Genomic DNA, 115,343 nt, shown 5'->3' with positions numbered 1-115,343 from the left:
GGTGGTATCGTAACAAGTGAGTCTGTACGTGTCGGTGGGGATGCAATGGATCAAGCGATTATTTCATATATCCGTAAATCGTATAACTTAACGATTGGTGAGCGTACGGCTGAAGCAGTAAAAATGGAGATTGGTACAGCATTTGCTGAAGGTCCAGATGAAAAAATGGAGATTAGAGGTCGTGACCTATTAACGGGCTTACCAAAAACGATTGAAATTTCATCTAAGGAAATTTCAGAATCATTGCGTGAAGCGGTATCGTCAATTATTGACGGTGTACGAAAAACGTTGGAACAAACACCTCCAGAGCTTTCTGCTGACGTTATGGAGCGAGGTATCGTGTTAACAGGTGGTGGCGCGTTATTAACGAACTTAGACAAAGTTATTAGCCGTGAAACCAATATGCCTGTGTTTATTGCTGAAGATCCATTAGATTGTGTAGCTATTGGGACAGGTAAAGCATTAGATCATATTGATTTAATTCGTCAACAACAAGTAAAAGGGTAAGGAGGTTTAGGCAATGCCACAGTTTTTTTTCAATAAGAAAGTAATACTGCTACTTGTGGGCATGGTTTTTCTTGTGGCATTGATTAGCTTCTCATTACGAGATCGGACGAATGCAACTTTACCAGAGCAAATTATTAAAGATACAGTCGGCGTCGCACAATCTATTGTTGCGAAGCCGGCAAATTACATAACTGGTATTTTTAATAATATTGACTCCCTCTTAAACACGTACGAAGAAAATAAACGTTTAAAAGCACGCTTAGAAGATTTTGCAGCTGTACAAGCCGAAGCATTGGTTTTAAAATCTGAAAATGAAAAGCTAATGGAACTTTCTAAAGCGGAAAGTTTAAAAGCTTTTAATCCAATTCAAGCAACGGTTATTGCTAGAAATCCTGACCAATGGGAAGAAAAAATTATTTTAGATAAAGGTTCTTCTCATGGGGTAGAAAAAAATATGGCAGTTATGACAGCGAAAGGGCTAGTTGGTAAAATCACGCTAGTAACCCCTTTCACATCTGAAGTAGAGCTTTTATATACAAACAATCCTAACTACCGTGTTTCCGCGATGGTTTTAGGAGAAAAAGAAGCATACGGTTTAATCGAGGGCTTTGATAAAGAACGAAATGAACTCATTATGAAGCGAATCGATTCTAGCTTAACGGTGAAAGAAGGAGAAAAAGTAGTTTCTTCTGGTCTTGGCGGTATTTTCCCTAAAGGTGTACCAATTGGAGAAATTACAGAAGTAAGTACAGATGATTTTGGCTTAACCAAAATGGCTTATGTAAAACCATCTGCTGATTTTTCAATTTTAGAAAATGTTGTGATAGCTAAACGAACATTGACAGTTATTGATGGTTCAGATGGTGACGCGACAAATGTAGATTTATCAAATCCACAAAAGGCTACTGTAGAGGGGGAAAAGTAATGGTTCGATTTCTCATTCCCTCTGTTGCAGTATTGCTATTTTTACTAGAACCAGAGTTTGCTATGCTTTCACCGATTGAAGTAAGTGGACATATCTATTATCTAGTACCCCGATTTTTAATTTTATACTTAATATTTATATCCATCTATTACAGCCGTCAACGTGCGGTAATGTATGGACTTTTTTTTGGTGTCTTGTATGATGTGTTTTACATTGATATTATTGGATTATATTCGGTACTCTATCCACTTATTTGTTTTTTAGCAGGGTCTATCGTGAAAATAATTCATCAGCACTTAGTTGTGACCACAACTATTTCAGTTGTTTTAGTAGCAATTTTAGAATTCGTACTCTATCAATTCTTCTATCTAATCGCTTTTACAACAATACCGTTAACGGAATTCTTACAATCACGACTACTACCAACAATCATTGCTAATACATTATTTTTAATGATTCTTGGTTGGGCCTTCAAGTATCTAATTAATGCGCGTGTCTTACAGAGAGCACGTGAAGTTTCTTAATAACAAGAGCAACGTGAGGTGAGGCATTCATGAAAAAACAATTAGTTAATATGAAGGGAACAAAGGACGGTTTTGTTCTTCGTTTAGACGATCAATGTTCGTATGCCGATTTAGTAGAAGAGCTAAAACGAAAAGTTTCAGAAGGCGGTATCGATGGCAAGGTGGATGTTCAATTACATTTAGGCTATCGATACTGTTCTGATGAACAAGTAAAAGAGCTAGTAAAAATTGTTCAAGAATCGGAACAGCTAATTGTAGCAAAAGTGCAAAGTGAAGTACTGACTGTCCATGAAAGCAACCAGAAAATGATTGAAAGCCAACAAGATACATATGTAGGAGTGGTCAGGTCGGGACAAATTCTACGTGCCTCGGGGGATTTAGTAATTGTGGGGAATGTGAATCCGAATGGACGTGTAGAAGCTGGTGGTAATGTATATGTCCTTGGTAGGCTCAAGGGAATTGTGCATGCAGGTGTACATGGCAACAAGGAAGCGATTATTGCGGCATCTCGTTTAGAAGCCACACATATAATGATTGCCGATCAAGTTGAGGCAATGTCAGATGAACATGTAAAAGCGATTAATCAAGCAGACATGGCTTGTGCATTTATCGGCTATGATGGGCGTATTACGTACGATCAAATTCATGCGTTAAAAAATATTCGACCATTGTTAAATGTGTCTAAGGGAGGAAGCTAGTGTGGGAGAAGCAATCGTCATAACCTCAGGTAAGGGCGGTGTCGGTAAAACGACAACAACGGCTAACCTCGGGACTGCATTGGCTCTACAAGGGAAAAAAGTATGTTTAGTAGATACAGATATTGGCTTGAGAAATTTAGATGTTATTCTAGGTCTCGAAAACCGTATTATTTATGATTTAGTTGATGTTGTTGAAGGACGTTGTAAAATCCATCAAGCGTTAATTAAAGATAAACGTGTAGATGATAAACTATTTTTATTACCTGCTGCTCAAACGACAGATAAGAATGCTGTCACACCTGAGCAAATGGAGAGCTTAATAGAGGAATTAAAAAGAGACTATGATTATGTTTTAATTGATTGTCCAGCTGGAATTGAGCAAGGCTATCGTAATGCAGTAGCTGGTGCAGACCATGCTATTGTCGTGACGACACCAGAAATTTCTGCTGTTCGTGATGCGGACCGAATTATCGGACTGCTTGAGCAGGAAGAAATTACTGCGCCGAAACTGATCATTAACCGTATTCGTCAGCATATGATGAAAAATGGCGATACGCTAGATGTCAATGAAATTACAACACACTTGTCAATTGACCTGTTGGGGATTATCGTTGATAGTGAAGGTGTTATCTCTTCCTCAAATAAAGGTGAGCCAATCGTAATGGATCCAGCGAATAAAGCATCTTTAGGGTACCGTAATATTGCGCGCCGTATTTTAGGTGAATCTGTGCCGCTCATGGCTATTGAGGATGAGCAAAGAGGCATGTTCTCAAAAATTAAAGCATTGTTTTCAAGATAATTTAAACCTTTTCGTGCGTATGCGCGGAAAGGTTTTTTATGTTCCGTTGAATTGTGTGAGTGACTGGCACGTTTTTTGTGCATGAATGGACATGCTGCCTCATATAGTGTGAAAAAAGGATGAGAGCTTGTTTAAAAAATGGAAATGGGTTGTTATGATCTTGCTTGTGGCTACAATCATACTAGTAATTCGATTAGAAGACCAAGGTGTAATAGCAACACCGGTGCGAAAGCTTGTAACAACATCAGCAGATATGACATATTTAAGCGAGCTCGGAAAAAGTTTGCTTAAAAAAGAGGATGAAACGATAATGGTTTCAAGTGATGTGGGACAAACTGAGCTATTAACATTCGCCAATGCGCAAGTTTTTAAAGAAGGTTTTTTGTTGCAATATGAAGTGGGTCTCCCTGTTTATGCGGGGCAAAGTGGACTCGTTGTTTTTACAGGTCATACAAAATATACAGGTAAAACGATGACGATTAGCTATGAGGATGGTACAACGGTCACTTATGGCATGCTTGATAGTTTAGCACAGCTTCCATATACGACTGTACAGGCAAATGATTTAATTGGCATGAAGCAGACTGGACAACTCTATATTTCGATTGAAAAGGAAAAAACTCATTATAATCTAGAACAAATTGTACAGTGGATTGAATCGACGGAGACCGATGAAAGTTAAATTGCACTTACTCTGTATCCCTCTGATCTTTTTCATGATTTTGAGTGGCCAAATTGCTTACTATGCAATTATTTTAACTTCGTTGCTCTGGCATGAAGCGGGCCATTTATTGGTCGCAATGCTTTGCGGTGTTAAGATAAAATCATGTGTTATTTCACCTTATGGAGGGGAAATTGAATTTGAAAATCCAGCAGCTGTGCAGACATCTTCACTACTTTGGATTGCACTAGGAGGACCAATCGCCACAATACTGGGGATTGGCCTTGCTTTTTTCATGCCAGATTTAATTGCAACACGATTAATTAATGTACAACTGGTGTTGCTAGCAATCAATCTCTTACCAATCATTCCACTCGACGGTGGCAGAATAGTGTTAGCATGGTTATTTTTATTTTATCCAAGCGTGCGATTAGTTGAATATTATTATTCGCTTTCTCTTATTTTTGCCTCTATACTATTCATAATAACTTTAATAAATTTACCACAATCCATTTTTTTAGCTGTTCTTTGCCTATTTATATGGCTACAAGTACTAAAAGAATGGAAATATCGCAAGTATCGTGTAGCATTTGAGAAATATGTAATGAACAGGTTGACTTGATAGAATTCGTGTGGTAGTATTTTAATGTTATTGTTTGTAGCACCCGTGCTACTACAACCGCTCTGGGAAGGTTTAAGTATCTTTGGATCACCTTCATATACAGGCGAGTCTGAGTCTAAGAGGAGGTGCAGTAAAATGTACGCAATTATTGAAACTGGTGGTAAACAAATCAAAGTAGAAGCTGGTCAAGAAATCTATGTTGAGAAATTAGGCGTAGAAGCTGACGAGGTTGTAACTTTCGATAAAGTTCTATTCGTAGGTGGCGAAAACGTAAAAGTTGGAGCTCCATTCGTAGAAGGCGCTACAGTAACAGCTAAAGCTGTGAAAGAAGGCCGTCAAAAGAAAATCGTTGTTTTCAAATTGAAAGCTAAAAAGAACTACCGTCGTAAACAAGGTCACCGTCAACCTTATACAAAATTAGTTGTTGAATCAATCAATGCTTAATTGTGAGGTGTAACATGATAAAAGTTACGATACATCATGATGAAAATAGACATGTGTCTGCATTTGAATTTTCAGGACATGCTGAGTACGACGAATCAGGTAAAGATTTAGTATGTGCAGGTGCATCTACCATTGCGATTGGCACGGTAAATGCAATTTATGCGCTACTACAATTACAACCAGAAGTTGAACAAGCAGCTGAAGGTGGAGGCTACCTAAAGGTAGATTTACCAACAGATTTAGAGCCTGAAATTGATACAAAACTACAATTAATTGTCCAAGTAATGACTGCTCAAGTGTATTCTATGGTGCAAAATTACGGACAATATATCCAAATCAACTACAACCAAGTAGGAGGTGGAACAGAATGAAATTGTTATTAGCATTAGACCTTCAACTTTTCGCATCGAAAAAAGGGGTAGGTTCTACTAAAAACGGACGTGACTCTGAGTCTAAACGTCTTGGCGCTAAACGTGCTGATGGCCAATTCGTAACTGGTGGTTCTATTCTTTACCGTCAACGCGGTACAAAAATTTACCCAGGTACAAACGTAGGTCGTGGTGGTGATGATACACTATTTGCTAAAGTGGACGGCGTTGTTAAATTCGAACGCTTAGGTCGCGATCGCAAACAAGTATCAGTATACCCAGCTACACAAGAAGCTTAATTTTAATAAAGTAGACATAAAGCGGAGGACTGCATTTATTGCAGTCCTTTTTTTGGCTAAATTTCAATGAAGAATTAAGGGAAAAATACATCAAAACTTGTTATACTAGTTAAGATAACTTTATTGGAGTGAATGGGATGAACAATCAATCACTAACCATTAGTGAGGTACTACGTTTTGCAAATCATGATTATGTGAATCAACTTCAACTGATTCGCATGAATTTAGATTTAGGTAGAATTGATGAATCGAAAGAACTTATTCAACATTATTCGGAACAGCTACGAGTATTGTCTATCATGAATCGTCTACAATTACCACAAACAATGGAGTGGCTACAAACAGCAGGATGGCGCTATCCGGCGTTACCGCTGGAGCTTAATGGTGAGATCAAAAAACCAGTCACAAATAATATTGACAAGGATGTTGTAGAGTACTTAAACAAAACAGTTATGCATGTTTATGATACATTAGATCCATTTACGGAGCAGAGCTTAGCGATTGATGTACGTGTTGACGATCATACATTTGTTTTGGCATTTACGCTAAATGGACTGTGGAGTGCAGACGCATTCACCGAAAAAGGTTTGAAACAATTCGACATTCAAACAATTGTGCAGACAAATACGTGCTGGCAATATGTGTTGAGTGCAAATAGGGAGTGAAATAAATGTTTGTCGATCACGTAAAGATATATGTAAAAGGTGGCGATGGCGGTGATGGAATGGTTGCCTTCCGCCGTGAAAAATATGTACCAAATGGTGGTCCAGCTGGAGGCGATGGTGGTCACGGAGGGAACGTAGTATTTGAAGTAGAAGAAGGTCTACGTACGTTAATGGATTTCCGTTATAAACGTCATTTCAAAGCTGATCGTGGAGAGCACGGGATGAGTAAAGGGATGCACGGAAAACGCGCTGAAGATTTAATTGTTAAGGTGCCACCAGGTACAGTTGTAATGAATGAAGAAACAGGGGCTGTTATCGCGGATTTAGTTGAGCATGGTCAACAAGCCATTATAGCAAAAGCAGGTCGTGGTGGACGTGGGAATTCTCGCTTTGCAACACCGGCCAACCCTGCTCCTGAACTTTCTGAAAAAGGTGAGCCAGGACAAGAATTAAATGTTATATTAGAGTTAAAAGTGCTAGCAGATGTTGGGTTAGTAGGTTTCCCAAGTGTTGGTAAATCAACACTATTATCAGTTGTGTCTGCTGCAAAACCAAAAATTGGTGCTTATCATTTTACAACAATCGTACCGAATTTAGGCATGATTGAAACAGAAGATCACCGAAGCTTTGCCATGGCAGATTTACCTGGACTTATTGAAGGAGCGCATGAAGGGGTAGGATTAGGGCATCAATTTTTACGTCATATTGAGCGTACACGTGTCATTGTGCATGTAATCGATATGTCAGGTATGGAAGGTCGTGACCCTTACGAAGATTATTTAACAATTAACGAGGAGTTAAAACAATATAACCTTCGTTTAACGGAGCGTCCTCAAATTATTGTAGCAAATAAAATGGATATGCCAGAAGCAGAAGAAAACTTAGTGGAATTCCGCAAAAAGGTGGGCGAAGATGTGCAAATCTTCCCAATCTCAGCGATTTCACGCCAAGGCTTAAAAGAATTGTTATTTGCAATTGCCGATTTACTTGAAGTAACGCCTGAGTTCCCTCTATTTGATGAATTAGAGGAACAATCGGACGCAACAGTAATGTACAAGCATGAATCACAAGGTGAAGATTTCGAGATTACACGTGATGATGACGGCACATTTATCATTAGTGGTTACTCGATTGAACGTTTATTTAAAATGACTGACTTTAGTCGTGAAGATGGTATTCGCCGTTTTGCTCGCCAATTACGAGGTATGGGTGTGGATGAGGCATTGCGTGAACGTGGTGCACAAAATGGTGATACAGTTCGTCTGCAAGAGTTTGAGTTTGAATTTGTAGATTAAGACAGGTGTTTTAGGGGGAAGCGTATGAAGAATGTTGCGAATCAGCGATATTATTTAGTTCGTGAAGATGTATTAACGGATGCTATGCAAAAAACGTTGGAGGCGAAGCACTTACTTTCGAGTGGTTCAGTATCCTCCATTTGGGATGCGGTCAAGCAAGTGGATTTATCGCGCAGTGCGTTTTACAAATATCGTGATGCTGTATTTCCTTTTCACTCCATTGTACAAGAGCGCATTTTAACAGTCTTTTTACAGCTTCAAGATCGAAAAGGAACATTGGCAAAGCTATTAGAAACTGTGACAAATTCGCATTGTAATGTACTGACAATTCATCAAACAATTCCAATTCAAGGACGTGCAAATGTTACATTATCATTGGATGTGACGAGCATGACTTCTGAACTTGATGACTTAATACAGCAGTTAAAAAGGTTAGATTTCGTAGAGTCAGCTGAGGTCATTAGTTCTGGTGCGTTGTAAAGGGGCAGTTTGTAAAGCCCCTTTGTCTTTTAGTAGTTCATGCTGGTAGATGTTGATACAAAATTTCGCTTCCTTTCCGCATGCGATAAGCAAGCCTCGCCGAAGTAAAAACCTCAGTGGGGTTTCGCTTAACTCGCTATCCTGCAGAAATACTGCGAAATTTGTAAAAGCTGCTATAGAAATGTACAATTCCATTTCAAACAGCTAGCAAAAGCAGTACGTATTTTCACAATACTTTTTAGAGAAGGCTGTTTTACATAGCCTCTTCTTTTTTAGCAAGAGTTTTCCAAACATTATAAATGTTTAATATACTACGCATTGTAGCGGAGGAGGTCATTTTGATGACAGAGCAACAGTGGGAAAAGCGTATTGCATATTTAGGACCAGAAGCTTCATTTACATATTTAGCAACAAAATCTATTTTTCCAACTGACTGGCTTGTCCCATGTGCAACAATTCCAGAATGCATTGAGGCAGTGGCAGAGGGGAAAGTTGATTTAGCAGTTGTACCATTAGAAAATGCACTAGAGGGCTCAGTTCCGCTGACGCTGGATTATTTATTCCACGAGGCAACGCTTTATGTAACAGGTGAACTACAGCTGAAAATTCAACAACATTTAATGGTCAATGAAGCGCAGAAGAACAATTGGGAATCGATTGAAGGTGTTTATTCGCATCCGCATGCATTAGCTCAATGCCACAAATATTTATTTTATCGTTTTAGTGATGTGCCGTTACATCAAACAACATCAACAGCAGCCGCTGCAAAATTTGTATCCGAAAATCCTGATAAATGTATTGCTGCAGTTGGTAATGCAGCAGCCGCAGCAAAATACGGTTTAACTATCGTGCAAGACAATATTCATGACTTTCATTTTAATCATACTCGTTTCTTTGTATTATCAAAGCAAAATAAGCGGTTACCACAGGAATTATCAGAAGGGCAAGCAAAGACAACTTTCATGATTACATTACCGACAGATCGATCAGGGGCTTTGCACCAAGTTTTATCGGTATTTGCATGGCGACAATTAAATTTAAGTAAAATTGAATCACGCCCATTAAAAACAGGTCTTGGAGATTATTTCTTCATGATTGATGTTTTAGCAGATGAAAAAGACCCGATGATGCGTGGAGCTATGGAGGAACTGGCGGCGCTTGGTTGCAAGGTGAAGTCACTTGGTACATACTTTACGTATTTAACAACGTCTGACGAAGAATAACAGCAACTTAGGGGTGATTGATGTGGGTGGCATTATATTATTTGATGGCATTTGTAATTTTTGTAATAGTAGTGTGCAATTTATTATTAAACGTGACCGAGCGGCGTTTTTTAAGTTTGCTTCGATTCAAAGTGAAGTTGGTCAAGCACTTCTTGAACAATACAAGGTACCAGCAAATATAAATAGTGTGATTTACATTGAGCAAGGAAAAGTATACGTTGAATCGACGGCAGCACTTAACATTACTAGACACTTAGATGGCTTATGGCCTGTGTTTTATGTGTTGATTGCTATACCACCTTGTATACGAAACACTGCCTATCAACTTTTTGCTAAAAATCGCTATCGTCTTTTTGGTCAAAAGCAAGCTTGTTTATTACCTTCACCATCACAACGCGAGCGTTTTCTGGAACAACGATAATCAGCACAAAAAATCCACTGCGAATTCTACAGGAACGTAAGTCGCTACAAGCTATGTGCTAGCTGGCTGCTTACGTTGTGCTGTAAGGAAATCGGAGTGGATTTTTGCGTTTAAATTTTCAGAATTGTTTGCGTGTCTGGCACGCCAATTATTGATCTGTGATTAGATAGCCTTTTTTTTGTAAGGACTGCTCTATTAAGTCTAAAATTTCCATGGATGGAGCAGAAATAACATGAAGGTGTGTGCCGCCTGTAAGTGCAGATAAGTAATTGGCTTGTGTGTCGTCTACACGTTGTACAAATTTATCGACATCATGACGGTTGGAGACCATTAAAGAAGCGGTAATTTCTCCGTAGATGGGGTGCTCAACAATCACATTTTTAACCGTACCACCGCAGTCCACGATTGTTAACAATTCGTCTTTGGCGTCTTCAGGTGTGTGAAAACAAGGGATCGTGCGTTCAACAGTTTGACTGAGTTGCTCTTGGTGCATATAAATATAGCCTTGGCTTGTTGCAATGATTGGTTCGTTTCTAGCCTTTAATAATGTCATATCATTCACAATAACTTGTCTAGAAACATTTGCAAATTTAGCGAAGTCTGTCCCAGTAATAGGTGTGTTGCTTTTTTTTAGCAGTTCTAGAAGTTGCAGTCGGCGTTCCTCGCCTAACATTTTTTTCATAAAAGATCACCTCTGCCGTGTAATAAAGGAAGTAGTATTCCTTATGCATTAGTGTACCATGAAGCATTTCCACCATGCGTGAATTTTTTGTATCCAAATGAAACATTGAACATATGATACGTAGAGAGGAAGGGAGGAAAAAATTGCGTATTCATATTGTTCAAAAGGGAGATACATTGTGGAAGATTGCGAAGGAGTACGGTATTTCATTTGAGGACTTAAAACGACTCAATGCCCATCTTGCCAACCCTGATTATATTGTTCCGGGCATGGAAATTATTTTGCCTGAAAAAATAAATAAGGAAACTCATAAAGAAACACATAAGGAAACACAAGTCCATAAAGAGATGCCTACTACTCAAACAAGGCCAAGTAAGGAAAGTGTAAAAAAAGAGGTGCAAAAGCCGATGCCGGCACCACCTCCGATTGTGGTTCAACCACCAGCACCGATGCCGATGCCAGAGCCGCAAATGATACCAATACCATTCCCGATGCCAATGCCGATGCCGCAACCACAGCAACCGATGTGGGTGCCACAGCCAGTAGAACTTAGCTGGAATCAACAATTAGTAATGCCGCAGCAACCGGCACCTATACCAGCACCACCAGTAGCACCACCAGCACCGCCACCACCACCGCCGCCGCCAGCACCAGCACCAGCGCCACCAGTTCAACATGTACCGCATATGCCGATGGTGCCTCATTGTTCTAGTTGCCATCAGCCAGTGCATCATCAAATGTGGTGGCATATGCCAATGCAACCACAAATAGAGGCTTACACAATGCCGCAGCAACCGATGCCATGTGTAATGCCTCAACAGCAACCGATGCCATGTGCAATGCCTCAACAGCAACCGATGCCATGTGCAATGCCTCAACAACAACCGATGCATTGTGCAATGCCAGCTAATGCGGTTGGAGGAGAAAATTTCCTAGAATCGAGCACATCACCATTCTTTAATCCGAATGCCGGACAAATGCAACCTCAATTTGAGCAAATGCCAATGATGCCAATGAATCAATCTTGTGGATGCGGCGCACAGCACGGAATGGGGCAATCTTGTGGATGTGGCTCTCAGCCGGTAATGATGCCGAATTGGCAATTTGACCCATGCCATTGTCCGCCACCATGTTCAGCTGGACCATGGATGTCACCGCACTTTTTCCCAGGCGGGATGACGCCTTATCGATGGTAAAAAAGCCTATATTGTCGAGGAAGTAAAGCCTAATATTTGGAAGTACAAATATCAATCTAAACATTATTTTGTAAAACGAGCAAAGCAGTTAGAAATAGCAGATAAAGTGAGGGCAATTCATCGCCATTTGGGACGACTAGAACCCTCACTCGTCCTGCCGTTAGTAAAAAGTGATGATGATCAACTCATTGTTCAAATGTGGCAAGAGGGAAGTCATAGTGCGAATTTTGCTTATAAAAAAGATAGGGAACAATCTTTAAAGCTATTAATCGATTTGCATGACACGAACCAAAAAATTGCGTGGCAACGAGTACCAGGTTTGCATACCTTTTCTCAGCTTTTAAAATGGCAGATGCGTCATATGCGTTTTAAAAGTAGGCGAAATGACTTGCGAGCATTTTTAACGAGAGAAGAAGTGGAGCAAATTATTCATTTTAGCGAAAAGGCTTTGCAGTTAATGGAACTAGAAGATGTGCCGGAAAAAGACATCACGCTATTGCATGGTGATGTTGTGCACCATAACTTTTTATGGTGTACAGATGGTGAATTACGTTTAATCGATTTTGACTTAGCCCATCTCGGAGAAGCGGATGATGAGTATATATTATGGCTGCATCGCGTGTTGCCCGCAGTAGATTATGATCTTGCTAGTATTTTAAGAGAATTGCCAGCGCTTGAACGGTTAGATAAAAGGAAGTTCCATCGTTTAAAGTTTCCAAATGAGCTGTTGCGAGAATGGTTATTTGCTATAGATTTACCTTTAGAACAACAGCTAGTATTTTTAGATTATTTGATACCATTTACTAAGCGAGCGCTAACATACTGGCCAAAACTGTGGTACGATATTGATAGAGTGATGAAGAGATGACCGTCCCCGAGGCGGTCATTTTTGCATGGAATCGGCACTATTGCTATAGCATATAGTCGAGCATTCGTTCGCTATATGCTATAATCGAAGACGATGAATGTGAGGGATATACTATGTATGATTATTTAAAAGGTCAAGTAGTGCGTATTACGCCAGAATATGTCGTGCTTGAGCAACAAGGGATAGGTTGGCAATTGAATACACCGAACCCATTTGCATTTCGTGCGTCGGCAGCTGAACAACAAATTTACGTACACTTGCATGTTCGGGAAGATGCACAAGTGCTGTATGGTTTTCCGAATTTAGACCAACGAGAGTTATTCCGAAAATTAATTTTAGTGTCAGGCATTGGACCTAAAGGTGCACTAGCAATATTAGCGACCGGTAACCCGCAACAAGTTATCGGTGCCATTGAACGAGAAGATGAAACGTTTTTAGTGAAATTTCCAGGTGTTGGCAAAAAGACGGCGCGTCAAATGATTCTAGATTTAAAGGGTAAACTTGGATCTTTACTAGACACAATGGAACTACCTAGTTCGGAAGATGAGCTGCCTTTATTCGGCGTTAATCCATATAAACATGAACTAGAAGAAGCCATTCTAGCATTAATGGCTCTCGGATACTCGGAAAAAGAACTCGATAAAATCCGACCACAACTAGAAGATAATGACAAGCTGGAAACAACAGATGCGTATATGAAGCAAGCATTGCAGTTGTTATTAAAGCTGAAATAATAGAAGGGAGGCAGGTACATGTCGGAACGTATGATAGCGAGTGAAGCTGGCCGTTATGATGAACAATTTGAATTATCTCTTAGACCTCAAAGATTAGCACAATATATTGGGCAGCAAAAGGTGAAAGAAAATTTACAAATTTTCATTGAAGCGGCAAAGCTTCGGCAGGAAAGTTTAGATCATGTACTATTATATGGTCCTCCTGGATTGGGAAAGACGACATTAGCCGCGGTTATTGCAAATGAAATGAATGTTAATGTTCGTATGACGAGTGGTCCTGCCATTGAGCGTCCAGGAGATTTAGCCGCGATTTTAAGCTCGTTGGAGCCTGGGGATGTATTGTTTATTGATGAGATTCATCGTCTTCCACGTGCAATTGAAGAAGTGCTATATCCAGCTATGGAGGATTTTTGCTTAGATATTGTTGTTGGAAAGGGACCGGAAGCGCGTTCGGTTCGTCTTGAATTGCCACCTTTTACGCTTGTTGGTGCAACGACAAGAGCCGGTGCGTTATCGGCCCCGCTACGAGATCGATTTGGTGTACTGCTACGTTTAGAGTATTACGATAATACGTCACTTGCTGAAATTGTCGTTAGAAGTGCCCATTTATTTGATGTGAATATTGAGCAAATAGCGGCAGGCGAGATGGCGAGACGTTCTCGTGGTACACCACGTATTGCTAACCGTTTACTGAAACGAGTGCGAGATTATGCACAAGTGCTTGGAGATGGTATGATAACGGAGGACCTTGCTAAGCAAGCGTTAGAGCTTTTACAAGTGGATCCTAGAGGGCTTGACCATATTGACCATAAGCTTGTGACCAATATGATTGAGCGCTTCAGTGGTGGCCCAGTAGGCTTAGATACACTTGCTGCTTCCATTGGTGAAGAACGTGTGACGATAGAAGATGTGTACGAGCCATATTTAATGCAGATTGGCTTTATTCAACGTACACCGCGTGGACGTGTCGCAACGCATCTGGCTTACGAACATTTTGGATATGATTATCCACAACAAACATAAAAGAAGGAAGTTTTTTTCATGCGTGTAGAAGATTTTGATTTTGAATTACCAGAGGAGCTTATCGCACAAACGCCCCTTGTCGATCGTACGGCAAGTCGGTTAATGGTTGTGACACCGGGCTCAGAGAAAGTCGAGCATCATCATTTTGCTCATATTTTAGAGGAATTACATGCTGGTGACTGTCTAGTACTGAATGATACAAGAGTATTACCTGCTCGTTTAATGGGTGTAAAAGAAGAAACGGGTGCCCATATTGAAGTATTGCTCTTAAAGCAAACGGCTGGAACGGATGAATGGGAAACACTTGTAAAACCAGCGAAACGTGTTAAAGTAGGTACCGTTGTCACATTTGGAGACGGTTTACTAACAGCAACTTGTACAGCAGAGTTAGACCATGGTGGTCGTATGTTTGAATTCAAATATGAAGGTATTTTCTATGAAATTTTAGAGCAACTTGGCGAAATGCCATTACCTCCATATATTCGCGAAAAATTAGATGATAGTGAGCGTTATCAGACTGTCTATGCGAAAGAACGTGGCTCGGCAGCGGCACCTACAGCTGGTCTTCATTTTACACAAGAATTATTAGAGCAAGTACGAGCAAAAGGTGTCGAGATTGTTTTTATTACACTACATGTTGGACTTGGAACTTTCCGTCCAGTAAGTGTAGATTCGATCGAAAACCATGAAATGCACGCTGAATTTTATAGTGTGACAGAAGAAGCTGCGGCTACGATTAACCGTGTAAAAGCAAATGGCGGACATGTCATTGCTGTTGGTACAACATCTACTCGAACACTTGAAACAATTGGTTCTAAATATGGAGAAGTCCGCGCAGAGCAAGGATGGACATCTATTTTTATTTATCCAGGCTATCAATTTACAGTGGTGGATGGTTTAATTACAAACTTCCATTTACCAAAGTCAACATTAGTAATGCTTGTCAGTACACTTGCGACGAAAGATACGATTTTAAGCGCCTACCATCAAGCAGTAGAAGAAAAATATCGCTTCTTTAGCTTTGGTGATGCTATGTTTATACGTCCTAGTTTACAAAAATAATTCACTTCTGTTGCATCATCATAAGAGATGCAACAGGATTTTGATTTGTTCAATAGCATAATCAAGCAAGAAATCGGAGTACTGTTTTTACTTTAGATAAGAGAGGATTTAACATTTTATGACACAACCAGCAATTCGTTATGAACTACTTCATACATGTAAGCAAACAGGAGCACGTCTTGGCATTGTCCATACACCACATGGCTCTTTTGAAACACCAGCATTTATGCCTGTAGGGACACAAGCAACTGTTAAAACAATGTCTCCAGAAGAATTAAAAGAAATGAATGCAGGCATTATTCTTTCAAATACGTACCATTTATGGCTGCGTCCAGGTAATGATATTGTGAAGGAAGCAGGTGGCCTGCATAAGTTTATGAATTGGGATCGCCCAATTTTAACGGATTCAGGTGGCTTCCAAGTATTCTCGTTAAGTCAATTCCGTAAAATTGAAGAGGAAGGTGTGCACTTCCGTAATCATTTAAATGGGGATAAGCTGTTTTTAAGTCCAGAAAAGGCGATGGAAATTCAAAATGATTTAGGCTCGGATATTATGATGGCGTTCGATGAATGTCCGCCTTACCCTGCAACATATGACTATATGCTCAAATCCGTTGATAGAACGACTCGTTGGGCAAAGCGATGCAAAGAAGCACATGCTCGTCCAGAAGAGCAAGGATTATTTGGTATTATTCAAGGTGGAGAATACGAAGAATTACGACGTCGTTCTGCGGAAGCGTTAGTAGAACTCGATTTTCCAGGCTATGCAATAGGGGGCCTATCAGTAGGCGAACCGAAAGATGTGATGAATCGAGTGCTAGAGTTTACAACACCGTTAATGCCGACAAATAAGCCGCGCTATTTAATGGGTGTAGGTTCTCCAGATTCTCTCATTGACGGCGCTATTCGAGGCATTGATATGTTTGACTGTGTATTACCGACAAGAATTGCCCGTAATGGTACATTAATGACGTCTGAAGGTCGTTTAGTTGTTAAAAACGCTAAATATGCCCGTGATTTTGGTCCAATCGATCCGAATTGTGATTGCTATACTTGTAAAAACTATTCACGTGCATATGTGCGTCATTTAATTCGCACGGAAGAAACATTTGGTATTCGTTTAACTTCTTATCATAATTTACATTTTTTACTGAAGTTAATGGAGCAAGTGCGTGAGGCCATTCGTGAGGATCGTCTAGGTGATTTCCGAGAAGAATTTTTCGAAAAATACGGTTTTAATGGACCGAATGCAAAAAACTTCTAAAATTGGAATGGCACTTAGCGAAAATTTACCTGTTATAGAAAAACTATTGATAATATAGAAAAATTTTGGGCTTGTTCATCGCTTTTTTAGGGTGAAATAGTCTATACTAAAAAAGTGAGATTTGGAAAGGGGGCTAGCATTTTGAATATGGAATCAATATTAGGATTTGCACCGATCATATTGATGTTCGTGGCGATGTGGTTCATTTTAATCCGTCCTGCAAAAAAAAGACAGCAGGAAACGCAAAATATGCAAAGTAGCTTACAGCGTGGAGATAAAGTTATTACAATCGGTGGCTTACATGGTGTTATCGACTCAATTGAGGACACAGCTGTCACTTTAGTAATCGCTGATAATGTGCGCGTTAAATTTGACCGTCAAGCAATTGGACGTGTCGTAAATGATCAAGTTTAATATGATTAGGCGTTGTCCCAAATAACCTTTGGACAACGCCTTTGCCATTTTAAAGGCTATGTCGAAATGCGTATAATTTTGCCACACTTTTTTGTATAAAAAGCAACAGATACGGTCACCTTGATAGAGTGGGGGTGTTCGTATGGAAGAATATTTAGCAATTATTTTTAGGACATGCTTTTTATATGTTTTTATACTTATTGTTTTTCGATTAATGGGCAAGCGAGAAGTCGGAGAACTATCTGTTATCGATTTAGTCGTTTTCGTCTTGATTGCAGAAGTAGCTGCCTTTGCGCTAGATGATTATGAAAACCCATTATTTAATGCTATTTTACCGATTATTATTTTGCTCTTTATTCAAATATTGAGTGCTTATTTATCGTTGAAGAATAAGAAAATACGTGATTTAGTTGATGGCGATCCAGCTCTGCTTGTCAAAGATGGAATTATCCAAGAAAGTGAGATGCGAAAACAGCGCTATAATTTAGATGACCTTTGCCAGCAACTACGTGAAAATGGCATCTCCTCTGTTACGGAAATAGCTTATGCCTATTTAGAGCCTTCTGGTAATCTTTCCGTTTATAAAAAAGATGAAAAGGCTTTTGTCTATCCGCTTATTATCGATGGTGATATCCAAGACCGACATTTAATGCTTATCCATAAAGATGAAAAATGGTTAATGGATGAGTTAGCTAAAAGTAATATTCATGATAGTAGTACCGTGTTCTTTTGTATATGGGAGGACAATCGACTTCATATTCAATTGAAGGAACATTAGACCTTCTTCGCTAATTTCCGAATATAGTGGAAATCTGTAAAACGCAATTGATTGGACATTAATAATAACGTAAATAGTAAAAATAATGTGACACAACTACTTAAAATAAAAGGTAGTGGCAGTATTTGCATAAAGAAATATTGGGCAATACAAACGGCAATGAAGCAACTATAAGGGACAACAAACATACGGAAGCCGGCGCGTAAATTTTTGCGCTGTCTGACCGTAGCAATATGCAAGAATGATGTAAGTAAAACGCCGAAGCCAATGGCTACAACAGCTCCTTTTTCTTGGATGCCAGGTTGAGAGGCCAGTACAAACATAACGAATAGTTTACCGAGTCCACCATAAATGGAGTTCATCATGGCAGCGCGCGCCTCACCAACGGCCTGCAAAATGGAATGTAATGGACTTTGAATATAATAAAAATAAAATATAGGTGCTAAAATTTTCACATAGCCTCGGTTTTCTTCTAGATGAAATAATTTCATGGCTAGCTCGTCACCGTGAACGAAAAAATATGTGGCGGCAATGCAGCCTACTAAAGAAGATAAGCGCAACGAAACGGAAATACGTTCCTGTAAAAGCGCATTGTGTTGGCGTGCAACAGCATCACTAACAGCAGGAATAAGGACAATAGAAAGTGCTGTAGACACAAAGGCTGGGAATAGTAGCAAGGGCACTAAAACACCAGAAATGACCCCATATAAAATAGTAGCGGCAGAGGCCGTTAATCCTGCCATCGTTAATGCTTTTAAAAAAATAATCGGTTCTAAAAACCAAGTGAAGGAGCCAAATAGTTTGCTTCCTGCAGATGGGATGGCTACCCGAAGCATTGGTGAAGCCGGATAAGACTCCACTTTGCTTTTCTTTGGTAATAATCTCCTCTTTGAAACGGCGTAATGTAGCCATAAATACAGGAACGCAACAACTTCAGCTAAAAGTGTGATACCCATAGCAGAAGCCGCCGTTATGGAAGCATTATTATAAGCTGCAACCAATGGTAGCATAAAGGTAATAAAGCCGATGCGGACAACTTGTTCAAGCATTTGTGCCCAAGCAGTTGGTGTAATTTTAGCAACGCCCTGTAAATAAGCGCGGAGCAATCCTGAACCGACCGAAACAGGCACGGCAAACAGTGCAATCCAAAGTGTAAATGTTGTTTGTTCATTATGTAACAGAGTAGTAGAAATATAAGGTATTGTTAGTGCTAAAAGTGGCATAAAAACAATCATGCCAATAAATGACCAAATGATTGCCGTACGCATCACGCCAAAAATGCTTTCACGTTTATTTTTTGCTAGTAATTCTGCCACAATTTTTGCTACAGCGATAGGTAGTCCAAGTTGAATGAGTGAGATGAAGAAAATAAATGCAGGATAGGCGGTCATATAAATACCGACTGCTTCTTCACCAGCAATGCGCATAAACTGCATTCTATAAAAGAAGCCAAAAAGTTTAGATAAAAAAATAACAAACATTAAAAATAGTGTACCTCGTACAAAAGAACTCATGCCATCCGTCCCTTCTCAAGCCGCAAAAATTCATTTACACTATTTGTATGCAAACACTTCTTACGATACAACTTTGATTGGAGATGATTCAAAATGAGTATGCAACATGCACAACTATTTGAAAAAATTCGTCCGGCAATTGATAGTAAGATTGCAGAGTTTAAGTATTATAAATATGATGCGATTTCCGCAGAAGAATTATGGCGTTATTGTGTAGAAAAAAAATGGCGCAAAAAAAATGTTGAGCAATTACGATTATATGAAATTATCGCAACTATATTTGCAGTATCGCCGTCTGATATTGTATCATTCAATCAAGTAGAGTTTTTACAAAGTGATAATTGGTTTGCAGAAATAAACACCGAGGAATTAAAATCATTGCTTGGGCCATTAAAAACACAAGAAGAATATGTCGTTTCTGTAAAAGATTAATAAGAATACTACAGTGTTGAATTGACACCAAGCGCAACGTGTTTCATAATGAGTGTGTTGCGCTTTTTTACTTTGTACAAGCCATGTCGAAAAAAGGCTGTAAAAGATTGTAAGGGACTTTGCTTTCCCTACATAATTGTTCCGCTTACTATTCATAATGAAATGGAAGACGTATCTTCTATTGGTACGGAATTTGCGCGTTATTGAACGATTGAAATAAGTAAAGCAAACCTTTTGAAGCACGAGCTACATAATTCTAAAGGAAAAGGAGGAATACACGCTTCAAAAGGTATTGCTAGTATACTTGTTTGCAGTGTAAGGGATGCCCTTGCACCAATTCGAGGAGGATTTATAGATGAAATTAAGAAGTCGAATTGTTGCATTCGTGCTACTTATGGTGCTGTTTTTTTCTACCATGGGTACGACTGCACAAGACATCTTAAAGGACATTAAGCTTGGTCTTGATTTACAAGGCGGGTTTGAGGTACTTTATGAGGTCAAAGAATTAAAAGAAGGACAAAAAATCACACCGGAAGTTGTAACCGCAACGTCAACTGCACTGGGTAGACGTGTCAACGAGCTTGGCGTAAGTGAACCAAGCATTCAGGTTGAAGACAAAAACCGTATTCGTGTGCAATTAGCGGGGGTTGAAGACCAAGAATCTGCTCGTAAAATGCTATCTACATCTGCTAATTTAACATTCCGTGATGTCGATGATAATTTACTACTAGATGGTGATGATTTAAAAGCTGATGGTGCGACGGATTCCTTTGACCAACAAAACCGTCCAATTGTTTCGCTAACGTTAAAAGATGCGAAAAAATTTGCAGATATTACAAGTAAAATTGCTGCCAAACCACAAGGTCAAAATTTACTTGTTGTGTGGCTAGACTTTGAAGAGGGTGTCGATTCTTATAAAGCGGAATCACAAAAAGCGAAGCCTCGCTATGCATCTGCAGCAACAGTAAGTCAAACGTTAAATACAACGGATGTTATGATTAGCGGTAATTTTACAGTTGAAGAAACTAAAAATTTAGCAGGCATTTTAAATGCTGGTGCACTTCCTGTGAAGCTTGATGAGATTTATTCTACATCAGTGGGCGCACAATTCGGTGACCAAGCATTGAAAAGTACAGTGTTTGCAGGTATTGTAGGCGTAATCGTTATTTTCCTATTTATGCTATTCTACTACCGTTTACCGGGCTTTATCTCAATCATTACTCTTGCTATTTTTACATTCTTAGTTCTTCTTGTGTTCGACTGGATTAATGCCGTATTGACATTGCCAGGTATTGCAGCGATTGTGCTCGGAATAGGGATGGCCGTGGATGCGAATATTCTAGCGGCAGAACGTATTCGAGAAGAGCTGCGTGTTGGTTATTCAGTTAAACAAGCATTCCAGCTTGGTTCAAAACAATCTTTATCAGCGATTGTCGATGCACAGTTAACAACATTATTAGCTGCAGCTGTATTATTCTACTTCGGGACAAGCTCTGTTAAAGGATTTGCAACAACATTAATCATTAGTATTTTACTAAGCTTCCTAACCGCTGTGTGGGGTTCACGTGTACTACTAGGGTTACTTGTAAATAGTGGTTACTTTAATAATCCAGCATGGTTTGGTATCCCAAAATCGAAACAACATAGCTTAGATGAAAATATCGGTACATTAAATTTATCAACAAAATTTGATCGTTTCGACTTTGTACACAACCGTAAAAAATTCTATACGTTCTCGTTAGCTATTTTTGTAGCAGGAATCGTTGTACTAGGGATTTTCCGCTTAAATCTTGGTATTGACTTCTCAAGTGGTACGCGCGTGCAAATTGAAGCAGATCAAACGTTAACAAAAGAAGAAGTTTCAAAATATGTGGCTAGCATCGGTTTCCCATCTGATGATATCGTGCTTTCAGGTGAGAAAAGTAAAATGGCGGTTATCCGTTATAAAGATGACTTATCACAAAGTGACATTTTAAAATTCAAAAAGGTAGCAGGAGAAAAATACGGCCATGAGCCTGGGGTAAGTACTGTATCTCCTACTATCGGTAAAGAGCTAGTGAAAAATGCGATTAAAGCATTATCACTTGCTGCACTTGGGATTATCATTTATGTAGCCATTCGATTTGAATGGCGTATGGGTGTAGGTGCGATTATGTCACTGCTACATGATGTATTCTTAATTATCGCTGTCTTTAGCTTTATGCGCTTAGAAGTGGATATTACGTTTATTGCTGCCGTACTGACAATTGTTGGTTACTCCATTAACGATACAATTGTTACATTTGACCGGATGCGTGAAAACTTAGCGCAATATGATACAATTAAAGACCGTGAAGTATTAGCGAACATTGTTAATAAATCGTTGCGTCAAACGATGGGACGTTCGGTGAATACGGTGTTAACTGTAATTATCGTAGTCGTGTCACTCCTTATTTTCGGTGCACCATCTATTGAAACGTTCTCTATCGCATTGTTAATCGGTTTAATTACAGGTATGTATTCTTCTATCTGTATCGCAGCCCAAATCTGGTACTCATTAAAAGTACGTGAGATGAAAAAATCAGATGGTCAACTGCGTAAAAAAGAGAAAAAACAATGGGGAACAGACGAGCCGACTGTTTAATAAATACTTAAAAGAGCCATCTCAACATCAGTTGAGATGGCTCTTTTTTAATGTTAGGATTAGTAGTTTTACTAATTATTGAAACTTTTGTTGAAAATATCAATGTATTTAATTATGGTACTTTATAGTGTCAATGATAGATTATTTCGTGCCTAATTAGTCCCGTGTACTGTGAATATTTATAAAAATATACTTCTTCTTTATATCTTTTGTATAGTAAAGGAAACTGTTCGTGAGGTTTGGTATATCTAATGTGTTTGTAATATACACTACCTCTTTCAGAAGAAACTGAGGAAAAAATTGCTGTTGCTATAGAAGCTAGAACACCTACTATTACATTTTTTGTAAGTATTGCGGCCAGTGCTCCTATTAGTGCAGCTTTAGTTAAGCCAGTTACATTAATCTGTCCATAGTTTGTAAATTCATAGACCCATGTTGAACCAATTCCAGCTCCTTGGTCAATTGATAAAGGAACTGGTCTATGGTTTTGTAAGAGTGTAGATTGAGAGTAATTGATTATAGTATCTTCTTTTTCAATTTCTGCAAATTGTTTTAAAGAATTTACTATTTCATCAGGTATTTTTTCACCGTTTAAAAGCATTTCATTTTTTATTGTGTCGTAAACAATGTTTTCAGTTATGTATCCGTCATCTACAATCACCGTTTTTATAGCGTTATTAATATTTATTGTGACATTGAAAGTTTCATTATGTGTCGGTTAAGATAAAGTTTTTATTGTTGGTTGTTACTTCTGCTATTGCTAATGGGGGAGAGAAATTAGAAAATACTAGTAGAATTAACAATGTGGAATTTAACAATTTTTTCATGATTATACTCCTTTCTTAATTAAAAAGACTATAAATATGATATAAAAATTATATATAATAAATACGATAAAATAAACCAAAAAGTGATTTTATAGGAGGAATTTTCGATGAAATTGCTGAAAATCGTATTAAGTTTATTGATTGTACTGGTGGGCTCTTTCTTTTTAAATACAACAGTAAAAGATGAATTGTTTAAAAATATTGTATTGGATATTTTTGGGGTTATGTTTTTGTTTGTCGGTCTGTTTTATCTCGTAAAAACAATGAAAGTGCCTCACAAATACAACAAGAAATAAGCAGCTTTTTAATCTTTTTATCAGAATTGGTTGACAATTATTGTAGGTTGGCATAGAATAAGGCTAACTTTTCGTTCGGTATATGGTAGAAGGTCTCGGGAGCGAGATCGACCTTAGAACAGATGAGCAGAGCATAGATGAGAATAGCTGAGAAATTGTTGAATAAGAGTAGTAGCATAAGTGTGCAATGTAGAGAGTCAGTGGTCGGTGTAAACTGATTTGTAGCTTATGTGAATGGACTTATGAGAGTTGCTATATAATAGCAAACGGATTCCCCACGTTATCGGGGGTGCTTCCATCATGACGGTTGTGTCTTACACAGCTGTTGATTAGGGCGCATGCCTGAAAATCCTTCGCCTGAAACCACAGCGATTGATTTAATTTACGATAAAATGGTTGAAGCACATAAGTGAGAGCTTTTTAGCTCTAATATGAGGTGGCAACGCGGTCATGATCGTCCTCTGTAATTAGGAATTTTCCTTTTTGCAGAGGGCTTTTTTGTTTTGTTTTGATGCTTTTCCCAACTCGTATATGCAAATTTATTTTAATAAAGGGGTTTTGTCGATATGCAAACAACCAGTTCAAGAACAAAGATGAAAACAATCAATGGGGATTCATTAACACCAATCTTAATTTTTAGACGCTTGCAAGGCACCCATAAATTTTTACTGGAGAGTTCAGCACAGCATGAAGGCGCAGGACGTTATTCTTTTATCGGTGCTAATCCACGAAAAACCTATAAAGGTGTGGGCGATGAGATAGAGGAATATTCCTATAAAACAGGAAAAACGTATACACATAAAGGTGATCTTTTTGTACTGTTGAAGCGCTTGATGCCACGTATTTCTAATACAACCGAATTTCCTTTTTCAGGTGGTGCCGTTGGTTATATTGGTAGTAATGCAACGAACATCGTTTTAAATCATCAAGGAATGTTAGAACTACCAGATGTTCATTTCCATGTCTATGAAACCATTATTGTGTTTGACCATCTAACGGATGAGGTGACTTGCATTCATACGAACATCGATGCAGAAAAAAAAGAGCCAAATTTAGAGGAGCTAGCTCACCAGTTGTTAACGGGCAATGAAGGGGAGGATACTACATGGAGTTATGATGGACTAACAACGCTATCAAATCAAGAACTTGAATCCACTGTGACATCGTTAACTAAGACGTTAAGCGAAGAGCATACACGTGTTGTCCTGTCCAAACGCTTTATTGCCAATATACAAGGAGATGCATTGGCGCTCTATCGCCAATTACGTAAAAAAACGCCTGCGCCGTACATGTATTTTGTCACTTTCGATGATCATATTGTGCTGGGAACATCACCTGAAAGTTTAGTTCGAGTACAAGATGAACATGTCATTGCGACGCCAACGGAAGGCTCTTGTGCACGAGGTGCAACAAACGTAGAAGATTTAGATAATGAACATCAGCTATATGAAAATGCTGAGGTAAGGAAATCGCATGCAAGTCTTGTTTCGGCTGTACAACAAAAACTAGCCACTGTTTGTTTCCCTGATTCTATCAAGCTAGTTGAAACGATGAAAATTGAGCGGTCAAAGCAAGCCATGCATATGACATCACGTCTGGAGGGGCAGCGCTTACCGATGCTTCATGGAGTAGATGTATTGGCTGCTATGATGCCAACATTCGCAGCTATTAATATCGCAAACGAGCAAACAGTAGAAAAAACAGCTCAAACAGCAGGTGTTTTTGGTGGAGCTATTGGATTTATAGGGTTTAATGGGCATTTAGATTTTTCATTAACAGGCAAATCCATTGTAGTGGAAAACGAAAAGATGCATACACAAGCCACTGTTATGGTAACTAAATATTCAAATGTCGGCAGTGTATTGACACATGTAACAGCAGAACAACAGTTGTTTTTACAACATTTAGAATATGAAGGTGGGGCTAAATGATGGACAGTATACAACAAAAGGTACAGCAACGACAGCATTTAATGTATGAAGAAATGATTGAAGCAGCTCAATGGATGTTCCAACAGGAGACGCCAAAAGATGCTATCGCCCAATTTTTAATAGCCTTATCTGCAAAGGGTGAAACGGCACATGAAGTTGCAGCATTAGCAACAGTAATGCGTTCGTTTGCGCTCCAAGTGCCAGCAGAAGCTGGGGTTTATATGGATAACTGTGGTACAGGCGGAGACGGCTTAAATACATTTAATATTAGTACTGCATCAGCCTTTGTCTTGGCAGGAGCAGGCGTTAAAATGGCGAAGCACGGGAATCGCAAAATTTCTTCTGCATCAGGTAGTGCAGATGTGTTAGAGGCTTTAGGTATTCATACGAATATATCGATTGAACAAACACTGACACTTTTAGAAACAGAAGGAATTGCCTTTTTATATGCTCCAAATGTCCATCCGAAATTAAAACGTATTGGGGAAGTACGACGTGCCTTAGGAAAGCCTACTATTTTTAATCTTGTCGGCCCACTGACAAATCCCGTCCCTTTAGCCACACAATTTACGGGCATTAATCGTCCCAACTTTGTAATGGAATATGCCTCTGTTTTACAAATGCTTGGACGGGAGCGGGCGATTGTCGTTTCTGGTCCGAAAGGGTTAGATGAAGCATCACTTGCCGGACAAAATACAGCCATCTTAGTAGATAAAGGTGACTTAATTCCATTTGCCTTAACAGCAGAAGATGTCGGGCTACACTATGCACCCCTAGAAGCGATACGCGGTGGCAATGCTGATGAAAATGCAACTATTATGCGTAAATTACTCGCTGGTGAACAAAGTGCCTATTTCGATACGGTATTGTTAAATGCCGCAATAGGTTTGTTCAGCCAAGGAACAGCACAAACCGTTCAAGAAGGTGTTGAAATGGCAAAAGATAGTATTTTCAGCGGCCGTGCATTGCAGAAATTAGAGGCAGTTGTTGCCTTTAGTGAAAAAATAAAAGAAGTGGAGATTGGGCTATGAATATATTAACAAAAATAATTGAACAGAAGAAAATAGAAGTAGACGCATTGCTTACACAACCAGATCCATTAGCCAATTGCAACGAGATAAAACGTAACGCTCTTTTTGCAACGTTAAAGTCTGCTGATACGTTACAAGTTATCGCCGAAATGAAACGCGCATCTCCATCCAAAGGTCTTATTGCAGAGGGCGCTAATCCAGTAAAACAGGCAAAAATTTATGCACAAGCTGGTGCAGCCGCCATTTCGGTTTTAACAGATAAAATGTTTTTTCAAGGCTCGTTTGAAGATTTAGCAGCCGTTGCGAAGGCGGTTCAAACGCCACTTCTGTGTAAAGACTTTATGATTGACCGTGTGCAAATTCGCTTTGCGAAGGCTGCTGGAGCATCAATCATTTTACTTATCGTTGCAGCACTTGACGATGTAATGTTACAAGATTTATATCGCTTCGCCACAAGTTTAGGTCTTGAAGTATTAGTCGAAGTGCACGATATTGAAGAGCTTGAACGAGCACTCGCTGTTGGGGCAAAGCTAATTGGGGTCAATAACCGAGATTTGCGTACATTTGAAGTGGATTTAGAGCGAACAAGAGAAATTGCAAAAGTCTTTCCATTTGGGGAGCAACGTATGCTTATTAGCGAGAGCGGAATTTGGCATAGTGATGATGCCAAAAAGGTTGCAGCGATGGGAGCAAGTGCTGTTCTTGTAGGAGAGTCATTAATGCGCAGTGGCGATGCAGGTGTAGCACTTCAACAATTACAAGTAAATAAAGCAGGTGCATTACTATGACGAAAGTGAAAATTTGTGGTTTGAAAGAAGTCCAGCATGTGCAAGCCGCAGTGCAGGCAGGTGCAGATGCCATCGGTTTTGTCTTTGCGCCAAGCAAACGTCAAGTAACCATTGAACAAGCGCAACAATTGGCCAAACATGTACCCGATGGAATAAAGAAAATTGGTGTCTTTGTCAATCCAACGCCTGAAGAATTACGTTCGGCAGTATTAACTGTGCCATTGGATTATGTACAGTATCATGGGGAGGAATCTCCAGCGTTTATTATTCAACAAGGCTATCCATCCATTAAGGCTTTGTCTGTGCATTGCGTTGAAGATGTGCAGGCAGCTACTAACTACGATGTGGATTATTACTTATTTGATGCACCTGGCACAGATTATAAAGGTGGTAGTGGGCATACATTTGATTGGACATTACTTGAAGCTGCTGGTATTCCACAACATAAGCTAATTTTAGCTGGTGGTTTAAAATTAGACAATATTCAAGAGGCACTGTCACTCGTATCACCTTTTATGGTAGATGTTTCAAGTGGCGTGGAAACAGAGGGAAGCAAGGATACAGAAAAAATAGCAGCTTTTCTACAAGCAGTAAAGAGGGGGAGAGTATAATGCATTCATTGGCAAATAGCGTACCAACAAAGGAAGGGCGCTACGGAAAATTTGGTGGGCAGTATGTCCCAGAAACTTTAATGACAGCATTAATTGAATTAGAGGCAGCATTTGATGAAGCGATGGCAGATCAGGCATTTACGAACGAGTTAGCATATTACTTAAAGGAATATGTAGGACGTGAGACGCCACTGTACTTTGCTGAAAATTTAACGAATGAGCTTGGTGGTGCCAAAATTTATTTAAAACGTGAAGATTTAAACCATACAGGCGCACATAAGATTAATAATGCGATTGGCCAAGCACTTCTTGCTAAGCGTATGGGAAAAAAGAAAATCGTCGCGGAAACAGGTGCAGGGCAACATGGTGTAGCGACAGCGACTGCTTGTGCTTTATTAAATTTGGAATGTGTCGTATTTATGGGTGCAGAAGATATTAAACGACAGCAATTAAATGTTTTCCGTATGGAGTTACTTGGCACAAAGGTAGAGTCTGTAGAGACAGGATCAAAAACATTAAAAGATGCTGTCAATGCTGCACTACGTTACTGGGTGACGAATGTTGAAGATACACATTATATTTTAGGTTCAGCTCTAGGTCCACATCCATTCCCAAAAATTGTACGTGATTTCCAACGTATCATTGGTGTGGAGACAAGAACGCAAATATTGGAAAAAGAAGGGCGTTTACCCGATGCAGTAGTCGCATGTATAGGCGGTGGTAGCAATGCGATTGGCATGTTCCATCCATTTGTAGATGATGAAGCGGTCGCATTATATGGTGTAGAAGCAGCTGGCAGTGGTATTGACACTGGAAAGCATGCAGCAGCTATTGCTGGTGGGCAGTTAGGCGTTCTACACGGAGCGTATATGTATTTACTGCAAGATGACAATGGTTTTGTGCAGGAGGCTCATTCCATTTCGGCTGGCCTTGATTATCCTGGTAAGGGGCCTGAACATTGTTATTTGCATGATATTGGTCGAGCAAAGTTTGATTCGATCACAGATACTGAGGCGCTTGAAGGTTTACAATTACTAAGTCGGACGGAAGGAATATTACCTGCATTAGAAAGTGCTCACGCCATTGCCTATACTGCGAAGATTGCACAAGAAATGGATGCAGATGATATTATTGTTGTTTGTTTATCGGGTCGCGGGGATAAGGATGTCCATACGGTACGTGCAGTACTTGGAGGAGAGCAATCATGACCAATTTACAACAGGCAATTGAACAAGTAAAAAATGCAGGGAATAAAGCTTTTGTGCCCTATATTATGGCGGGGGATGGAGGACTTAGTACAGTAAAGCCCACCATCTTGTCGCTACAAAAAATGGGGGTAACAGCTATTGAGATCGGAATTCCTTTTACCGATCCTGTTGCAGACGGTCCTACTATTGAGCAGGCTGGTGAGCGCGCATTAGCAGAAGGTGTAACATTGCGTAATGTTTTGGAGACACTTGCATCATTCCGTCAAGAAATTACTGTGCCATTAGTCGTGATGACCTATTTTAACCCTGTTTTAGCTTATGGCTTAGAGCAATTTGCTAGTGCTTGTGTGGCAGGGGGTGTCAAAGGATTAATCGTCCCTGACGTACCACTTGAAGAAAGTGCCATACTGCGTCAAACGTTAAATCCCCATGGTGTGGATATTGTGCAGCTTGTATCATTAACAAGTCCACCAGAGCGAATTGCTCGTATTGCAGCGGCTAGTCAAGGCTTTGTCTATGCTGTAACGGTGAACGGCATTACGGGAGCACGTGCAAGTTTTGCGGATGATTTAGAAGGTCATTTTCAACGTCTGCGAGAGATGTGTCACATACCGGTATTAGCTGGCTTTGGTATTTCAACACCACAACAAGTTGTGAGCATGGGAGCACTTGGGGACGGCGTCATTGTAGGCAGTACAATAGTAGAGGCCTTGCATAAAGGCAACATTGCGAAGGTCGAAGCATTAGTCGCTGCCTCAAAAGGAACGATTGAGACGTCAACGCCTTTATAGCAAATTGTGTGAGAATTGTTTGCGTGCCTGGCACCGAGTCTACTCTTTTTTAGAGTAGGCTTTTTATTATGGATGCAAAAAACGTTATCTTAGAACATTGATGCAATTTGGATAAACTAGTAAGCTAGTGAATAGTGCGTATAGGCGCGATTTTCGGTATAATAGCCTTCGTGAGGAAGTGAGAAAATGATTTTATCGAAAAAAAGATGGCAGGTCGAGCGTCCAGACGCACAACTTGTCCAAACATTACAAAATGACTTACAACTTTCTGCTATTGCGGCAAAAATTTTAGCAGCACGAGGCTGTACAACATCAGCTGATGCAGAAAGCTTATTAAATATGACAGAAGCAAATATTCACGACCCATTTTTAATGCATGGTATGGCAGAAGCGGTAGCGCGCATTCAACAAGCGCTTGAAAATAACGAGAAAATATTAGTGTACGGAGACTATGACGCGGATGGTGTAACAAGTACGACGGTAATGCTCCATGTCTTACTAGACCTTGGCGCAGATGTGTCCTTTAAAATACCGAATCGCTTTTTACATGGCTATGGTCCGAGTGAAGCATTATTTCGTGAAGCCCATGAAGAGGGCGTTCAATTAATACTAACGGTTGATAACGGTATCTCTGGGATTGAGCCAATCCGAGTGGCCAAAGAACTTGGAATGGATGTCATCGTGACAGATCACCATGAGCCAGGGGAGGAGTTACCGCAAGCAGATATCATTTTACATCCGCGTGTACCTGAAGGACATTATCCATTTGGTGAATTAGCAGGTGTTGGCGTGGCGTTTAAATTAGCACATGCCCTTTATGGTGAGCTGCCAACCCATTTATTTGAATTTGTAGCAATTGGTACGGTTGCAGATTTAGTTCCGTTAGTGGATGAAAATCGTTATCTTGTAAAGCGTGGCATTGAGGAAATGCGTCGTTCACTTAGTCCATGGATTCAAGCGTTATGTGAGGTGGCAAGTGCGGAACAAGCCACAATTAATGAGGAAACAATTGGCTTTTACTTTGGACCGCGCTTAAATGCAGTTGGGCGTTTGGGCGAAGCATCGCCAGCTGTTGAGTTGCTCATGGCAGAGGATACAGCAAAGGCGACAGCATTAGCCAAACAACTAAATGGATGTAATGCAGAACGTAAAGATATTGTGAAAAGTATTACCGATGAAGCGATTGCCTTCATTGAAGCAGATAAGAAAATTGGTGATTCTCTTGTGTTAGTTGTTGCAGGGGAAGGCTGGAATGCTGGTGTTGTAGGGATTGTCGCATCTAGACTTGTTGAACTTTATTATCGTCCAACAATTGTACTGTCACTAGATTTTGAGAAAGGGACAGCAAAGGGGTCAGCCCGTAGTATTGAAGGGTTCCATTTATACAATGAATTGGCGAAAAATAGAGATATTTTACCGCATTTTGGCGGGCATCCGATGGCAGCGGGGATGACATTGCCATTAGAGCACGTTGATGAACTGCGCGCACGCTTGGATGCGCAAGCAAGAGCTTGTTTAACCGAAGAGCAATTAACGCCAGTTCTTTCTATTGATATACCACTTAAAATTGATGAGATTTCCGCAGATGCTATTGAAGAAATTGCCATGCTCGGTCCCTTTGGCACTGATTTTCCAAAGCCAGTATATGTACTTGAGGATGTGGAAATCGCATCGATGCGAAAAATTGGTGCTGCAGAAAATCACATTAAAATGGAATTAACTGACGGTCTTGAAAAATTGGATAGTGTAGGATTTAACAAAGGTCATTTATACCATGAGCTGACTTACGGTATTAAAGTGTCGTTTACTGGCGATCTTCAAATTAATGAATGGCAAGGACGTAAAAAGCCACAGTTTATGATTGAAGATGTTCAAACGACAGAGTGGCAATTATTCGATATTCGTGGCATACGCCAAACATCTCGATGGTTACACACGGTACCAAAAGAGGAAGCGGTCTTTTTGGCGTTTCGTCCTGAGACAATCAGCTATTATCATTCATTGCTTGGTGTGTCAATTCAGTTAGTAGATGCTGAGCTGTCCAATGTAGAGCAAACAGATTATATTGTGTTGCTAGATTTACCGCACAATGTTCAATTATTAGAAAATGTGTTAAGCAAAACAGCACCTACACGTATTTATGCCCATTTCTATATGCCAGATTCCCAGTACTTTAATGGCATACCTACACGTGAGCAGTTTGCGTGGTACTATAAATTTTTAAAGCAACGTCCTGCATTCCCACTAGACATGCATTTACCGGATTTAGCCAAACATACTGGTTGGCCATTAGAAGCATTAAAATTTATGACACAGGTGTTTTTTGAGCTTAATTTTGTTAGAATGGAGAGTGGACTGACGACTGTCAACGTGAATGCGCCAAAAACGGCATTAACTGAGGCACCGTCTTACAAACAACGTTCTGAACAGATTGAAATAGAGCAAAAACTTGTCTATGCGCCATATATAGAGTTAAAGCAATGGTTTGATGAACGATTAAATTTATATGCGAATACAGTTTCGTAGGAGGAGCAAGAACTATGGATTTAAAGCAATACGTGACAACAGTTGAGAACTGGCCAAAAGAAGGCATCAGCTTCAAGGATATTACAACAATTATGGATAACGGTCCAGCTTACAAATATGCAACAGATCAAATCGTAGCTTATGCTAAGGAAGTAGGCGCAGAAATTATTGTAGGTCCTGAAGCACGTGGTTTCATTATCGGTTGCCCAGTTGCCTATGCGCTTGAAATTGGCTTTGCGCCAGTTCGTAAACCAGGAAAATTGCCACGTGAAGTCATTAGTGCAGATTACGGTTTAGAGTATGGTAAAGATACTTTAACAATGCATAAAGATGCCATCAAACCAGGTCAGAAAGTACTTATCTGTGATGATTTACTAGCTACTGGTGGTACAGTCGAGGCAACAGTACGCTTAATTCAACAATTAGGTGGAGAAGTTGTTGGCTGTGCATTCCTAATCGAGCTAAAAGAACTAAATGGCCGTGCAAAACTTGGCGATTTAAGCGTAAAAACTTTAATTCAATATTAATACTAAAAAAGCTGTCCCTATAATTGGGACAGCTTTTTTAAATAATTAATAAAAAGCTGCTAATCTATTTCGACGAACACCATCATCTCTATGAGCTAGTTTATGAGCATTTCAATCCTGCTCTAATCACCAAAAAATCCCTAATATTATGAAAAATAACTTTAATATTAGTTCTTTAAAATTTGTATATACTTAAATATTTATTTATGTTATATTTTACCATATAACTTTCGCGATAGATAATTAGGGGGAGAAAAATGAAGAAGATAATCTTTTCAATACTATTTTTAGTAAGTTTTTTTGTAATTTCGACGGAACACAAGGTTTTAGCGAATGAATTACCAGTTGATTCATTTATTAATGAGAATACCGAGATTATTTATGCTGATCAGATAGAAATTCCGAATAATGGGATTTCCCCTAATGCTGTAGAAAATGAAAATTACTATCCTGGCACAAAAACATTAATGAAAATAGGGGATGTTTTATATTCTTCAAAATCATTAGTGACGTCTACAAAAATTGTTGGTCATGTAGGTATTGTCGGTCCTGACTATAGAATATATCATGTTAATCCTGTAGATGAAGTGGCTGGGAAGAGAGATACAGTCGAAACGTATAGTAGTCGACATGGAGCAAATGAAACAATTTATATTTACCGACCTCGTTCAGGAGGACAAGGGGCAGCGGATTGGGCAGCGTATGCTTATTCTTATGCTAAAGTTTATGATATTATTAATTTACAGCCTTTGAACACACTTTCTCCTAATTACTGTTCTAAGTTCATTTGGCAAGCATTTTTCTATAGCAATTCTGGAGATATTACTAATTTAAGTCTAACAGGTTCTAGTACAGCCTTCGTAACACCTGGTCATATTAAAAATGCTAGTATTTTTACTAATGTAGGTTCGTTCAACACTAAATAAAACAAGCTTTCACTATATTAGGGAGAGTGGTTATTATTAAAAAATTTTTAATTATCCTGTCTATTGTACTTCTATTATGTTTAACACCTTTTGTGTACATTCAAGTAAAAAAGCACATTTCACTTAATAAAGTAATGGAGTATCTAATTGAAGAAAAAGGTTACGATGAATCTGATATTTTTATGATTGAAAGTAAATGGACTACCGGGATACCTAATTATTATGTAAAAGTAACTTTTCAAAATGAACCTAATATAGTATATCTTTATTTTGCACATGATATTAAAGGACAGTTTGAGTATTATGATATTCGCGGAATAAAAGTCCCAATAGAAGATTTGAAAAATTATGACCCTTATAAAAACAATCGTTCCTAATTCATGGTATATAAAGGTTTTAAAGTTTTGTATACGACTAAATAGCACTAAGTAACATTATTAACATGAGCCCGTGATATTTCTAGTAGAAATACCATGGGCTCTTTGTGATTTAACGACAAATTGTAGGAATTTTTATGCATTTACCTCAAAAATACCATCCAAGTGCCAGGTACTCAAACAATTCTGATAATTACTCGTAGGATTTCACTACTTGTTGTATTTTTTTTAGCGTTTCATAAAAGTCTTTATATTTTTCGGGTCCGATATCATGGATGATTTTCTCCTGAATGTCCATCCAAATAGGAGCTGCTTCCGTTAATTTTTGCATGCCTGTAGCCGTTAAAGAAATAATTTTTGTTCGGCCATCTTGGGAATCTTGGGTAATAGCCACATAGCCATTTTTTTTCAAAAGATTGACATTGCGGGTTATTGTCGTCTGGTCAAGTGAAAGAATAATGCCTAGTTGACTAACTGAAACGGCCCGATGCTTTGCTATATTGGCTAACAGAGCGTATTGCGTAACTTTTAAATTAGTAGGTTCAAGAATTTTATCGTATAACTGCGTTACAACTCTAGTCTTCTTTCTAAGATTTGTACATACGCAAATTTGAGTATAGTCAATGTCTGTGTATACTTTCTCCATCAAATAAGCTCTCCTTTTATGTTTTTTAATTGTTTATATTATAGCACTTAATTGGAAAATATTTCTTGACATAAAAAATAACAAGTTATTATTATATATGTATATACATGTATTTTTATTTTATATGAAAATATCCTTAAAGTGTTACATTATCTGAGAATGTAGGTGGCTTTATGAAACGTATTCATTACAGCTGGTTTGTTTTAGCGATTACTTTTTTCTCCATTATTGTAGCGGGTATTACTTTATCTTCATCCGGTGTTTTTATTGGTCCGTTTGAACAGGAGTTTGGCTGGGATCGTTCAATCATTGCAATGGCTTTTGCCATCAGCCTTTTTTTATATGGCATTTCAGGCCCATTTATGGCAGCACTACTTGAAGTGATTGGATTAAAGAAAATGATGTTAGCTGCGATGATAATATTAGTCATAGGGATCTCGCTCACATTGTTGATGCAACAAGCATGGCAATTAATGATAATTTGGGGCTTTATTATTGGTTTAGGAGCTAGTCTCTTTTTAACAGTATTAAGTCCTTTTGTGGCGAATCATTGGTTTGAGAAAAGAAGAGGGCTTGCATTAGGAATACTAACAGCTAGCACTGCAACAGGCCAATTAGTACTGCTACCAATTTTAGCGATGATGATTGAACATTACTCATGGCGTTGGGCAATTGCATTAATCATTGTGTTAAGTTCAATCATGTTAATGATTATTGCATTGTTTATGAAAAATAAACCGATGGATGTGGGGCTTCTTGCATATGGTCTTGACGAAGAACGATTGGAAGATGTAGTAGAAAATAAGAAAAATCCAATCGTTATTGCCTTTAATGGTTTATTTGAGGCTGTGAAAGTGAAAGCATTTTGGCTTTTGGCTGGTAGTTTCTTTATTTGTGGATTATCGACTAGTGGCTTAATAGGTACTCATTTTGTATCGTATTGTATTAGTTTCGGTATTCCGTTAGTAACAGCAGCATCTTTTCTATCCTTCATGGGAATTTTTAATCTAGTAGGAACAACATTATCAGGCTGGTTATCGGATCGCTTCGATAATCGTTGGTTACTATTTTGGTATTATCTTTCTAGAGGTGCTTCCCTAGTTTTACTGCCGTATGCATTAGTGCAAGGCTCTTTACCATTGCTCATCATGTTTACTGTCTTTTATGGACTAGATTGGATTGCAACTGTACCGCCAACTGTTAGTATCTCAAGGCAAATTTTTGGTACCCAAAAAAGCGGAGTTATTTATGGCTGGATATTCGCTTCCCATCAGGCAGGTGCAGCAGTAGCAGCATATGGGGGAGGTCTTATCTATAAACTTTTCAATTCTTATACTTGGGCATTTTTCTTGGCTGGCGTTTTTTGTGTTTTCGCTGGTTTGTTTGTCATCATTGTAAAAAAACAAGTACCAAATGTCATGCATAATGCTGATACAGCATAATAGTATAAACAATATGGAACGGACAAATAGTACGCTAGAAAATTAATCTAGTGTGCTATTTTTTATTGAAAATATCTGCGTTTCAATTGAAGGGAAAATATAGAAGTGGGAAGCATTAAACAAATCGTAAGAAATGTTTTGACTTCGCTCAAACAAAAGTTTATAATACAAACAAATATAATAAAAGGTGATGCTATGAATGAAAGAGAACAAGCGGTACTGGCTTTAATTCGCAAAAATCCGTTTATGTCTCAGCAAGAGATGGCAGATAAGATGAATCTGTCCCGTCCAGTACTTGCGAACTTAGTGTCGAGCTTAACGAAGCAAGGGAAAATTGTTGGCCGTGCTTATATTTTACCTGAGGAAAATGAAATTATTTGTATCGGTGGCGCCAATCTCGATCGCAAATTTCATGTAAAAGGGACTGTTCAATTAGGTACTTCGAATCCTGCTAGTTCCTCATTCAGTGTAGGTGGGGTTGGACGCAATATTGCGGAAAATTTAGGCCGACTTAATCATCAGGTGACGTTATTAACGACAGCAGGTAAAGATGCGGATTGGCAAGTAATCCAAGAAGCATCAGAATCATTTATGAATTTGCGCTATGTCGAGCAGTTACCAGATGCTTCAACTGGTTCTTATACGGCAATTATGGACGAGCAAGGTGAGCTTGCATTAGCTGTGGCAAATATGGAAGTTTATGATTTATTGTTGCCGAGTTTGTTAAAGAAATACGAGGCAATGCTTATGAATGCTGGCTGCTTTATTATGGATTTAAATTGCCCGAAAGAAACGGTAGTGTATATCCAACAAGTCGCGATTGCGCGCGCTATTCCATTTGTTATCGTTCCGGTATCTTCTCCCAAAATGAATCGATTACCGGATACATTGCAAGGTGTGACGTGGTTTATATGTAATACGGACGAAGCAGAGACGATTGTAGGTCATACAATCAATACCGAGGCAAACTATGACAAAGCGATTCAAAAGCTTCTACAATTAGGAGCAGAGCATGTCATTATTACGGCAGGTAGCAAAGGAGTCTATGCTGCCTCTACCACTAGTCCACCACGTCATTTTACTGCGAAAGCAATAAAGAAAATTGAAGATGTAACGGGCGCGGGTGACGCTTTTGTAAGTGCTGTCATTCATAGTTGGTTAAGGGGGCAATCGTTTGAAGTTTGCATAGACGCAGGCTTAACGAATGCCAAAAATACACTGGCATCCCCATATACAGTAAGACCTGAATTATCAGAAGAATTGTTGAAAAGTGAAATGGAGGAATAACATCATGAAAGAATTCATCGTATTATCAGAAGAAGTAAAAGCTGGACAAGCACAAGGACTACCAATTGTTGCATTAGAGTCAACAATCATTTCACATGGTATGCCATATCCTCAAAACGTACAAACGGCACGTGAAGTAGAGCAAATTATTCGTGATAACGGTGCGGTGCCTGCAACAATCGCGCTGATTGATGGGAAAATTAAAATCGGTTTATCTGACGAAGAACTTGAAATGTTTGGGAATGCACAAGGTGTTGCAAAAACTTCTCGTCGCGATTTAGGCTATTTATTGGCTACGAAAAAATTAGGTGCGACAACAGTTGCTGCAACAATGATTTGCGCTGAACTTGCAGGTATTGACATTTTCGTTACAGGTGGTATCGGAGGCGTACACCGTGGTGCTGAAACAACAATGGATATTTCAGCAGACTTAGAAGAATTAGCACAAACAAATGTAGCTGTTATTTGTGCAGGTGCGAAATCTATTTTAGATATCGGTTTAACATTAGAATATCTTGAAACAAAAGGTGTACCAGTAGTCGGATATGGCACGTCTGAGCTTCCAGCATTCTACACTCGCCAAAGCGGATTTGATGTCAACTTTAAACTAGATACACCAGAAGAAGTTGCAGCAATGTTGCGTGCTAAGTGGGATTTAGGCTTACAAGGCGGCGCAGTTATTGCAAACCCTATCCCTGAAGCGGATGCACTAGAGCATGAATTTATCACAAGCATTATTGAAAAGGCTTTACAAGAAGCTGAAGAAAATGGTATCCAAGGTAAAAACGTAACACCATTCTTACTTGGTAAAGTAAAAGAGTTAACAGCAGGTAAGAGCCTTGATGCCAATATCGCATTAGTGAAAAACAATGCAGTAGTTGGTGCGAAAATTGCAGTGGCTTACAACAAAGCAAACTAACATGTAAATGAAAGACTCTTTGCGAAGCAAATCAGCCTAGCAAAGGGTCTTTTTATTTATAATAATGAATATTTTTTCCATTTATAAAACTTGTTCACGATATTATCTAAACTATATGACACAGTCCCTTTACAATCGCCCTCTATTTTTTATACAATTAAGTTTATATCTAATCTGAAAAATTTGACGAGCAAGGTGGACATGTTATGGCGAAAGAGCAAATTTTGACTCCTGAGGACGTTTTTGAGTTAGTCAAATCCTACATGAATGAGGAAAATGTCGCATTCGTGAAAAAAGCATATGAATTGGCAAGAGATGCGCATATTGAGCAATTCCGTAGCTCTGGTGAACCGTATATTATTCACCCAGTGCAAGTTGCCGGTATTTTAGCTGAATTACAAATGGATCCAGAAACTGTGGCAGCAGGCTTTTTACACGATGTTGTCGAAGATACGGAATTTACACGTGATGACCTAGTCCGTGAATTTGGCGAGGAAGTAGCAATGCTCGTTGATGGTGTGACGAAGCTGGGGAAAATAAAATATTTATCGAAAGAAGCACAGCAGGCGGAAAATCACCGTAAAATGTTTGTCGCTATGGCACAGGATATTCGTGTTATCTTAATTAAGCTTGCGGATCGTTTGCACAATATGCGTACCTTAAAGCATTTACCTGCTGAAAAACAACGCCGTATTTCAAAAGAAACGCTTGAAATTTTTGCTCCCCTTGCACATCGTCTAGGAATTTCGACAGTAAAATGGGAGCTGGAGGATACTGCACTACGTTATTTAAATCCACAGCAATATTACCGTATTGTCAGTCTAATGAAAAAGAAGCGAGATGAACGTGAGGCTTATTTAGACAATGTTATGGGAGAAATGAAATCCCAACTTTCTGAAGTGGAAATCGATGCGGATATTTATGGTCGTCCGAAACATATATACAGCATCTATCGTAAAATGGTGCTTCAAAAAAAGCAATTTAACGAAATTTATGATTTGTTAGCCATTCGCGTTTTAGTTGATAGCATAAAAGATTGCTATGCAGTGTTAGGTATTGTGCATACATTATGGAAGCCGATGCCTGGGCGTTTTAAAGATTATATTGCAATGCCAAAGCAAAACTTATATCAATCATTGCATACAACGGTCATTGGTCCATACGGTGATCCACTAGAAGTACAAATCCGTACAAAAGAAATGCATAAAATTGCCGAATACGGGATCGCAGCTCACTGGGCTTATAAAGAAGGTAAAAAGATTGATATTGAAAAACAAAATGTCGATCAAAAATTAACTTGGTTTAGAGAAATATTAGAATTCCAAAACGAGTCTTCAAATGCCGAGGAGTTCATGGAATCTTTAAAATTCGATTTATTCTCTGATATGGTGTACGTGTTTACACCAGAAGGGGATGTAATAGAATTGCCAGCTGGTTCTGTACCTATCGATTTCGCATACCGTGTGCATTCAGAAGTCGGTAATCGTACAATCGGTGCAAAAATTAATGGCAAGATGGTGCCGCTCGATACACCATTAAAAACGGGTGATATTATTGAAATATTAACATCAAAACAATCTTTCGGCCCGAGTCGTGACTGGCTAAAAATTGCTCAATCATCCCAAGCAAAAAACAAAATTAAGCAATTTTTCAAGCGTCATCTTCGTGAAGAAAATATCATCAAAGGCAAAGAGATGATTGAAAAAGAAATACGCGCGCAAGATTTCGACATGAAAGAAACAATGTCAGCGGAAAACTTAAAACGTGTCTGCGATAAATTTAATTACACGAATGAAGAAGATTTATATGCCGCAGTTGGTGTAAATGGTATTACAGCGCAACAAGTTGTTAATCGTTTAGCCGAAAAAACGTCGTAAAGAGCGTGAACAAGAAGAAGCACTTGAAAAAATTGAGCAAAAAATGAAAAATCCAATTCCGCAAAAGCGCACAGAGTCTGGCGTTATTGTAAAAGGAATTGACAATATGCTCATTCGATTGTCTCGTTGCTGTACACCAGTGCCGGGTGATGACATTGTCGGTTTTATTACGAAAGGACGAGGTGTTTCCGTACACCGTGCAGATTGTCCAAACATCCAAATTGAGGATGAGCAGGAACGTATTATTGAAGTTGAATGGGAGAATGGGCTTACACCTGAGAAAAAAGAGTATCCTGTCGATATTGAGGTATCTGCCTTTGATAGACCTGGTATTTTAAATGAAATTATGCAAATCGTCAGCGAGACGAAAACGAACATTTTAGCTGTGAGCGGCCGTGCTGATCGTGATAAAATCGCCACTATTCACCTAACGATTTCAATTTCAAATATTTCTCATTTGCATAAGGTTGTTGAACGTATAAAACAAACACCTGATATATATTCTGTGCAGCGTGTAATTAACTAAAGGCTGAGAAAAGAATAGTGTAGATTTTTTATAGATTGAGGGGTTTAACATTATGAAAGTAGTTTTACAGCGGAGTAAGGCTGCATCTGTTACGGTACAAGGAGAAGTAACAGGTGCTATTGATAGCGGCTATGTGCTTCTTGTAGGCATTACACATGACGATACAACCGAAGACGTGGCCTATCTAGCAAAAAAAGTCGCTAATCTACGCTTGTGGGAAGATAGTGAAGGGAAAATGAATCACTCTATTTTGGAGCATGGTGGGGCAATCCTATCAGTGTCTCAATTTACATTGTATGGAGATACGAAAAAGGGCAATCGTCCAAGCTTTACAAGTGCGGCAAGACCAGAAATGGCGGCCCCTTTGTGGGAGGCATTTAATGATGCATTACGAGGCTATGGTCTACAGGTGGAGACAGGAATTTTTGGTGCTATGATGGATGTGGCATTGACAAATGATGGACCTGTTACAATTCTACTTGAGTCAAAATAGAGGTACATTGTCTAGCATTCCTTCATATACTAAAAAGAATGGCTAAATGTGGGAAGGAAGTGTAATTTCGATGACGCAAATAGGAAGGATGTCGAATCCTTATTTATATGAAACACTGAAACTGATGATTGGCCAAATGATCGTTGTTCAAACGAAGAAGAATATTCAGCAAGGTAATTTGACCTCCATATTACCAGACCATATCGTTATCGAAATTAATCGCACACCCTTCTTTATTCGCATGGAGGAAATTGTATGGGTCACATTAGCGATAACATAAGTAAATCACATATAAAAACCTTCATTTTCTTTAATTAGAAAATGAAGGTTTTTTTTATTCGTTTGCATCAAAATAATCTAAAATGCCTTGATAAATGCCAAGTGAGGCTTGTTCTCGGAATTTAGCTGTTGTAATAACTCTTTCTTCATTGGCATTACTTAAAAAACCGAGTTCGATCAGCACTGCTTTTTGTCGATTTTCACGTAGTACTAAATAATTTCCTTGTTGTGTACCACGATCTTTTAAGTTGATTTTGCTAGCTAGCCCATTGTGTATGGCTTCAGCAAGCCCTTTTTGATTGTTGTTTAAATAATAGGAGGTAAAGCCAGAAATTGAGCTATTGTCAGTCGCATCATAGTGAATACTGATAAAAGCGTCTGCATCATGCTGGTGAGCAATAGACACACGTTTGCGAAGTGCAACATATTCATCTGATTCACGTGTCATGACAACATTTGCACCTGCTGCACTTAACTTGGAAGCAAGCAGGGATGCCGTTTTCAAAGTAATGTCTTTTTCATCAGTACCGCGCTGTCCAGTCGTCCCATGGTCATTACCACCATGCCCAGGGTCTACAACAATTGTTAGTCCATTTAAAGTCCCGTTTTTTCGAGGCTCAGACTTTGTTTTGTTAGTTGTTTTTGTCGCTGCATTATTTTGTGAAGTGGTCACAACCCAATTGGCAACGAAAGCGGTTTTATCGCCTAATTGAATTTCATAAAAATCATCTTTAGCACCTACAATGGGAAAAGTTTCACCTGCATCTACACGTTGCACAACCTCCGCAGTGGTTGTCGCATCTGTGCGTAAGTTGGTGCCATTATAAATAATTGTGACAGATTCAAGCGTTGATGATGAAGATGATGTTGTTGTTTTCGAAGTCGTTTTTACCGCATTTGAAAATGTCCCATAGAAACTATAAACCCAACCGGCTTTTTTATTACTATACTGAATTTGCACCCAATTGTGCTCTTGAGCAAGCACCCTATAAGATTGTCCTTTGGAAACAGTCCCTAAAATTTTGGATGTTAAATCAGCTTTTTTTCGGACATTTAACGTATCGACTAAAATCGTAAAAGTAGTCCCTTTTGATTCGGTTGTTGTAGACACTTCAACTACTGGTTCAGTTGTTGTTTTTTCCGTTTTTTCATTAATCGTCACATAGTCTGAAGATACCCAACCAATTAGTCCATTCCAATTAATCTTCGCCCATTCACCATGTTCTGTTATTAATGTGGCTTGATTACCTGTTGACAGTTGTCCAAGAACAGGGGACGCAATATCTGGTTCCGTACGAATGTTTAGACGATCAACTTGGGAAATAACAGTTTTATCTATTGTTTGTTGCTCATTTATGGATGCTGTTAGCCATGAAGCTACCCATCCTTCGTAATCGCCTGTTTTTACTTGAATCCAGTCTCCCTCGCGACCGATAGATGTTAATGAATCGCCTTCTTCTAATGTGGTAATAATGGGGTAAGAGAGCCCAGGTCCTTCGCGTAAATGAAGTATGGTTCCAGTTACTTTTAAATCACTTGTATCGGCAAGCGCTAGTTCTTTGTCGCTGATATGTGGTATCATAAATGCTAATAATAAGACAAAGATAATGGTTTTATGTATAAGTTTTGTCGTCATCGAACCCCTCCTTTTCTTGTGCTATTTTACCATGTTTTTATGCTAAAATTCGAGGGAAAAAGGTAACAGAAATCGTTTTTTTAACAACTGTATGATGAAAAACAAGAAAACAGTTGACATTACCTTATGTTGTGACTAACATAAAGGGTAATCAAAAAATGATTAACCGCTTATGACCAAGCAAGTAGCGTATACCTCTATTGGAAAAGAGAGGGAAAGACTTAGGCTGCAATCTTTCCTACAAAAATGTATAAGGCGAATAACACTTGAGAGGCTTTTTTCTGAAAAGGAATACTTAGTAGGAAAAAACGGAATCGGCCGTTACCCGATTATGAGGAGGACGCAATATACGTTATGCGTCAACTAGGGTGGAACCGCGGAAGCATATACAGCTCTCGTCCCTTGCAATTATGCAAGGTGACGAGGGCTTTTTTTGTTGGATTTCTTCTGTACAAGGTCGGTCTATCTACAGTATGTTCGTATTTTACATACGAAGGCTAGCTCATAAGCAATTGAAAAGGAGGTATTTTCATGACTTTTAAAGTGCCACGAGGAACACAAGACATATTGCCAGGTCAATCAGAAAAATGGCAAAAGGTCGAATCGATTATTCGTGATATATGTCGTGTCTATCGATATAACGAAATTCGTACACCGATTTTTGAACAAACAGATTTATTTGCACGCGGTGTTGGTGAAACAACGGATGTTGTCCAAAAGGAAATGTATACATTTGAAGACCGCGGGGGTCGTTCATTAACATTGCGCCCTGAAAATACAGCCGGCGTTGTACGTGCCTATGTAGAACATAAAATGTTTGGTGCACCTGATCAGCCTGTCAAGCTATCTTATATTGGACCAATGTTCCGATATGAACGCCAACAGGCTGGTCGTTACCGTCAATTTGTGCAATTCGGTGTTGAAGCAATTGGCTCAGCGGATCCTGCAATTGATGCTGAAGTCATTGCGCTAGCTATGGACATCTATGAATCAACAGGCTTAAAGGATTTAAAATTAGTAATCAACTCTCTTGGGGATAAAGAAACACGTGATGCCCATCGTACAGCGTTGATTAATCATTTCGAGCCACATATTCACGAGTTTTGTGCAGATTGCCAAAATCGTTTGCAAAAAAATCCGTTACGTATTTTAGATTGTAAAGTAGACCGCGAGCATCCATTAATGGCTTCTGCACCGGCATTAACTGATTTTTTAACAGGCGATTCAGCGGCATATTTTGCTCAAGTTAAATCGTATTTAGATACACTTGGAATTACGTATGAAGTAGATCCAAACTTAGTACGTGGCCTTGACTACTATAACCATACAACATTTGAAATTATGTCTACTGCTGATGGCTTTGGTGCTATCACAACACTTTGTGGTGGCGGTCGTTACAATGGGTTAGTAGAGGAAATAGGCGGTCCTAATGTACCAGGTATAGGCTTTGCGTTAAGTATTGAGCGTTTACTATTAGCGCTTGAAGCTGAAGCAGTGGAGTTAGATACAGAATCTGCTCTAGATGTTTACATGATTGCCATGGGTGCTGAAGCGAAGCTAAAGGCAGTAGAGCTAACAAGTTCATTCCGTGCAAAAGGCATTGCAACCGACATGGATTACCTAGATCGCAAAATGAAAGCCCAAATGAAATCTGCAGACCGATTAGGTGCTCAATATACAATCGTCTTAGGTGAAACAGAAATGGAAGAACAAGCAGCGACAGTCAAACATATGGCAACTGGGGAGCAACAAAAAGTCGCTTTCTCAGAATTAGTGAACTACTTACTTAAATAAATGAAATAGATGTTGGAGGAAATACAAAATGGCAAAAAGAACTCATGCTAGTAACGAACTTTCTGAAACGTTACAAGGCGAACACGTTGTATTAAAAGGTTGGGTGCAACGCCGTCGCGATTTAGGTGGTCTAATTTTTATCGACCTACGTGACCGTACAGGTATTACACAAGTAGTATTTAGCCCAGATGTAGCAGAAGCACATGCTTTAGCTGATAAAGTGCGTAGCGAATACGTAATCGAAGTTGAAGGGAAAGTTATTCTTCGTGCAGAAGATCAAATCAACCCAAATGTGCCAAACGGAAAAATCGAGGTTGAAGCAACAAGCCTAATCGTTATTAATACAGCAAAGACGCCGCCTTTCCAAATTGAAGATCGCACTGACGTTTCAGAAGATTTACGATTAAAATATCGTTATCTAGATTTACGTCGTCCAGTGATGTTTGATACGTTCAAAATGCGCTCAGACGTAACACGTACAATTCGTAACTTTTTACAAAATGAAGGTTTCTTAGAAGTAGAAACGCCAATTTTAACAAAATCAACGCCAGAAGGTGCTCGTGACTATCTAGTACCATCACGTGTACATGAGGGAGAGTTTTATGCATTACCGCAATCTCCACAACTATTTAAACAATTATTAATGGTAGCAGGTTTTGAGAAGTATTTCCAAATTGCTCGTTGTTTCCGTGACGAAGATCTACGTGCGGACCGTCAACCTGAATTTACTCAAGTGGACATTGAAACAAGCTTCTTAACACAAGAAGAAATTTTGGAAATGAATGAACGATTAATTCAAGCTGTTATGAAAGATGTAAAAGGCATCGACATTCCTGCACCGTTCCAACGTATGAAGTACCAAGAAGCGATGGATCGCTATGGCTCAGATAAACCAGATGTTCGCTTCGGTTTAGAGCTAGTAGCATTAAATGATATTTTTGATGGCTGTGATTTCAAGGTGTTTGCTGATACAGTAGCGCAAGGCAAGCAAGTGAAAAGTATTAACATCAAAGGTGCGGCTGATAAATATTCACGTAAAGATATGGACGAGCTGACAAAATTCGTTGGTATTTACGGGGCAAAAGGTCTTGCTTGGTTGAAAGTAACAGAAGAAGGTTTAAATGGACCTATCGCAAAATTCTTCGATGAAGCGTTAGCAGCTGCTTTAATTGAACGCATGGGTGCTGAAATTGGTGATATTTTAGTATTCGTAGCTGACAAAGCTCCTATAGTGGCGGCATCTCTAGGTGCTCTTCGTACAAAATTAGGTCAAGATTTAGGCTTAATCGATGAATCTCAATTTGCCTTCTTATGGATTACGGACTGGCCATTATTTGAGTACTCTGAAGAAGATGGTCGTTATTATGCAGCCCACCATCCATTCACACGTCCATTTGACGAAGATATCGAGTTAATGGATACAAATCCTGCTGCAGTACGTGCACAAGCTTACGATATCGTGTTAAACGGTTATGAGCTTGGCGGTGGTTCACTACGTATTTATGAGCGTGATTTACAAGAAAAAATGTTTAAACTACTTGGTTTCACGGAAGAAGAAGCACAAGCGCAATTCGGCTTCCTATTAGAAGCGTTTGAATACGGCGTTCCTCCACATGCAGGTCTTGCATTTGGTCTTGACCGTTTCGTTATGCTACTTGCAGGACGTACGAATTTACGTGATACAATTGCATTCCCGAAAACGGCAAGTGCAAGCTGCTTATTAACGGATGCGCCAAGCGAAGTATCTCCTGAGCAATTAAGCGAATTAAGCCTCGCGATTAAATCTTTTAAAAGATAAAAATAATGCGGAATACCTAGGTTCTCTAACAAAAAATGTTGGGAATCTAGGTATTTTTTGTTTGTTTCGAAAGAATTTGTTTTTTTGCTAGAAATCGTTTGAATTATCTGAAATATGGTGTTATGATATCTGTAATACGAATCCTGATGTGTTTGTCTAACTGCTAACTCTATTTAACAGTTTTGACCGAACACTATATCGTCGGGAGCCATCTAATTTTGTAGTGGCAAACAAGCCCCATATGGAGAGGGACGTTTAAAGCTATGAAGCGGGCACCCACCTGCAAATTGCGGGTTCAAAACGAATGTTTCATTGGCATTACGGCACTATCGGGATTCGTCCATACATAGAGTGCTAGAAGATGCTAGAGCAAAGTAGTATTGTGCTTGTATTATTTACATTTACCCAATTTACAAGAGTACATTCGTTGATAGAAGCGAATAGCGACGTTTAAAAAGTGTTAGGTCGACATTAGGTCAATCTAACACTTTTTCTATTGGGATTAGCTTATTTTAAGTCAGGACTTTTTTTGTTAAATTGAAAGAAAAATAAGAAAAATTGTAAAAATTACTTTTTATTTTCAAATGAACATACTATAATTGGTATAGACAACTAGACCATGATGCAAATAGATGTCTTTTTCTTGAACAGCAAAGTTGTTAAAAGCAAAGGCAGTGGAGGTGTTGAATTGAGCAACAGATTATTAATTTCCAATGTCACGATCGTCAACGATACCGATTTGCCGTTCAAAGGTGATGTTTTCATCGCGAATGGTCGAATTATGAAAGTAGGCAATGAATTAATCGAACAGGCAGAACAATATATTGATGGTAAGGGAAAAGACTGGTTGCTATTCCCTGGTTATATTGATATGCATATTCATGGTTCTGCCGGAAGTGATGCGATGGATGCCACAGAGCAAGCGCTGCATCAAATATCCCGTTCCTTAGTACAAGAAGGTGTCACAGGCTATCTTGCTACGACCATGACACAGGCACCAGCAAGCATTGAGCAAGCATTAAAGACGATAGCACAATTTGAAAATGATGGAGATGAAGCCACGTTGTTAGGCGTGCACGTTGAAGGTCCATATGTGTCACCGAAGCGAGCTGGTGCCCAACCAGTAGACTATATGATTTTACCATCAATCGAGCAATTTGCTTATTGGCAGAAATTAAGTCACAACCGTATTAAACAAATAACTGTCGCTCCAGAGCTGGAAGGTGGCATAGCGTTTATCGAAGCGCTACATAAGCAAGGCATAATTGTTTCAATTGGCCATTCAGATGCAACGTTTGAAGAGGTCGATAGAGCAGTGGCGGTTGGTGTGAGACAGGCAACGCATTTATACAATCAAATGAGACCATTCCATCATCGCAATCCAGGGGTAGTCGGTGGCGTACTTCTTGAAAATACGGTGAAAGTTGAAATTATCGCGGATTTTGTTCATTGTCATCCTATGTCAATACAACTTGCTTACCGACTAAAGGGGGCAGCGGGAATTATCTTAATTACGGATGCAATGCGTGCGAAAGGATTGCAATATGGCAATTATGATTTAGGTGGTCAAACGGTCCATGTTACAGCAAGCGGAGCGCATTTACCCAATGGAGCATTAGCTGGTAGCATTTTAACGATGGAACAAGCAGTGAAAAATATGAAAGCGGTCACAAACTGTTCATTGTCAGAACTTGTTGCTATGTCTTCTGCAAATGCAGCACAACAATTACAGCTATGTACAAAAGGTCGTATCGCAAAAGGCTTTGATGCAGATGTGATTTTGTTAGATCAACAGCTAAATGTAGAAAAAACTATTTGTCGGGGAAAAGTTGTATTTGAGAAATCATAGTAGAACGCGTTAGGAAGGTGTCAAAGTTGTTAGATAAAAATTCTCATATACCAATCTATATACAAATAGAGGAAATATTAAAGCAAAGAATTTATTTAGAGGAATACAAAATAGGAGAAAATATTCCATCAGAGCGTGAGCTATCAGTGCAATTTGATGTGAGTAGAATGACGGTACGCCAATCTATTACCAATTTAGTAAACAGTGGGTTGCTCTATCGTGAAAAAGGAAGAGGAACGTATGTAGCCAATCCGAAATTGGAACAACCATTAATGGGATTAACAAGTTTTACAGAAGATATGCGTGCAAGAGGAATGGAACCGAGCAGTAAAGTTTTGCGCTTTGAAAAAATTGTGCCACCTCTAGACATAGCCGGTGACTTATTGTTAGAACCTGGGGAGGAAGTATTTTTTGTTGCACGGATACGAAATGCCGATTCTAAACCGATGGCAATAGAAAGAACGTATATTCCAGTGAAAGTTTATCCTGAATTAGATGAGAAAAAAATTATGGGCTCATTGTATGCACTGATTGAAGCGAAATTTCATCAGAAGATTGGCAATGCTATACAACAAATGGAAGCAGCTATTGTGGCGAAGGAGGACAGTAAATATTTGCAAATTAATAGTACAGCACCAGTGTTAATTATTAAACGAACAAGTTATTTAGCAGACGGTGTGCCATTCGAACTTGTACGAAGTACTTATCGTGCAGATCGATACAAATTTATAAGCGAAATTAAAAGGTGATGCGATGCGTGCTTATTTTCATGAACTTCAAAAACTATTAGATATTGTGCTAGAGCAGGAAAATGCACTGATAGCTGAAGCGGCACAACAGATTGTTTTGCGTCTCCAAAGTGGAGGGGTCGTGCAATTGTTTGGGTGTGGGCATTCACATCTATTAGCACAAGATGCTTTTTATCGTGCCGGGGGGCTTGTGCCTGTACGTCCTATAACAATAGAGCCATTAACTTTACATGCAGGTGCTTTGACATCTTCGAAAAATGAAAAAGACCCAACAATTATAGCGCGCCATAAAGAGCATTTTCATTTTCATGAGCACGATGTATGTATTGTTATTTCAACATCTGGACGCAATGATGCCCCAATCGATGCCGCATTGTTAGCCAAACAATCGGGTGTCCTCGTTATGTCTATGCAATCACTTGCGTATCGCCAACAACCAACTCGTCATCATAGTGGTAAGCGATTAGAGGATGTCGTTGATGTTGTTATTGATACACATATCCCTGTAGGAGATGGCTTATTACATCTACAGCGGATGCAATATGCACCAGCGTCAACGGTTATTGGTTCTGCTATTCTTCATGCGTTATTTAGCCATGTTATTGAAATAATGGCGGATTGTCAGGACATAGTACCTGTTTTTGAGAGTAACAATGTAGAGTCGAATTTGCATCATAATGATGTTATGATTGCGAACTATCAAACTCGGATTAATTTTGAATGAAATTTGGAGGGGTATCGATGAAAAAAACATTTAAGATTACAACACCAGAAGGCTTACATGCTCGACCAACAGCATTATTAGTAACTGCTGTAACACCATTTGCTTGTGATGTTCAGTTAACTCACAATGACAAGTCTGTCAATTTAAAATCAATTATGGGTGTTATGGCACAAGGAATCGTAACAGGAAGTATTGTGACGATTTCGGCACAGGGGACAGATGCAGATCAGCTGATGCAAACGGTGACAGAGGTGATTGTAACGAAAGGAATTGGTGAAGAATGTTAGAGATAAAAGGTATTGCCGTTTCTGAAGGCATTGCCTTTGCTGATGCTTATTGTTTAGTGGAACCAGATTTATCATTTGAAAAAGAGACGATTACCGATGTTCAGGCTGAAATAGAACGTTTTAAACAAGCGCTAGCGCAATCGAAAGTGGAATTACAAGAAATCGTAACAAGCGCGCAGGACAAATTTGGTGAAGAAAAAGCGGCGATATTTGTTGCCCATTTACTCTTATTAGAAGACCCTGAAATGTTAGCTGCTATTGAAGAAAAAATGAAACTAGGCAGTAATGCAGAGTATGCACTACATGAAGTTTCAAAAATGTTTATATCGATGTTTGAAGGAATGGACAATGCTTATATGCAGGAGCGAGCAGCGGATATTCGTGATGTAACGAAGCGATTATTAGCACATTTATTGCATGTGGAATTACCTGATATTCGTCGTTTAGCATCAGATGTCATAATCGTTGCTGAAGATTTAACTCCATCGATGACAGCACAATTAGATACCAAATATGTCAAAGGTTTTATTACAGATATTGGTGGGAAAACATCGCATTCTGCTATTCTCGCACGTTCTCTAGATATTCCAGCCATCGTGGGAACAAAAACGGCTACAAAGGAAATTAAACACGGCACGCCCCTTATTATGGATGGCACAAATGGCAACATACTTATGAATGTAACACCAGAAGTGGCTACTTTTTATATGCAACAGCAACAACTGCAACAGCAACAACGAAGTGAGCTCTCACAATATCGTACGTTGTCGAGCATAAGTGCTGACGGGCACAGTGTAGAGATTGCTGGGAACATTGGCAAGCTGGAAGATGTAGAGAAGGTACTGCTTGCAGCGGGGGACGGTATCGGGCTATTTCGAACGGAGTTTTTGTATATGGAGCGGCAGGAACTCCCGAATGAAGAAGAACAGTTTCAAGCCTATCGTACCGTTCTTGAAAAAATGCAAGGGAAGCCTACAGTTGTTCGTACACTAGATATTGGTGGTGATAAGCACCTTCCTTACTTAAAGCTACCATCTGAAATCAATCCGTTTTTAGGCTACCGAGCGATTCGAATTTGCCTAAATCAACAAACCATGTTTCGTACACAACTGCGTGCCTTACTAAGAGCAAGTGCCTATGGTAATTTGAAAATTATGTTTCCAATGATTGCAACGTTAGAGGAATGGCGCATAGCGAAGCAAATGTTAGTAGAAGAAAAAGCTCAATTGCAAGCACAAGGGGTTGTAATAGCCGATGCAATAGAAGTTGGCATAATGGTGGAAATACCTGCAGCCGCGATGATTGCTGATTTATTTGCACAAGAAGTCGATTTTTTCTCCATAGGGACAAATGATTTAATACAATATATGTTAGCTACAGATCGTATGAATGAAAAGGTTTCTTATTTATATCAACCATATCATCCGGCTGTACTAAGACTTATTAAACATATTATTGATGCGGCACATCAACACGGGAAATGGGTAGGAATGTGCGGTGAAATGGCAGCGGATGAAATGGCGATACCAATTTTACTGGCTCTCGGTTTAGATGAATTTTCTATGAATGCTGCTTCTATTCTCAAAGCAAGGGCACAGATTGCAAAGCTTTCAAAAGAGCAATTAGGCCAACATATTGAGGCTATTTTAATGTTAGCAACCGCTTCTGATGTTGAAGCATATATAAAACAACAGCTAATAATGTAATTATTTAATTCGGAATATTTTGTTAAAAAGGAGGGTGTCATGGATATTAAATGCGTTCCATCAACGGATTACCTACAAATTCATCGACTAAGGGACTATTGCTTTCCAAATAAATATACTGGTGCACGTCGTGACGATTTTCATTATTGGATTGAACATAGTACAACACTGGGAGCTTATGATGGGGATAAAGTCGTGGGTCAGCTCTTAATACTGCCACTGAATATGACGATACATGGTGAAAATTATGAAATGGGGGGAATTGGATTTGTGGCAACCTATCCAGAGTATCGTCAGCAAGGGATTATGAAGAAGTTGATAATAGCTTCGCTGAAGGAAATGCGACAAAACGGGCAAACCATTTCAGTACTGGCACCATTTTCTGTCTCTTTTTATCGTTACTTTGGCTGGGAACTATTTTTTGATAAGCTTCAATATACCATTTCACAGTCGAAGTTTCCTGATTTCGGTAAACAATACGATGATGTGAAACGTATGAGCTTTGAATGGCCAGATACAACATTATTTGAAGCAATTCAGCAGTTTCATAATGCACAGGCACACCTGACGAATGGTAGCATGCTTCGAGACGCTGCTTGGTGGAAACGGATTGCAAGAAGATCGCCGGACAGTCACTTTGCCGCGTGTTTTTTTGCAAGTAGCATAGCTGGCTATATGCGTTATACGATTCAAGATGGTATTTTTACTATCCATGATTTTATTGCGCCACATCATCTGGCTGAACAAGCACTATGGCGTTTTGTCTCATCCCATGCTGCAAGTGTAAACACGATTGAGGGAGTAACAGCAAATGATCGCTATTTTGGCTTTAATTTTCAAGATCCACAAATTGAAAAAAAAGTAACACAAGATGTCATGGTTCGAATAGTGGATGCTTTCGCTTTTATGAAACGTTACCCTTGGAATAATTTACAGCACACATTATACGTGCGTCTTAAGGATCCATTTTGTCCTTGGAATGAACAAATATACAGGATAAATAAAGATGGTCATGTTTCGATATTGGAGGCAAATTCAGTGTCTGAACAGCATATGTTAACATTACCAATCAACTTATTTTCAGCAATGATGGTCGGCTATCTTCGTGTTAAAGATGCAGTTGTTTTTAGCCAAAAAGAACTAGCAGAGGAAGAAATACAACATTGGCAACAGGCGATTCCGTCAAATAAGCCTGCATTTTACGAATACTTTTAACTTGATTTCTGTTGCAGATGAGAAAAGGAAAATAACTAAACGTAATACGAGAGGCGTTTAAAGGTAAACGCAAAAATTTTTGAAGTTTTTTCTGGACTATACCAGTTGCGCAAATGCATTTATTCGCAAGTAATGAGGCGATAGCCCAATTATTTCAGTATGCAACAAAGGTATAAATTGGAGAAAAATCTATATTGTGGTATATACCAATAGATGCTATTCTCAGTATAAGTAAGCGATTTCATGAAAGTCGTCACAAGGATATGAAGAACGAAAAAGACAAAAAGGAGAGTAATGACAATGAAAAATATTATGTTAGTGTGTGTAGCGGGAATGAGTACGAGTTTATTAGTTTCCAAAATGCAGAAAGCTGCGCAGGAACAAAATATTGAGGCTGATATTTTTGCCATAGCTGAAAGTGAGGTAGATAAAGTGTTAACAAATAAAAAGGCGGATGTCCTTTTACTTGGTCCGCAAGTTCGCTACTTAAAATCGACTTTTGAAGCAAAATTCAAGGAATTAAATTTTCCAATTGATGTTATTAATATGGCTGATTACGGCATGATGAATGGTGACAATGTATTGAAACAGGCATTGAAACTAATTGGATGAGGAGGCAAGCCCGATGGAAGAAACAGCGATGATGCAGTCCATTATGGGGTTAATCGTCCATAGTGGAAATACGAAAAGTGAATGTATGGAAGCGCTTCAGTTAGCAAAAAAGGGGCAAATCAATCAAGCAAAGGACAAAATAAAGCTGGCAAATGAGGCGTTAATCGAGGCTCATCATGCGCAAACAGCATTGTTAACACAGGAAGCAAGGGGAGAGAAAGTTGAAGTATCGATGCTATTAATTCATGCGCAAGATCACTTAATGAATGCTATAACATTTCGAGATTTAGCGCAAGAAATGATTGAACTGTATGAACAACTCAAAGGGGAGTAGCATCATGTATTTGATGTCACAATAAAAAGCAAAGGGAGTGTGTGGAATGTTCCGATTTTTAGAAGAAAAATTTGTGCCGGTAGCTGCTAGAGTTGGGAGCCAGCGTCATTTAGTTGCCATTCGTGACGGTTTTATTACGATTATGCCATTGACAATTGTAGGTTCGTTGGCTGTACTAATTAATAACTTACCAATTGATTTTTATCAAAATGCACTTGATTCTATTTGGAAGCATGAAACATGGACACAATTTGGTGGTAACATTTGGAATGCTACATTTAATATTTTGTCGCTGTTACTTGCCTTTACAATTGCTTACAACTTGGCGAAGGGTTATAACAAGGATGGTCTTTCGGCTGGCGTAATTAGTCTATCTAGTTATTTAACATTTGGAACGTTTGGTGAAGGTGGTTTAACAGGATTAACAACAGGTACGGGCGGAATATTTATCGCCATTCTTGTGGCCTTGTTATCTACCGAACTATTTTGTAGATTAGCAGGCAATCGTAAGCTGCTAATTAAAATGCCTGATGGAGTACCACCAGCTGTTTCGAAATCATTTGCAGCATTGCTGCCAGCCATTATAACGATTGGGATTTTCGCATTAGTACGTACCATTATTACGGCAGGTTTTGATATTCCAGATATTGTGGGTTCGTTTTATTCAACAATTCAGGAGCCATTTATGGGCTTAACAAATACATGGGTAGCGGCGTTAATTTTAGCCTTTATCCCAGCATTCTTATGGACGTTAGGTGTCCATGGTGCTAATATTATCGAGCCATTTATGCAAACGATTAATTCAGCTGCGATTCAGGAAAATGTCAATGCCATTTCGGCTGGAAATGTTGCACCTTATATCGTTAATAAGCCATTCTTTGATGCGTTTGTCAATATGGGCGGATCGGGTACGACCATTGCACTGATTATCGCCATCTTTATTTTTGCAAGAAAGAATAAGCAATATAATACCGTTGGCAAATTATCAGCCGCACCAGGCCTATTCAATATTAATGAGCCATTACTATTTGGTCTTCCAATTGTATTGAATCCTATTTTGTTTATCCCGTTTATTTTAACGCCAATGGTTAACGTAACCATTGCATTTTTTGTAACAAAATGGGGTTGGGTTCCAGCGGCAACGGTTGTAGCACCTTGGACAACACCGCCGATTATTAATGGATTTTTAGTAACGCAATCGTGGACTGGAGCCGTTTTGAGTCTTGTGCTCATAATCGTGTCAGTTTGTATTTACCTACCATTCATAGCGATGGCTAACCGTATTGCTAAACAAGAACAAAAGCATGAACTAAAGGAAGAAACGCAAGCACTACAGCCTGAAAAAGCAACAGAGATTCCGAAAGTTGAAGTGTAATAGCTTAATATTGGAGGTATTGTCATTTGAGAAGGTTAGGAATTTCACTATACCCACAGCATAGCACGCTAGAAGAAATGCAACAGTATGTGCAGCTAGCGCATGATAATGGTTTTGACCGTATATTTACATGTCTTTTGTCTTTAAAGGATGACAAAGAGAAACGTAAGTTACAGCAAATCAATTATTTTGCAAAACAGCTAGGCTTTGCTATTTCAGCGGATATTGCACCAGCAGTTTTTGAAGATTTAGGCTTAACGTATAAAAATATTGCTTATTTTAAAGAACACTACCATCTAGCGACATTGCGCCTAGATATGGGATTTTCAGGTCATGAGGAAGCATTGATGTCATTAGATAATAGTGAGTTAAACATTGAGCTCAATATTAGTAATGGTACGAAATATGTGGATAATATTTTATCCTATCAACCGAACCGTAATCATATTATAGGCTGTCATAACTTTTATCCACGACGCTATACGGGACTATCACGACAACATTTTTTAGCAACATCCAAAAATTTTAAAGCAAACCATATACGAACAGCGGCGATGATTTCTTCTCAACATGCAGTGTATGGTCCTTGGGAAAAAACAGAGCATGGTTTACCAACATTAGAAGAGCATCGCGATCTACCAATAACTGTGCAGGCGAAAGATTTATGGCATACAGGCTTAATTGATGATTGTATTATTGGTAATATGTATGCTTCAAAGGAAGAACTTAGCGCATTAGGCCAATTAAATCGCAATAAGCTAGAGCTAAAGATTGTCCCATCTTCCGAAACAACTATTTTAGAACAAGCGGTGTTATTTAAAGAGCCCCATTTTAATCGGGGTGATGTATCGGACTATGTTATTCGAAGTACCCAATCGCGCGTGAAATATAAAAATGGTGATTTTCCAGCTCATGATACACACCCATTACAGTTAGGTGATGTAACAATCGATAATAATTTAGATGTGCGCTATAAAGGTGAACTACAAGTAGTGTTAAAAGCAATGCCCAATGCAGGCTCTACAAATATAGTGGCAAAGGTCGTGGAAGAAGAACGCTTCTTATTATCTCAAATTCAACCTTGGGCGTCGTTCGGCTTTACAAAATAATTGAAACAGGAGGGGATTAAGCCGACAGTAGACTGTGCTTAATCCTTTTTTATATCGAAAGGAGTAAATAGAATGTACGTACTAGCGATAGATGGAGGCGGTACAAAAACCTGTGCCGTAATTTGTGATGAGCATGGCAATTTGTATGGCAAAGTAGTGACATCACGTAGTAATCCGACTGCGATGGATAGGCAACATTTTGAGTCGACGCTGCATGGACTATTGCAGCAACTGCAACAACAAGCGCCACAAATATTTTCAGCAATACATAGTTGCTTTGTTGGTATGGCTGGAGTGAAGGAACAGCAAGTAGAAGGCGTAGTAGAACGAATTATTCGGCAATATGTTCATAAGAATACGACAGTTATCATTGAAAACGATGCCTTAATTGCGCTCTATGCTGGGACGTTAGGACAAGAAGGCATTGTGCAAATTGCTGGGACAGGTGCAATTACGATGGGGTTTAACTATCATGGCACGAGCAATCGTGTCGGTGGTTGGGGATATCTATTTGATGATGAGGGTAGCGGTTATGATTTAGGGGTTGAAACGCTAAAGGCCGTTTTTCAAAGCTATGATCAGCGAGCCACACCAACAGCCTTAACGGATGTCGTGTTACAACATTTCACTGTTGACCATGTTCCACAATTAATAGAGTGTATTTATGGAGTGGCACATCCAAGAACAGTGATTGCTCCACTTAGCAAATATGTTTTTCAAGCGGCAGCAAAAGGAGATACTGTAGCCAATCACATTATGCGAGAGGCTTGTGTGAAGTATTACAAGGCAATCAAAACTTGCTATGTGAATATGGCATGGAGGCAAGAGCATGTACCGGTAGTTTTAGCGGGTGGCGTATTTGCAAATAACCCGATGCTCGTGTTACAGCTTGAACAATTAGCGTTAGATGAGCAGATGCCACTGCACTTTATTTTACCTGTTTTAGAGCCGATTGGAGGAGCTGGTATAGGAGCGTTTAAAATGGCCCGCGTTCCATTGGATAGATCATTTATTGAATCGTTTCAGGCTAACTATGCAACATGGGGTGTTGACTAAATCAACGATTTTACGATGCTCTTTAGATGTCTATGCGAATTTTTACTTATACGGTAGCATAATACTTTTGAGAATTTCCACTTGAACAATATCATGATAAAATGTAATATAGGTTTGATTTTATCTTAGTATATAACTAGGTTTACTAATAAAAATTCGATAGATGGAGAGTGTAAGGATGTTACATCAATTTTCTCGTAACGAGCTCGCGATAGGTACTGAAGGACTCGAAAAATTAAAAAATACAACCGTAGCCATTTTAGGTGTAGGTGGCGTCGGCTCATTTGCTGCCGAGGCATGTGCTAGAAGTGGTATTGGACGCATTATTTTAGTTGATAAGGATAATGTAGATATTACAAATGTTAACCGTCAATTAGTAGCGTATCTTTCAACAGTAGGAAAATCCAAATCTGGTGTGATGAAAGAGCGAATTGCAGATATTAATCCAGAATGTGAAGTGATTGATATGCATATGTTTTACACAGAAGAAACGTATGAGCAATTTTTTGCACAAGGAATCGATTATGTTATCGACGCGAGCGATACGGTAATTTATAAAATTCACATTATGAAAGAATGCTTAAAGCGTAACATTCCTATTATTTCAAGTATGGGCGCCGCCAATAAAATGGACCCTACACGCTTTAAAATTGCTGATATTTCCAAAACACATACAGACCCATTAGCAAAAGTGATTCGTACAAAATTACGAAAAGATGGTATTCATAAAGGCGTAACCGTTGTATTCTCGGATGAAAGCCCAATTGTTGTACGTCCAGATGTCGTAGAGCATGTGGGAAAACCAGATGCAGCTATCCGCAAAGCGAAAATGCCACCATCTTCTAACGCGTTTGTACCCTCTGTTGCAGGTTTAATAGCGGCAAGTTGGGTAGTCAATAAAATTGTGGAAGACGTGAAAATTACCCGCGTGCAAGGATAAACCCCGTTCAAGCAACATGTAGTTTATCTATAATTTAGCAATTTAAAAATGCTAATTAGAAGAGGAATCTGTAAAGTTTTCCATTAGGAACAGTGAGCTTACATGGGCACAGCGTGTCTGTGAATACGAGTTTGGCTGGCTTTTTCCTAAAATGGCTTGCAGATTCTTTTCTTTTACGGCATGACTATCAGTAGGAGAAATGACGTAAAATGCTCCCTTATGTTATTTATGCGGCTGATGCTCACTTTTTCTATGATACAATAGGGCTGTTAAAAAAGAGGGGGCATTCATTAATAATGGAGCAAATTTATCAAATGGAATATAGAGGCTTAAATCTATTCGATGAAATTAGCACAGTGGAATTAGCGATTGATGAGGCGAACAAGACGATACATATTTATGATGTTGGACAGGTTGTGACACCTGTTTTTAATTTTGATGTATCTGCTTATGAATTATCAGATGGTTTTTACAAAATGGCGGATATACTTCGCCACAAAAGGATTTTAACAGAACAGCAACCAGCAACGGAGCTGACGTTAAGCCAATGGTTAATTACAAATAATGTGTATTTTTATAGTCCGAAACAAAGAATAAAAAAATATGCCAACGGTTGCATTATTGAAATAATTGATCGAGACAAAGAACAATTTTTGTTTGACTACTATTTACAAAGAGTTTAATTTTACCAAAATAATTAATCTTACGTACACAAAATGCTAACAATTCACGAAATTGCCTTATTTTTTTCATGAGCTCACTTCTTCTTTTGGTTTATTGCTATAATTTGAATAATTCCAATATATATATACAAAAGGTCGCTTTGTTTGGAATGTTCAAATCTGCTTAAGGGGAGTAGAAATGGCGTTTGCCAAAACAAATGAGAACATGGGAGAGTGGAAAATGGAAATACAAGTAATTCGTGATCACTTAGATATTGTAAAGCTTCAAGAAAAAATGAATAGTATTGTATTTGACTATTTGGATACGTCTAATAATTACACAAAGGCTATGCGATCTTTAACGCCTTTATATACACAGGTTACTACGTTTTATAAGGAATACTTAGGGGCAAGAGCAGGAGAACTTCCGAAAGCCAATACATATTGGCATTTGTTTATAGATTGCAGTGCAAAGTTATGTTATTTCTTAGCTGCATCCATTTTTTATGCGTCCAATGAGCTACAAAAAACACCAGAAAAAGTAGAAAGTTTATTAACGATTGCGGCCTATTCTTTACCGAGTATTGAACAGGAAGAGAATGAGGAATTTTTAACGGCCATTTTTGCGTTGTACGGGGATGTCGTAGAAGATTATGAGAAAGTATCTGCTTTAAGAGATGAAGTGCTTGCTCAACAAGGTGACGCTAAACAGTGTTTACAACGCTTTAAATTGTTTGTAGAGAAAGAAATAGCTTAAAAAATATATTAAGAAATAACTATCTACCATTGTCGAACATTAAAACGACAATGGTTTTTAATATTGTGGAGATGTTTAGGAAGAAGCCTGACAGGCAAACTGTAGACAAACAAAGAATGTCCTGTTGTCTACAGTTTTTCTTTTTAGAGAAGCCGATGACTGCTTTGAAGCCTTGCAGGCATGGCTTCAACAAATTTTCATAATTGTTTCAGTGCCTGGCACTAATTATGGAATGATTTAAGCTTGTTGTATATACTTGCCATCCGTTTTTCCTCTCCTGCAATAACGGGCTTATAAAACTCTGTCCCTACAAGTTCATCTGGTAAATATTGTTGGTCTACCCAGCCACCAAATGTCCCAATAGGGTTGTTATGCGGATATTGGTAGCCCACATGCCCTAAATCTTTGGCACCTTCATAATGTGTATCGCGTAAATGTAGCGGAATCTCTCCTGTTTTACCTGCATGAATGCTTGCAATTGCAGCATCTATTGCGGAAATGGCTGAATTTGATTTTGATGCAAGGCACATTTCAATAACAGCGCTAGCAAGTGGAATCCGTGCTTCAGGTAACCCTAGACGCTCTGCTGCCTGAACAGCTGCAAGCATATGTGTACCAACTTGAGGGTTAGCAAGACCAATATCTTCGTACGCCATAACAAGGAGTCGGCGACTTACGGCAACTAAATCACCTGTTTCAAGTAAATGTGCTAAATAATACAACGCTGCATTTGTATCACTGCCACGGACGGATTTTTGCAAAGCCGAGAGCAAGTTATAGAAATGTGAACCATTCTTATCTCCGTAGACACCAATTCGACCAATCAAATGTTCTAAAATATGGTCAGAAGCAATCGTTTGTCCGTTCACTTCATCACTTGCATAATAAAGCGACTCTAGCAAAGTTAATGCCTTGCGTGCATCTCCGTGAGCTGCAGTGGCGATTTGCTCGATTTGAGTTGCTGTTAGTACAAAATGATATTTCCCTAGTCCACGTTTGTCATCAGCAAGTGCTTTTTGAATAAGTTCTACTAAGTTAGCTGTAGTTAATTTTTTTAACTGATGAATTTCACCGCAACGCGAACGAATGGCTGGGTTAACATCATGATAGGGGTTTTCTGTTGTAGCCCCGATTAAAACGATAGAGCCATTTTCTACATGTGGTAATAAAGTATCCTGCTGTAATTTATTGAAGCGATGAATCTCATCTAAAAACAGTAAGACTTTTCCTGAAATTCTCGCTTCTTGTACAATATCTTCAACATCCTTTTTGCCAGCACGTGTTGCATTTAGTGCAAAAAAAGGGAGTTTTGAGCTACCTGCGATGGCATTGGCTATCGATGTCTTCCCTATACCTGGCTCACCGTACAGTAGCATAGAAGGAACATGTCCATTTTGAATCATTTTATATAAAGCCGTATCAGGACCGACAAAATCTTGTTGACCAACGATTTCATCAAGCGTTAATGGACGCATCCGATAAGCGAGTGGTTCGTTATGCAAAACATTATCCCCTTTCGTACGTTTGTTCTAAATTATAGTATATCATAACCTTCCAAGAGTATTTCCGAGTTCTTCAAGAGGAGATTATGATATACTGTTGGTAGTATTTTGACTAGACTAATTGAGGGTGATAAAATGAAAATTTCTACAAAGGGCCGTTATGGTCTCACGATTATGATTGAATTGGCAAAACATTATGGAGAAGGTCCAATTCCGCTTCGTAAAATTGCTGCTGAAAAAGAGCTTTCGGAAGCGTACCTAGAGCAACTTGTGTCTCCATTACGTAATTCAGGATTGGTAAAAAGTGTACGTGGAGCGTATGGCGGTTATATGCTAGCGAATCCACCTAGTGAGATTTCAGCAGCAAACGTTATCAGTGTATTAGAAGGGCCAATCCAGCCTGTAGAAGGTATTGAAAATGAGGAAGCACCTCAACGAGAGCTATGGCTACGAATTCGTGATGCTGTAAAAAATGTATTAGATACTACGACTATTGAAGATTTAGCGCAGTATACAGAGGAAAATGTAGTAGACGGCTATATGTTCTATATTTAATTTTATTAGACTAAAGCACCTCCAACGGTTTATATGCTGCCATGTTTTCGCCACTCTGCATGTTGTGCAAAGATGGACCATTTAACATGCAGCGTTTTCGCCTCTTGGGAATAGACAGTACTTTAGTGTTTTTGTATAAAGGAGTTTTCAACATGAATGCAAACATCTATCTTGATCATGCGGCTACATCTCCGATGAATGACAAGGTAATAGACGCCATGACTTTAGCGATGCGTAATGTATTTGGCAATGCATCGAGTATTCACGGAGCTGGGCGTGAGGCGCGAAAATATTTAGATCAGGCACGTGATATATTGGCACAATCCATTGGAGCAAAGCCAACGGAAATTATTTTAACAAGTGGCGGTACGGAAGCGGATAATACGGCAATTATTGGCACAGCTAATGCTCGTGCTCATGAAGGTAAGCATATTATTACAACTCAGATTGAGCATCATGCGGTGTTACATACTTGTGAGAAGTTGGAGAAAGATGGCTTTGAAGTGACCTATTTACCAGTAGATGCCAACGGGCGCATAACTGTAGAAGCGGTGCGACAAGCGCTACGTGAAGATACAATTTTAGTAACAATTATGTACGGGAATAACGAAGTGGGTTCAATTCAACCAATTGCTGAAATTGGTCAGTTGTTACGGGAACATAAAGCGACGTTCCATACGGATGCCGTACAGGCTTACGGCTTAGAAAACATTGATGTAACTGCTTTGCAGGTTGATTTATTAAGTGTCTCAGCGCACAAAATTAATGGACCAAAAGGAATTGGTTTCCTTTATCAAAAGACAGGTACACCACTTGCAAGCTATGCATTTGGCGGTTCACAAGAGAAAAAACGTCGTGCAGGTACGGAAAATATTCCTGCTGCTATTGGCTTTGCTACAGCTGCTCAAAATGCAAGTGAGTTGCGCGAAAGTAAGCGAGCACTGTACAATCGCTTTAAACAAATTATGTTGGATGTTTTTTCACATGAAAAGTTAGCATTTCATGTCAATGGTGATCCTCAAAATGTCCTGCCGCACGTATTAAATATTAGTTTTGCTAATATGGAGGTAGAGTCATTTTTAGTGAACCTAGATATGGCTGGCATTTACGCATCCAGTGGCTCTGCCTGCACAGCAGGTACTATTGATCCTTCACATGTGTTAGTAGCGATGTATGGAAAAGGGGCAGATGAGTTGCGAAACTCTATTCGCTTTAGCTTTGGCCAAGGACTAACTGAAGAAGATGTACGTCAAGCAGCAGAAAAAACAGCTACGATTGTGAAAAAATTGGCAAAATAATTTGCTACAAAAGATAACTTTAAACCCTTATCAAAGAAGCTTTTACTATAAATAAAGCCAAAAAGTAAGGTTTAAATGAATTGAATAAAAGAAAAGGTGACCACAATGATCGAAACACGTGACCCATCACAAATCCGTGTCGTCGTCGGCATGTCAGGTGGGGTAGACTCTTCCGTTGCTGCCTATTTGTTAAAGCAACAAGGGTATGAAGTAATTGGTATTTTTATGAAAAACTGGGATGATACAGACGAAAATGGCGTTTGTACCGCGACAGAAGATTACGAAGATGTAATTAAAGTATGTAATCAAATCGGTATTCCTTATTATGCTGTCAATTTTGAAAAGCAATATTGGGATAAAGTTTTCACATACTTTTTAGAAGAATATAAAGCGGGACGCACACCAAACCCGGATGTAATGTGCAATAAAGAAATTAAATTTAAAGCATTCCTAGAGCATGCCATGAATCTTGGTGCAGATTATCTAGCAACAGGTCACTATGCACGTATTGATCGCAGTGGGGATGGCGAAGTACGTATGCTTCGTGGTGTAGATGATAATAAGGACCAAACGTATTTCCTTAACCAACTATCACAGGAGCAATTAGCGCATGTTATGTTCCCAATTGGGGATATCGAGAAAAAAGAAGTGCGTAAAATTGCAGAAGAAGCAGGGCTTGCTACAGCTAAGAAAAAGGATTCAACAGGTATTTGCTTTATCGGAGAGCGTAATTTCAAAGAGTTTTTAAGTCAATATTTACCTGCTCAACCTGGCAAAATGGAAACGATGGATGGCGTAGTAATGGGGCAACATGATGGGTTAATGTACTATACATTAGGTCAACGTCATGGTCTTGGCATAGGTGGAGACGGTGAGCCATGGTTTGTCCTTGGAAAAGATTTAGAACGTAATGTGTTGCTTGTCGGTCAAGGATTCCACCATGATGCTTTATACTCAACATCGCTAACAGCAGTGAAAATGGGCTATACTTCGACAAAAAAATTGCCCGGGAAATTTTCTTGTACTGCGAAATTCCGCTATCGTCAAACAGATACTCCTGTAGAGGTAGAAATTTTAGAAGATGGTCGTACACATATTGTGTTTGCAGAACCTGTACGTGCTATAACACCTGGACAGGCTGTTGTTTTATATGACGGTGAAGTTTGCTTAGGTGGAGGTACAATTGATGAAGTTTTTAAAAACAATGAAAAACTAACATACGTTGGATAACTCGCGAAAAAGACTGCGACGCTAAACTTTAAAGTGCATCGAGCAAATAATCTTGGTGTACACGAAAGAGCGATCAGATGTGCAGTCTTTTCGCTACATAGAGGTGAAATGATTTGGATTTTAACGAGCAAGGAATACTAGCGTTTCAAGAGAAACGTTATGAGGATGCTGCACAGCTTTTTACCAAAGCAATTGAAGCAGAGCCTGAAAATGCAATTGGCTATGTGAATTTTGGGAATTTATTGGCGGTCCTAGAAGATACAGAACGAGCAGAGCGTTTTTTTCAAAAAGCAATTACTGTAGATGAAACGGCAGCTACAGCTTATTATGGTTTAGCTAATTTATATTATAATGCGGAACGTTATGCCGAGGCGTTAAAACTTTATGAGCAAGCTGTGAAGCATAAAATTGCAGGTGCGGATGTTTATTATATGATGGGCAAGTGCTTTGAACGAATGGAAAATCCGAAGCTTGCTTTGCCATACTTACAACGTGCGGCAGAAATTGCACCAGAGGATACACAAATTCGCCTAGCATATGCAATCGTGCTCTGTGCATTAGAAATGTTCGAGGAAGGTAAGAAGGAGTTAGATTATTTAATCGAACAGGATTGGAATAATGCAGATGCTCATTATAACTTAGGTGTGCTGTATGCTGTATCCACTGAACAAACAGAAGATGCGATGTATCATTTAAAGCAGGCATTTACCATTCAACCTGAATACGATCAAGCTCGTTATATTTACGATATGATTGCACAACGATTTAATTAAAGCGGGCGAGACAAAACTTGAAGAAATGAAACAAGGACAAAGTTGTCAGCCATTCTTTCTTTTGCAAGAATAGAACGCTAGTTGATGGTAGCGAAGGCAGACTCCTGCTCGGGCATTCCGCGCACTAGCGAGGGTTGCGGCTTACTGTACTGAGCGGAAAGCGCCGTCGAAGCAGGCATCAATGGTAACAAAAAAGTGATAGATTGACGGCAGTCAATCTATCACTTTTTATTTGCTTGAGTCATTATTTGTTGTCTTTAACTGCGCTGTCAAATGTCAGTTGTGATAAGTATTGTGCTAAATGCGCAATAGGTGTTGTGTCTAACAGGGACGATTCAGTATCATTAGCCTTTAAAATATTGATTTCTTTATTGAGACGTTCCATTTTACGATCTAATTCAGCAGCTTGTAATGCCGCTTCTTTTAGTTCCTTACGAATATGTGCAGGCACTTCCTTATTGTATTTATAGTAAATTTTATGCTCGAGACTTGCCCAAAAATCCATTGCAATCGTTCGTATTTGAATTTCCGTATAGACTTTTTCCATTCGATCGGACATGAAAATTGGAATTTTAATAATAAGATGTAGGCTTTGATAGCCATTCTCTTTTGGATACGCGATGTAGTCTTTTACGTCCACTATTTCAATATCATTTTGTGCTTGCAACATCGCACTTACTTTATAAATATCTTCTACAAAGGAGCACGTAATACGGACGCCTGCTATATCCCGAATATTTTCGCGAATACTATCGATGGCAGGTGTCAGCTCTTTTTTCTTCATCTTTAATAAGATGCTTTTTGGTGACTTCACTCGAGTGGAGACATGTTCAATTGGATTATATTCGTGCATAAGCTTAAATTCTTCTTGCAAAATATTGATTTTTGTTTCCACTTCGTTTAACGCAAATTTATAAGCTAAGAAGAAGCGAGTAAGTTCTGTTTGGAGTGTTTTAATAGTTGTGGCTTCAAGTTCATTTGTCATCTTAAAAAATCCTTTCTTTTAGTGCGAGGTAGGACACGTATTGGTTAATTGGCTACAACATATGTATTTCTTCTTCTAAGCTTAACAAAAAGGACGGGAAATTAGAAATTTACACTCTACGAAAAGGTGTAATTTCTTGTTAGTATGTCCTGTTTCCACTCATTGCTGTGCAAGATGCATTTTCTTCAAAAAAAAGACAACATACTTTAAGAGAAAACACTCAAGTATGTTGTCTATAGTTTGGGTTATTATACAATAATTTTTGCATTTAAATTGTAACGCTTATTGAATTCTTCAACAAAAATTTGCAAGTCGATATAAGTGCCAATATATGGCTCATTTTCTTGATCGCGTAGGAAACTACAAGTTGCTTTTAATGATTTTGAAAACTCAAGTAGCATTTGTTCATTATCAAGTTGAATCTGTAATGATAAGGAATCATCTAACGTGTTAACTTTGAAATATTTGCCATCAATAATCCGTTCTAAATTGGTTTCTCTAAATGGAAAAACATAATCTTTATAGATAAGTTTCACAGTATCCCGCCTTTTTTACAATAGTTCACAACTTCCGTATAAGGTAAATCTCCACCAAAAATAGAAAGTGAGCTACCGATTGTGACATGTAGCTTTCCATTTGAAATGGCTTTGAATTTTTCTAAGTCCTCTAAAGAACGAACGCCACCTGCATAGGTTGTTGGAATAGATGTCCAAGCTGCTAAATCTCGCACTAAGCTTTCCTGCATCCCACCTTTTTTTCCTTCAACATCCACTGCATGAATCAATAGTTCATCACAAAATTCTTCAATGTAGGAAATGTTTTGTGGGTTGACTTCAAAATCACTAAATTTTGTCCATTTATCTGTGACTACAAACCACTTTCCATCACGCATCCGGCAACTTAAATCGATTACAAGATGTTTTTTACCGATTAGCTTAACGAGTTGCTCTAAGCGATTGACGTCGAGTTGTCCATCATGAAAGATAAACGATGTCACGATTACATGCGAAGCACCTGCATCTATGTACTTTTTAGCGTTTTCAGTCGTTATGCCACCGCCGACTTGTAATCCTCCTGGGTAAGCTGTTAAGGCTGCTAGTGCGGCTTGTTCATTGCCACTACCAAGCATAATAACATGCCCGCCTACTAATTGATCTTTTGCAAACATGTTGGCATAATAACTAGGCTCATATTCTGAAATGAAGTTTTCGATAACTTCTTGATCTGCATATCCTAGCGTGCTTCCAACAATTTGTTTTACTTTGCCATCATGTAAATCGATGCAAGGTCTAAATTCCACTAGCTTCACAATCCTTCCAAACAACAAATTCTTACTGTATATCATAGCATGCTTAGTGTTAAAATAGCCGTAATTCATCATTTGTCAAAATAATGTTAAAAAATTTGAGGATTTTCTAGATAAAACGATTTTTCTTCATGCGCTGTGGTAAAATAATAGGATTGAAATATACAAGCAAGGAGACGAATCGATAATGACAGAAAATCTAGATTTATTTGAACTGAATAAGCTATTTATTCTTGGACGTCCGATTGTCTCTATTTTCCATAATGTTCAAAATATGTATTCTATTGTGCGCGTGAAAATTCAAGAAACAAATTTGCAATATGAAGATAAGGAAATTATTGTCGTTGGTTATTTCCCACAATTGCAAATGGACGAACAATATCGTTTTACAGGAACGATGAGACAGCATCCAAAATATGGTGTACAATTTCAAGTTGAAACCTTTACAAAAGAAGTGCCCGCAACTGAGCAAGGTATCGTTCATTATTTATCGAGTGATTTATTTGTTGGTATTGGAAAAAAAACGGCTGAAACAATTGTAGAGAAACTTGGACCCAATACAATCCGTCTTATATTAGAAGACCCGAATGTCCTTGATGGTGTACCACGACTATCTGCTGAAAAAAAGGAAGTTATTCATCGTACCATTGAGCAAAATCTTGGATTGGAACGGGTTATGATTCAGTTAAATGAATGGGGATTTGGCCCGCAGCTCGGTATGAAAATATATCAAACATATCGTACAGAGACGATTGATTTTTTAACTGAAAACCCTTATCGACTCATTGAAGATGTGGACGGTGTCGGTTTCTTTCGGGCAGATGAGCTTGGTGCAAAATTAGGTATTACAGGCAATCATCCTGACCGTATTAAGGCGGCTATTTTACATATTCTAAATACAGCAGCGTTATCGGATGGTCATGTATTTTTAGATGCGGAACATGTATTACCACAAGTGAAAGATATGCTGGAGCAAAGTCAACGCCAAGAAATACCATACGAAGCAATTTCCAAGGCATGTATCGATTTGCGTGAGGAAAATAAAATCTATGGTGAAGAAACGAGACTATATTTGCCATCTCTATATTTTTCGGAGATTGGTATTGCCTCAAAAATAATTGCGCTAACGGAACGCAATAGTCAAGCGAAGCATTTTAGTAAAGATGAAATTCGCAAGGCAATCGGCGAAACAGAAGCATTGTTAAGTGTCACATATGCAGAAACACAAGCTTTTGCAATTGAACAAGCACTTAATTCAGCTGTCATGATTTTAACAGGTGGTCCTGGTACAGGAAAAACGACGGTTGTTAGGGGCATTGTTGAAGTATATGCCAAACTTCACGGTCTTTCACTAAATCCAAAGGAATATGCGCAAAAAGAAGAGCCGTTCCCTATTATTTTATGTGCACCAACAGGTCGTGCAGCTAAACGTCTAGCTGAGTCTACGGAACTACCTGCGATGACCATCCACCGCTTATTAGGCTTTACAGGTCAGGAGAAAGAGGAAGAAACGGAGCGAGAGGTTACTGGAAAACTGATCATTGTCGATGAAATGTCCATGGTAGATACATGGCTTGCCCATCAATTATTAAAATCATTACATGAGGATGTGCAAGTTGTTTTTGTTGGCGATCAAGATCAGCTACCGCCAGTAGGTCCAGGACAAGTGCTCAAAGATTTACTTGCTTCGCAACAAATACCAACTGTTGAACTGACAGATGTTTATCGTCAGGCGGAAGGTTCAACCATTATTGAACTCGCCCATCAGATTAAACGTGGTACAATTCCAAATGATCTAACGATGAAAACATCGGATCGTTCCTTTATTAAAGCTTCTTCAGAGCAAGTGGCAAATGTTGTAACACAAGTTGTGAAAAGTGCAGTAGCAAAAGGGCAAGAAATCCGAAATATCCAAGTTTTAGCACCGATGTATAAAGGACCAGCCGGAATTGATAACTTAAATAAATTGATTCAAGCGCTTGTCAATCCGAATGATACTGGTACAAGAAAGGAACTTGTCTTTGGTGATGTAACGTATCGCATAAAGGATAAAGTATTACAGCTTGTAAACCAGCCAGAAAGCAATGTTTTTAATGGGGATATGGGTGAAGTCATTAGTATTATTAAAGCAAAGGAAACGGTGGAGAAGCAGGATTTACTTGTCGTGTCTTTTGATGGAATTGAAGTAACTTATCAGCGCAGCGATCTTAATCAATTAACATTGGCTTATTGTTGCTCCATTCATAAATCACAAGGTTCAGAATTTCAAACGGTGATTATGCCAGTGGTGCGTGGCTATTCGAAAATGCTACGTCGTAATTTATTATATACTGGTATTACACGTGCGAAAAATTTCTTAATTTTATGTGGTGAACCAGATGTGCTAGCTAGCGGTTTACAACGAACAGACGATTTACAACGCTTCACGTCTCTGCGCGCACGACTTAACCCAATGGAAGCATCTAATGAGGTTATATTAGTGGAGGAGACGCAAACGCAACAAAATGAAGAGAACAATCAACAAGAGGATGCTACGACTGTGCTACAGCTAACGGTCGAAACCTTACCATCCATCCATCCAATGATTGGAATGGATGGCATATCTCCATATGATTTTATGGATGAATCATAAGAAAAATTAGTTTTATGAGGTGAAGAAATTGAAACGCATTGTGTACTTGCTCCTATTCATGCTGCTATTACCATTCGTGCACAAGGTACATGCCAGTAGTATAGTTATTCAAGTGAATGAGGAAGCAACTGTCTTTGATAATCGTTCAGGCTCACTTGAACAAGTAGGAACATTATCAGCAGGACAAACATTTGAAGTGACAAAAGATTATGGACCTAATTGGTGGCAAATTCGTTGGGGAGGTAACTACGGTTATGTAGATAAACGATACACGACTGTTGTTCCATCCAAGACATATCAAAATAACGTACCTTCTGTTGTCAAAGTAAGAGATTACATTGTAGCAACAAAGGTAACGCCTGTTTATGATAATACCGGTAACAAACTAGTGCAATTTGCAACATTATCGGAAGGTGTTCGTTTCCCTTTATATAGTAAAATGGGCAGTTGGTACGGAATTGCTGTGAACGGACGACTGGGTTTTGTACATAGTAATTTTGTTACAGAAGAAAAAGGGCAGGACACCACTGATCCATCAACAAAGCCGGTTGAAAAACCTACGCCGACACCACCAACATCACCAACAACCCCGCCAAGTAAACAAAATGGCTATATTGAAGCGTTGGAAAATGCTGTTCTCTATGATCTTCGCCGAGAACAACCAATGTCGATTGCGACACTGTTAAAAGGGCAACAGTTAGAAATTGCCAATGTTATAGATGAAATGTATGTTCAAGTACGGTGGGGCAAAACGTTCCTTTATGTGGAAAAATCAAAAATAAAATTTGTCAATACGCCGTCTTTTAAAAATAGCGGTAATGATAATGCAGTAAAAAATCAGTATTTCATCCCAATATCAGGGAATAATGAAATTTACGATCGAACAGCGAAAAAATTACAGCCATTTGCAAAGTTGGATGTAAATCGACGCTACCCCATTTTACGAAAAGAGCAGAATTGGTATGTTACGACAATAGGTGGACGTGAAGGTTATATTCACAGTTCTAAGGTAGCATTAGATCGTGGCGTACCTGTTATGATGTACCATCATTTCTTAAAGGAGAATGAATTAGGACGCTTTAAAAATGTAAGTACAACGATAACAGATACCCAATTTGCTCATGAAATGAAGTATTTGAAAGATAAAAAATATGAAACGGTTAGTACGGATGATTTAGTGCGCTTTATGCGCAATGAAATTACATTGCCTGCTTATTCCATTGTTTTGACATTTGATGATGGTTTATTATCTACAAGAGAATATGCCTATCCAATATTAAAAAATTATGGATTTCAAGCAACTCAATTTTTAATTACTTATCGTAATGAATATTCACCTGCAGAACAACTGTTTAATTATAATGATTTACAAGCACTGTCAAAACAAGATATGGATTATATGCAAGATGTCTTTACGTTTGAATCGCACACCTATAATTTACACGATATGATTGGAAATAAAGGGAAAATGTTGTTGATTCCTTACCATGAGGTCGTAGAAGATTTAAAGCGCAGTTTAACGTTTATACCGAATGCAAAAGCCTTTGCCTATCCATTTGGTCAATATAATGCCAATATTATTTATGCGGTGAAAGAAGCTGGGTTTACAATGGCATTTTCAACAAAGCCTGGCTACAACAATCCATATGATGATATCTACCAAATTAAACGCCTTTACAGCGATCAACAAACGAGCTTAGCGCAGTTCAAAAAAATGGTATCACCTTTTGCGCAATAAAAGAGCGTGGACTGGACTAACTGCTTTTCGACGAAAAATGTACAAAAAACAAACCCGCATCTTCAGGGAAGATGCGGGTTTGTTTTGTAGTAGATGTTATTTCAAAAGGATGGGATTAATGCAAGCCGATTAAGTGATGTTTTACCACTTCATATGCTTGGCAAACATTTTCGTATTGATCTTGTTCTTTTGCAATCATATCAGAAGCAATAGAGAACAATAAATTTTCTTCATTATGATCTTCCATTTGGTTCATTAAAGCTGCTTCCATTTGAGCTACATAGGAAATAATTTGTGTATTCATTTTTATTTTCTCCTTTATTGGACAAATGATGTTTTTCTTTTCTTGATGTCTATATCTTACTCCAGTTAGTCAAAAGAAATCTAGAAAGTTGTACTAATGAAATGAGGTATTTTGATGAATGTGACACAAAAATGAACTTGTTTGAAAAGTGCTTTTTGAAACCGTTTTTATCTAAAATCACTGATAATTCAAGCTTTATCGTCAATTTTGTTGTGTATTATTAAACTAGTACAGTTTGCTGTGAAATAACGATTGATATAGTACAGATAAGTAGTTGTGGAACGAAAAAACGTAAAAGTTCATATACTACATGGAATGAAAACATAGGTAACTTTTTTAGGGGTGAATGTATGCCAATAATAACAGGCCAGCAGTATATTAAGCGCATCGATGCATTGCAAACGCATATCTCAATAGATGGCGCAGTCGTTACGGGAAAGGTTTCAGAACATCCAGCATTTAAAGGCGTAATGCAAAGTCAAGCAAAGCTTTTTGATTTGCAGCATGATGAGTCGTTACATGATAGCTTGACCTATGTATCACCAAAGAGTAATGAACGAGTAGGTATGTCTTTTCTACAAGTGACAAAGGTTGAAGATTTAGTAACAAGACGTCAAGCTGCGCGAGAGTGGGCTTTATCTAATCATGGCTTAATGGGAAGAAGTCCTGATTATATGAACACTACTTTAATGGCATTAGCATCTGCCGCTGAATATTTAAAAGATAAGCCAAATTGTTTTCCAGATCATCTGCTAAATTTTTATGAATATGCACGTGAAAATGATTTGACGATGACACATACGTTTATTGAGCCACAAGTAAACCGTCAACGATATCATTATGAAGATGAAGAGGTCATCATTGCGGCTAAAATTGTAGGGAAAACAACTCAAGGACTGGTAATTAAAGGGGCAAGATTGCTTGCCACACAAGGTGGCATTACAGACGAACTACTTGTTTTATCAACAAATGGCTTTGATAAGGAAAAAGGGTTTGGTTTTTCCATACCAAGTGATACGAAAGGATTGAAATTTTTATGTAGACAGTCATTTGTCGGAGGGGAATCAACGTTCGATCATCCTTTAAGCGCACGCTTTGAGGAAATGGATGCGATTGTTGTCTTTGATGATGTCGTGGTACCGTGGGAGCGCGTTTTTTATTATGAAAATAATGAGGTTGCTAATAACTTCATGAATGTGAGTGGCTTCCAAGCGTATACTTTACATCAAGTATTGTCCCGACAAATTGCTAAAACAGAATTTGTTTTAGGTGTTGTCCAATCAATTGTTAATACAATCAATATTGGCGAATACCAACATGTACAGCAAAAAGTAGTGGAAATCATTGTAACATTAGAAACGATGAAAGCTTTATTGCTCAAATCCGAACTAGAAGCTAAAAGAGACGACTTTGGTTATATAAGACCTGACCATCCAACATTACAGGTAGCTATTCAAATTTTCCCTAAAGTCTATCCAACCTTTACAGAAATCATTCAATTATTAGGTGCAAGTGGCTTAATGTCAATCCCGAGTGAAAAAGCATTTGGCGCAGATGATGGGGATTTGGAGCATTATTTACAATCATTTAGGGATGGTGGAGAGGAGCGTGTCAAAAAATTCCGTTTAGCATGGGATTTAACGATGAGTAGTTTTGGCACGAGACAAACGCTATATGAGCGATATTTCTTTGGAGACCCAGTACGTTTATCGAGCTTACTCTACCAATCGTATAATCGGGAGCCATTTATACAAAGAGTAGAAAATTTCTTAAAAAATAAAGATTAAGCGCTATTCGAAATGTTGTACTTTGGTTAATCTTAGATAGCTAATATATTTTTTAGCTGACTGCCATCATTTCATATCAATATAGAAATGCAATGATTGACAGAAGGCCATAATTTTTTTATAATGTGCGTTAGAAAATAGAAAAAACGATGATGGAACAAGTACGTATTTGTGCGTGTAGAAGAAAGGGATTTCTAGGCTGAAAAAATCCTCACGTCAACAAGTGCCGAAAGCTACTCCAGAGTGCAGCTAATCCCTGCCGTTCACTTACGTTACAAGTGCTAAAGAGGTAAGTATACACAATACTTACAACTAGGGTGGTACCGCGAGACAATATACAAAGTCCTCGTCCCTTTTTGGGGATGAGGGCTTTTTTATGCGTATAAGCGGCTTCATATCGTAATTTTACACTATTAGAGGAGGAACTTTTCACATGAAAGCAGTAGAAATTCGCCGTATGTATTTAGAATTCTTTAAAGAAAAAGGACATCACCATGAACCATCAGCACCTCTTGTGCCAATTAATGACCCTTCATTACTTTGGATTAACTCGGGTGTAGCAACATTAAAACCTTATTTTGATGGTCGTATTATTCCTGATAATCCGCGTATTACGAATGCACAAAAATCGATTCGTACGAACGATATTGAAAACGTAGGGAAAACAGCACGTCACCATACATTCTTTGAAATGTTAGGTAACTTTTCTATTGGTGATTACTTCAAAAAAGAAGCAATTCATTACGCTTGGGAATTTTTAACGGATAAAAAGTGGATGGGCTTTGATCCTGAACTTTTATCGATTACCATCCACCCAGAAGACCAAGAAGCATATGACGTATGGCATAACGAAATTGGCATTCCAGAAGAACGTTTAATTCGATTAGAAGGGAACTTCTGGGATATTGGGGAAGGTCCATCTGGTCCAAACTCTGAAATTTTCTACGATCGTGGAGAAGAATATGGTGCAGATGAAAATGATCCAGAAATGTATCCTGGCGGAGAAAACGAACGTTATTTAGAAGTTTGGAACTTAGTGTTCTCTCAATTTAACCATAATCCTGATGGTACTTATACACCATTACCAAAGCAAAACATTGATACAGGGATGGGACTAGAACGTATTGTATCAGTTGTACAAAATGTTCCAACAAACTTTGATACGGATTTATTTATGCCAATCATTGAAAAAATTGAACAATTTGCCAATCGCAAATATAAGCGTCCTGGTGAAGTCGCGTTAAGTGAAATCTTCGGTTCGGAAGAAGACATTAATACACCATTCAAAGTGATTGCAGACCATATCCGTACTGTGGCATTTGCTATCGGTGATGGCGCTCTTCCTTCAAATGAAGGTCGTGGTTATGTATTGCGTCGTTTACTACGTCGTGCAGTACGTTACGCTAAACAAATTGGTATCGAAAAACCATTTATGTTTGAATTAGTACCAACAGTTGGACAAATTATGGTGGATTTCTACCCAGAAGTTACGGAAAAATGTGAATTTATCCAACGTGTGATTAAAAACGAGGAAATTCGTTTCCACGAAACATTAGATGGTGGTCTTGCTATTTTTAATGAAGTTGTAGAAGCACAAAAAGCAGCGGGTCATGATTATATTCCTGGAGCAGATGCATTCCGTCTTTACGACACATATGGCTTCCCAATCGAGTTAACAGAAGAATATGCAGAAGAAGTAGGCATGAAAGTGGATCATGAAGGATTCGAAGTGTCAATGAATGAACAACGTGAACGTGCGCGTGCAGCTCGTCAAGATGTGGATTCAATGCAAGTACAAAATGAAGTGCTAGCAAACTTAACCGTTGCAAGTGAATTCGTTGGCTATGATACATTATCAGTAGAAACGGAAGTTGCAGCAATGATTGTCAACGGACAAGTCGCGAAGGTCGCTTCAGAAGGTCAAGAAGCTTTAGTTGTCTTAGCAAAAACACCGTTCTACGCTGAAATGGGTGGACAGATTGCTGATAGTGGTGTAATTTCCAATGACGGCTTTACAGCAATCGTTAAGGATGTTCAAAAAGCACCAAATGGACAACCGTTACACACAGTTCTTGTTGAATCAGGTGAAATGCATGTTGAAGATGCAGTAAAAGCGGTAGTTAATCGCAGTGAACGTAATCTCATCATTAAAAACCATACAGCAACGCACATTATGCAACGTGCGTTAAAAGACGTATTAGGTGACCATGTTAACCAAGCAGGTTCTTATGTTGGTCCTGATCGATTACGCTTCGACTTCTCTCACTTCGGTCAAGTAACTAAAGAAGAGTTACAACAAATTGAACGTATTGTAAATGAAAAAGTGTGGGAAGATATTGAAGTCGTGATTGAAGAAAAGGCGATTGATGAAGCGAGAGCAATGGGGGCAATGGCATTATTCGGCGAAAAATACGGTGATATTGTGCGCGTCGTTTCCATTGGCGATTATTCAATCGAACTTTGTGGTGGTATCCATGTAAAACGTTCTTCTGAAATTGGCTTCTTTAAAATTGTATCAGAAGGTGGTATTGGCGCAGGAACGCGTCGTATCGAGGCTGTGACTGGAAAAGTGGCATATGAGGCGGTTAAAGAAGAAGAGGCGCTATTAAATGATGCAGCAGCATTATTAAAAGCAAATCCGAAAGATATTGTCACTAAAGTTCATGCGCTACAAGCAGACTACAAAGAATTACAACGTGAAAATGAAGGATTATCACAAAAAATTGCCAATGCACAAGCAGGTGCTATTGTAGATGCAGCCCAAACATTTGGTGATGTGACAGTACTTTCAACGAAAGTTGAAGCGAAAGACAATAACCAACTGCGTCAAATGATGGATGACCTAAAAGGTAAAATGACAAAAGCTGTTGTTGTCCTAGGTGCTATTGATGGCGATAAAGTCATGTTATGTGCAGGTGTAACGAAAGATTTAGTGGGTGGCAATTACCATGCAGGAAATATTGTGAAAATGGTGGCAGAAGCTTGTGGCGGTAAAGGCGGCGGTCGTCCAGATATGGCGATGGCAGGTGCTAAAGATGCTTCAAAACTTGATGAAGCGCTACTTTCTGTGTATGATTACGTTAAATCCATTTAATTAATACGTCAAATCGGTTATAATAAAGAGAAATCGGAGATGAGCTTCTTTGCACATCTCCTTATTTCTGAAAGCGAGGTGCTGGTCATGAGTTCATTTGATCAAACGATGAAATTTAATTTTCCAGAAGAATCAATGGAACAGGAAGTCAAGCAGGTAATGTTGAAAGTACATTCTTCATTAGAGGAAAAGGGATATAATCCTATCAATCAGATTGTCGGTTACTTACTTTCTGGTGATCCGGCGTATATTCCTCGCCATCAGGATGCTCGTAATTTAATTCGCAAGCTAGAGCGTGACGAAATTCTAGAAGAGCTTGTTAAATTTTATATTAAAAAGAATAACGAGGGCTAGAAATGAGAATTATGGGATTAGACGTTGGGTCGAAAACAGTCGGTGTTGCCATTAGTGATGCACTTGGCTGGACGGCTCAAGGTATTGAAACCGTAAAAATTGATGAAGCAAATGGCGAATTCGGCATCGACCGTATTGCTGAGCTAGTGAAGGAATATACTATCACTGAATTTGTTGTAGGATTCCCGAAAAACATGAATAATACGGTAGGACCACGTGGTGAAGCTTCTGAAAACTATAAAAAGTTATTAGAAGAGACATTTTCACTGCCGGTTAAACTTTGGGATGAGCGTTTAACGACGATGGCTGCCGAGCGCATGCTAATCGAAGCGGACGTAAGTCGCAAAAAACGCAAGCAAGTCATTGATAAAATGGCTGCTGTGATGATTTTACAAGGCTATTTAGATAGCAAAAACTAATTAATGAGGTGGCAAACATGGCTCACGAGCATAACCATGAAGAAGAATTACACGTACAACACATTACAGTGATTGACGAAAACGGAAACGAGCAACTTTGCGAAGTAATTCACGTACACGAGTCTCCTGAATTCGGTAAATCTTATGTATTTTACTCAATGGTAGGAGCAGAAGAAGATGAAGACGGCTCTGTAGAAATCTTCGTATCATCATTTGTACCTTCTGAAAACGGTGAAGATGGCGAATTAACACCGATTGAAACAGAAGCAGAGTGGGACATGGTAGAAGACGTTTTAAACGCTTTAGAGGACGAAGACGAAGAGTAATTGTTTTCATTTTAAAGTGTAAAGAACAAGGATGGCAAAAGCGGTCCTTGTTCTTTTTTTACGCCAATCAACTTGGACGTACAAGGGCAAGAACTAAAACAATCAGCTCATTTGTAAGGAGGAAGTTAAATGAACGAGGAAACACAAGAATTTATTATTATCGGAGAAAATGGTCAAGAGCAAACATGCCGAGTTGTATTTACATTTGATGCCGAGGAAAAATCATATGTATTGTTCTCACTGATAGATGAAAAGGGGCAAGAAATTCCTGGTGATATTTCAGCGATGACATTCGATTATGATGATAACAGCGGGGAAATGATTAATTTGCAACCTGTGGAAACGGATGCTGAATGGGAAATGATTAATGAAGTTGTATTAACACTGTTAGATGAATTTCAGGAGGAACCACAGCTTATAACCGTGACGAATGAAGATGGCACAGATCAGGTGTGCGAGGTTATTCATACATTTGCTTCTGAACAATTTGGCAAATCATATGTACTTTATGTTGCTGTTTCAGAAGAACCAATGGAGGAACGTGATATTTTCGCTGCCCAATATGTACCTGGACCAGATGGAACGATTGAGGATTTACTACCGATTGAAACAGATGCAGAATGGGAATTCGTAGAAGATATTTTAAATGACTTATAAAAAAACATACTCAAAGTATAACTTTGAGTATGTTTTTTTATATATGAGTGCCAGTCACTCAAACAATTTGCTTCGATGTCTAATAGAAAATTTCTATCTGAAGCTAAAAAGGATTCTATCGTCCAACGAATATTGTGTTTAGTAGAGAGAAAAACGTGTGTAACATACAGAAAACAAGGGAATCTTCCCCTGCAAGATTACATAAAGATTGATACATGGGAAAAACAAGAAAAAATAGCATTGACCAATTACAAGTAAACAGATAAGATTTGTTGTAATAAAAATAGAAAATTTCAAATAGTTTATTTTAAGAGAATTATTCAACTGTACATGAAATGCTCTATATTTATTTGTAATTAAACCAAGTAAATTAATAAAAATAGGAGGATATAATATGAAAAAATTACGGTTATGGTTTGCTAGCGTGTTAATCATTGTCCTTGCTGGCTGTACAGATTCGAAGCAGGTAAAACAAGACGACGTTGTTACATTAAATGTAGGGGCTGCAAGTGTTCCTCATGCGGAAGTATTAGAATATTTAGCGGAAGATCTTGCACAAGATGGTGTGAAGTTAAATATTTCCATATTAAAAGATGCTGTTCAAACCAATCAACAAACAGCGGACGGTGAACTTGATTTCAACTATTTTCAGCACATTCCGTTTTTAGAACAGACGAATAAAGAAAGTAATCTAGATTTGGTAAGTGTCAAAGGTATTCACATTGAGCCATTCGGAGTCTATTCAAAAACAATTCACGATATAAAGGATTTACCACAAAATGCAAAAGTAGCTGTGCCAAATGACATTGTCAATTTTTCACGCGCATTACTACTGTTTGAACATAATGACCTTATCCAATTAGATGATGCAAAGGACAGTGATTTCACAGTTGAGGATATTACAAAAAATGAAAAGAACATTCAGTTTATAGGTGTTGATCCATTGTTATTAGTGCGCTCATTAGATGATGTAGACGCGTCTGCTATCAATACGAATTACGCATTAGAAGGAGGTTATAATCCACTTGAGGATGCACTTATTATGGAAGGGCCGGAGTCACCTTATGTCAATATTATTGCAACGACGAAAGAAAAACAGCAAGATGCTGCCATTCAAAAAGTAGTGAAATGGCTGACAAGTGAAAAGGCGAGAAAATTTTTTGAAGATCAATATAAAGGGGCTGTCGTTCCAGTATTTTAGCATGTTGAACAGATTATACGGATTCAAGTGCATAGGAGGGAAATCTGAATGATTGAATTTATAAATACGACGAAGGAATTTCATGTTGGGCAAGCGACTGTGAAGGCGTTAAATCACATTAATTTAACTATTCAGAAAGGTGATATATTTGGCGTAATTGGCTTTAGCGGTGCTGGGAAAAGTACTTTACTTCGCACAGTGAATTTATTAGAAGAGCCGACATCTGGTGAAGTGCTTGTTAATGGTAAAAATTTAACCAAACTAAGCAAAAAACAATTGCGGGAGGAAAAGAAAAATATTGGAATGATTTTTCAACACTTTAATCTCCTCCACTCTAAAACGGTTTTTGATAATGTGGCAATGCCTTTAGTGTTAAGTGGTGCTAACAAATCGAAAATAGCAGCTCAAGTGCAAGAGGTCTTAACATTTGTCGGCTTGCAAGATAAGGCGCATCGCTTTATTGATGAATTATCAGGTGGTCAAAAGCAACGTGTAGGGATTGCAAGAGCATTAATTACAAAGCCGACAATTTTATTATGCGATGAAGCGACATCTGCTCTGGACCCCCAAACGACAAAATCTATTTTAGCGTTGCTCAAGCGTGTCAATAGTGAATATGGCATTACCATTTTGATGATTACACATGAAATGGAAGTGATTCGAGATATATGTAATCGTGTGGCGGTAATGGAGAACGGGCAAATAATAGAAGAAGATAATGTCCTACACATTTTTTCTGCACCAAAGCAAGACACAACGAAAAACTTTGTGCAATCAGTTGTTCGAAATGAAATACCGCAATCTGTTTATGAGCAATTGAATGTCATCGATGGTTCGAAACGAATTTACAATATGAAATTTATTGGGGTGGATGTCGGTCAGCCTGTTGTATCACAAGTAGCCAAGAAATTCGCGGTCGATGTCAATGTACTATTTGGCAATATTACGGAGCTACAGGGCATTCCATTCGGTCATTTAATTGTAGAGCTAGTGGGTTCAGCACCAGAGATTCAAAACGCGTTTTTATATATTCAAAGTAAAAATATTCATATGGAGGAGGTCGTTGCACATGAAGGTAAGCACACAGATTATCATCGACGCACTGTTGGATACGCTGTACATGGTTAGCATTTCATTAATTTTTGGCGCTATTTTAGGGTTTATATTAGGCATCGTTTTAGTTGTTACGCGCAAAGGGCACATACTTGAAAATAAAATTATTTTCTCGATTGTCAATCCAGTTGTCAATACGTTACGATCTATTCCTTTCATTATTTTATTAGTAGCTATCATTCCATTTACACGTCTACTTGTTGGGACAGCGATTGGCACAACTGCTGCTATCGTACCACTTGTCTTGCATATTGGACCGTATATTTCAAGATTAATTGAAAATTCTCTGCTTGAGGTAGATGAAGGCATCATTGAAGCGGCAAAAGCAATGGGAGCTTCTCCATTTCAAATTATTCATAAGTTTTTACTTCCTGAAGCCTTCCCATCTTTAATTTTAAGCGTCACAACAGCAACGATTGGACTTATCGGGGCAACAGCAATGGCAGGAGCAGTTGGTGGAGGAGGTCTTGGGGATGTTGCCATAACTTATGGCTACCAACGCTTTGATAATGTAACCATTCTCGTGACAGTTGTACTATTAGTCGTTGTTGTTCAAATTATTCAAAGTATCGGCAATACCATTGAAAGAAAGCTGCGAAGAGTAGCTTAAAAGGAGAGCTAGCAATGAAGAAAATACAGTATATTATCGGACTCTTGTCATTATTATTTTTACTTGTAGCATGTACAAAAGCTGAGGAAAACGATGTTGTGAAGGTTGGCATTCGCAGCTCGGAAATCAAAACGTGGGAATATATAAAAGAACAAGCAACAAAGGAACATATACATTTAGAATTAGTGACATTTTCAGCACAGTATGATCCCAATCAAGCATTAGCAGAAGGTGAAGTCGATATAAATGCTTTCCAACATGTCGCATATTTAAATTTATTTAATAAGAATAACGGCACAGATTTACAAGCGATTGGCACAACGATTATGGCGCCCATCGGCTTGTATTCGAACAAATACAAACGGATAGAAGAGATAAAGGATGGGGCCAAAATTGCAGTGCCAAATGATCCTTCCAATTGGGGGCGAGCATTGTTACTGCTGCAAGAATATGACCTGTTAACGGTTACCGATAATTTTGATGGCAATGGAGGCGAAGATCGTATACAAGACAATCCTAAAAATTTAACGATTGTGCCAGTGGATGGGGCGACGACGCCTCGTGTCATGGAGGATACTGATTTTGCGGTTATTAATAATGGAGTAGCTGTTGAAGCAGGCTTGCTTTTAAAGGATGCGCTTATTCATGAAAATGAAACAGCAAAGCCTTTTATTAATGTCATAGTGGCAAAGCCTGAAGATAAGGACAACGCAAAATTGAAAAAAATTGTGGAGATATATCAGCGTAAAGAAACAGCAGATTTTGTCTCTAACATTTCAAAGGGGAACTATATTCCTGTCAACATGCCATTGGATGAACTAGCAACATGGAAGACGTTTTATTCATATTAAAAGGAGAGATGATGAAAAATGGCGGAGAACAAACAATTAAAGTTAGCTTTATATTTAATCGGGGCAGGCATGCATGTTGCGGCATGGAAGCATCCTTTAGCGCAGGTTGATGCAAGCATTGATATAAAAGCATTACAAAAAGTAGCAAAACTTGCCGAAAAAGGTAAATTCGACATGGCCTTTGTGGCGGATAGTTTAGCCATTAATCACGAATCCCATCCACATATTTTAAATCGTTTTGACCCACTGATTCAAATTACAGCGCTAGCTGCAGCGACATCCAAAATAGGGCTTGGTGCAACAGCTTCGACTACTTACAGTGAACCGTATGTATTAGCAAGACAATTAATGTCCATTGATCATATCAGCAATGGACGTGTTGCATGGAATTTAGTGACAACGGCAGATGCAACCGGCCAAACAGCTTTAAACTTTAGTCGTGATCAGCATTGGGAGCATGACCATCGCTACGAACGAGCAGAAGAATTTATTGATGTCGTGCAATCATTATGGGATTCTTGGGAAGATGATGCCTTTGTCTATGATCGTGAAAATAATATTTTTTATGACCAAGAGAAAGTACATGAAACGGCATTTAAAGGTAAATATTTATCTGTGAAAGGTCCGCTAAACATTGCGCGTTCGATACAAGGGCAACCCGTTATTGTTGAGGCCGGAGCATCTAAGCCAGGGCAAAAATTAGCTGCACGAACAGCGGAAGTTGTTTTTGTCCATTGGGATGATATCGAAAAAGCCAAAGCACATTATCGCACTTTAAAGGCACAGCTAGCGTCGTTCGGTCGAACGGAGGAGGAGTTGCTTGTTTTACAAGGTATCTCGCCCATAGTAGGTGATACTGAGGAAGAAGCCATTCGTCAATTCAATGAATTGCAATCATTGATAGACCCATATGAGAGCTTGAAGTTTGTTTCAGGTTATATGGGCAATGTTGATTTTTCAAAGTATTCGCTAGATACGCCAGCTATTGAAGTTGAGTTTCCTGCTGTCAACAGTATTCAAAGCCATTTTGACGAGCATTTAGAGATTATTAAAAAAGAAAATTTAAAGGTCGGTGAGTTGTATGCCCGCCTGTTTGGACCTGCTAGACGTGATGCCTTTGTTGGAACAGCGGTACAAATTGCTGACGAAATGGAACGATGGTTGAAGGAGGGGGCAGCTGATGGATTTATGCTGCAATTTCCGTTGTTACCACGTGATTTAGAAAACTTTGTAGAGAAGGTTGTACCAATATTACAAGAGCGTGGCATCTATCGTGAAGATTATACAGGGACAACATTGCGTGAACATTTAGGGCTAAAGAAACCTCAAAACCGATTTACGAAAAGTAAGGTGATCGATTAATGCGTGATGTTTTTATTCGGAATGAGCGAGAACAACAGCTCGTTCAATATGCTCGTAAACTTGCTGGGCAAATTGAAGAAACAGCTGCTATTTATGATGAAAGTGGTGCGTTTCCTTTTGACCATTTTAAATTGTTGGAGGAGGCAGGGTATTTTCGATTGACTGTACCGAAAAAATACGGCGGTGAGGAAATCTCTCTCTATGAAATGCTATTAGTGCAAGAGCAGCTTGCTAAAGGAGATGGGTCAACTGCTTTAGCGGTTGGCTGGCACTTATTAACGTTTTTAAATGTAAGAGAAGCGAAGTTGTGGCCGCAGCATATTTTTGCAGAACTAAGTCGTAAAGCTGTGGAGGAAGGTTCCCTGTTAAATATTATTAATAGTGAACGAGGAAAGGGCAATATTTCACGGGGTAGTTTGCCTGGCACGACTGCCAAAAAAGTTCCAGGTGGTTATATCATTACCGGCGAGAAAGCTTTTGCTTCACTAGCACCAATTTTAAAGCAATTCACGATTATTGCATATTTAGAAGATGAAAATGTAACTGCCGAGTTTCTTATGACAAAAAATGAGCAGGTTGAAGTGGTGAACACGTGGGATGCAATGGGCATGCGAGCAACAGGTAGTCATGATATCATTTTCCACGATACTTTTGTGCCAGATGAGGCATTATTATATCGTCACCGTCCGAATGAAGTGAATCGATTTTTAGCAGATGGACGTGTCTATTCTTTAGAAATTCCTGCGGTCTATTTAGGAATTGCAGGTGCGGCGAGGGATTATGTAGTCGAGTTTGCGAAAAATACGTATTCTTATAGCTTGGAAAATACAATTGCACACGCTAGCCATGTGCAACAAAAGATTGGAGAAATAGAGGTGTTGTATCAAACAGCACGTCGTAAGCTTTACAGTATTGCTGCACAAGCAGAACAGCACCCGACAGGTAAACAGGATTTAGCGCAGGATGTTAGTATTGCAAAATATGTGATTTGTCAACATGCCATAGATATTGTGACGAAAGCGATGCAAGTTGTTGGAGGCCGAAGTTTGTCGAAGTCTAATAAATTGCAACGACTTTTTCGAGATGTTCAGTGTAGCCGCTTTAATCCACCAGCTGATGATGTTGTTATTGCTCAACTAGCGCAAGGTTTGTTAGTAGAAGAGAAAAAGCAAGGAGCGTTGCAATTATAAAGGTACAAATCTGCTAAAGAATGTATTAGCAGATTTTTTTATGTGTGCAATTTCTCCTGAATTGTCATTTCTGTTTGTCGAAAAAGTTGATTTCTAGTATGATATTGGATAGTGATAGGGGGGAAACCCGTGGATAACGGTTCTAAAAAACAAGAAATGTTTTCAAAAATGGAAGAAAAAAAATCTGAGGTAAAAATCGTGAGAAAAATCGTAGCTATTATAGCCATTACGTTTTTATTATTATTTGGCATTATCGGTTTAATTGGGTACAACTACGTTAAAAGTGCGCTTAAACCGGTGAATCCGGATGCGACGAAAACCATTGCTGTTGAAGTACCAATTGGCTCTAGTTTAAGTTCGATTTCGGCTTTGTTAGAGAAAAAGGGCATTATTAAAGATGCGAAAGTCTTTAAATATTACGCCAAGTTTAAAAATGAATCTCAATTCCAAGCAGGAAATTATGATTTAACCCAAGCGATGACATTGGACGAGCTGATTGAGAGTTTAAAAACAGGCAAGGTGTATCGTGAGCCAATCTTTACGATGACGATTCCAGAAGGTCTAACACTTGATCAGATAGGTAAAATCGTAGAAAAGAAAACACCTTATACTCAAAAAGAGTTTATGGATTTAGTAACAAGTGAAGCATTTGTTCAAAAAATGATGGCTAACTATCCAGAACTTATTACAGATGCGGTTTTAGCTGATAATATTCGCTATGACTTAGAAGGGTATTTATTCCCAGCAACATATTCTTATTTTGAAGAAAAACCTTCGTTAGAGTCAATTGTTGAAGAAATGATTGCAGCGATGAATAATGTAGTGAAAAATTATAGTGAAGTGTTAGTTGAAAAACAAATGTCAGTCCATCAACTTTTAACGTTTGCATCGTTATTAGAGGAAGAGGCAACAGCACAAACAGATCGTGAAACGATAGCGAGTGTATTCTATAATCGTATAGAGAAAGGCATGCCACTACAAACAGACCCAACTGTTTTATATGCCCTTGGTTCACATAAAGATCGCGTATTGTATGAAGATTTAGAAGTGGAAAACGCTTATAATACTTACAAAAATAAAGGATTACCGCCAGGGCCAATTGCTGGTGCTGGGAAAACTTCGATTGAAGCAACGTTAAATCCGAGCAAAACTGATTATCTTTATTTCTTAGCAGATAAAGAAGGAGTTAACCACTTCTCAAAAACATATGATGAGCATTTGCAAAAGAAAGAACAATATATTAAGTAAATCTCAGTAATTTGAGGCAAATAAATAGCACAATAAAATAGATAGAAGGAAAGAAAAATAGCTTTCCTTCTATTTTCGTGCTATTATAAATTGTGATTTTTAATCAATTATACGTGGTGGCAATTGTTTCGTGCATATCGACTAACAATTGCTCATTTTTGTATGGCAAAGTACCAAGACATCACGTTTGGTCTTTTTCTTTTTGTAGCAAAGTGATGATGAAGTTTGGATAACGGGAGTGCTCGTTTCCTTTTAAATGAGGGTGAATTTTACAATGGAATTATCGGATGCATATATACAATCATTTATTCAACCACGTAATGACTTGCTTTTAGAAATGGAAGCATATGCGGAAGAAAATCATGTACCGATTATGCAGTTAGCTGGAATAGACGCACTGAATCAGTTGCTACGTATTCAAAATCCGGCAAAAATTTTAGAAATTGGCACGGCAATTGGTTACTCAGCAATACGGATGGCAGAGGCTTTGCCAAATGTGCAGATTGTTACGATCGAACGTGATGAAGAACGTGTCGCTCGTGCAAAAGCTTATATTGCAAGATCGACCGTGTCCAATCGTATTACGGTTATTGAGGGAGATGCTTTAGAGGTAGACGATAAGGCAATTCACACAACTTTTGATGCGGTTTTTATAGATGCAGCAAAAGGACAATACCAACGATTTTTCGAAAAATATGCCCCTCTTGTCAACTCGGGAGGCGTCTTGTATATCGATAATATGTATATGCATGGCTTGTCCGATTTGGACTTAAAAGACGTACCACGTCGCAAGCGCACAATGATTCGGAATTTAAAAAACTTTACCGATTGGATTATGCACCATCCTGATTATACAAGTGCATTTTTACCAGTGGGGGATGGCTTATTATTATGTTTGAAGAGGTGACGACTATGAAAAAACCTGAATTGCTTGTTACACCGCAATCAGTAGACCATGTAAAAGCACTGTTAACAGCTGGAGCTGATGCTTTTGTCATTGGGGAACAACAATTTGGTCTTCGTCTTGCAGGTGAATTTTCAGTGAGCGAAGTAGAAGAAGCAACGAAGCTAATACACGCAGCAGGCAAAAAGGTGTATGTTGCAGTGAATGCGCTTTTCCATAACGAAAAACTAGATGCATTAGGTGACTATTTAAAAGAAATGCAACGCATAGGTGTAGATCGTTTAATTTACGGCGACCCTGCGGTTATTATAGTGCGTCGCGAGCAAGGTGTAACCATTCCGTTGCACTGGAATCCGGAAACGACGGCTACCAACTGGTTTACTGCGAATTATTGGGGTAAACGTGGTGCAACACGTGCTGTGCTAGCGCGTGAGCTTTCATTAGATGAAGTAATAGAAATTAAAGAAAACGCAGAAGTAGAAGTGGAAGTACAAGTACACGGCATGACTTGTATGTTCCAATCGAAGCGTCCATTACTAGGTCATTATTTCTTATATCAAGATAAAGTAATGACAATTGAAAATCGTCAAGAAAACCGTAATATGTTCCTTCATGATGATGAGCGTAACAACAAATATCCAATTTATGAGGATGCAAATGGTACACATATTTTCAGTCCAAATGATATGTGCATTATTGATGAGCTAGGCGAGTTATTTGAAGCAGGCATCGATGCGCTAAAAATTGAAGGTGTTTTACAAACGCCGGAATATGTAGTGACAGTTACAGAAGCATATCGTCGAGCAATTGACACTTATTTTGACGAATCAGAAGATGCATATGACGATATTAAAGATGATTTACTGGCTAAAATTGAAGAAATTCAACCTGCTATTCGACCACTCGATACGGGCTTTATCTTCAAGGAAACAGTTTACTAGGAGGTGGCAAGAACATGGCATTGGCATTAGAACAAAATGACAAAATCCGTGAAATGATAAACGGTAAACGCGTCATTACAAAAAAACCTGAACTACTTGCCCCTGCAGGTAGCTTAGAAAAACTAAAAGTAGCTGTCCATTATGGTGCGGACGCAGTATTTATCGGAGGTCGAGAATTCGGTCTTCGCTCAAACGCAGATAATTTTTCTATCGAAGATATGCGTGAAGGTGTAGAGTTTGCAAATAAGTATGGAGCAAAAATTTACGTGACAACGAATATTTTCGCTCATAATGAAAATATGGATGGTTTAGAGCAATATTTAAAGGATATTGAATCAGCAGGCGTTACTGGCATTATTGTAGCGGACCCACTTATTATCGAAACATGTCGTAGTGCTGCGCCGAAGCTAGAAATCCATCTTTCTACACAACAATCTTTATCAAACTGGAAAGCAGTACAGTATTGGAAAGAAGAAGGCTTACACCGCGTTGTTTTAGCACGTGAAGTTGGCGGCGAAGAAATGAAGCTAATGAAAGAAAAAGTCGATATCGAAATTGAAGCATTCGTTCATGGCGCAATGTGTATCGCCTATTCAGGTCGTTGTGTGTTATCAAATCATATGACAGCACGTGACTCCAATCGTGGTGGCTGCTGCCAATCTTGTCGTTGGGATTATGATTTATACGAGTTGGAAGACGGCGAGGAAAAAGCGCTCTTCGATGACAATCATGCACCTTTTGCGATGAGTCCGAAAGATTTAAAGTTAATTGAAGCGATACCACATATGATAGAGCTTGGCATTGACTCATTAAAAGTCGAAGGCCGTATGAAATCGATTCACTATGTGGCAACAGTAGTTTCTGTCTATCGTAAAGTCATTGATGCGTATTGTGCAGACCCTGACAATTTTAAAATTAAACGGGAATGGCTAGAAGAGTTAGATAAATGTGCAAATCGTGACACTGCTGAGGCGTTCTTCCATGATGCACCAGGTCATGAAGAGCAAATGTTTGGCGTTCATGGTCGTAAAACAACCTATGAATTTGCAGGGCTTATTTTAGAGCATGATCCTGAAACAAAAATTGTAACGATGCAACAACGTAACTATTTTAAACCAGGTGATGAAGTAGAATTTTTTGGGCCAGAAATCGAAAATTTCCGCATTACAATGGGGGAAATTTGGGATGAGGATGGCAATAGCTTAGATGCGGCACGTCATCCATTGCAAATTGTTAAGTTTAAATGTGAGACACCACTTCAACCGCACAACATGATGCGAAAGGAGAATAATTAATGGCAATCAAGCGTCCAGTTGTCATCGGAATCGCTGGTGGCTCATGCTCAGGCAAAACGAGTGTGACCCGTGCTATTTATGATGTTTTCCGTGAGCATTCTGTCGTAGTAATTGAACAAGATTACTACTATAAAGATCAAAGTCATTTAACATTTGAAGAACGACTAGGAACGAATTATGACCATCCACTAGCGTTTGATAATGATTTATTGATTGAGCATATAAAAAAATTATTAAAGCGTCAGCCAATCGATAAGCCGGTTTATGACTATGTACAGCATACGCGTGCTAAGGAAGTTATCCATGTAGAGCCAGTAGATGTTATTATACTAGAAGGAATTTTAGTATTAGAGGATGCAGACTTACGTGGTTTAATGGACATCAAATTATTTGTTGATACGGATCCAGATTTACGTATTATTCGTCGTATTTTACGTGATATTAAAGAGCGTGGACGTACAACAGATTCTGTAATTGACCAGTACCTATCTGCAGTACGACCGATGCATAATATGTTTATTGAACCGACTAAACGTTATGCTGATATTATTATTCCTGAAGGTGGAGAGAATGGCGTAGCGATTGATTTGATGGTAACGAAAATTAAAACTATTCTTGAAACTGACAACGTATTGTAATAAGATAGAGTGGTATTGACAATATTTACATGCTTTATGAAGCATATTTTTGTAAGGCATGCATACTATTAGGTCAAAGTGTATTTTGAAATGGATTAAAAATAATAAAATTCGATTAAATGCATTTTTCAAAGCATTTGGTCGAGTTTTATGTTTTTATATTGATGAAATAAGGAGTGAAGTACTTTGTCAAACGAAAAACAGTACCCAATGACTGCAGAGGGTAAAAGAAAATTAGAAGAAGAATTAGTGAAATTAGAAACAGAAACGCGTAAAGAAATTGTAGAGCGTATTAAAATTGCACGTGACTTCGGAGACCTTTCTGAAAATGCCGAGTATGACTCAGCAAAAGAAGAGCAAGCCTTTTTAGAAGGACGTATTTCTACATTAAAATCAATGATTCGTAACGCAGTAATTATTACTGAAGATGAAACGGACAACAGTGTAGTTTCGCTTGGGAAAACGGTTACATTTGTAGAAATTATTAACGGTAAACCATCTTCTGATGAAGAATCTTATACGATTGTTGGTTCTGCCGAGGCTGATCCAATGGAATTCCGAATCTCAAATGAATCACCAATTGCAAAAGGCTTACTTGGAAAAGCTGAAGGTGAAGAAGTAGTTGTACAAACACCTGGTGGTGAAATGAAAGTGAAAATTCTTTCAATTAAATAATCACAGATGTACAAGCAGTTAGCTCTTCTTTCTAGAGAAGAGCTAACTGTTTTTATTTTGCAAGTCGTGTGGAACTTGATAAAATATTGGCTAGAGAGGGGGAGACTTCATGGGTGAACGACAAACACGAAGCAGTCGTCATTTGCAGCCATCTCACAATAAAAAGCTAGATAAAATGTTAAATATTTTAATTGGCATTGTCATTATATTAATTGTGATAGTGGCAACGTATGTGTTTAAGTGGCAAGATGACGCACAAGAAACTGTTAAAGAGGAACCAGCTCAAGAGCAAAAGAACGATGACAGTGAGAAGGAACCTTCAAAAGAGGAAGACATAGCGAGTAACGACGAACAGTCACAAGATGAAGAACAGACGAAAGATACAGACGAGTCGAAAGAGGCAGAACAGCAACCAGAACAAAATACGGCAGTGGAAACGACGTCAGACAATCCAATTGTTGACCGTGTGGTGACAGATAAAAGCTGGAAACCGACGCCAACAACGCAAACTGGAGAGCATGTGTCATCCTACGATGATCAATCTGTAGATTGGGCAGAAAAAATTGCGACAGTGACAGCCGTTACTGGCATTACAAATGACAATCTGATTGTTTGGCGCTTGCAAAATAATGGTGGTGCCAATAAAGCCATTGCAACGGTTTCGACAAAAGATAAAAGTGAAAAGTATCGTGTCAGCATGGAATGGGTTGATAACGAAGGCTGGCTTCCTGTAAAACTAGAACAGTTGAATACATTAGAAGGTGCCTATTGACGAAAACTGCTGTATTGATTATTTTTAAATCTATTGGGTAAAAACATAGCCCAATAGCACAATGTTTGGTGACTAGAGCCATTATCCGTAGGTTATGGAAACACGTCAACGGATATTGGGGTTTGCGGCGGGTGCTTGTTACAATACGGATGCCAAAGCCGACACATCGTTGTTTAATAGAGTTGGATAAAAGAAGGGGAGTAATGAATTCATGAAAATCGCAGTTATCGGTGCAATGGAAGAGGAAGTAGAGTTATTACGCGCATCTTTAGAAGGTGCTACTAGTACAACAATTGCTGGTAGTGAATACACAACAGGGACATATGAAGGAAAAGAAGTAGTGCTATTAAAAAGCGGTATTGGTAAAGTCAATGCGGCAATGTCAACAACAATTTTATTACATGAATTCAAACCAGATGTAGTCATTAATACAGGTTCTGCTGGGGGTTATGATGAGGCCCTTGAAGTTGGAGCCGTTGTTATTTCAGATGAAGTCCGTCATCATGATGTAGATGTTACAATTTTCGGTTATGAAATTGGTCAAATGGCAGGTATGCCTGCTGCTTTCCAATCAGATGAAAAATTAATAAAAGTTGCCGAAGAAGCTGTAAAAGCAGTTGGTGAACATCAATACGGTATTGGCTTAATTTGCTCTGGTGATGCCTTTATGAATGATCCGGTACGTGTGGAAGCAGTGCGTCAACATTTTCCTCAAATGAAAGCTGTTGAAATGGAAGCGGCAGCTGTTGCACAAGTATGCTATCAATTCGGTACACCTTTCGTAGTTATTCGTGCACTATCTGATATTGCTGGCAAAGAATCAAACATCAGCTTTGATGAGTTCTTACCAGTCGCTGCAAAACATTCAACACAAATTGTATTAAAAGCAATTACGGCTCTATAAATCTACATGTAATAGACAAAGTGAGCAGTGAAAAAAGTGAGAAAAATCACAGTCGTAAATAATCTTCAATGCTACAATGGCATTATATTCTCTTCATAGTTCGATGGGAGGTATTCATTATGCTATTTTTAACAGCAGGTGTCGTAATAATTACAATGTTAATCGGCACGCTTATTTCGGCAGATTTGACAGAAGCAACACATTAATACTTTATAGAAAGCTCCTTTGTGGCTGTTAAAGTCAAAAAGGAGCTTTTTATTGTTCGAGGAAACAACGGACTCCTCAATGGACACCAGCCACGCTAAAATGTGTTAGCAACTAATGAAAATCGTTATGCAAAGAGCATCAATAAAACAAGTACTGCTATGTCAAGATTGAATTTTTATCAATAACAAATTACAATAAATTACTCAATAGACTTTTGATCTCTTTTATAAAATTGATAGAGTTTAATGAGTGCTCGCTTTTCAATGCGAGATACATAACTACGAGAAATATTTAAGCGGGCAGCAATTTCTTTTTGTGTCAGTGCATCATGCTGATTTAGCCCATAACGGAGTGTGACAATTTCCAGCTCGCGTTCATCGAGCATGTGCAAATAATGGTACAACTGGGCAACATGTTCTTTATGTTCGATTTTTTCGGTTGCACTTTCTTCATCGCATTGTAGCAGGTCGCGAATTTGTAATGCATTGCCATCTTTGTCTGTGCCAATTGGTTCAAATAAGGATACATCTTTTTGTACTTTTTTCTGGGTCCTTAAATGCATTAAAATTTCATTTTCAATACAGCGTGCTGCGTACGTTGCAAGGCGCGTCTTTTTATCTGGTGTATAACTTTCAACAGCTTTCATTAGACCGATTGTTCCGATTGAAATATAATCATCGAGTTGTTCATGTTTTGGGTGGAATTTCTTTACGACATGTGCAACAAGTCGCATATTGCGCTCAATTAAATCGAGACGCGCTTGCTCATCACCACCTAAAAATCGTTCAATACAAGCAGCTTCCTCTTCTTTAGAAAAGGGTTTATGGAATGTTTGCCCTTTTAAATAACCGAATAACGCAGGGATTTCAAACCATAACTGCAACATAGAAGTAAAAATTCCGCTCATTGAATGATTTCATCCTTTCCCCATTTTTCGACAGTATATGTTAAGAAAGGTCGTTCAATGAAAAAAAGTGCAACAGCAATTACGCTGTTACACTTTTCTTAACGTGAATGTACTAATCATTAGTAAAGCTAAAATCGGTAGTAGGAAAAGATAAAAGGCTGGATGGAACGTAGTCGACGCAAAATACGTTAATGTTAATAGCGTACCAGCAGCTGTTATCGGGAGCCCAGTAAAATAACCGTTTGCTTCACTAATATTGAAGCGAGCTAATCGCATCGCACCGCAGACGATATAAAGAACGGTCATCATCATGCCCGCGAAACCAAAATCAACTAGGACAACTTCATACATTAATAATGCAGGTGCTACACCAAATGATATAATATCACTCATAGAATCTAATTGTTTACCTAACTCAGATACTTGTCCGAGCGCGCGTGCCACTTTCCCGTCATAGCGATCGAGAAGAGCAGCAATAAAGATAAACAAGACACTATAGCTATAATATTCATGTAAAGTGGCCATTATGGCCGCGCCACCAAAGGACATATTACTAATTGTGATGAAGTTTGCTGCGTGCGATTTCATTTTCTTAACCGTCGTATCCACCAACTTGTGATAAAAAAACAAGGCGGATCACTCCTTTGCACTTAAGATATTGTACCATTATACTTCGGATGAGAAAAAATTGACAGTCTAATTTAATGGATAGGGGTTTTGCTTTATGAAAGAAAAACTATACCAACGCTTAATAGAATTAACGAATGGCAAACAATCTTCCCAGCTTTTACAAACTATTGCTAAAGCGAAGTGGAGTAAGCGAATAATTCCAAGCTATATGAAATTATACGATATTAACCTTGAAGAAGTTTCAAAAAAACCACAACAATTTTCAAGTTTGCATGATTTTTTTACAAGAGAGCTTTTAACAGATGCACGACCAGTAGACCAAAATCCTACTGTTTTTACAAGTCCAGTGGATGCAAAAGTGGAATCCTTTGGCCGCATTGAATGGGATATGACTTTTCTTGTAAAGGGCAAACCTTATGCTTTACAGGACTTACTAGGGAATAATGATCGTGCTGCGCAATATGCCGATGGACATTTTATCGTATTTTATTTAAGTCCTGCTGATTATCATCGAATCCATAGCCCGATTGATGGCGAAGTGTTAAGACAATACACATTGGGACATTCATCTTTCCCGGTCAATCAGCTAGGTCTCACTTACGGCAAAAAGCCAATTTCTCATAACTATCGTCTTGTAACGGAGTTAAAAGTGGCAAATGACCAGCATGTGGCATTTATTAAAGTCGGTGCTACTTTTGTCAATTCCATTGTGTTAACAAATACAACAGCCCAGTGGCAAAAGGGAGAAGAAGTTGGCTATTTTTCATTTGGTTCGACAGTGGTCATGCTATTTGAGAAAGATACCGTTACATTTACGGACAATGTTGTACAAGGAAGTCCAATTCGCATGGGTGAAGCCTTTGCAAATATGCTATAATGGTCGAATAATACGTTTAGATTAGGGGTCGCTATTTTGTATAATTTTTTATTACCAGATGAATTTGTGACAAGCATTTTTGAAATAACACCAGAAAAGCTTCAAGAATTAGGCATTAAAGGAATTATTACAGATTTAGATAATACGCTTGTGGAATGGGACCGTGCAGATGCAACGGAAGAGCTAATTATCTGGCTACGTATTATGAAGGAATCTGGCATTCGTGTCATTATCGCTTCAAATAATAAAGAAGCACGTGTAAAGCATTTTGCTGAGCCACTTAACATTCCATATATTCATAAGGCAAGAAAGCCACTTCGTAATGCTTTTTATAGTGCTGTTATTCAACTAGGCTTACGTCCTAATGAAGTAGTAATGGTAGGAGACCAGCTACTTACAGATGTGATGGGCGCCAAACGTTTAGGCTTGCATACTGTGTTAGTAAAACCAGTTGCACAATCAGATGGGCTCGTAACAAAATTTAATCGTTTCGTTGAGCGTCGTGTGTTCAATGATTTAAAACGTAAAGGAATAATTACTTGGGAGGAACAAGAATGAACGAAATGCCAAATTGTATTGGCTGTGGTACGACAATTCAAACAGAAGATAAAACAGCAGTAGGGTATGCACCCCCATCATCATTAGAAAAAGACGTAGTCATTTGTCAACGTTGCTTCCGTTTGAAAAATTACAATGAAATACAACCTGTGTCATTAACAGATGACGATTTTCTGCGTATTTTGAATGGCCTTGGAACACAGCAAGGCTTGATCGTGAAAATCGTTGATATTTTTGACTTCAATGGTAGCTGGTTGCCAGGGCTTCATCGCTTCGTTGGCAAAAATCCAGTGCTATTAGTAGCGAATAAAGCTGATTTACTGCCAAAATCAGTGAAGCCCAAAAAAGTAATTAACTGGCTCAAACGTGAAGCGAAGGCACTTGGTCTACAACCGATTGATGTGCTGTTAGTTAGTGCACATAAGGGCCAAGGAATGGCTGAGGCGATGGAGGCTATAGACCAGTATCGCAACGGCCAAAACGTGTACGTAGTAGGTTGTACTAATGTTGGGAAATCTACGTTTATTAACCGCGTTATTAAGCAGGCTACGGGTGAAGGAGAAGTCATTACTACCTCGCATTTCCCTGGCACTACATTGGACATGATTGAAATTCCACTCGATGATGGTAGTGCATTATATGACACACCTGGGATTATTAATCACCATCAGATGGCACATTATATTGATGCAAGCGAATTAAAGTATATTATGCCCAAAAAAGAAATTAAGCCGAAAGTGTATCAGCAAAATGCAGGACAAACATTATTTATTGGTGCACTTGCGCGATTTGACTTTATTCAAGGGGAACGTTCAGCATTTACAATTCACGTGGCAAATGATTTGCCAATCCACCGTACAAAGCTTGAAAAGGCAGATACGCTATATGCTGAGCATAAGGGGGAATTACTGGCACCTCCGACTGCAGATTTTATCGACAAGCTTCCAGAGTTAGTCCGTCATGAGTTTTCAATCAAAGAAGCAAAAACAGATGTGGTCTTTTCGGGACTTGGCTGGATTACGATACAGCATGCGAATGTGGTCATTGCTGCTTATGCACCAAAAGGTGTACAAGTATCAATTCGTCCATCGCTCATTTAATATTAGTAAAGAAGAGAAGAGGAACTAGGACATGAAGAAGTGGTTTGCAGTAATTGGTGATCCGATTGAGCATTCAAAATCACCAGCCATGCATAATGTTTGGTTTGAAGAAATGGCAATCGATGCAGCCTATATTCCAGTGCACGTACCATCACATCAGTTAGAGGCATCGATTGCTGGTTTTAAAACATTAGGTGCTAGTGGTTGGAATGTGACCATACCGCATAAGACAGCAATCATTCCTTATTTAGACGAGCTAGATGAGTTAGCAGAAAAAATGGGTGCGGTGAACACCGTTGTACGAACAAAAGAGGGGAAGTTAAAAGGATACAATACTGATGGGCTTGGTTTTGTACGCTCATTAGAAGAAGCTGTCGGCAAGTCACATAAAGATAAGCCTGTGCTTCTAATTGGAGCGGGCGGGGCAGCTCGTGGCATCGCATTTGCCATGCAACAACAAGGATATATGAATTTAACAATCGCCAATCGTACAGTTGCTAATGCACAAGCAATTATCGATGAACTCGGAACAGGGCGTGCAATTTCTTTAGCGCAAGCGGAGGAATCATTGGCTGATTTTGGCATTTTGGTGCAAATGACGTCAGCTGGGCTTGTAACGGGTGACTTTTCGATGCCATTTTCATTGAATCGACTAGCGAAAGGCGCAATTGTTGCAGATATTGTGTATAATCCATTAATGACGCCTTTTTTACAAGCGGCTGTGGAAAAAGGAGCGACCGTTGTAACTGGTCTTGGAATGTTCGTACATCAAGGTGCGATTGCGTTCCATTACTGGCTCGATGAATATCCAAATACAAATTCAATGATTGCGCGATTAAAGGCGCAATTAGGAGGACAATAATTTTTATGTTAACAGGTAAACAAAAGCGTTTTTTACGTGCAGAAGCACATCATTTAACACCGATTTTCCAAGTAGGAAAAGGCGGCGTGAATGACGAAATGACAAAGCAAATTCGTGAAGCATTAGAAGTACGTGAATTAATTAAAGTGCGTATTTTAGATAACTGTGAAGATGACAAAAACGAAGTGGCAGAGGCTCTTGCAAAAGGTGCACATGCTGAACTTGTTCAATTAATCGGCTTGACAGTTGTTTTATATAAAGAATCACGTAACAACAAGAAAATTGTGTTACCAAAAGCAGCGAAATAAGGTGAAACGATGAAGAAGGTCGGTTTACTTGGAGGTACGTTTAATCCACCGCATATTGGACATCTAATCATGGCAAACGAAGTTTTTCATGCATTGGAGTTAGATGAGGTACGTTTTTTGCCAAATGCTCTACCACCCCATAAACAAGCTCCGCATGATGCGAGTGATGACAAACGCCTAGAAATGGTGAAGCGCGCCATTCAACCTTATCCGCATTTTCGTGTTGAGTCGTATGAGGTTGATAAGGGCGGTGTATCCTATTCCTATAACACACTTGCTGCATTATGTGAAAAGGAGCCTACTGTGAAGTTTTACTTTATCATTGGTGGCGATATGATTGATTCACTCCATACGTGGTATTGTATTGATGAGCTAGTGGAACTTGTTCAATTTGTCGGCGTAAAGCGTCCGAAGACAGAGGCGCTTACGGAGTATCCTGTATTAATGGTGGAAGTACCGCAAATCGATTTATCGTCGACACTGATTCGTGAGCGCCTTGCTACTGGTAGAACGGTAACCTTTTTACTGCCAGAAGCGGTAGAGACGTTTATACGAGAGGAAGGTCTTTATGGAACGCGAACAGTATTTAGCAGCGATTAAACCTCGCATGCCTGAGAAACGCTATATCCATACACTTGGTGTAATGGAAACAGCCATACAGTTAGCAAAAATCTATGGTGAAAACGAGAGCAAAGCAGAAACAGCTGCTATTCTTCATGATATTGCAAAGTATGCCGATATCGAATGGATGGAGGAAATCGTTAAAACACAACAGTTAGATCAACAACTGATTGGCTGGGGCAGTGAACTACTACATGGGCCTGTTGGTGCGTATATTGCTGAAAGTGAATTCGGCATAACGGATGAAGAGATATTAAATGCAATCCGTTTCCATACGACAGGACGTGTAGCGATGAGTAATTTAGAAAAAATAATTTTTGTTGCAGATATGATTGAACCGAATCGAAAATTTGATGGTGTAGAACGTCTGCGAAAAAAAGCGCAAAAGAATTTGGATAAGGCTATGAGTGCCTGCATACGTCATACATTGGCGTTTTTAATTGATAGTAAACAGGCTATCTATCCATTATCTATAGCATGTTATAACGATATGATGAAAAGAGAGGACAGTGAAGGATGACTTCAACTTTATTACAAGCAGCTTACAAAGCAATCGACGACAAACATGGCGAGGATATTGTCGTTTTAAATATGCAAGGTATTTCACTTTTAGCAGATTATTTCATCATTGCACACGGGAATTCAGATCGCCAAGTACAAGCGATTGCGCGTGAATTACAAGAGGTAGCAGTGAAAGAGGGACACGAAATTCGTCGTGTTGAAGGCTTCGATGGCGCACGCTGGATTTTAGTAGACCTTGGTGATGTTGTAGCACATATATTCCACAAGGATGAGCGTGCTTACTATAACTTAGAGCGTCTATGGGGCGATGCACCACAATTAGACGTATCAGAGGCGTAAGTGAGTAGCTACGAACGTTTTGCCCATGTATACGATGAGCTCCAAACGGATATTCCGTATGATTGTTACGTGAAGTGGGTAGAGCAACATGCGCCGAGCAATCAATTCCCTAAGCTTTTAGATATTGGCTGTGGCACTGGTGTGCTTGGCCTGATGCTAGCAAAGGCTGGTTATCAGGTAAGTGGTATTGATTTGTCAGAAGATATGCTTGCTATAGCCGCAGAGCGTTTTGCAGAGGCGGGTTTACAAGTGCCGCTGTTCTGTATGTCGATGCATGAATTGGACGGCTTTGAGGCACTGGATGTTGTCACGATTGCCATTGATTCACTTAACTATGTGGTGGAACAAGCAGACGTTTATTCGACGCTAGAGCGTATTCTTCATACGTTACGACCAGGTGGTCAACTGTTCTTTGATGTCCATTCATTATTTAAAATGGATGAAATCTTTTTAGATGGACCATTTACGTATGATGATGGAGATATTAGTTACGTATGGCATACAGAGCCTGGGGACTATGAACATTCGATTGTCCATCAAATGACGTTTTATGTTCGAGATGCTGGAAGTGATTTGTATGAACGTTTTGATGAGGAGCATTTCCAACGTACATTTGCTGTTGAACACTATATGACATGGCTTCGTGAGATTGGCTTTACAGATATAGAAGTAACAGCAGATTTTACAGAGGAAGCACCAGAATACGAAAGTGAACGCATTTTTATACGTGCGGTGAAATGATAATTGCAACAGGTACTCCGGAAAGTTTGATAAGATGGGGGCCAATACTTAGAAAAGGCTGGGACAAAAGAGAAAAAGTGTTAGATTGACTGCCATCAATCTAACACTTTTTTGCTGCGCCGTTGTTGTCCGCTACGGCGGTGCTTTCCGCGGGCACACCGTAAGCCGCAACCCTCGCTACGCGCGGTCTGTTGCGTCTAACATTATGTGCTGTTCCCGCCGGAGTCACCACCTCCGCTACCAACAACTAATAACCCTTCTAATTTTTTATTTATTGCAAAAGCAAGAATAGCTAAGTTAGCCAAGTTCTCCATATAGCAAAAATTTATGAACACCTTTCCTCTATTCCTTAAATTTTTCTAGTTAGTCCCAGCCTCTTTCTGATTAAATATAAGGTTTTAATAACATATGGCTTGAACATTTTCGTTTTGGATAGAAAGCATCTATCTACTTTTCTCCATCAGAGCGATAGTATATGATTAAAATAGACTCCATATGATTACCTTTGCATAGAAAGGATGGTTTGCATGATCCAATCTTTATGGCAAAAGTATAAGAAAAGTGTGTTGCTCCCCAGCATACTAGTAATCAGTGGACTTTGTTACTTCTTTTTCTCGAAATTTGACTCTTCACCTCCCCAAGAAGAGCTCATCGAAACAATCCAACCGACAGATCAGCTAGCAATAATAGAAGAACCTGTTGAAGAAGCGGTCGTACAGCAGGTGCTCATTGATATAAAGGGTGCTGTATTGCATCCAGGTGTTTATGCACTTAAGCCAAATCAACGTATGATAGATGCAGTACAGCTTGCAGGCGGCTATAGTGAGGACGCTGATACACGGTACATTAATCATGCGCAAAAGGTGCAGGATGAAATGGTTATTTATATTCCTGTAAAAGGAGAAAAACTTGATGACGTAATGTCCAGTTTCAACATTGCTACAGCAAATGAAAGCAACCTGACAACGAATAATAAAATCAATGTCAATAAGGCAGATCATACAGAGCTGGCAACATTAGTTGGGATAGGTCCTTCTAAGGCACAAAATATTATTGCCTACCGTGAGGAACATGGACGTTTCCAAACAATAGAAGATGTAAAAAAGGTGGCAGGTATCGGTGAAAAAACATTTGAAAAGTTTAAGGATGCCATTACCGTTAACTAATTTTATAAATAATGTGAAGTTGACGACCCTTTTCTAAAAGGGCTACACTAGAGTAGAAAAGTGACTGTGGCATGGAAGCGCAGTTTGTTATTAATGTAAGTAAATTTAGGAGGTAGTCATATGGAGCGTATTACTTGGGATCAATTTTTCATGGCACAAAGCCATTTACTCGCGTTACGTAGTACTTGTACAAGACTAGCAGTAGGTGCAACAGTTGTACGTGATAAACGCATTATAGCAGGAGGCTATAACGGCTCAATTACAGGTGATGAACATTGTATTGAAGAGGGTTGCTATGTTGTTGATAACCATTGTGTTCGTACGGTGCATGCAGAGATGAATGCTCTTCTACAATGCGCCAAGTACGGTACACCGACCAAAGGAGCAGATTTGTATGTGACACATTTCCCTTGTTTACCATGTACGAAGTCCATTATTCAAGCAGGGATTGAACGTGTCTATTATGCAACAGATTATAAAAATAATCCATATGCTCAAGAGTTATTTAAAAAAGCAGGTGTAGAAGTATTACATGTACCCTTTGATGAGCGCAAAATTGATTTTTTAAGAAATGAAAAATTAGCCTTGTACATAGATATGCTACATGCATTACGTGAAAGCGGCATGCCAGCAGAAAAATTGCTCCCTTATGAACAGAAGGTGAGTGCATTATTTGGCAAAATACAATAAAGCATAAATGGATTTATGTAGCACTAGCTGTACTTGTTGCTTCGCTTGCGGCACACAAGTCAGCTTGGCTACTTGTTGGTGTTCTGTTATTAGCATCATGGCTTATTTTAAAAGGTGAGGCAATGATGATACCAGCACTTGTGATAGGTGTTGGACTGCTTTCTTTCTTCTTTTTTTCCACCATTCGATTGACGGAACCTTCCCCCTTACCGTCAACTTTTCAATTAACATGGACGAGCGACTATAAAATAAATGGGCAACGGCTTAGTGGTTTTGCAAAAACAGAGACAGGTGAAAAACTCTATGTGATGTATACATTGTCCTCAGAGCAAGAAAAACATTTTTATGAAACGACATCGATTACAGGTTTTACCTATGTCGTTCAGGGCGAACTGGTAGCACCGAATCCACCAGCACATGCTTACGCTTTGTCCTTTGATAAATATTTAGTGAGCAAAGGCGCAAGGGGCATTTTTGAAGTCAAGGGTTGGTCGTTAATATCAAAAGAAAAATCATTAGGCATAGTGCTTGCAAAGTACAGATTCCACCTAAAAAAGCATATTGAAACTACTTTTCCTGCCTCCCTTGTAGCAGAGGCACAGGCGTTGCTTATTGGTTTACGGGATCATGTAGACGAAGAGCATCAGCGAGCATATCAGAAGCTAGGCATTACGCATCTATTTGCTATCTCTGGCTTACATGTCGCACTCGTTTCATGGTTGTTTTATGAAGGATTACTACGAGTGGGTATACGAAAAGAAATAGCGACAATTGTCCTGCTCGTTGTGTTACCTATGTATGGTGTGTTAGCCGGTGGAGCGCCTTCTGTAGTTCGAGCTGTTTCGGTTGTAGAACTGGTGATGTTAATGCGCTTTGCGAGGTGGCAGTTACCAGTTGATGACGCACTAGCCATTAGTTTTATTGGCTTTGTTTTATTGGAGCCTGGGGTAATATTTCAACTGGGCTTTCAGTTATCTTATCTTGCAACAATGAGCCTTTTATACTCGAATGCAATCTTGCAGGGCAGGCACTGGTTGTTCAAATCTTTGTTAGTCACGTTTGTATGCCAACTACTTGTGTATCCGCTATTACTTTATCACTTTTATGAACTATCAATCTCATCGTTTATTGCAAACATTGTTTTTGTGCCATTATTTTCGGTTGTTATTTTACCGACAAATCTGACGTTGCTCATTGTCTCGTTCATCTCGATGCCTTTAGCTAAGCTATTTTTCAAATTTTATGAGCCTTTGCGTGCTTGGCTGTCGGAAGCCATCATATATTTACAAGCTTTGCCGATGCAACTATGGACGCCTGGGAAACCTGCATTATGGCTTGTGTGTCTAGCGTTTGTTAGCGTGCTTAGTAGCTTGTATTTTTTAGAAGCGAGACGCTATGGTAAAGTTGCCATATTGCTTTTAATACCTGTTCTTTGTATTGAATTTGCACCTAAATTATATAGCGAAACGAGACTGACATTTTTAAATGTAGGGCAGGGTGATTGTACAGTCATCGAATTACCGTTTAGAAGGGCCGTATACGTGGTAGATGCTGGAGGTGTACTTCGATTCAAGGAAGAGGATTGGAAGGCTCCTAAGCGCCCCTATGAGGTTGGTAGGCAGGTTATTATCCCGTTTTTAAAAGGAAAAGGTATTCGACAGGTGGATATAATGATTATGACACACCCAGATGCTGACCATGTAGAGGGGGCAGAAGAAGTGCTAGAGGAGATTAGGGTGCGTGAAATTCATGTAACACCTAGCTCTCTCGATACACCAGTAATGCAAGACTTATTAGCGGAAGCGGCGAAACAAAAAGTTCCTGTAAAAGAAAAAATGAAAGGTACTTCATGGCGTGTGGGGTCGACAAATTTTCACTATTTATCACCGGATGATACACATTATGAGGGCAATAATGATTCCCTTGTGTTATTTATACAACAGGAATCGTTTCGTGCATTGTTAACAGGCGATTTGGAGGAAGCTGGTGAACATCAGTTAATAAAGCAATATGGCCCACAATTGGCAAACATAACGCTTTTAAAGGCTGGGCATCATGGTAGTAAAACTTCAAGCATTGAGCCATTTGTAGAGCTTCTACAGCCTAAATTAACCATTTTTAGTGCAGGACGTAATAATCGCTACAATCATCCGCATGAAATAGTAGTCGAACGTTTTCGACGGCGTGAATTAGCAACGATGATAACGGGTACAGATGGGACGATTGAAGTGGTAGCACATAAAGATAGATGGCATGTGCGTACTGAAAAAGACCTTGTCCAAAACTGAACAAGGTCTTTTACATTGGTATAAAAGGTAGCTTACATTGCTGCGTAGTCTACTATTACTGCGATGATAAACATAATAGTGAAAACCCCAAAAGATACGCCGAAACCAACGCCAGAATCAATAGCATCGTTACGTTTGCATTGTATATTTTTACCTTCAAATGGATTCATTGTCATCCCTCCAATTCTGTTATTTATTATAAGACATCATTTTCATAAAAGCTATATCGAAAAGACGAATTACCAATGTGGCAAGGAATCGACACAATTTAGCCCAAAGTCACAACCGAAACTAAATCATGTATACTAATAGTATTGCTAGATGGAGGTAAAAATATGATATCAACGGTTTGGAACAATATAAAAAAAGGTCAGCTTGCACCTGTATACTTAATAATTGGTGAAGAAAGCTATTTTATAGATGAAACAGTGAAACGTTTAAAGGAAGCGCTCGGCACAGAAGAAGAAATTGAAATGACGGCTTTTGACTTAGAGGAATTACCGGTAGATGTCGTAATGGATGAAGCGGATACGATTCCATTTTTTTCAGAGCGTAAACTGGTGATTGCTAAAAACGCATCGTTTTTAAAGGCAACTGAAAAGGGAAAAGAAAAAATCGAGCATGATGTGAAACGTTTGGAGGCATGGCTTGCAAATCCTTCAGATTTTTCTGTAACAGTTTTTATTGCACCATACGAAAAGCTAGATGAACGTAAAAAAGTGACAAAAATGATGAAAGAGCATGCGCTCATTGTCCAAGCCGAAACGCCGAAAGAACAAGATTTAGCAGTATGGATTCAAGGACTTGTGAAAGCACAGGGCAATACGATTACACAAAGTGCTATTGAGCAGCTTGTATCAATGGTTGGACCGAATATGCTGCAGCTACAGATGGAAATGGAAAAACTATCGCTCTATGTAGGTGAGGGCGGAGAAATAACAACAATGCTCGTAGAAGATTTAGTAGCAAAAACGTTAGAACAGGATGCCTTTAAAATGTTAAACGCATATTTTGGACATGACCCTGTAGCGGCATTGTCGATTTACCATGATTTATTGCGCCAAAAGCAGGAGCCGATTATGCTTGTCGGGCTTCTTGCTTCGAATGTTCGGACGATGTCGAATGTGTTTTATTTGCTGAAAAAGGGCTATCATCCACAGCAAATTGCAAAAAACTTAAAAATTCACCCATATCGTGTCAAGTTAATGGTTGAGCAACGCAACCGTCCATCTGAAGAAAGTTTACTGAAAGCTTTATATCAGTTGGCAGAAGTCGATTTACAGTTAAAAACAGCAGGAGGAAACCGCGAGCGATATTTAGAACTATTTTTACTACGCCAACTGTAAAAAAGATTAACTAGTTGGGCATGAATGGTTGTATAATGTCGTGGGGGGTTTTTGAACGTGCATACACGAATTCAGTACATGGACAGCCTTAGAGCCATTGCAATTCTAGGCGTATTACTTTTACATGCTGCGACTCCTTATGTCGTGCTTTATGACAAAATTACTTTATTTGACTGGCAAACAGGCATTGTTTATAATGCATTATCGCGCTGGTGTGTGCCCATTTTTTTAATGATTAGTGGGGCACTGTTACTTGGGCGGAAAGAAGAATCGCTGCGTACTTTTTTTAAAAAACGTGCGAATAAAATTTTACTACCTTTTATTGCTTGGTCAATAATCTATTATGCGTGGGCAACGTATATGTGGAATCCTGGGTATTCTTTGAAAGAGTTTCTAATCATGTTTTTTAATAATCAGATATACTATCATTTGTGGTATTTTTATGCGCTTATCGGTATTTATTTACTAGCGCCCGTCTTTAATATTTTCGTTAATCATGCCTCGAAACAAATGATAGGCTATGTGGTTGTTCTCTGGATATTATTTTATGGGGGTTTCCGTTATTATTCATATATTGTGAGTAATGAATTTACATTATTTTTCCCTTTAAGTGAGTATATCGGTTTCTTTATATTGGGCTACTATTTAGCGACATTTGAACTATCGAAAAAATGGCGTGTGGGCATTTACATGCTAGGGATAGTTGGAGCACTTGAAACAATTCTACGTACAAATGTTTTAACAGAGCAGCAAGGACAATTTACAAGCTATGCTTTTTCCTATTCTAGTCCAAATGTTATTGCGATGAGTATCGCTCTCTTTGTTTTTGTGAAATATTGGGTCAATCGTAAAGTGGCAAGTGGAAGCTATGAGACAAGTAGAATTGTTAAGTTAGTTGGGCAAACAAGTTTTGGTGTGTACTTAGTACATGCAATGATCTTAGATAAAGTCCGCCCGTACTTTTTTGATGAAAATGAGCTTTTTGTCAAACCGCTATTTGCTATTCCATTACAAGTACTCATTATTTTAGTGCTTTCCACAATAGTTGTGTGGATTATGCAGAAAATACCATATCTAAAAAGAGTGATTTAGTTAAGGAAGATTCATACATAATAGCAAGTATGAATTGTTTTCCTGATAAAGAAAATCCGCTATGCCTTTCCGAGGGGAAGACATGGAGCACCTTTAGGGGCCTCATGTTTTTTCGAAGAAGCATAGCGGATTTTTTATTGGGCAATCCTATAATTGTTGAAAAACGAAAAAAGACCAGTTACTCAAGAAGAGTAAACTGATCCTTTATAAACACACTTACGCTTTTTTAGCTAGGCGAGACTTTTTACGAGCCGCCGCGTTTTTGTGGATAAGTCCTTTTGAAGCTGCTTTATCTAAAGATTTGTAAGCTGCTTGTAAAAGTTCTTGTGCGTTTTCAGCGTTAGCAGCAACAGCGTTTTCAGCTTTTTTCACTGTAGTACGCATTGCAGATTTAGCTTGAGAGTTAGCAACGTTTGCTTTTTCGTTAACTTTTACGCGTTTAATCGCAGATTTAATGTTTGGCATATCTTTCACCTCCTAAAATAGGTACGAGATGATATCTTCTCATTGATTTCTTGTGTCAATACAACAAAAATCATTTTAACAAACGCTAGGCTAAATTGCAATAGATAAATGCAAAGAATATTTACTTGACAGTTTGAACAAACTACTAATTGAGGTGAGCTGAATGCAAAATTTAAATTGGCAACGGACTGATTTAATTGATGAATCTGAAGAGGTCGTTTTACATCAAACGAAGGAACAAAAAGAAACACTTGAACAATCATCTGGGGTTCAAATCGAAGACCGCACTGCAGGACGCGTGAAAATAACCGATGTCCAAGTGAACGCAGAAGGCAAGAAACAAATAGGCAAAAAAGAAGGGAAATATATAACCCTTTCTGTACCAACGCTTACATTAGAAGATGAGGATGGATTTGAACAACTTGAAAAAGCCTTGCTAGCAAACTTTAAAACGTTACATGAATCAATTTCTTGGCAGAAGGATGACAAAATATTAATTATAGGGCTAGGCAATCGAACGATAACACCGGATGCCATAGGACCATATGTTATCGATCACTTGCATAGTCTAGATAAAATCGATGACAAATTTGTCATGTATGCACCAGGTGTGACAGGGCAAACAGGCTATGAAACAGGTGAATTTGTAGCAGCATTAGCTGAGCGTCTACAACCAAAACTCATCATCGTCGTAGATGCCCTCGCAACAAGAGCAAGCGACCGCTTATGTAAAACCATCCAACTTACCGATACAGGCATTCACCCAGGTTCAGGTGTCGGCAATCAACGCAAGGAAATTTCCTTAGAAATGCTTGGTATCCCTGTCACGGCTATTGGGATTCCAACAGTTGTTGATGCACCCGTGCTAATTGCTGACGCAGTAGAGGTGATGTTACGCACGATTGCAGCGCGAGTTGCAGAGAGAGGAAAACCTTCGTCTAAATTATCATTATCTTCATGGCGTCCAGATATTAATAAAGAACTTGATATGTCTCTCGTTACACCCATTTTCGGTGAATGGGCAACATGGTCAAAAGAGGAGCGTCAACAGCTTTTTGAAGAGACTTTTGCTGCTTCACATGCACAGTTAATGGTCACACCGAAAGAAGCCGATTATTGGATAGATCGCTATGCAACACTCATTTCAACTATGCTTACAAAATGGGCAAACGACCTATAAATTCATCGTTCTAAAAGACACATCCCCTCCATACGATAAGGGGAGGAGGGTGTGACTTTGCTAAAAAAACTACAATGGTCAATTGGTCTATTATTGTTCTTTTTCGTATTACCAGTCATTGCTGGGCAACTTCCGTTCAACAAGCAAGCATCGACTCCGATGAAACAACCAGAGGATAAACAAGTCGTGTTTGCCGCTACTAATTTAGAAGAAGAAAGTGAACTAGAAAAGACAAAAGAGCAGACGGAAGAATCGACACCAAAATCGACGTCAGAGCCGACAAAAGAGCAGGATCCATTTAAAGTATTATTGTTATTTACACATTCACAAGAAGCCTATCAACCGATAGTAAAAGCAGTTAGCGGAAAAGTGGCCGTTTATGATGACAAAACAAATATTTATAACTTACAAGGCGCCATTTCCAAGCACTTTAGCATGAACGGTATCCAGACGGATGTATTAGATGTTGATGTGATGAAGGTAATGAAATCGGAAGGCAAAACTTTTCCACAAGCTTATAACACAGTACGTCCCTATTTATCTAATCGTTTACAAGAGCAATCCTATAATTTAATAATTGATTTGCATCGAGATTCGGCCAAACGGAATGCGACAACTACTATGCACAACAATCAATCATATGCACGTATTGCCATAGTCGTAGGCGCAGAACATAAAAATTACAGATGGAATACGGCTTATGCAGAAAGTCTTTCTGCTGCCATGAATGACATTGTGCCAAAGGTTTCAAGAGGGGTTATATCGAAAAGTGGTGATAATGTAGATGGTCGCTACAATCAAGATTTAGCTAAAGAGATGATTTTAATTGAATTAGGTGGCATCGATAATACAGAAGATGAGTTAAATCGTACAATTGCTGTTATTGGAAAAGCAATTGCAAAAACCTTTGTAACGGAATCTAAAAGTTAAACAGTTATTAACTATATTGAATTTTTCCTATTCAAGTTCAAGCGACTTTTTCATCGCTGTCCACTTTAGAAAATAGTTTGATGCTATCAATAAAGGGTAATGAATGGTATGTAAGGTGCCAATTGAGAGAATTACCTAAAAAAATTTTTTACTAGGTCTTTCAATTGTTGATACCTTGCATTATACTTTTCAAGTCAGCTCATACGCCTTATTGAATCGGGCGATTTTCGATTGTGTTCATCAATGAAAAAAGCCGTTTCAAAAGCATCTTCCATTATGGGCAGATGCTTTTTTTGTTGTTTGGTTGCAACATTACAAATTTTTAATATAAAAATGACTTTAATGATGTTTTATACATATGATTTGTAAGAAATATAGTAATTTTTTATACTCTATGGTAGCGAAAATAGAGTTAAGAAACGAATGAACATGGTATAACCAAAATCCCACCGTGGAAAATTTTTTTGCTTAAGAAAATGATCAACCTTTTAGGTGGCTCATACGTCTTTAATAGTATAAGTAAGTAAAGAATAAAGCGTAGAAAAGGAGCAGAGGCTAGGCAATATACTCACATTTTGTAAATAACTTAATAAAGGGAACGACGTTTTATATTTTATTGGAGGAAACAGTATGTTAGGCAAGACATTGAATCATCGTTATATCCCAGGATTAGATGGGATAAGAGCTTTAGCAGTACTAGCAGTCATTGCTTACCATTTTAACTTTCGATGGGCCAGTGGAGGGTTCCTCGGAGTTGATATCTTTTTTGTTTTATCAGGTTATTTAATTACTTCAACCATTTTACCGATGAAAGGGAATCAATTAACAGTCAGTTTGCGACGATTTTGGATTGGTCGCTTTCGACGTCTAGTGCCCGCTGCCTATGTTATGATTATGACCACTTTTGTGTGGGTCATGTTTTTTCATAAAGAACTTTTAAATACTATGCGTGGAGATGCGCTATCTTCCCTTTTCTACTCTAGTAATTGGTGGTTTATTTATCATAAACTTTTCTATTTTGATAGTTTCGGGTCGCCTTCCCCATTGAAGAATTTATGGTCTTTGGCGATTGAAGAACAATTTTATGTTATTTGGCCGATTGTATTGATGATTGGTTTAGCTCTATTTAAAAAACAAAGTAAATTTTCAACAATTATTTTCATTGGCGCAATTTGTTCAGCAATTCTCATGGCCATTCTGTATCAGCCAGGAGCTGACCCAAGCCGAATTTATTATGGGACAGATACACGTTCCTTCGAATTGTTAATAGGCTGTTGGTTAGCATTCGTTTGGCCGATGAAAAGACTTTCTACGAAAAAGCTTTCTACTAAGCATGTTTATGAACTTAACAGCATAGGTGTCATTACCTTTAGTATTTTTATTGTCAGTATTTTATTCGTAGATGAATACCAAGCATTTTTATATAGAGGTGGTATGTTCTTACTTTGTCTAAATGCAGCGCTATTAATAGCCTGTGTTTGTCATCCAGCTAGTTTTTTAGGCAAACTACTTGCATGGAAGCCACTTCGCTGGATTGGTTCTAGATCGTACGGAATCTATCTTTGGCATTACCCTATTATTGTGTTAGGTACTCCTGTTCATGAAATCGGAAACCCTGTCTATTGGCGTGTTACTATACAGTTATTGCTCATATTACTGCTCGCTGAATTATCTTATCGCTTTATTGAAATGCCTATTCGTAAAAAAGGATTCCGATTATATTTCCGACAATATTTAATCATCCATCCGAACAAATGGCGTGATTTTTCAATTGCAAGAAAAATTGCAACTGCTGTTATCCCACTTTTCTTACTCGTGTTTTTTACTGGTATAACAGGGGTAGTAGGAGAAGCACCACAGGACACAAAGGAGTCTTACCCAACAAACATTAAAATAAATGGTGGGCAACATGCTTCTGCAAAAGATCAGGATACAGTAGAGCAAGATTCCACAGATGAACAAGTAGAATCACCTGTTGATAATAACGAAGCAACGTCAAAAACGGAGAAAGATGATGTAAGTGACATTGCGAAGAAAGGACCGTATAAAGAACTACTAGCTATCGGGGATTCTGTTATGATTGATATTGCTACAAGTTTACATACGCTTTACCCTAACATTACAATAGATGGAAAAATCGGGAGACAAGTTTCGCAAGCAGTCAAACTGATCCCTAGTTACGCCCGCTTTAATCAACCTGATAAAGCTATCATTATTCAACTTGGCACAAACGGTTACTTTACAAATGACCAAATTGACACGCTTCTTGGTGCTTTTTCTCAAGCAGAAATATACTTAGTGAACACACGTGTACCACGTCCGTGGGAAGCAAAAGTAAACAATGCTTTAGCGAATAAAGCGCAAGAACGTGAGAATATTACGCTAATTGATTGGCATTCTACAGCCTTAAACCATCCCGAATATTTTGCACCTGACGGGGTACATTTGGAGCCAAAAGGGGTAGAAGCTTTATCGAGTCTAATTCAGCAAGCAATTGATGCTCGTATGAATGAAGTTTAATAAGCATCCTGCTGTCGCTAGATAGTCTCCCTGAGACGAGTCACTTAATGGAGTGACTCGTCTTTTTATATGAAAGAACAGGGATTTTTTCTTATGCAGAAAAAATAATGTGATTCTAATTTAATATATTTATACCAATTATAATCCAATTATGTATAATATTTATTGGGAGGAGGGATTGATGGATACAGTGAATCCACTAGTTACCAAAGCGGTACAAGAATATTGACACCTATGATAAGAACTTTCAAGGATTACATAAAAAGGTTATTTATAGCAAATGACAAAAAGGGAGACTCAAAAAATGAAAAGTAAAACACTTGTATTAGTAATGACACTAATGTTAGCAATTGCATTCCATGTCAACATTGCAAACGCTAGCACTTTTAAAGAAGTAAAAGTAACAGACTCTTCATCAAAGGTATATGAAAAAACTGATACTAATTCAAAAGTAATTGGAACTGTGGAAAAGGGGAAATTTGTTATTTCAATTAGTGAACATAATGATTTTTCTCGTATAATGTATTTAAATAACGAAAATAAAATGATTGATGGTTATATTATGGAAGATGCACTTGATGATGCGCCATACACAATTAAAATTGCGAGTTCGAAAAGTGGGTTGGTTGTAAAAGAAACGCCATCTTTAAAAGGTAAAACGATTGCAACATTACAAAATAAAATGGTTGTCAAAGATTTCGGATCAGTTGGTGATGGTTGGTCCTTTGTCCAGTATGGTAATGTTATTGGCTATGCTGCTACTAATTTTATGAGCAATTCACAGCCAACGACTAAATATGTGCTAGCAAGCAGTCTTATTGTTAGAAATATTGCAAGCCCTTCAGGTGTTCAAGTAGGGGAGCTAGCTAAAAATGAAGAAGTAGCCGTTCATTCTACAATTGCTGGCTGGTCGTTCGTAACAACTGATGATTACGAGGGCTATGTAGTAGATACTTACTTAAGCTCAAAAAATCCAGCTGCCGCGACAACGAGTAAACCAAGTGGCTCTTCAAATGCTAGTAATTCAAATAGCAGTAAAACCTATAAAAATTGTACGGAGCTTCGTAAAGATCACCCAAATGGTGTAGGAGCTGACCACCCTGCTTATGCACCTAAACATGATCGAGACAAAGATGGATGGGCTTGCGAAAGATAATTTTACTTTAATTGAGTAGCAAATAATAGAATTAAAAAAGCGCCTGCCAACATGCAGGTGCTTTTTTAACTATATAGTTAGTTATTGAATTATTTAGTGCTTCCTGTACACACACTTGTCATATTTTATGTACTTTTTGAAAAGCACCTTTTTGGGCCTGATTGCCTTAATTGGGTGCTTTTTGATGCATTGAATTGCAGAAAATAACAAGCATAAATAAGAGTAACCATTGATTTAACAGCATTTATCCCGTTCTAATGTTGTGGTTTGTATGTGGTTCATAGTATAATTCATTATAGTTTAATTAGGAGTGGAAGAGATGAACCGAGAAGCACGATTAAAAAGACAAGAGAACATACGAAATTTCTCTATTATTGCACATATTGACCACGGGAAATCAACGCTTGCTGACCGTATTTTAGAGCAAACGAAATCACTGACATCCCGTGAAATGAAAGCACAGCTACTCGACTCAATGGATTTAGAGCGTGAGCGAGGCATAACAATTAAGTTAAATGCAGTCCAATTAAAATATGAAGCCAAAGATGGCGAAGTGTATACGTTCCATTTAATCGACACACCAGGACACGTCGATTTCACATATGAGGTATCACGTAGTTTAGCTGCTTGTGAGGGCGCTATTTTAGTTGTGGATGCAGCACAAGGCATCGAAGCACAAACATTGGCTAACGTTTACTTAGCACTTGATAACGATTTAGAAATTTTGCCAGTTATCAATAAAATCGACTTACCAGCAGCAGATCCAGAACGTGTGCGTCAAGAAGTTGAAGACGTTATCGGTTTAGATGCTTCAGAAGCGGTATTAGCTTCCGCAAAGGCTGGTATCGGTATTGAAGATATTTTAGAACAAATTGTTGAAAAGGTTCCTGCACCAACAGGCGATCCAGATGCACCATTACAAGCACTTATTTTTGACTCTGTATATGATGCCTATAAAGGTGTTATTATTTCCATTCGAATTATGAATGGTACGGTTAAACCTGGCGATAAAATTCGTATGATGGCGACAGGTGCAGAATTTGATGTTATTGAAGTTGGCGTACATACTCCGAAAAGTGTGCCACAAAGTGAATTAACGGTTGGAGATGTTGGTTACTTAACAGCATCTATTAAAAATGTTGGTGATACGCGAGTGGGGGATACTGTTACATTTGCTAATCGTCCAGCAGCAGAGGCATTAGCAGGTTATCGCCGTTTAAATCCAATGGTATACTGTGGATTATATCCAATCGATACAGCTAAGTATAACGATTTACGTGATGCATTAGAAAAATTAGAGTTAAATGACTCTGCATTACAATATGAACCTGAAACATCACAAGCGCTTGGTTTTGGTTTCCGTTGCGGTTTCTTAGGGCTTCTTCATATGGAAATTATACAAGAACGTATTGAACGTGAATTTAACATTGATTTAATTACAACAGCACCATCGGTAATTTACGATGTTTATATGACAGATGGTACGTCCATTAAAGTCGACAATCCATCCTTTATGCCAGACCCACAAAAAATTGACCGTGTTGAAGAACCATATGTGAAAGCGACAATTATGGTACCGAATGATTATGTTGGTGCGGTAATGGAGCTTTGCCAATTGAAACGTGGTAATTTCATGACGATGGATTACATTGATACGTCACGTGTCAGCATTATTTATGAAATGCCATTATCTGAAATTGTCTACGACTTCTTCGATTATTTAAAATCAAATACCAAAGGCT

116 protein-coding genes, 1 other RNA gene, 1 pseudogene and 3 other annotated features (2 of these 121 running past the window's edge) are annotated in these 115,343 nt (G+C 38.7%); of the genes and pseudogenes, 104 read left to right on the top strand and 14 right to left on the bottom strand.

The features are described 5' to 3' along the window. The 15 genes from I5435_RS15845 to I5435_RS15775 all read left to right on the top strand — a co-directional run. On the top strand, positions 1–507 hold the final stretch of the coding sequence (locus tag I5435_RS15845) for a rod shape-determining protein (protein ID WP_024363189.1). 513 nt of this gene lie to the left of the window's left edge; only the last 507 of its 1,020 coding nucleotides appear in the window; its start codon lies beyond the left edge, outside the window; the stop codon is at positions 505–507. A 13-nt stretch (positions 508–520) separates the two neighbouring features. Continuing rightward, entirely contained in the window at positions 521–1,432 is a 912-nt protein-coding gene (gene mreC, locus I5435_RS15840; protein ID WP_024363188.1) for a rod shape-determining protein MreC, read from the top strand. After that, positions 1,432–1,956 (top strand): rod shape-determining protein MreD, encoded by a 525-nt coding sequence (mreD, locus tag I5435_RS15835; protein WP_024363187.1) that lies wholly within the window; start codon positions 1,432–1,434, stop codon positions 1,954–1,956. Before mreC ends, mreD begins: the two co-directional genes overlap by 1 nt. 29 nt (positions 1,957–1,985) lie before the next feature. After that, entirely contained in the window at positions 1,986–2,654 is a 669-nt protein-coding gene (gene minC / locus I5435_RS15830; protein WP_024363186.1) for a septum site-determining protein MinC, read from the top strand. A 1-nt stretch (position 2,655) separates the two neighbouring features. Then, a complete protein-coding gene (gene minD, locus I5435_RS15825; RefSeq protein WP_024363185.1) occupies positions 2,656–3,453 on the top strand; it encodes a septum site-determining protein MinD in 798 nt (265 codons plus the stop codon). A 127-nt stretch (positions 3,454–3,580) separates the two neighbouring features. Then, positions 3,581–4,135, top strand: a complete 555-nt coding sequence (locus I5435_RS15820; RefSeq protein WP_024363184.1) for a M23 family metallopeptidase — start codon at positions 3,581–3,583, stop codon at positions 4,133–4,135. Next, positions 4,125–4,736 carry a site-2 protease family protein gene (locus I5435_RS15815; RefSeq protein ID WP_337982574.1) on the top strand — a complete coding sequence of 204 codons (612 nt, stop codon included), beginning with the start codon at positions 4,125–4,127 and terminating at the stop codon, positions 4,734–4,736. The genes I5435_RS15820 and I5435_RS15815 overlap by 11 nt, the downstream gene beginning before the upstream one ends. Before the next feature lie 45 nt (positions 4,737–4,781). Further along, positions 4,782–4,857, top strand: a sequence feature (ribosomal protein L21 leader region). 14 nt (positions 4,858–4,871) lie between these two features. Continuing rightward, positions 4,872–5,180, top strand: coding sequence for a 50S ribosomal protein L21 (gene rplU, locus I5435_RS15810; RefSeq protein WP_010860053.1), 309 nt, complete (start codon positions 4,872–4,874; stop codon positions 5,178–5,180). A 14-nt stretch (positions 5,181–5,194) separates the two neighbouring features. Beyond that, complete coding sequence (locus tag I5435_RS15805) at positions 5,195–5,551, top strand: ribosomal-processing cysteine protease Prp (RefSeq protein ID WP_024363182.1); 357 nt, start codon at positions 5,195–5,197, stop codon at positions 5,549–5,551. After that, positions 5,548–5,847: a 50S ribosomal protein L27 gene (gene rpmA / locus I5435_RS15800; RefSeq protein WP_024363181.1), complete on the top strand. Its 300-nt coding sequence runs from the start codon at positions 5,548–5,550 to the stop codon at positions 5,845–5,847. The genes I5435_RS15805 and rpmA overlap by 4 nt, the downstream gene beginning before the upstream one ends. 137 nt (positions 5,848–5,984) lie before the next feature. Continuing rightward, entirely contained in the window at positions 5,985–6,512 is a 528-nt protein-coding gene (locus I5435_RS15795; protein WP_025220117.1) for a Spo0B domain-containing protein, read from the top strand. A gap of 5 nt (positions 6,513–6,517) precedes the next feature. After that, entirely contained in the window at positions 6,518–7,807 is a 1,290-nt protein-coding gene (gene obgE / locus I5435_RS15790; RefSeq protein WP_024363179.1) for a GTPase ObgE, read from the top strand. Positions 7,808–7,831: 24 nt separating this feature from the next. After that, the gene (locus tag I5435_RS15785; RefSeq protein WP_024363178.1) at positions 7,832–8,287 is read left to right on the top strand and encodes an ACT domain-containing protein; all 456 of its coding nucleotides are present in this window, start codon (positions 7,832–7,834) and stop codon (positions 8,285–8,287) included. Positions 8,288–8,628: 341 nt separating this feature from the next. Further along, entirely contained in the window at positions 8,629–9,510 is an 882-nt protein-coding gene (gene pheA / locus I5435_RS15780) for a prephenate dehydratase (RefSeq protein ID WP_107893757.1), read from the top strand. 22 nt (positions 9,511–9,532) lie between these two features. Further along, positions 9,533–9,931 (top strand): thiol-disulfide oxidoreductase DCC family protein, encoded by a 399-nt coding sequence (locus I5435_RS15775; protein WP_024363176.1) that lies wholly within the window; start codon positions 9,533–9,535, stop codon positions 9,929–9,931. 148 nt (positions 9,932–10,079) lie between these two features. Here the strand turns inward: I5435_RS15775 and I5435_RS15770 are convergent, their stop codons facing one another. After that, complete coding sequence (locus I5435_RS15770) at positions 10,080–10,613, bottom strand: transcription repressor NadR (protein ID WP_107893759.1); 534 nt, start codon at positions 10,611–10,613, stop codon at positions 10,080–10,082. 143 nt (positions 10,614–10,756) lie between these two features. Here I5435_RS15770 and I5435_RS15765 point away from each other — a divergent pair, with 143 nt between their 5' ends. The 8 genes from I5435_RS15765 (at position 10,757) to I5435_RS15730 (ending at position 17,952) form a co-directional block, all read left to right on the top strand. After that, on the top strand, positions 10,757–11,809 hold the full coding sequence (locus I5435_RS15765) for a LysM peptidoglycan-binding domain-containing protein (protein WP_337982573.1): 1,053 nt from the start codon (positions 10,757–10,759) through the stop codon (positions 11,807–11,809). Next, entirely contained in the window at positions 11,799–12,677 is an 879-nt protein-coding gene (locus tag I5435_RS15760) for a phosphotransferase (protein WP_320407259.1), read from the top strand. The genes I5435_RS15765 and I5435_RS15760 overlap by 11 nt, the downstream gene beginning before the upstream one ends. Before the next feature lie 113 nt (positions 12,678–12,790). After that, the gene (ruvA, locus tag I5435_RS15755) at positions 12,791–13,411 is read left to right on the top strand and encodes a Holliday junction branch migration protein RuvA (protein WP_108029854.1); all 621 of its coding nucleotides are present in this window, start codon (positions 12,791–12,793) and stop codon (positions 13,409–13,411) included. An 18-nt stretch (positions 13,412–13,429) separates the two neighbouring features. Further along, positions 13,430–14,434, top strand: a complete 1,005-nt coding sequence (ruvB, locus tag I5435_RS15750) for a Holliday junction branch migration DNA helicase RuvB (protein ID WP_337982572.1) — start codon at positions 13,430–13,432, stop codon at positions 14,432–14,434. An 18-nt stretch (positions 14,435–14,452) separates the two neighbouring features. After that, positions 14,453–15,496 (top strand): tRNA preQ1(34) S-adenosylmethionine ribosyltransferase-isomerase QueA, encoded by a 1,044-nt coding sequence (gene queA / locus I5435_RS15745; RefSeq protein ID WP_024363170.1) that lies wholly within the window; start codon positions 14,453–14,455, stop codon positions 15,494–15,496. A 118-nt stretch (positions 15,497–15,614) separates the two neighbouring features. After that, positions 15,615–16,760, top strand: a complete 1,146-nt coding sequence (gene tgt, locus I5435_RS15740; RefSeq protein WP_024363169.1) for a tRNA guanosine(34) transglycosylase Tgt — start codon at positions 15,615–15,617, stop codon at positions 16,758–16,760. A 147-nt stretch (positions 16,761–16,907) separates the two neighbouring features. Further along, the gene (yajC, locus tag I5435_RS15735; RefSeq protein ID WP_024363168.1) at positions 16,908–17,174 is read left to right on the top strand and encodes a preprotein translocase subunit YajC; all 267 of its coding nucleotides are present in this window, start codon (positions 16,908–16,910) and stop codon (positions 17,172–17,174) included. Positions 17,175–17,316: 142 nt separating this feature from the next. After that, a complete protein-coding gene (locus I5435_RS15730) occupies positions 17,317–17,952 on the top strand; it encodes a DUF421 domain-containing protein (protein WP_024363167.1) in 636 nt (211 codons plus the stop codon). Here the strand turns inward: I5435_RS15730 and I5435_RS15725 are convergent. Continuing rightward, positions 17,949–19,466, bottom strand: coding sequence for a putative polysaccharide biosynthesis protein (locus I5435_RS15725; RefSeq protein WP_024363166.1), 1,518 nt, complete (start codon positions 19,464–19,466; stop codon positions 17,949–17,951). The two genes, I5435_RS15730 and I5435_RS15725, sit on opposite strands and share 4 nt — an antisense overlap. Before the next feature lie 93 nt (positions 19,467–19,559). Here I5435_RS15725 and I5435_RS15720 point away from each other — a divergent pair, with 93 nt between their 5' ends. Together I5435_RS15720 and secDF are read left to right on the top strand one after the other, a co-directional pair. Beyond that, a complete protein-coding gene (locus I5435_RS15720; protein WP_024363165.1) occupies positions 19,560–19,898 on the top strand; it encodes a post-transcriptional regulator in 339 nt (112 codons plus the stop codon). 355 nt (positions 19,899–20,253) lie between these two features. Continuing rightward, positions 20,254–22,521, top strand: a complete 2,268-nt coding sequence (gene secDF / locus I5435_RS15715) for a protein translocase subunit SecDF (protein WP_337982571.1) — start codon at positions 20,254–20,256, stop codon at positions 22,519–22,521. Between the two features lie 130 nt (positions 22,522–22,651). Here the strand turns inward: secDF and I5435_RS15710 are convergent, their stop codons facing one another. Further along, positions 22,652–23,182 (bottom strand): hypothetical protein, encoded by a 531-nt coding sequence (locus tag I5435_RS15710; RefSeq protein WP_337982570.1) that lies wholly within the window; start codon positions 23,180–23,182, stop codon positions 22,652–22,654. A gap of 273 nt (positions 23,183–23,455) precedes the next feature. Here I5435_RS15710 and I5435_RS15705 point away from each other — a divergent pair, with 273 nt between their 5' ends. The 11 genes from I5435_RS15705 to I5435_RS15655 all read left to right on the top strand — a co-directional run bounded on the left by I5435_RS15705 (position 23,456) and on the right by I5435_RS15655 (position 34,360). Beyond that, positions 23,456–23,644 (top strand): hypothetical protein, encoded by a 189-nt coding sequence (locus I5435_RS15705; protein WP_108029851.1) that lies wholly within the window; start codon positions 23,456–23,458, stop codon positions 23,642–23,644. A 149-nt stretch (positions 23,645–23,793) separates the two neighbouring features. Then, positions 23,794–24,109: a binding site (T-box leader), on the top strand. 101 nt (positions 24,110–24,210) lie between these two features. Further along, entirely contained in the window at positions 24,211–25,575 is a 1,365-nt protein-coding gene (locus I5435_RS15700) for a chorismate-binding protein (RefSeq protein WP_337982569.1), read from the top strand. Continuing rightward, positions 25,575–26,606 carry an anthranilate phosphoribosyltransferase gene (gene trpD, locus I5435_RS15695; protein WP_258842968.1) on the top strand — a complete coding sequence of 344 codons (1,032 nt, stop codon included), beginning with the start codon at positions 25,575–25,577 and terminating at the stop codon, positions 26,604–26,606. The genes I5435_RS15700 and trpD overlap by 1 nt, the downstream gene beginning before the upstream one ends. Next, the gene (trpC, locus tag I5435_RS15690) at positions 26,603–27,394 is read left to right on the top strand and encodes an indole-3-glycerol phosphate synthase TrpC (protein ID WP_337982568.1); all 792 of its coding nucleotides are present in this window, start codon (positions 26,603–26,605) and stop codon (positions 27,392–27,394) included. Before trpD ends, trpC begins: the two co-directional genes overlap by 4 nt. After that, positions 27,391–28,005 carry a phosphoribosylanthranilate isomerase gene (locus I5435_RS15685; RefSeq protein ID WP_337982567.1) on the top strand — a complete coding sequence of 205 codons (615 nt, stop codon included), beginning with the start codon at positions 27,391–27,393 and terminating at the stop codon, positions 28,003–28,005. The genes trpC and I5435_RS15685 overlap by 4 nt, the downstream gene beginning before the upstream one ends. Further along, on the top strand, positions 28,005–29,213 hold the full coding sequence (gene trpB / locus I5435_RS15680) for a tryptophan synthase subunit beta (protein WP_025220104.1): 1,209 nt from the start codon (positions 28,005–28,007) through the stop codon (positions 29,211–29,213). The genes I5435_RS15685 and trpB overlap by 1 nt, the downstream gene beginning before the upstream one ends. Next, complete coding sequence (trpA, locus tag I5435_RS15675; RefSeq protein ID WP_337982566.1) at positions 29,210–30,004, top strand: tryptophan synthase subunit alpha; 795 nt, start codon at positions 29,210–29,212, stop codon at positions 30,002–30,004. Before trpB ends, trpA begins: the two co-directional genes overlap by 4 nt. Positions 30,005–30,190: 186 nt before the next feature. Continuing rightward, positions 30,191–32,530 carry a single-stranded-DNA-specific exonuclease RecJ gene (gene recJ, locus I5435_RS15670; protein ID WP_029747278.1) on the top strand — a complete coding sequence of 780 codons (2,340 nt, stop codon included), beginning with the start codon at positions 30,191–30,193 and terminating at the stop codon, positions 32,528–32,530. 14 nt (positions 32,531–32,544) lie between these two features. Next, positions 32,545–33,057, top strand: coding sequence for an adenine phosphoribosyltransferase (locus I5435_RS15665; RefSeq protein ID WP_024363155.1), 513 nt, complete (start codon positions 32,545–32,547; stop codon positions 33,055–33,057). Between the two features lie 257 nt (positions 33,058–33,314). Next, the gene (locus I5435_RS15660; RefSeq protein WP_025220102.1) at positions 33,315–33,983 is read left to right on the top strand and encodes a hypothetical protein; all 669 of its coding nucleotides are present in this window, start codon (positions 33,315–33,317) and stop codon (positions 33,981–33,983) included. 26 nt (positions 33,984–34,009) lie between these two features. Next, on the top strand, positions 34,010–34,360 hold the full coding sequence (locus I5435_RS15655; protein WP_025220101.1) for a DUF3139 domain-containing protein: 351 nt from the start codon (positions 34,010–34,012) through the stop codon (positions 34,358–34,360). Between the two features lie 193 nt (positions 34,361–34,553). Here the strand turns inward: I5435_RS15655 and I5435_RS15650 are convergent, their stop codons facing one another. Continuing rightward, positions 34,554–35,006, bottom strand: a complete 453-nt coding sequence (locus tag I5435_RS15650) for a MarR family winged helix-turn-helix transcriptional regulator (protein WP_337982565.1) — start codon at positions 35,004–35,006, stop codon at positions 34,554–34,556. A 173-nt stretch (positions 35,007–35,179) separates the two neighbouring features. Here I5435_RS15650 and I5435_RS15645 point away from each other — a divergent pair, with 173 nt between their 5' ends. From I5435_RS15645 to I5435_RS15620, 6 genes and pseudogenes are all read left to right on the top strand, one after another. Next, positions 35,180–36,448, top strand: a complete 1,269-nt coding sequence (locus tag I5435_RS15645; RefSeq protein ID WP_337982564.1) for an MFS transporter — start codon at positions 35,180–35,182, stop codon at positions 36,446–36,448. Between the two features lie 195 nt (positions 36,449–36,643). After that, positions 36,644–37,735 (top strand): carbohydrate kinase, encoded by a 1,092-nt coding sequence (locus tag I5435_RS15640; protein ID WP_036205294.1) that lies wholly within the window; start codon positions 36,644–36,646, stop codon positions 37,733–37,735. 4 nt (positions 37,736–37,739) lie between these two features. Continuing rightward, the gene (locus tag I5435_RS15635) at positions 37,740–38,654 is read left to right on the top strand and encodes a pseudouridine-5'-phosphate glycosidase (RefSeq protein ID WP_231784794.1); all 915 of its coding nucleotides are present in this window, start codon (positions 37,740–37,742) and stop codon (positions 38,652–38,654) included. Positions 38,655–38,860: 206 nt separating this feature from the next. Continuing rightward, positions 38,861–41,057 (top strand): annotated as a pseudogene (locus tag I5435_RS15630) (RelA/SpoT family protein). Between the two features lie 52 nt (positions 41,058–41,109). Beyond that, positions 41,110–41,550 carry a D-aminoacyl-tRNA deacylase gene (gene dtd / locus I5435_RS15625; RefSeq protein ID WP_024363149.1) on the top strand — a complete coding sequence of 147 codons (441 nt, stop codon included), beginning with the start codon at positions 41,110–41,112 and terminating at the stop codon, positions 41,548–41,550. Between the two features lie 70 nt (positions 41,551–41,620). After that, positions 41,621–41,830: a DUF2642 domain-containing protein gene (locus I5435_RS15620; protein ID WP_024363148.1), complete on the top strand. Its 210-nt coding sequence runs from the start codon at positions 41,621–41,623 to the stop codon at positions 41,828–41,830. Positions 41,831–41,884: 54 nt separating this feature from the next. On the opposite strand, the gene I5435_RS15615 is transcribed toward I5435_RS15620, so the two are convergent. After that, entirely contained in the window at positions 41,885–43,465 is a 1,581-nt protein-coding gene (locus I5435_RS15615) for an N-acetylmuramoyl-L-alanine amidase family protein (RefSeq protein WP_337982563.1), read from the bottom strand. Positions 43,466–43,628: 163 nt separating this feature from the next. Next, positions 43,629–43,871 (top strand) — a binding site (T-box leader). Positions 43,872–43,996: 125 nt separating this feature from the next. Between I5435_RS15615 and hisS the strand changes: the two genes are divergently transcribed. The 17 genes from hisS to I5435_RS15530 all read left to right on the top strand — a co-directional run bounded on the left by hisS (position 43,997) and on the right by I5435_RS15530 (position 60,432). Continuing rightward, positions 43,997–45,259 (top strand): histidine--tRNA ligase, encoded by a 1,263-nt coding sequence (gene hisS, locus I5435_RS15610; protein ID WP_337982562.1) that lies wholly within the window; start codon positions 43,997–43,999, stop codon positions 45,257–45,259. Positions 45,260–45,287: 28 nt separating this feature from the next. Further along, positions 45,288–47,057 carry an aspartate--tRNA ligase gene (gene aspS, locus I5435_RS15605; RefSeq protein ID WP_107893787.1) on the top strand — a complete coding sequence of 590 codons (1,770 nt, stop codon included), beginning with the start codon at positions 45,288–45,290 and terminating at the stop codon, positions 47,055–47,057. 137 nt (positions 47,058–47,194) lie between these two features. Then, a non-coding RNA gene (gene ssrS / locus I5435_RS15600) (6S RNA) lies at positions 47,195–47,397 on the top strand. Between the two features lie 348 nt (positions 47,398–47,745). Next, complete coding sequence (nagA, locus tag I5435_RS15595) at positions 47,746–48,906, top strand: N-acetylglucosamine-6-phosphate deacetylase (protein WP_337982561.1); 1,161 nt, start codon at positions 47,746–47,748, stop codon at positions 48,904–48,906. 26 nt (positions 48,907–48,932) lie between these two features. After that, entirely contained in the window at positions 48,933–49,655 is a 723-nt protein-coding gene (locus I5435_RS15590) for a GntR family transcriptional regulator (RefSeq protein ID WP_024363143.1), read from the top strand. A gap of 4 nt (positions 49,656–49,659) precedes the next feature. Then, the gene (locus I5435_RS15585; RefSeq protein ID WP_337982560.1) at positions 49,660–50,379 is read left to right on the top strand and encodes a sugar isomerase domain-containing protein; all 720 of its coding nucleotides are present in this window, start codon (positions 49,660–49,662) and stop codon (positions 50,377–50,379) included. A 17-nt stretch (positions 50,380–50,396) separates the two neighbouring features. Next, the gene (locus tag I5435_RS15580; RefSeq protein WP_108029842.1) at positions 50,397–50,666 is read left to right on the top strand and encodes an HPr family phosphocarrier protein; all 270 of its coding nucleotides are present in this window, start codon (positions 50,397–50,399) and stop codon (positions 50,664–50,666) included. After that, positions 50,660–52,372, top strand: coding sequence for a phosphoenolpyruvate--protein phosphotransferase (gene ptsP / locus I5435_RS15575; protein WP_337982559.1), 1,713 nt, complete (start codon positions 50,660–50,662; stop codon positions 52,370–52,372). The genes I5435_RS15580 and ptsP overlap by 7 nt, the downstream gene beginning before the upstream one ends. Positions 52,373–52,411: 39 nt before the next feature. Continuing rightward, the gene (locus I5435_RS15570) at positions 52,412–53,587 is read left to right on the top strand and encodes a GNAT family N-acetyltransferase (RefSeq protein ID WP_258842961.1); all 1,176 of its coding nucleotides are present in this window, start codon (positions 52,412–52,414) and stop codon (positions 53,585–53,587) included. A 300-nt stretch (positions 53,588–53,887) separates the two neighbouring features. Then, positions 53,888–54,199: a PTS sugar transporter subunit IIB gene (locus I5435_RS15565; protein ID WP_038509826.1), complete on the top strand. Its 312-nt coding sequence runs from the start codon at positions 53,888–53,890 to the stop codon at positions 54,197–54,199. A gap of 13 nt (positions 54,200–54,212) precedes the next feature. Next, a complete protein-coding gene (locus tag I5435_RS15560) occupies positions 54,213–54,533 on the top strand; it encodes a PTS lactose/cellobiose transporter subunit IIA (RefSeq protein WP_024363137.1) in 321 nt (106 codons plus the stop codon). Positions 54,534–54,579: 46 nt separating this feature from the next. After that, positions 54,580–55,908, top strand: coding sequence for a PTS sugar transporter subunit IIC (locus I5435_RS15555; RefSeq protein WP_229387193.1), 1,329 nt, complete (start codon positions 54,580–54,582; stop codon positions 55,906–55,908). Between the two features lie 26 nt (positions 55,909–55,934). After that, entirely contained in the window at positions 55,935–57,017 is a 1,083-nt protein-coding gene (locus I5435_RS15550) for a DUF871 domain-containing protein (protein WP_231784787.1), read from the top strand. A 72-nt stretch (positions 57,018–57,089) separates the two neighbouring features. Beyond that, a complete protein-coding gene (locus tag I5435_RS15545) occupies positions 57,090–58,073 on the top strand; it encodes an N-acetylglucosamine kinase (RefSeq protein WP_337982558.1) in 984 nt (327 codons plus the stop codon). 178 nt (positions 58,074–58,251) lie between these two features. After that, on the top strand, positions 58,252–59,013 hold the full coding sequence (locus tag I5435_RS15540; RefSeq protein ID WP_024363133.1) for a tRNA threonylcarbamoyladenosine dehydratase: 762 nt from the start codon (positions 58,252–58,254) through the stop codon (positions 59,011–59,013). Positions 59,014–59,309: 296 nt separating this feature from the next. After that, entirely contained in the window at positions 59,310–59,696 is a 387-nt protein-coding gene (locus I5435_RS15535) for a hypothetical protein (RefSeq protein ID WP_024363132.1), read from the top strand. Positions 59,697–59,874: 178 nt separating this feature from the next. After that, positions 59,875–60,432 carry a hypothetical protein gene (locus I5435_RS15530; RefSeq protein WP_229387189.1) on the top strand — a complete coding sequence of 186 codons (558 nt, stop codon included), beginning with the start codon at positions 59,875–59,877 and terminating at the stop codon, positions 60,430–60,432. 221 nt (positions 60,433–60,653) lie between these two features. Here the strand turns inward: I5435_RS15530 and I5435_RS15525 are convergent, their stop codons facing one another. Continuing rightward, positions 60,654–61,934 (bottom strand): replication-associated recombination protein A, encoded by a 1,281-nt coding sequence (locus I5435_RS15525; protein ID WP_229387187.1) that lies wholly within the window; start codon positions 61,932–61,934, stop codon positions 60,654–60,656. Between the two features lie 135 nt (positions 61,935–62,069). On the opposite strand from I5435_RS15525, the gene cymR reads away from it, so the two are divergent. The 4 genes from cymR to I5435_RS15505 all read left to right on the top strand — a co-directional run bounded on the left by cymR (position 62,070) and on the right by I5435_RS15505 (position 65,790). Next, entirely contained in the window at positions 62,070–62,489 is a 420-nt protein-coding gene (gene cymR, locus I5435_RS15520; RefSeq protein ID WP_024363129.1) for a cysteine metabolism transcriptional regulator CymR, read from the top strand. A gap of 152 nt (positions 62,490–62,641) precedes the next feature. Further along, entirely contained in the window at positions 62,642–63,787 is a 1,146-nt protein-coding gene (locus I5435_RS15515) for a cysteine desulfurase family protein (protein ID WP_024363128.1), read from the top strand. A 105-nt stretch (positions 63,788–63,892) separates the two neighbouring features. Next, entirely contained in the window at positions 63,893–65,017 is a 1,125-nt protein-coding gene (gene mnmA, locus I5435_RS15510; protein WP_024363127.1) for a tRNA 2-thiouridine(34) synthase MnmA, read from the top strand. 113 nt (positions 65,018–65,130) lie between these two features. Beyond that, positions 65,131–65,790, top strand: a complete 660-nt coding sequence (locus tag I5435_RS15505) for a tetratricopeptide repeat protein (protein ID WP_024363126.1) — start codon at positions 65,131–65,133, stop codon at positions 65,788–65,790. 244 nt (positions 65,791–66,034) lie between these two features. On the opposite strand, the gene I5435_RS15500 is transcribed toward I5435_RS15505, so the two are convergent. The 3 genes from I5435_RS15500 to hisA form a co-directional block, all read right to left on the bottom strand. Next, the gene (locus I5435_RS15500) at positions 66,035–66,775 is read right to left on the bottom strand and encodes a GTP pyrophosphokinase (protein WP_024363125.1); all 741 of its coding nucleotides are present in this window, start codon (positions 66,773–66,775) and stop codon (positions 66,035–66,037) included. Positions 66,776–67,023: 248 nt separating this feature from the next. Continuing rightward, positions 67,024–67,311 (bottom strand): hypothetical protein, encoded by a 288-nt coding sequence (locus I5435_RS15495; protein ID WP_024363124.1) that lies wholly within the window; start codon positions 67,309–67,311, stop codon positions 67,024–67,026. Continuing rightward, positions 67,308–68,075, bottom strand: coding sequence for a phosphoribosylformimino-5-aminoimidazole carboxamide ribotide isomerase (gene hisA / locus I5435_RS15490; protein WP_024363123.1), 768 nt, complete (start codon positions 68,073–68,075; stop codon positions 67,308–67,310). Before hisA ends, I5435_RS15495 begins: the two co-directional genes overlap by 4 nt. 193 nt (positions 68,076–68,268) lie before the next feature. Between hisA and recD2 the strand changes: the two genes are divergently transcribed. Further along, positions 68,269–70,713 (top strand): SF1B family DNA helicase RecD2, encoded by a 2,445-nt coding sequence (gene recD2 / locus I5435_RS15485; RefSeq protein ID WP_337982557.1) that lies wholly within the window; start codon positions 68,269–68,271, stop codon positions 70,711–70,713. Positions 70,714–70,741: 28 nt separating this feature from the next. Continuing rightward, entirely contained in the window at positions 70,742–72,451 is a 1,710-nt protein-coding gene (locus I5435_RS15480) for a polysaccharide deacetylase family protein (RefSeq protein ID WP_337982556.1), read from the top strand. Positions 72,452–72,566: 115 nt separating this feature from the next. Here the strand turns inward: I5435_RS15480 and I5435_RS15475 are convergent, their stop codons facing one another. After that, a complete protein-coding gene (locus I5435_RS15475; protein ID WP_024363120.1) occupies positions 72,567–72,755 on the bottom strand; it encodes a hypothetical protein in 189 nt (62 codons plus the stop codon). A gap of 350 nt (positions 72,756–73,105) precedes the next feature. On the opposite strand from I5435_RS15475, the gene hpaB reads away from it, so the two are divergent. The 20 genes from hpaB to mtnN all read left to right on the top strand — a co-directional run bounded on the left by hpaB (position 73,106) and on the right by mtnN (position 93,096). Beyond that, on the top strand, positions 73,106–74,542 hold the full coding sequence (hpaB, locus tag I5435_RS15470; RefSeq protein ID WP_024363119.1) for a 4-hydroxyphenylacetate 3-monooxygenase, oxygenase component: 1,437 nt from the start codon (positions 73,106–73,108) through the stop codon (positions 74,540–74,542). A 433-nt stretch (positions 74,543–74,975) separates the two neighbouring features. Next, entirely contained in the window at positions 74,976–77,636 is a 2,661-nt protein-coding gene (gene alaS / locus I5435_RS15465) for an alanine--tRNA ligase (RefSeq protein WP_337982555.1), read from the top strand. Between the two features lie 87 nt (positions 77,637–77,723). Next, positions 77,724–77,990, top strand: a complete 267-nt coding sequence (locus tag I5435_RS15460) for an IreB family regulatory phosphoprotein (protein ID WP_024363117.1) — start codon at positions 77,724–77,726, stop codon at positions 77,988–77,990. A 2-nt stretch (positions 77,991–77,992) separates the two neighbouring features. After that, positions 77,993–78,409: a Holliday junction resolvase RuvX gene (ruvX, locus tag I5435_RS15455; protein WP_024363116.1), complete on the top strand. Its 417-nt coding sequence runs from the start codon at positions 77,993–77,995 to the stop codon at positions 78,407–78,409. A 17-nt stretch (positions 78,410–78,426) separates the two neighbouring features. Next, positions 78,427–78,735, top strand: a complete 309-nt coding sequence (locus I5435_RS15450; RefSeq protein ID WP_024363115.1) for a DUF1292 domain-containing protein — start codon at positions 78,427–78,429, stop codon at positions 78,733–78,735. 129 nt (positions 78,736–78,864) lie between these two features. Continuing rightward, positions 78,865–79,392 carry a DUF1292 domain-containing protein gene (locus tag I5435_RS15445; protein WP_231784779.1) on the top strand — a complete coding sequence of 176 codons (528 nt, stop codon included), beginning with the start codon at positions 78,865–78,867 and terminating at the stop codon, positions 79,390–79,392. A 394-nt stretch (positions 79,393–79,786) separates the two neighbouring features. Beyond that, complete coding sequence (locus tag I5435_RS15440) at positions 79,787–80,593, top strand: MetQ/NlpA family ABC transporter substrate-binding protein (protein WP_337982554.1); 807 nt, start codon at positions 79,787–79,789, stop codon at positions 80,591–80,593. A 48-nt stretch (positions 80,594–80,641) separates the two neighbouring features. Next, positions 80,642–81,721: a methionine ABC transporter ATP-binding protein gene (locus I5435_RS15435; protein ID WP_337982553.1), complete on the top strand. Its 1,080-nt coding sequence runs from the start codon at positions 80,642–80,644 to the stop codon at positions 81,719–81,721. Next, a complete protein-coding gene (locus I5435_RS15430; RefSeq protein WP_025220077.1) occupies positions 81,663–82,316 on the top strand; it encodes a methionine ABC transporter permease in 654 nt (217 codons plus the stop codon). Before I5435_RS15435 ends, I5435_RS15430 begins: the two co-directional genes overlap by 59 nt. Before the next feature lie 14 nt (positions 82,317–82,330). After that, on the top strand, positions 82,331–83,167 hold the full coding sequence (locus I5435_RS15425; protein WP_337982552.1) for a MetQ/NlpA family ABC transporter substrate-binding protein: 837 nt from the start codon (positions 82,331–82,333) through the stop codon (positions 83,165–83,167). A gap of 18 nt (positions 83,168–83,185) precedes the next feature. After that, on the top strand, positions 83,186–84,529 hold the full coding sequence (locus I5435_RS15420) for an LLM class flavin-dependent oxidoreductase (protein WP_337982551.1): 1,344 nt from the start codon (positions 83,186–83,188) through the stop codon (positions 84,527–84,529). Then, complete coding sequence (locus I5435_RS15415) at positions 84,529–85,719, top strand: acyl-CoA dehydrogenase family protein (RefSeq protein ID WP_337982550.1); 1,191 nt, start codon at positions 84,529–84,531, stop codon at positions 85,717–85,719. Before I5435_RS15420 ends, I5435_RS15415 begins: the two co-directional genes overlap by 1 nt. A gap of 129 nt (positions 85,720–85,848) precedes the next feature. Next, entirely contained in the window at positions 85,849–86,967 is a 1,119-nt protein-coding gene (gene mltG / locus I5435_RS15410; RefSeq protein ID WP_024363107.1) for an endolytic transglycosylase MltG, read from the top strand. Positions 86,968–87,241: 274 nt separating this feature from the next. Beyond that, entirely contained in the window at positions 87,242–87,874 is a 633-nt protein-coding gene (locus I5435_RS15405) for an O-methyltransferase (RefSeq protein WP_024363106.1), read from the top strand. 5 nt (positions 87,875–87,879) lie between these two features. Next, a complete protein-coding gene (locus I5435_RS15400; RefSeq protein WP_024363105.1) occupies positions 87,880–88,812 on the top strand; it encodes a peptidase U32 family protein in 933 nt (310 codons plus the stop codon). 14 nt (positions 88,813–88,826) lie between these two features. Continuing rightward, positions 88,827–90,107: a peptidase U32 family protein gene (locus I5435_RS15395; protein ID WP_029747273.1), complete on the top strand. Its 1,281-nt coding sequence runs from the start codon at positions 88,827–88,829 to the stop codon at positions 90,105–90,107. Then, complete coding sequence (udk, locus tag I5435_RS15390) at positions 90,107–90,745, top strand: uridine kinase (protein WP_024363103.1); 639 nt, start codon at positions 90,107–90,109, stop codon at positions 90,743–90,745. Before I5435_RS15395 ends, udk begins: the two co-directional genes overlap by 1 nt. A 186-nt stretch (positions 90,746–90,931) precedes the next feature. After that, positions 90,932–91,420, top strand: coding sequence for a transcription elongation factor GreA (gene greA / locus I5435_RS15385; protein WP_024363102.1), 489 nt, complete (start codon positions 90,932–90,934; stop codon positions 91,418–91,420). Between the two features lie 109 nt (positions 91,421–91,529). After that, positions 91,530–92,192, top strand: a complete 663-nt coding sequence (locus I5435_RS15380) for a YrrS family protein (protein WP_025220073.1) — start codon at positions 91,530–91,532, stop codon at positions 92,190–92,192. Positions 92,193–92,403: 211 nt separating this feature from the next. After that, complete coding sequence (mtnN, locus tag I5435_RS15375; RefSeq protein WP_024363100.1) at positions 92,404–93,096, top strand: 5'-methylthioadenosine/S-adenosylhomocysteine nucleosidase; 693 nt, start codon at positions 92,404–92,406, stop codon at positions 93,094–93,096. 406 nt (positions 93,097–93,502) lie between these two features. Here the strand turns inward: mtnN and sigK are convergent, their stop codons facing one another. Next, positions 93,503–94,210, bottom strand: coding sequence for an RNA polymerase sporulation sigma factor SigK (sigK, locus tag I5435_RS15370; protein ID WP_024363098.1), 708 nt, complete (start codon positions 94,208–94,210; stop codon positions 93,503–93,505). A gap of 87 nt (positions 94,211–94,297) precedes the next feature. Then, entirely contained in the window at positions 94,298–94,798 is a 501-nt protein-coding gene (gene pssA / locus I5435_RS15365; protein ID WP_051147750.1) for a CDP-diacylglycerol--serine O-phosphatidyltransferase, read from the bottom strand. Between the two features lie 136 nt (positions 94,799–94,934). Here pssA and I5435_RS15360 point away from each other — a divergent pair, with 136 nt between their 5' ends. The 12 genes from I5435_RS15360 (at position 94,935) to I5435_RS15305 (ending at position 104,912) form a co-directional block, all read left to right on the top strand. After that, positions 94,935–95,717, top strand: a complete 783-nt coding sequence (locus tag I5435_RS15360) for a phosphatidylserine decarboxylase (RefSeq protein WP_337982549.1) — start codon at positions 94,935–94,937, stop codon at positions 95,715–95,717. A gap of 33 nt (positions 95,718–95,750) precedes the next feature. Next, positions 95,751–96,275, top strand: coding sequence for a YqeG family HAD IIIA-type phosphatase (locus I5435_RS15355; RefSeq protein ID WP_231786343.1), 525 nt, complete (start codon positions 95,751–95,753; stop codon positions 96,273–96,275). Then, positions 96,272–97,375, top strand: coding sequence for a ribosome biogenesis GTPase YqeH (gene yqeH, locus I5435_RS15350; protein ID WP_337982548.1), 1,104 nt, complete (start codon positions 96,272–96,274; stop codon positions 97,373–97,375). The genes I5435_RS15355 and yqeH overlap by 4 nt, the downstream gene beginning before the upstream one ends. Before the next feature lie 31 nt (positions 97,376–97,406). Beyond that, positions 97,407–98,237 carry a shikimate dehydrogenase gene (gene aroE / locus I5435_RS15345; protein ID WP_337982547.1) on the top strand — a complete coding sequence of 277 codons (831 nt, stop codon included), beginning with the start codon at positions 97,407–97,409 and terminating at the stop codon, positions 98,235–98,237. Positions 98,238–98,242: 5 nt separating this feature from the next. Further along, positions 98,243–98,545 carry a ribosome assembly RNA-binding protein YhbY gene (gene yhbY / locus I5435_RS15340; protein ID WP_025220069.1) on the top strand — a complete coding sequence of 101 codons (303 nt, stop codon included), beginning with the start codon at positions 98,243–98,245 and terminating at the stop codon, positions 98,543–98,545. A gap of 9 nt (positions 98,546–98,554) precedes the next feature. Then, a complete protein-coding gene (locus I5435_RS15335; protein ID WP_024363091.1) occupies positions 98,555–99,145 on the top strand; it encodes a nicotinate-nucleotide adenylyltransferase in 591 nt (196 codons plus the stop codon). After that, on the top strand, positions 99,114–99,686 hold the full coding sequence (yqeK, locus tag I5435_RS15330; RefSeq protein ID WP_024363090.1) for a bis(5'-nucleosyl)-tetraphosphatase (symmetrical) YqeK: 573 nt from the start codon (positions 99,114–99,116) through the stop codon (positions 99,684–99,686). Before I5435_RS15335 ends, yqeK begins: the two co-directional genes overlap by 32 nt. Continuing rightward, entirely contained in the window at positions 99,683–100,027 is a 345-nt protein-coding gene (gene rsfS / locus I5435_RS15325; RefSeq protein WP_024363089.1) for a ribosome silencing factor, read from the top strand. Before yqeK ends, rsfS begins: the two co-directional genes overlap by 4 nt. Then, complete coding sequence (locus I5435_RS15320; protein WP_337982546.1) at positions 100,028–100,768, top strand: class I SAM-dependent DNA methyltransferase; 741 nt, start codon at positions 100,028–100,030, stop codon at positions 100,766–100,768. It begins immediately after the preceding gene. 527 nt (positions 100,769–101,295) lie between these two features. Beyond that, on the top strand, positions 101,296–101,934 hold the full coding sequence (locus tag I5435_RS15315) for a helix-hairpin-helix domain-containing protein (protein ID WP_337982545.1): 639 nt from the start codon (positions 101,296–101,298) through the stop codon (positions 101,932–101,934). Positions 101,935–102,054: 120 nt separating this feature from the next. Beyond that, complete coding sequence (locus I5435_RS15310) at positions 102,055–102,624, top strand: ComE operon protein 2 (RefSeq protein ID WP_024363086.1); 570 nt, start codon at positions 102,055–102,057, stop codon at positions 102,622–102,624. A gap of 122 nt (positions 102,625–102,746) precedes the next feature. Further along, complete coding sequence (locus tag I5435_RS15305) at positions 102,747–104,912, top strand: DNA internalization-related competence protein ComEC/Rec2 (RefSeq protein ID WP_337982544.1); 2,166 nt, start codon at positions 102,747–102,749, stop codon at positions 104,910–104,912. Between the two features lie 32 nt (positions 104,913–104,944). On the opposite strand, the gene I5435_RS15300 is transcribed toward I5435_RS15305, so the two are convergent. After that, entirely contained in the window at positions 104,945–105,082 is a 138-nt protein-coding gene (locus I5435_RS15300) for a YqzM family protein (protein WP_024363084.1), read from the bottom strand. Between the two features lie 165 nt (positions 105,083–105,247). Here I5435_RS15300 and holA point away from each other — a divergent pair, with 165 nt between their 5' ends. Together holA and I5435_RS15290 are read left to right on the top strand one after the other, a co-directional pair. Continuing rightward, complete coding sequence (gene holA / locus I5435_RS15295; protein WP_025220064.1) at positions 105,248–106,258, top strand: DNA polymerase III subunit delta; 1,011 nt, start codon at positions 105,248–105,250, stop codon at positions 106,256–106,258. A gap of 57 nt (positions 106,259–106,315) precedes the next feature. Continuing rightward, positions 106,316–107,350 carry an acyltransferase gene (locus I5435_RS15290; RefSeq protein ID WP_024363082.1) on the top strand — a complete coding sequence of 345 codons (1,035 nt, stop codon included), beginning with the start codon at positions 106,316–106,318 and terminating at the stop codon, positions 107,348–107,350. 216 nt (positions 107,351–107,566) lie between these two features. Here the strand turns inward: I5435_RS15290 and rpsT are convergent, their stop codons facing one another. Further along, positions 107,567–107,815, bottom strand: a complete 249-nt coding sequence (rpsT, locus tag I5435_RS15285; protein ID WP_024363081.1) for a 30S ribosomal protein S20 — start codon at positions 107,813–107,815, stop codon at positions 107,567–107,569. A gap of 163 nt (positions 107,816–107,978) precedes the next feature. Here rpsT and gpr point away from each other — a divergent pair, with 163 nt between their 5' ends. The 5 genes from gpr to lepA form a co-directional block, all read left to right on the top strand. Next, positions 107,979–108,995 carry a GPR endopeptidase gene (gene gpr / locus I5435_RS15280; RefSeq protein ID WP_025220063.1) on the top strand — a complete coding sequence of 339 codons (1,017 nt, stop codon included), beginning with the start codon at positions 107,979–107,981 and terminating at the stop codon, positions 108,993–108,995. Between the two features lie 51 nt (positions 108,996–109,046). After that, positions 109,047–109,925, top strand: coding sequence for a stage II sporulation protein P (spoIIP, locus tag I5435_RS15275; protein WP_231784771.1), 879 nt, complete (start codon positions 109,047–109,049; stop codon positions 109,923–109,925). Positions 109,926–110,555: 630 nt separating this feature from the next. Continuing rightward, a complete protein-coding gene (locus I5435_RS15270; RefSeq protein ID WP_337982543.1) occupies positions 110,556–112,445 on the top strand; it encodes an acyltransferase family protein in 1,890 nt (629 codons plus the stop codon). A 304-nt stretch (positions 112,446–112,749) separates the two neighbouring features. After that, the gene (locus tag I5435_RS15265) at positions 112,750–113,601 is read left to right on the top strand and encodes an excalibur calcium-binding domain-containing protein (RefSeq protein WP_024363077.1); all 852 of its coding nucleotides are present in this window, start codon (positions 112,750–112,752) and stop codon (positions 113,599–113,601) included. 319 nt (positions 113,602–113,920) lie between these two features. Then, positions 113,921–115,343: the 5' portion of a translation elongation factor 4 gene (gene lepA, locus I5435_RS15260; RefSeq protein WP_103976185.1), read on the top strand. 404 nt of this gene lie beyond the right edge of the window; the window shows 1,423 of its 1,827 coding nt (coding positions 1–1,423); it begins with the start codon at positions 113,921–113,923; its stop codon lies beyond the right edge, outside the window.

It is taken from the genome of Lysinibacillus sp. C5.1 (assembly GCF_016350185.1).
Taxonomy (GTDB): Bacteria; Bacillota; Bacilli; order Bacillales_A; family Planococcaceae; genus Lysinibacillus; species Lysinibacillus sphaericus.
The sequence above is the reverse complement of the archived record's forward strand: the minus strand, read 5'-3'. Positions and strand labels throughout refer to the sequence as shown.

Coding starts and splice junctions, on each gene's coding strand:
- I5435_RS15805 (WP_024363182.1), top strand. CDS start 5,195: ATGATAAAAGTTACGATACATCATGATGAAAATAGACATGTGTCTGCA.
- pssA (WP_051147750.1), bottom strand. CDS start 94,798: ATGAAATCGCACGCAGCAAACTTCATCACAATTAGTAATATGTCCTTT.
- trpD (WP_258842968.1), top strand. CDS start 25,575: ATGGACAGTATACAACAAAAGGTACAGCAACGACAGCATTTAATGTAT.
- I5435_RS15535 (WP_024363132.1), top strand. CDS start 59,310: ATGGAGCAAATTTATCAAATGGAATATAGAGGCTTAAATCTATTCGAT.
- udk (WP_024363103.1), top strand. CDS start 90,107: ATGGCAATCAAGCGTCCAGTTGTCATCGGAATCGCTGGTGGCTCATGC.
- I5435_RS15720 (WP_024363165.1), top strand. CDS start 19,560: ATGAGTATGCAACATGCACAACTATTTGAAAAAATTCGTCCGGCAATT.
- mreC (WP_024363188.1), top strand. CDS start 521: ATGCCACAGTTTTTTTTCAATAAGAAAGTAATACTGCTACTTGTGGGC.
- I5435_RS15665 (WP_024363155.1), top strand. CDS start 32,545: ATGGATTTAAAGCAATACGTGACAACAGTTGAGAACTGGCCAAAAGAA.
- holA (WP_025220064.1), top strand. CDS start 105,248: ATGATATCAACGGTTTGGAACAATATAAAAAAAGGTCAGCTTGCACCT.
- pheA (WP_107893757.1), top strand. CDS start 8,629: ATGACAGAGCAACAGTGGGAAAAGCGTATTGCATATTTAGGACCAGAA.
- I5435_RS15615 (WP_337982563.1), bottom strand. CDS start 43,465: ATGACGACAAAACTTATACATAAAACCATTATCTTTGTCTTATTATTA.
- mnmA (WP_024363127.1), top strand. CDS start 63,893: ATGATCGAAACACGTGACCCATCACAAATCCGTGTCGTCGTCGGCATG.
- secDF (WP_337982571.1), top strand. CDS start 20,254: ATGAAATTAAGAAGTCGAATTGTTGCATTCGTGCTACTTATGGTGCTG.
- I5435_RS15360 (WP_337982549.1), top strand. CDS start 94,935: ATGAAAGAAAAACTATACCAACGCTTAATAGAATTAACGAATGGCAAA.
- I5435_RS15650 (WP_337982565.1), bottom strand. CDS start 35,006: ATGGAGAAAGTATACACAGACATTGACTATACTCAAATTTGCGTATGT.
- recD2 (WP_337982557.1), top strand. CDS start 68,269: ATGACAGAAAATCTAGATTTATTTGAACTGAATAAGCTATTTATTCTT.
- rsfS (WP_024363089.1), top strand. CDS start 99,683: ATGACTTCAACTTTATTACAAGCAGCTTACAAAGCAATCGACGACAAA.
- I5435_RS15270 (WP_337982543.1), top strand. CDS start 110,556: ATGTTAGGCAAGACATTGAATCATCGTTATATCCCAGGATTAGATGGG.
- dtd (WP_024363149.1), top strand. CDS start 41,110: ATGAAAGTAGTTTTACAGCGGAGTAAGGCTGCATCTGTTACGGTACAA.
- aroE (WP_337982547.1), top strand. CDS start 97,407: ATGAAGAAGTGGTTTGCAGTAATTGGTGATCCGATTGAGCATTCAAAA.
- I5435_RS15770 (WP_107893759.1), bottom strand. CDS start 10,613: ATGAAAAAAATGTTAGGCGAGGAACGCCGACTGCAACTTCTAGAACTG.
- I5435_RS15620 (WP_024363148.1), top strand. CDS start 41,621: ATGACGCAAATAGGAAGGATGTCGAATCCTTATTTATATGAAACACTG.
- mreD (WP_024363187.1), top strand. CDS start 1,432: ATGGTTCGATTTCTCATTCCCTCTGTTGCAGTATTGCTATTTTTACTA.
- minC (WP_024363186.1), top strand. CDS start 1,986: ATGAAAAAACAATTAGTTAATATGAAGGGAACAAAGGACGGTTTTGTT.
- I5435_RS15500 (WP_024363125.1), bottom strand. CDS start 66,775: ATGACAAATGAACTTGAAGCCACAACTATTAAAACACTCCAAACAGAA.
- I5435_RS15725 (WP_024363166.1), bottom strand. CDS start 19,466: ATGAGTTCTTTTGTACGAGGTACACTATTTTTAATGTTTGTTATTTTT.
- gpr (WP_025220063.1), top strand. CDS start 107,979: ATGCAAAATTTAAATTGGCAACGGACTGATTTAATTGATGAATCTGAA.
- ruvA (WP_108029854.1), top strand. CDS start 12,791: ATGTATGATTATTTAAAAGGTCAAGTAGTGCGTATTACGCCAGAATAT.
- ruvB (WP_337982572.1), top strand. CDS start 13,430: ATGTCGGAACGTATGATAGCGAGTGAAGCTGGCCGTTATGATGAACAA.
- I5435_RS15565 (WP_038509826.1), top strand. CDS start 53,888: ATGAAAAATATTATGTTAGTGTGTGTAGCGGGAATGAGTACGAGTTTA.
- I5435_RS15705 (WP_108029851.1), top strand. CDS start 23,456: ATGAAATTGCTGAAAATCGTATTAAGTTTATTGATTGTACTGGTGGGC.
- I5435_RS15815 (WP_337982574.1), top strand. CDS start 4,125: ATGAAAGTTAAATTGCACTTACTCTGTATCCCTCTGATCTTTTTCATG.
- I5435_RS15515 (WP_024363128.1), top strand. CDS start 62,642: ATGAATGCAAACATCTATCTTGATCATGCGGCTACATCTCCGATGAAT.
- I5435_RS15460 (WP_024363117.1), top strand. CDS start 77,724: ATGAGTTCATTTGATCAAACGATGAAATTTAATTTTCCAGAAGAATCA.
- I5435_RS15450 (WP_024363115.1), top strand. CDS start 78,427: ATGGCTCACGAGCATAACCATGAAGAAGAATTACACGTACAACACATT.
- tgt (WP_024363169.1), top strand. CDS start 15,615: ATGACACAACCAGCAATTCGTTATGAACTACTTCATACATGTAAGCAA.
- alaS (WP_337982555.1), top strand. CDS start 74,976: ATGAAAGCAGTAGAAATTCGCCGTATGTATTTAGAATTCTTTAAAGAA.
- I5435_RS15400 (WP_024363105.1), top strand. CDS start 87,880: ATGAAAAAACCTGAATTGCTTGTTACACCGCAATCAGTAGACCATGTA.
- hpaB (WP_024363119.1), top strand. CDS start 73,106: ATGCCAATAATAACAGGCCAGCAGTATATTAAGCGCATCGATGCATTG.
- I5435_RS15685 (WP_337982567.1), top strand. CDS start 27,391: ATGACGAAAGTGAAAATTTGTGGTTTGAAAGAAGTCCAGCATGTGCAA.
- I5435_RS15310 (WP_024363086.1), top strand. CDS start 102,055: ATGGAGCGTATTACTTGGGATCAATTTTTCATGGCACAAAGCCATTTA.
- I5435_RS15570 (WP_258842961.1), top strand. CDS start 52,412: ATGGATATTAAATGCGTTCCATCAACGGATTACCTACAAATTCATCGA.
- I5435_RS15405 (WP_024363106.1), top strand. CDS start 87,242: ATGGAATTATCGGATGCATATATACAATCATTTATTCAACCACGTAAT.
- queA (WP_024363170.1), top strand. CDS start 14,453: ATGCGTGTAGAAGATTTTGATTTTGAATTACCAGAGGAGCTTATCGCA.
- I5435_RS15315 (WP_337982545.1), top strand. CDS start 101,296: ATGATCCAATCTTTATGGCAAAAGTATAAGAAAAGTGTGTTGCTCCCC.
- recJ (WP_029747278.1), top strand. CDS start 30,191: ATGATTTTATCGAAAAAAAGATGGCAGGTCGAGCGTCCAGACGCACAA.
- I5435_RS15795 (WP_025220117.1), top strand. CDS start 5,985: ATGAACAATCAATCACTAACCATTAGTGAGGTACTACGTTTTGCAAAT.
- I5435_RS15660 (WP_025220102.1), top strand. CDS start 33,315: ATGAAGAAGATAATCTTTTCAATACTATTTTTAGTAAGTTTTTTTGTA.
- I5435_RS15440 (WP_337982554.1), top strand. CDS start 79,787: ATGAAAAAATTACGGTTATGGTTTGCTAGCGTGTTAATCATTGTCCTT.
- yqeH (WP_337982548.1), top strand. CDS start 96,272: ATGAACGAAATGCCAAATTGTATTGGCTGTGGTACGACAATTCAAACA.
- I5435_RS15700 (WP_337982569.1), top strand. CDS start 24,211: ATGCAAACAACCAGTTCAAGAACAAAGATGAAAACAATCAATGGGGAT.
- ptsP (WP_337982559.1), top strand. CDS start 50,660: ATGTTAGAGATAAAAGGTATTGCCGTTTCTGAAGGCATTGCCTTTGCT.
- I5435_RS15560 (WP_024363137.1), top strand. CDS start 54,213: ATGGAAGAAACAGCGATGATGCAGTCCATTATGGGGTTAATCGTCCAT.
- I5435_RS15435 (WP_337982553.1), top strand. CDS start 80,642: ATGATTGAATTTATAAATACGACGAAGGAATTTCATGTTGGGCAAGCG.
- I5435_RS15395 (WP_029747273.1), top strand. CDS start 88,827: ATGGCATTGGCATTAGAACAAAATGACAAAATCCGTGAAATGATAAAC.
- trpC (WP_337982568.1), top strand. CDS start 26,603: ATGAATATATTAACAAAAATAATTGAACAGAAGAAAATAGAAGTAGAC.
- I5435_RS15420 (WP_337982551.1), top strand. CDS start 83,186: ATGGCGGAGAACAAACAATTAAAGTTAGCTTTATATTTAATCGGGGCA.
- I5435_RS15545 (WP_337982558.1), top strand. CDS start 57,090: ATGTACGTACTAGCGATAGATGGAGGCGGTACAAAAACCTGTGCCGTA.
- I5435_RS15530 (WP_229387189.1), top strand. CDS start 59,875: ATGGCGTTTGCCAAAACAAATGAGAACATGGGAGAGTGGAAAATGGAA.
- I5435_RS15635 (WP_231784794.1), top strand. CDS start 37,740: ATGAAAGAATTCATCGTATTATCAGAAGAAGTAAAAGCTGGACAAGCA.
- I5435_RS15580 (WP_108029842.1), top strand. CDS start 50,397: ATGAAAAAAACATTTAAGATTACAACACCAGAAGGCTTACATGCTCGA.
- I5435_RS15300 (WP_024363084.1), bottom strand. CDS start 105,082: ATGAATCCATTTGAAGGTAAAAATATACAATGCAAACGTAACGATGCT.
- hisS (WP_337982562.1), top strand. CDS start 43,997: ATGACTTTTAAAGTGCCACGAGGAACACAAGACATATTGCCAGGTCAA.
- rpmA (WP_024363181.1), top strand. CDS start 5,548: ATGAAATTGTTATTAGCATTAGACCTTCAACTTTTCGCATCGAAAAAA.
- cymR (WP_024363129.1), top strand. CDS start 62,070: ATGAAAATTTCTACAAAGGGCCGTTATGGTCTCACGATTATGATTGAA.
- I5435_RS15540 (WP_024363133.1), top strand. CDS start 58,252: ATGTTACATCAATTTTCTCGTAACGAGCTCGCGATAGGTACTGAAGGA.
- I5435_RS15335 (WP_024363091.1), top strand. CDS start 98,555: ATGAAGAAGGTCGGTTTACTTGGAGGTACGTTTAATCCACCGCATATT.
- rplU (WP_010860053.1), top strand. CDS start 4,872: ATGTACGCAATTATTGAAACTGGTGGTAAACAAATCAAAGTAGAAGCT.
- yajC (WP_024363168.1), top strand. CDS start 16,908: ATGGAATCAATATTAGGATTTGCACCGATCATATTGATGTTCGTGGCG.
- I5435_RS15555 (WP_229387193.1), top strand. CDS start 54,580: ATGTTCCGATTTTTAGAAGAAAAATTTGTGCCGGTAGCTGCTAGAGTT.
- trpB (WP_025220104.1), top strand. CDS start 28,005: ATGCATTCATTGGCAAATAGCGTACCAACAAAGGAAGGGCGCTACGGA.
- I5435_RS15645 (WP_337982564.1), top strand. CDS start 35,180: ATGAAACGTATTCATTACAGCTGGTTTGTTTTAGCGATTACTTTTTTC.
- mtnN (WP_024363100.1), top strand. CDS start 92,404: ATGAAAATCGCAGTTATCGGTGCAATGGAAGAGGAAGTAGAGTTATTA.
- I5435_RS15475 (WP_024363120.1), bottom strand. CDS start 72,755: ATGAATACACAAATTATTTCCTATGTAGCTCAAATGGAAGCAGCTTTA.
- yhbY (WP_025220069.1), top strand. CDS start 98,243: ATGTTAACAGGTAAACAAAAGCGTTTTTTACGTGCAGAAGCACATCAT.
- I5435_RS15585 (WP_337982560.1), top strand. CDS start 49,660: ATGCGTGCTTATTTTCATGAACTTCAAAAACTATTAGATATTGTGCTA.
- sigK (WP_024363098.1), bottom strand. CDS start 94,210: ATGAGCGGAATTTTTACTTCTATGTTGCAGTTATGGTTTGAAATCCCT.
- I5435_RS15415 (WP_337982550.1), top strand. CDS start 84,529: ATGCGTGATGTTTTTATTCGGAATGAGCGAGAACAACAGCTCGTTCAA.
- I5435_RS15380 (WP_025220073.1), top strand. CDS start 91,530: ATGGGTGAACGACAAACACGAAGCAGTCGTCATTTGCAGCCATCTCAC.
- I5435_RS15445 (WP_231784779.1), top strand. CDS start 78,865: ATGAACGAGGAAACACAAGAATTTATTATTATCGGAGAAAATGGTCAA.
- aspS (WP_107893787.1), top strand. CDS start 45,288: ATGGCAAAAAGAACTCATGCTAGTAACGAACTTTCTGAAACGTTACAA.
- ruvX (WP_024363116.1), top strand. CDS start 77,993: ATGAGAATTATGGGATTAGACGTTGGGTCGAAAACAGTCGGTGTTGCC.
- I5435_RS15265 (WP_024363077.1), top strand. CDS start 112,750: ATGAAAAGTAAAACACTTGTATTAGTAATGACACTAATGTTAGCAATT.
- I5435_RS15785 (WP_024363178.1), top strand. CDS start 7,832: ATGAAGAATGTTGCGAATCAGCGATATTATTTAGTTCGTGAAGATGTA.
- obgE (WP_024363179.1), top strand. CDS start 6,518: ATGTTTGTCGATCACGTAAAGATATATGTAAAAGGTGGCGATGGCGGT.
- I5435_RS15305 (WP_337982544.1), top strand. CDS start 102,747: ATGATGATACCAGCACTTGTGATAGGTGTTGGACTGCTTTCTTTCTTC.
- I5435_RS15430 (WP_025220077.1), top strand. CDS start 81,663: ATGAAGGTAAGCACACAGATTATCATCGACGCACTGTTGGATACGCTG.
- trpA (WP_337982566.1), top strand. CDS start 29,210: ATGACCAATTTACAACAGGCAATTGAACAAGTAAAAAATGCAGGGAAT.
- I5435_RS15640 (WP_036205294.1), top strand. CDS start 36,644: ATGAATGAAAGAGAACAAGCGGTACTGGCTTTAATTCGCAAAAATCCG.
- I5435_RS15425 (WP_337982552.1), top strand. CDS start 82,331: ATGAAGAAAATACAGTATATTATCGGACTCTTGTCATTATTATTTTTA.
- yqeK (WP_024363090.1), top strand. CDS start 99,114: ATGGAACGCGAACAGTATTTAGCAGCGATTAAACCTCGCATGCCTGAG.
- rpsT (WP_024363081.1), bottom strand. CDS start 107,815: ATGCCAAACATTAAATCTGCGATTAAACGCGTAAAAGTTAACGAAAAA.
- I5435_RS15730 (WP_024363167.1), top strand. CDS start 17,317: ATGGAAGAATATTTAGCAATTATTTTTAGGACATGCTTTTTATATGTT.